Source organism: Siminovitchia acidinfaciens (genome assembly GCF_003605385.1).
In the GTDB taxonomy this organism is placed as follows: domain Bacteria; phylum Bacillota; class Bacilli; order Bacillales; family Bacillaceae_C; genus Siminovitchia; species Siminovitchia acidinfaciens.
The window spans coordinates 1-115,343 of the sequence record NZ_QYTV02000009.1; the positions used below are offsets into that span (position 1 = coordinate 1).

Sequence of the window (115,343 nt, forward strand, 5' to 3'; positions counted from 1 at the left end):
TATTAGATAGTATTTCTATTTCTGTCTCAGTAAAGTGTTTTTTTGACATTTAAATGTTCTCCGATTCCCCATTTTTTTCATTATACATAAAAGTACCCTATAGAGCAGACCTTTTTTAAGTGTCTACTCTATAGGGTACATTTTAAAAAACTGGCTAACCTTTTTGTGTGTAACAGCTTAAATCTTAATATCAATCTTCGCACTTTTCTTCAACTCATTAACCTGTTGAACAATTTTTTCCTGCTGTTTTTGCTGTCGAAGAGATTGTTCGATTTGCGGTTTTACTTCGGCAAGCTTTGGCACTTCTTGTCCAGCACTCTTTTCTTGTTCAGCATATTCATCATACGTTTTTTGAATTTCTTTATCGGTTATTTCACCAGCCGGCACTTCTTTCTCAACATACTGTTTAAGATTAATATCGTCAGCTATTTGAGTTTCAAGTGTTTTCATATCCATGCCGGATTTTTTTAGAGCTGCTCTGAATTCTTCTTCTGTTTTAAACTGTTTTTTCATTTCGTCCAGGTGCTTATTAATATCTGCTTCTTGAATTTTATAGCCTTTTTTATCTGCCTCTTGAAGAAGAAGAGTTTGTCCGACTAAGCTGTCAATTGTTTGGCTTTTCACCTGCTCTGCAGCTTCTTTAGAAGTCGGATCTTGTCCCATTTGCAGCATTTGCCCTTGTATAGATGTTAAAGCGCTATTATAGTCGCTTCCTAAAATTTCTTTATCATTAACTATCGCAACAGTTTTCATTTCATCGATCTGCTGTAAATCTAAGTTCTTTTGCATCTCTTCCATTTGTTCCTTCTGCTGGTCTGTTTCCGCTGTTTTTGTTTTATTATCATTTTTAGTTTCTTTACTTTCCTCATTACCTCCGCATGCTGCTAAAACAACAGCCATTAGGCCGGTTATTAATGTAAACATCATTTTTTTCATAATTGATCTCCTTCCTCAAGCTAGAAGTATAATCTTTCCATAAAAAAATCATCTAGTGGGATTATAAAGTAAATCTTACGGAAAAGAATCATGATGAGCTATTTTTAATTTATTTATAACAGGATTGAAATATTTAAATGATAATGGATGCCTAAAAAAAGTAAATTCGAAACGATTAAGCAATCTAAAGCTTCTTAAAGGGGATACCCTGTATTTTATGAAAATTATCTAATAAAAACTGGCAAAAGGTTGTGTAACAGAAAATGCTGGTGAGCATAGAAGAGGATATATTAAACAAATTTTTTACGCAAATTTTTGAAAATTTAATACGTGAAAACAGGCTTTCTCCACAAAAATTGAGATTCAGGGGCATTTTTTTTGAAAATCAAAATCAGATTCAAAGGGAATTGTATTTATTAAAGTTTAGAATATAGATGGCAAAGTTTTGAACTTAAACAACATTGTAAGATGGCTTAATAAACTTTATAGGAAATAATATTGGCAGAGAGTAACTGGAGGTAAGCACCTTACAAGTGCTTACCTATTAAAAGCTCATCCAGAGAAATGATTCTATGTCTTAATTCTTCATTGGAATCTAAAAAGGCTATAACAATTTGATTTGCTTCTGTTATGGTCGCATATCTAAAGTGTTCATCCTCATTCATGAGTAAACCTGGTACCAGTTTTGCCTCCATCTTCGCATAGACACCTTCCGTATATTCAAGTGGAAGAAAATCATCTAATCCTTCTGGCGGTTCACCAACCCATTTAAATAAGAAATCTTTGATTGCAAATTGCTCAATCTGCGATAGTTTTTTCTTGAATTGTAGCTTATCCACTGATACTGTTCCCATCTTAATCACTCCCTAAGTAAGTAAAGCTTATACTTCCGGGTTCCCCATATCAACAGCAGTACGGTAACAGAATGCTAACAATTTTATTACGACTAATAATAAACTAGTGTTTTTTTATACTTCTTTTTTGCTGAGGAGTCCTTTCAATCTTTCAATGATATGAAAAGAAATTGAGATAAGTGTCCGTATTATCACGGGTTGGTTAATACATAGCTATTCCATAAACCCTCGTCTCTTAATTAAAAAAATGTACAAGAGGAAGGTGATGACACCAAGGAGTCCAGGAATTCGTTGTTCCTGTATGGGCCGCCCAAATTACTTCTTTTCTTGGACGTTCTTGCTTATATTCCAAAGCAACAGGATTCATGATTAAAAGCATTTAAATAAGGTTTATTATGTGTTTGAATCGGTAAGGTTAATTTGAATTCAAATAAAAAAGGAGGAATTATAAATACCAGCGGCGGCAGACACGGAGGTCATTAAACATAATTAAAAACTAGCCCTTGCTGTTAGATGGCAAGGGCTAGTTTTTAAGTTTTGATAAGGATATGAATGTCTATAGCTTTATATTATATTCAGTTGTCCTAGCTGTCCGAATCCCAGTTTCATCATCTACAAGCTTGCCAACTATATAAAGGGCATATCAATACCTGATGATATACCAGGGATGGTTTCGAAGCACGGTGAAACTTGAAAATTTCACTGCTTCATTATGCCAAACTCTTAGGAAAGTCATCCGTTTTTTTGAAAAAATCACGAGATTATTTTTAATCCGACGACAGCACCTAGTATCATCGCAATTAAAACAACCCTTTTCCAGTCCTTAGATTCATCATACATTATCATCCCTAATATAGCTCCACCGGATGCACCGATTCCTGTCCAAATCGCATAGGCGGTTCCCATGGGCAATGTCTTCATCGAATATGCCAGAAACAGGAAACTGGCCCCGAACCCAAGGATTAAAAGTACTAGGGACTGCCAATTTCGGTTCATGTGCAGCTTATTGATCATTAAAACACCAAACATTTCTAAAAAACCTGCTACAATTAAAGATATCCATGCCATTAAGATTCCGCCCCTTTTTTAACGTTGTCCTTTGTAACTAATTTCAAGCCGATGACTCCAGCCAATAAAACCAAAATCAGAATAATCTTTGCAACTTTAAATGGTTCGCCAAAAAATACTATATCTGAAAAAACAGTCCCCGCTGTCCCCAATCCAACAAAAACCGCATAGACGGTGCCCACGGGAAGCATTCTTCCGGCCATGATCATTAAATAAAAACTTATGACAATGGAAATAATCGTTCCCGTCCAAGTCCATAAGTCAGAAGCGTGTTTTAATCCAATCACCCAAAAAACTTCAAAGAAAGCTGCCACAAATACTTTAATCCAGTTTGTATTCATCTAAAAGACACCTCCAGATTTATTTTTCCAAAAAGACAAAAAGCCTGAGAGGAACTGTAAAACAGTTTCTCCCAGGCTTTTATCCTTCCGTGACACAGCAAAGCTGTGAGTTTTCTCTCGGACCAGTCCGACAAAAATGCCGCGGAACCCTAGAAAACATTTGTATGCTATTAACTATAATTATACACAGTCATAATCTGTGTTCAAGGTATAGCTAATTGAAAAAATAATTCATAGTTGACAGATAAGAATTATATGTTTTAATGTAAGTATATAGATAATGATCGGATCATGTTAATGAAAGAAAGGAGAGAAAAAAATGAGCCATTTAACCCAGCCAGTTGAAGTTAGACGAAATGATTTGATAGATAAACTTATGATTATGGGGGTATATAAGCACGGTGAGAAACATCTCTTTGAATTATCTTTGAGAGAATTGGAATATAAATACCGTAAGGTTAAATCTACCAGTCATCCGCACAGCCAGATGGGCTCCATTCGTTGGGTAGGAAGAAAGGTACAATAAATGGTGGTATCCTCAGAAACAGCCCTTTCTAATTATGGAAAGGGCTGTTCTTTTTCTACATTTTATCAAGTGCATCTCCGCGCATTAACTGTTCGAATTCTTCCATTGCTTTATTTTTTGTTTTCGACAGATGGAAAGGGTTCTTTTTCCTTTTTTCATCATCGGTGAATACCCCCATATGTGCACTTTGCGAGGCCATCGGGTCATTGATCACACTCTCATATTTTCCGTCGGAGTGGGGGGTTGAATTTGAATGGACATCTTCGGTTTTTCTTGGCATAAAATCATCTCCTTACAATTATCTTTGGAAAAACAAAGGATTTTATGTGTCAAATATCCCATTGATAACAATTACTTTAAAACAGGATAATTATTATATTGAAAAAAAAATGGTTTTATTAATCAATCCTATATGTGACTGTAGGCGTGAATCGAGTGTAGCTAGTTTTTCAAAGGATCGTAAGTGTTAGGTGGAGAATTTACCTACAGCCGCTAAATAAACAAGGAGGAAATCATGCTAGGTTATATACATAAACGCCTAGCGAATAGTAAAATTTTTTCGGGCTAGATTTAGTACTAGATACATAATAGTGTATAGTACTTGACCTTTTTCAAAGTGAAGGAGATGAAAAATTACGCATTTTTTAATGGGGATGTAGGTGTAATGCTCCGAATCAAATACATTCATGGGAGCCTAAAAGTCCAATGGCGTTCCCCGCTGAGCAGCATTAAAAAATTAGAAAAATACACATGATTTATCCTGCCCATTCATTCATGACAAAATAACCAAACAAAATTACGCATTTGTTACGTATTATCCATTGAATAGATAATTTAGAATATTTATAATAATACATACAAGATTGTTGTTTTTTAAATTGGGATAATACTAACCCACTCATCTTTAATATCAGGGGGTGATTTTCCGGACGTGGTTGGCGTACAAATATACGGAACAGAGTGAGGAAATGAAATTGATTTTCTTATACAGAGATCCTGAAAAGGAGGCTTATCATTGGAAAATTTGATGCGAAATTTGATATCGGCTGGGGAGCTGGCGAAAAATTTTGAGGAGTCCAAGCCCAGTTTTAATGCACAGGAAGCGTTAGATGAAGCGAATCGCTGTCTCTATTGTTATGATGCCCCCTGTATAAAAGCCTGTCCTACTGGAATTAATATTCCGGGTTTTATTAAGAAAATCGCATCGGGGAACATAAAAGGATCTGCCAAAATGATTATGGAAGAAAACCCCATAGGAGCAAGCTGTAGCCGTGTGTGCCCGACTGAGGAATTATGTGAAGGAGCGTGTGTACTGAACCATGCTACAAAACCCATTTTGATCGGTGATTTGCAGCGCTATGCCACTGATTGGGCTATCAAAAATGAACAGGTACTTTTTCAAGCAGGGGAGCGGAATGGGAAAAGGATTGCCATTGTAGGCAGTGGCCCCGCTGGCCTGTCGGCGGCACGGGAACTTGGACGATTAGGGTATGAGGTGACGATATTTGAACGGAAGCAAGAAGCCGGCGGCTTGGACACGCATGGGATTGTGCCATTTCGTCTTCCGAAAAATATATCCTTATGGGAAGTGCAGCAAGTAGAGAACTTAGGGGTTCGGATTCGCACAAATACAGAGATTGGTAAAGACATTTCTGCGGGAGATCTAATAAGAGATTATGATGCTGTTATTCTTGCTGTGGGAATGTCGAAAGTTCCGATGCTTCATATAGAAGGTGAAGACTTATTAGGCGTTTACGATGCTATTGATCTGATCGAGGAGACAAAGAATGAACATTATCCAACTGAATTTGCTGGGAAGCGTGTAGCTGTCATCGGAGCAGGGAATACGGCGATCGATGGTGCTACCACATCCATAAGGCTTGGCGCTGATAATGTTAAGATTCTTTATCGGAGAACAAAAGAGGAAATGACTGCTTATAATTTTGAGTATGAGTTTGCTAAACAAGATGGGATTGAATTCAGATGGCTTACCGCACCCAAACGCCTCATCGGGGACAGCAGAGGACGGTTAAAACAGATGGAGTGTGTCCGGATGGAACTGAAAGAAACCGGATCCGATGGACGTCCGCGACCAGTTGAAATAAAAGGTTCTGAGTTTTTAATCGATGTTGATATAGTGGTGAAGGCAATTGGCCAGACGCGTCATCTTGAGCTGATTGATGCATTTGGTTTGGAACATTACGGGGGTGTCGTGAAGGTGGACAATGAAACATTCCTCACTTCAAATCCAAAGGTATATGCGGCAGGTGATGTAATTTTTGGAAAAGGGCTGGGGGAAGCGATGGTAGTCACTGTTGCGCAGCAGGGAAAAGAGACAGCATACGCCATACATCAGCAATTAAAGAAGCCAATGAAAGAGAACGTTTAAAATTCCAAAAGATAAGAAGGGAGGATAAACATGGCTGATATAAGTATTAATTTTGCCGGGATTAAGTCCCCTAATCCGTACTGGCTTGCATCCGCACCGCCGACAAATACGGGGTACCAAGTACAGCGGGCATTCGAAGCCGGGTGGGGCGGAGCGGTTTGGAAGACACTTGGTGAGCCGATATTGAATGTGACCTCTCGTTTCGGTGCATATCACTTCAATGGTCGGCGGGTAGCTGGATTTAACAATATTGAATTAATCTCTGATCGGCCGATTGAGGATAATTTAAAGGAAATTTATGAAACGAAAAAGCTTTTCCCCGATCGCCCCATTATAGCTTCATTAATGGTTGAACCGAAGCGGGAAAAATGGCATGAAATCGTTAAACGGGTTCAGGATGTCGGGGTCGATGGGTTTGAATTGAATCTTGGCTGCCCACACGGGATGTCTGAAAGAGGGATGGGTTCTGCGGTTGGTCAGCACCCGGATTTAGTGGAGAAGACAACACTATATGCAAAGGAAGCTGCAGAAGTCCCGGTAATAACCAAATTAACCCCGAATATTACAGATATCACTGCGACCGCAAGGGCTGCACAGCGGGGCGGGGCTGATGCGATCAGCATGATTAATACAATTAATAGTTTAATGGGGGTCGATTTGGATACATGGAATACGGTCCCTAATGTGAATGGATTGGGAGCGCACGGTGGATATAGCGGTCCAGCAGTAAAGCCCATTGCCCTGAATATGATCGGAGATTGCGCCAGACAAAAGGATATCAACATTCCAATCTCAGGGATAGGAGGGGTTTCAACTTGGCAAGACACCGTGGAGTTTATGCTTATGGGAGCCGGAGGTGTACAAATTTGTACAGCTGCCATGCATCACGGGTTCAGTATTATTGATGATTTGACCGAGGGGCTGAGTCATTATTTGGATGAGAAAGGGATTGCCTCCGTAAGTGATATCATCGGTGCTTCTGTAAGAAAATATACAGATTGGAGCAACTTGGATTTAAATCATAAAATAGTTGCCCGTATTAATAATGATATCTGCATTAATTGCAATAAGTGCCACATTGCCTGCGAAGATACCTCCCATCAGTGTATTGATATGCTGACAGATGAACATGGCCGTGATTACTTGAAGGTCAGGGAAGATGATTGTGTCGGGTGTAACCTTTGCTCTATCGTTTGTCCGGTTGAAGGGGCAATCGACATGGTCGAACTTGTACCAACTGAACCGCCAATGTCATGGAATGATCGCCAAGCGGCATTGCAGATGCTTAATAATAATTAGCTTTTCACCTACTGCGCCATGGCTGAAGTGTCCAAGCGCCTGTTCCGTATCCTGAAAATAAAACGATGGGCTAATGAAATGAACCATGCGGCACCTTTTTTAAATAATTTAAAAAGCAAGGAGGGTTCTGCGTAATAATGAAAAAAATTATTAAAAATGGAACAATTGTAACCGCAACAGATATTTATACCGCAGATGTGTTGATTGAGGATGAAAAAATTCAGGCAATCGGTAAAAACATAAGCGATATATATGCAGAGGTGATTGATGCATCCGGTTATTATGTTATGCCAGGTGGTATCGATCCGCATACACATATGGATATGCCGTTTGGCGGAACTGTTACAGCAGATGATTTTGAAACCGGTTCCATCGCTGCCGCACACGGCGGGACAACGACAATCATTGATTTTTGCTTGACGGAAAAAGGGAAATCACTTAAAAGTTCCTTGGAAAAATGGCATGCGAAAGCAACGGGAAAAGCTGCGATTGATTACGGATTCCACTTGCAGATTGCAGAAGCAAATGAAGACGTATTTAAGGAAATGCCACAGATTATTGAAGAAGAAGGAGTTACGTCTTTTAAGATATTTATGGCGTATAAAGATGTTTTGCAAGCAGATGATGAAACCCTTTTTCAAACATTGGTCACGGCCAGGGAGCATGGTGGCTTGGTGATGGTGCATGCGGAAAATGGTGATGTCATTAACTATTTGACAAAAAGAGCATTAAAAGAAGGAAATACGGAACCCATCTATCATGCCTTAACCCGTCCGTCAGAACTGGAGGGAGAAGCAACAGGACGTGCTGCAAGGCTCACTGCGCTGGCTGACTCCCAATTGTATGTAGTTCATGTAACGTGTAAGGAAGCAGTTGAACAAATTGCGGAAGCCAGAAGCAGGGGATACCGCGTTTTCGGGGAGACATGCCCACAGTATCTTGTTCTTGATCAAACTCACTTGGAGAAGCCAGAGTTTGAGGGAGCTAAATATGTATGGTCGCCTCCGTTACGGGACCGTTCAAATCAGGAAATCTTATGGAATGCATTGAAAAGCGGAGAATTGCAGACGATTGGTTCTGACCACTGCTCTTTTAATTTCAGAGGCCAAAAGGAATTGGGGATAAATGATTTTTCAAAGATACCTAACGGAGGCCCTTTTGTCGAGGACCGATTTAGTGTCTTATTTTCAGAAGGTGTGAAAAAAGGCAGGATTTCACTTAATGAGTTTGTCAACATTATTTCGACACAGGCAGCCAAGTTGTTTGGATTGTTTCCAAGAAAAGGGACGATAGCGCCGGGCAGTGATGCTGACATTGTTTTATTTGATCCGACTGTTGAACGGACAATTTCAGTTGAAACCCATCAGATGAATGTAGATTATAATGCGCTCGAAGGAATGAAGATTGTAGGAGAACCGATTACAGTGCTCTCAAGGGGAAATTATGTGATTAAGAACAGACAGTTCGTCGGAAGACCGGGGAACGGGAAGTACTTAAAATGCGGAAAATTTAATCACGATTCCTATAAGGAAGCTGGAAAATTGGAGGGTTTGATAAACTGATGAAAATTTAAGGTAAGGGGCTGCTTGCATTTTGAAATGAAGCAGCCTTGTCATACCAAAAGAGGGGATGGACAATGGGAAAGAAAAACACCTCGTATCTTAAGTCACCAGATTTACTCCCAATTAGTTATGATGAGCGAAAGATAGGAACCAGGGGATTTTTTGCTATGTGGGTCGGGATGGCCATACTTTTGGCAACCTTTGATATTGGAGCTTCAGGAGTACGGAGTATTTCATTGTCTTGGGTAGTTCTTGCGACTTTAATTGGTTGTATCGCGATTGGGGCTTTCATTTCCATCGTCGGTGATATCGGGGTTGAACATGGCTTATCTTTTCCAGTCTATATGCGGGCGCCCTTTGGCACAGTTGGCACCCACATCCCCTCGATCACCAGGGCAGTTACCGCATCATTTTGGTTTGGATTAAATACGTATTTCGGTTCAACAGCTATCAATTCCATCATTCACACAATCAATCCCGGATTTGATAACTGGCTGCTGTGCTATTTTATATTTGCCCTTGTACAGTTGATTAATACTGCTTCAGGAATTAAATGGGTAGAGCGCTTTGCAGACCTGGCTGCTCCCATTATTATCATCCTATCTTTGGTCATTTATAATATTTTGACAACAGACATCGTTGAACAAGGAAATAGCGTGTGGGCCTGGGCGGAAAACCCAGTTACAGGAGGAGCAGCAATTACAGCATTCATTATCGTCATTTTTGCAAATATGGGCTTTTGGGCTACACTCGGCTGCGATATACCAACAATATCCCGATTTTTTAAAGCCCCCAGGAATGAGAGGAATTGGTTTAAACGAAATAGGACAAATTTAATTGGTAGTTTAATTGCCCTTCCATTGACTCAAACATTCATGATCATGATTGGAGCTGCCGCCTTAATGGTAGCCGGTACCTCCAATCCAGTTACGGCCCTTCAGGAGACAGCTTCAGGCTGGATGTTGGCTATGCTGCTTTTAATGATTGTATTGACGCAATGGTCAACGAATACAGCCGCTAATATTGTCCCGGCCGCTGCAGTTTTTTCAAATGTACTGGGTCCCAAAGTATCGAACGCGATTGCTGTGTTTATTGTCGGTATTGTTGGGACAATTATTCAGCCATGGAGTGTGTTTGAAATATTAACACAAGCCCTGCTATTCATTGGTGCCATTTTATCGTCGGTAAGCGGGATACTTATTGTAGATTATTATCTGTTGAGAAAAAGAAGGGTTAATGTGAAAGATCTCTACCGGAATAATGGGCAGTTTAAGTTTCATGGCGGGGTGAACATTGCAGGTTTTATTGCCTGGGGAATTGGCGGTATCACAGCGATTCTATTAATGGACTTTTCGTTTGTCGTGGGTTTGGTTGTGGCCGGAGCAGTGTACTATGTGCTGGCTAAACATTGGTATTTTAAAAAGTTTTCGCAAGCAGAAATAGAAGATCCGAGTGACGATAAATATCTGGGAATTACTGTTGGGCGTGATTGGATAATTGACGAAGATGATGAAAATAATCGGACAGAAGTGGTGGGGTAAACTTTTTGATTATAGTCATGGTTGGTAGCCGGGTATAGCCGGAAATATAACTTTTAATAAGGAGGAGGTATCATTGTCGAACTACGATACATTTCTGGAAGAGAAATTAAAAATCGACGGTCTATTAAACAGAGGCTATACAATTACTGGTTCACGGGGCACGCTTGATGGGGATATTCTTGAGTTTGAAAATAAAGCTGTGGCATCGGATAGGGTGACTGTTTTATTAAAAAATCCGGACAGCCGGAAGTATTTTACAACCCTATTCCTAAAACAACAAAAAAGATTGATGGAATAAAAGAATAGCAGACAGGAAGTGACCGTTCAAAAGGTGATCAAACAATAAGCGGGGAACAACAGGGGTAGCGGTAACCAAATATGGGGCTTGGTGAATTTCATATCAACCGTTTATAAAGTCGGCGTCTCCTGTACAAGTACGATGCTCAGGAGAGGCCTTTAGATTTTTTCTGAATTGGGCTGTGCCTTAAACACGTCATTAGATTTATTTGGAGGTGGCTTTATTTTATGGAGAAGCAAAAAATACTTATCAATGGGAAAAGGCTAAAAGAGACAATAGAGGAATTCGCTGATTTTGGCAGGACTGAAAAGAATGGGGTTACCCGATTGGCGTTATCTGATGTTGATATTAAGGCAAGAAGGCATTTCCAAACCTTATGTGAACAGCTTGGTATGTCGGTTGTATGGGACGATATGGGTAACATGTACGCAACACTGCGGGGTATTGATAATAATCACCCGCCGGTAGTGGTGGGATCTCATTTGGATTCGGTGAAAAAGGGAGGCCGGTTTGATGGTGTGCTTGGTGTGTTGACTGGACTTGAAGTTGTCAGGACGATAGTCGAAAACGGCATCAAGCCCGAGGTGCCCATCGTTGTTGCTAATATTACGAATGAAGAAGGGGCACGATTTGAACCTTCCTTGATGGCTTCCGGTGTTCTTTCCGGACATTTTGATAAAGCAGCTATGCTAAAGTCAACAGATGCTGATGGAATCCCATTTGCAGAAGCTCTCAAAAACAGCGGCTATGAAGGGAAAGAAGAACATCGTTTAACAGAAGCGGCAGCTTTTTTGGAATTACATATTGAACAGGGGCCTGTTTTGGAAAGTGAGTCAATTCAGATAGGGATAGTTGAGTGTGTTGTCGGCATGGTGTGTTATGAAATAGAAGTGATGGGAGAATCTGACCATGCAGGTACCACACCAATGTCAATGCGAAAAGACGCTTTGTTTGCTGCTAATCATCTGATATCGGAAATACGCGAGAAGATGAATAAGTTAGATGATCAACTTGTATACACTATTGGGAGAATGAATGTTAGCCCAAACATCCATACTGTTATACCAAATAAGGTTGTGTTTACATTAGAGGCAAGGCACAAAGATGGAAAAGTAATGCGCCAAGTGGAAAAAATCATTCAAGGGCTTCCTGACTCTTCCAGTAAAGAAAAATGCAAAGTGACTACAAACAAATTATGGGAACGACATACGGTATGGTTTAATGAAAATATCGTTAATTCGTTAGAACAATCCGCAAAAAACCTTGGATATTCCTGTAAGCGTATGGTAAGTGGCGCAGGGCATGATGCTCAGTTTATTGCAACGTATATTCCGACAGCAATGGTCTTTGTACCTAGTGTAAACGGCAAAAGTCATGCTGAAGATGAACTGACAACATGGGAAGACTGTGAAAACGGAGTTAATGTTATCTTACAGACGGTTTTAGATCTAACAACGGATAAGTTTTGATGGGCAATCAGGGGAAACTCCCAACGTGTATCGGAACGGTTTTCAATTAACCATTTCTCGATGGTATGAAAAATCTATGATTACGGGGACATTTGAAAAGTTTAGCGGATAGATAATGTGAGATGACGATGATTAGATTCTTAACGGAAAATTTATTAATGCCCTGGTATACATGTCAACGGAAAATATTCGGCTTGTGGACGATGTTAGTGATTTATAATACATCCGTCTCAAATTGATTTTTCCATAGAGTGGTAGGGCTTTTAAGCAAGCAAAATAATGTATATGTTCTTGGCACTAGAAGAAATAACCCGCTTCCTATGTTACACTAAAGGGAAAAAGCAGCTTAGAAAAGGAGATATTCATGATAAAGACGGTCTTATTTGATGTAGATGGTGTGTTATTAAGCGAGGAACGCTACTTTGATATGTCAGCTCTTGCTGTGTGGGAGGTTTTGATCAGCAACAAATATTTGGGGCTCAAACCGGAGGAATTCAAAACAAAGCTGACAGACGAGGAAATTGAGGAAATCAGAGCTGAAATTTTTGTCAATGATAGTGTTCTGGAATTCATGAAGGCACGTGGACTCAATGCCAACTGGGATATGATCTATTTAGCTCTGGCTTACCAACTGATTCATATACTGGATCAAGTAAAGGAAGAGTTAAGCGAAGAGATTAATAAATGGCTGACAAATGAAATCGACCGTAATGTTTTAATAGAAATTGGAGAAGCTTTGGCTGGAAAGCAGCTGACCTTCGACTTTCCGAAATTTTTAAAGGATTTTCAAGATGCAGAGCCATCGAAACAAGGCCTCCTAGACCACCTGGACCTCCTTGCAAAAGATAAGTTGGGTGTAGAGACAAAGATGTTTAGCAAAGTAGATCAGCTCTGGTTCACTTGCGAACATTGTTCCCAAGAGTGGTATGTAGGAGATGAACATATCGTTGCTTCTACTGGAAAACCATCCGTTCAAACAGGAAAAGCTGGATTCATGTCGGATGAGAAGGTGCTGGCCGATAGGGAAGCTATAGCTGACATGTTTGATACACTGACAAAAAACGGTGTTCGAATTGGGATTGGTACGGGACGCCCGGAACTAGAAACAATTGAACCGTTTAAAATATTGAATTGGCTAAAGCACTTTGACGTAAATTACATTGTTACTGCTGATGATGTGTTAAAGGCGGAAAAATCACATCCGGAAGGACCAAGCCTATCAAAGCCACATCCATTTACGTATATTATGGCTTTATCCGGAAAAACAAAAACGGTAGACGAATGTCTTTCCGAAAAGCTGCCGATTGAAAATGGAGAAGAGACGCTTATAGTCGGCGACTCCTTGGCAGACTTATTGGCAGCAAAGGAAATGGGCTGCCGAATCGCGGCGGTTTTAACAGGATTATCGGGGCAGGATGCACGCGGAAAATTCGAAGAGCATAACGCAGATTACATTTTGGATGGAGTTCTTGAGGTGGAGAAGCTTGTGTTGTCGTTAGTAAAATAAAAAAGGAATCCTGCCCATAAACTTATCAAGACTTAAATTTTAAAAAAGCCAAACGCCCTGGAACTTAATCCAGGGCATTCATCCTTATTAATAATTACTTTGCATCTTCTGCTTGAATCGTCCAAATAACGTCATTGGTCGTCCCGGCTGCAACGAGCCCTGGTGACTTGCGCAAAAAATATTCTTCCGAATGATAGACGTCCGTTATCATTTGACCGGATTTTCCTTCACCGGGCGCAAGGTCTCCCTCTATTGTTTCAATGCTACTGAAATAACCAGAGAAATCAGGAAAACCCGCCCCCTCCAGATTATCAGTTACTTCGAGTGATCCAATGAGGTCAGACACATCCATATCTGTTTCACTTGTGTTCGTTACAGTAAGATCTAATACCATCAGCTCGTCTAATTCTGTAGTTTCGCCATCCAATTCTTTCCCAATTAATTTAGCACTATGTAACGTGATTTCATAAGTGCCCAATGTTGTATCGAACTTTGCCGTATCCCCTATCTTCAAATCTAATTGATCCTCTACTCCTACTTTAAAGCTACCGCTTTTTGACTCTTTAGCATTCTCCGATGGCGCCTCTTCCGCTGCCGTTTTAGAAGGTTCTTGATTTTCGGATTCAACCTTTTTTGCTCCTTCATTTCCAGACCCACAAGCTGAGGCAAGCAGCATTAATGAAAACAATAATAGAACAACAAATATTTTTTTTAGCATATGTATCCTCCTAAATCGCCATTGATTAAAAAAATGTAAATTCCCTACCAATCTAGCATTTCTGCACTCATCTAAATACAATAAAACTGTGTTTTTTGTGTGTTAGTAAAAATGATATTACATAATAACATTTGTTTCAATTTTTTCCATTCTTTACACAATCTGTTACTCAATAATATGGTCCCCAGTTGAAGAAGAAGAGGTTAATGCTGCTCTGCATAGAATTAAATAACAAATCTAAAATTCATAAAAAAAGAGGATATATGCTCATATATTGAACATAATATCCTCTTATTAGTTTAGTCTATTTAAAACTTTAGGCTGGATTTCTATTTTACTGATTATATACAGGTACGTTTTCGCTCGGAAGTTCAAGGAACTGAACAGCTCTTAAACCATCCATTTCAACCAATTCTTTGGCTACTTCATCGGTAACTTTTTTATCAAGTGTGAGAACCATGATTGCGTCTCCGCCAGCTTCGGCTCTTCCCACCTGCATCGTACCAATATTGATCTGATGGCTTCCGAGGATGGAGCCTACGCGTCCGATCATACCAGGGACGTCATGATGCTCAATGTATAACAGGAAGCGCTCAGGACGGACGTCAACTCTGTACTCGTTCATTTTCATGATGCGTGCACCATATCCGTTGAGGATAGTCGCTCCGATGCTAGCAGTGTCGTTGCCGTTATACAAAGTCAATTCCATATAGCTTGCGAACCCTTTGGAAGTAGGGTTGTTGATGACATTAAAGGAAACTCCTTGGTCATTCAATAAATGAAGGACGTTGACCATATTGACGGAATCACTTAAATGATGTGAAAGGATTCCCTTGATCATTGTTCTTGTTAACAGGTCGTTATCTTCTTTGGCGAGATTTCCGTAATAGTTAACCTCGATTTTCTCAGGAGCGCTCTTCAACAATTGAATAGCAAGGCTACCGATTTGTTCTCCGAGATCAATAAATGGCTGAAGCTTTTTCTGAGCTTCGCCGGAAACTTGCGGCATGTTGATCGCATGGCGAATGGATTCTGTTTCAAAAATGTCGATGATTTCCTTACTTACTTCCTGCGCCACTTTTTCTTGTGCTTCCACAGTTGAAGCACCAAGGTGCGGAGTGACGATGGCATTCGGATGGCTGAGCAGCTCTTGGTTGGAAGCTGGTTCAGTTTCAAATACATCGATAGCTGCGCCGGCCACTTGTCCAGAATTCAATCCGCGAACAAGGGCATTTTCATCAATGATGCCTCCACGTGCACAGTTGATGATCCGTACGCCTTTTTTCGTCTTGGCTAAGTAATCATCATTGATCAAGCCTTTTGTATCCTTCGTAAGCGGCGTATGAACCGTAATGAAGTCTGCAGCTTCCGCAATTTCATCCAAAGAAGCTTTCGTAATGCCCATCATATTTGCACGTTCTTCAGTCAGGTAAGGGTCGAAGCCTAAAATGTTCATGCCAAATTTTTTCGCTCTTTTTGACACTTCAGCCCCAATCTTACCCATGCCGATTACACCAAGCGTTTTTTCGTACAATTCAACACCTTTGAAAGCGTTGCGGTCCCAGTTTCCTGCTGATGTGGACATATGCGCATGAGGAATTCTCCGGGCCAAAGAGAGCATCATGGCCATCGTATGTTCTGCAGCGGCAATCGTATTCCCGCCGGGTGCGTTGATGACGAGGATTCCTTTTTTCGTCGCAGCAGCTATATCAATATTGTCCACGCCGACACCTGCACGGGCGACGACACGAAGATTTTCGGCTGCATCAAGCAGATCTTCTGTAACCTGTGTTTGACTGCGGACAATCAACGCGTCATAGTCTTTGATGATTTCTTTCAATTCTTCAGGAGATAATCCTGATTTTTTTTCCACGGTAAAATTCGCATGATCATAGAGTGCCTTTAATCCGCTGTCGCTGATTGAATCTGTCACTATAACTTTATACATGTTCAGCCCAAACCTCCTGTGCTCTCCTAGTGGCGAGACCAAGCACGTCTCTGCCTTCCATTGCTTTAACGGTCATTTCAAGTGCGCTTAATACAGTCAGCACATCATACGGTGTGCAGTATCCCATGTGGCCGATGCGGAAAATTTCTCCGGATAATTGTTGCTGGCCGCCGGCAAGTGAGATTCTGAATTGATCAAGCATCATTTTTCTCATTTCATTCGCATTTCCACCTTCTGGCTTTACAGCTGTTACGGTTGGAGAAGCGATCTCATCGGATGTTAATAGTGGGATGTCCAATGCTCTGACCCCTTCACGAGTCATAGTTTTTAAAAGGTCATGGCGTTTGATGACATTTTCCAATCCTTCTTCTTCAATCATTTGGCATACTTCTTGAGCGCCGTATATTAAAGAAACCGCTGGAGTGAACGGAGTGGATCTCTTTTGGTCATAGGCATCGAAATAGCGGTTCAAGTCAAAGAAAAAGCGATTGGACTTGTTGTTTTTGATCACATCTTTTGCATGATCATTGACTGCTACGAAAGCGAGACCCGGTGGGAGCATCAAGGCTTTTTGCGATCCGGAAACCAAAATATCGATATTCCATCCTGCCATATCAGCAGGAACGCCCCCGATGCAGCTGACACCATCGACGATGAAAAGCGCATCAGATACACGTTTTGTCACTTCGCCGAGTTCTTTAATCGGATGGATGACGGCAGTTGAAGTTTCGCAGTATGTAGCAAAGACTGCTTTGAAATTTTTATCCGCAGATTTAATGAAATCTTCAAGTTGTTCCGGCTGACATGCTTTGCCAAGCTCTACTTGAAGTCTGTGGACATTGGCTCCATGGGCTTCACAAATTTTTGCAAAGCGGTCTCCAAAAGCTCCTCCCACGATGACGACAACATCATCACCAGGCTCAATTGTATTGACAGCAGCTGCTTCCAAAGCTCCTGTTCCGCTTCCGGAAATGATGCATACCGGGTTGGCTGATCCAAAAATTGGTTGTAGTCTCGTGGACACATCTTCAAGAAGTACAGGGAATGCCGCGCTGCGGTGACCGATCATCGGCTTGCTCATAGCTACATTCACCCGATTAGGTATCGGAGTCGGTCCAGGTGTAAACAAATACTCTTTGTCTAAAAACACTGATTATTCATCCTTTCGATTTTAAAATGAAAAGCCCCCCATAACAGACATGGATGTCTTGTTATGAGGGACGTAATATCCGTGGTGCCACCCTCGTTCACTGCTATTTTAATCTTGCTGTCTAGCTCCAGCGCCCAGGGGCGCCTGCGCTTTTCTAATAAAGCAGTCTCGAGAAGATAACGGCATAATGCCGGGCGTAACGCCTGTTCTGGAGTGCTGGGCTAATTGATGCAAAAACGTCGGTTTCCACCAACCACCGACTCTCTTGGGTTTTCACTTCAAACCTTCTCCGTCATTACATTGTGTATTGATTCAATTATACGAAACATTTTAGCACAACAAAGTGTTAATAAAAAGGGGAAAAGCAAAGAAATTTAGTTAAAAATGTTAACAAATGTATGTATCCGTTTACAAAGAGTGTGTCCATTAAAAAGTGATTAATACAAGATTCTAAAATAAAAATATAGTAATATGGATGAAAGCAATAATCTAAAGAGACGGGCGGGTGAATGCAGTGAAAAAGGAAGACTGCTTAGTAAAAAAGGCATATTACGAAGAAAAGTTCCTTCAGGAAGACTCAGGGGAGCATCCCATTCGCCAGTTGGGAGAACTTTATTTGACAGAGCAAAAAAAGGATATGTCCGATCTATCCTATATCCGTTTTGCCCAAGGCGAAGTATATTTTCATAACTGCGATTACGAAGCAGCTATATTTAAGTGGGAGAACATACATAACGAGATGGAGCCATGGGCAAAAAAGAATATCGCCGATGCTTATTTTGAACTAGGATTTTTAAGCACAGCGGAGGACATCTACAAATCAATTACAACCGAATCGCTTACTTTGAATACAGAAGTGGCCTTACAGTTGTTCACACTTTATTTGGAACAGAGTAAGTATGGGGAAGCTGACCAAATGATTAAAAATGCGGTCGTCTTAAACCCTGATTATCAAAATGTAACGGAGTTGGCGTGCGCCTTCTTTGAGGAAAGGAAAGATTGGAACAGTGCTGTAGAGCTGGCCGTCAATGAAGCGGCGCGGACAAAGTCGGTGGACTGGTTCCAAAAGCTTCATTCTCTTATAGAGAACGGCCATACACATAATCATGGAGCATCGCATTTCGTTCCAATTTTGTATTTGGCACAAAAGGTGGATTTGGCTTTATTTGAAAAATTGATGTCTGCCCTTTGGAAAAGCCATGAAACACGTGACGATTATATGGCATGGATCACTGAGGCAACCATAATTTTATTGGATTCCGATTTACAACACACTCATCAATGGAAGTCGTTGCCGCAACTAATGAATGAAACATTCATCCAATTGCTTTCAGGTAAATATTATTTGGCGGACATGGCGGAGATCATGCCGAACCTTTTGACCGCATGGTCCAAAATCGCGGATGTAAAAACCGCTCCATTAGCATCAGCCGCTGCACTTGCGTGGAACGATGTGTTCCCTTCGCAGATCAATAAAGACGTTATTCATTCAGCGGACGAACAACTTTCCCAGTCAACAAACCAGGAAAATTTGTTGGTGAAAAGTATGGAATTGGCTGACTCCATTAAAAGCTGGGCAGATGGCCGCGGCTTAAAGCTTCACTCAAGATTCGCATCGAGCATTCGTGAGCTTGCAGATTTGAATACAAATCGAGTTATGCTTGCCGGGAAGTCAACGAGTGAAAAATCATCTTTTGTCAATTTGTTATTAAATCAACCGGACTCCGATATGATTAATACGGCGCTTCCCGTTTTATATAAGGATGGAGATGAAGTTGAATTCCAACTTATTTCGGATGAAAATATAACTACCGTTTCATCGAGTAAGGAAATTATCGATGCAGAAGGCCGCCAGGATACAATGCTTAACTATTCGGCACCGAACAGTTTTTTGAGAGAGCAATCTGCTGCCATTATCGACTATCCTGAGATGGATACACTTAGAAGTAACAGCAGCCAATTCCTTGAAGCTGCGAGGATGTGCGACGGACTGCTTTTTGTACTAAATACTATTGAGCCGTTTTCCGCCGAGGAATGTGAATTTTTGTTGGATGTGAGTGAGAAGATTCCTTTTTGCCCCATCCACTTTGTAGTGAAAAAAAGCGATATGCTAACTCCTGAAAAAATTACAGATATCGGAAAAAGGATCAGGAACTATTTTCCAGAGGCAGAACTGGTCACGTACTCTGTGGACGGGAATGATGTACAGCAACAGGAGGCATTTACACGGTTTAGTGGAGAAAATCTGTCCCATGATCATAAATTGCGGCTTCGGACTGGAAGTATGTTGTTTTTTATCAGAAGACTGATCAAGCACTTATTGCAGCAGCAAGTGAAAGTCGAAGAAGATTTGCACGAATCTATCCAGTTTGAAGAAGATTTGCTATCTAGGCTACAGGGAGCCATCCACCAGTTGTACGATGTGGAAGAAGAAAAGACGAAAGCGATCCAGAATGCCTACCGTTCGCTGAAAGATGAAATCCATGCGGATCTGTTAACGACAATTCCGAAATTGATAAAGGAATCGGCTGATATTCTTCGGGAGGACAGTGACTACGGAAATGTCCATCATTTATTAAACGATGAGATGAACAAGAGGATTGACGAATATTTGCAGTATACTGTCCACCCAACGTATATCAATTCGCTTCAGGATTGGATCAGTTTTTCAGAAGGGGAACTCAATGAAGCGCAAGAACTGTTGATTAGCTGGAACGACAGCTTCAATCATTTGATGGGGGAGGAGCGCCTCCGCCTGGAATGTGATTTTCAGATTTTGGCAGATTGGCAGAGGGATGCCGACCGGATGACTGGCGCCATCCAAATCGATAAGGAAAATATTTTGCTGAAGAGGACCCCTTCACAGGTTCTACTGAAGAGCGCCGGTAAAATATTTGGAGTCATTCCTGCTAATAATACGATGATGTATAACCGCTATAAAAACTTCATTGAAAATGAAAATTATCATGAAACAGCAGAGTCGATCGCAAACAAGTTTTTCCGTCAATTTGAACTGTTGGAAAAAGCCATTCCGCGCGATATCTCCTTGTTTTTCAGGGAACCTTTCAAAGTGTTGAAAAAATCCGCAGACTCATATCAGGAGCAAGTGGAAACAAATAAAGCGGCACTAAGTGAAATGAGATCTCACCCTGAGACATTCCGAGATCCGATAAAACTGTTCGATGTTCGTCTGCGTCAAATAGAATGGCTGGAGTTTCAGGGGAAAGACAGTAAGATTGTTTATTAATGTGTCTTCAAATTAATGGGGAAAGAGGGAAAACGGTGAACCTAGCATTGATTGCCCACGATAAGAAAAAGGATAACATTGTCCAATTTGCAATGGCCTACCGTCATATCTTAAAAAAACACAAATTGTTCGCAACCGGAACGACAGGAACCAGAATCCAGGAAGCGACCGGTTTGGACATTCAGCGCTTTGAGTCCGGTCCGCTTGGGGGCGACCAGCAGATCGGTGCACTCGTTGCCCAAAATCAAATTGATATGATTATTTTTCTCCGAGACCCCTTGACTGCCCAGCCGCATGAACCTGACGTATCGGCGTTAATGAGGTTGAGCGATGTATACGGTGTCCCGCTTGCAACCAATATGGGGACAGCCGAGCTTTTGATTCGGGGATTGGAACGCGGGGACTTGGAATGGAGATCCATCATTCATAGTGAATTACATTGATTTCAAAAGATGGCAGCCTAAAGTAGGGCTGCCGCTTTTTGATTCAGCGAGTCTGTCCACCTTGACAAGGATAATTTCCGTTGTTAAAATGACTGATAGTCAGTCATAAACAGGAGGATGGTCGATATAAATAAGAAAGAAAAAATCATTCACGCTGCTGTTCAGGTTTTTCAGGAAAAAGGCATTGAGAAAACAAAGATTTCTGATATCGTCAAGCTGGCTGGAATCGCACAAGGCACTTTTTATTTGTATTTTCCTTCAAAACTTTCGGTTATGCCTGCCATTGCTGAAGTGATGGTTGAAAAGATAATGGTTGAAGTGAAAAATGAGGTGGATGATAATGCATCAATCTCCATTCAACTATCCCAGATTGTGAATGCCATATTCAGAGTTACGAAAGATTATCGGGAAGTATTGGCGTTGATCTATGCCGGGCTTTCGACTGATGATAACTTAAAGAAATGGGAAACCATTTATGATGCTTTTTACTCTTGGATGAGTGAGTTTTTAACAACTGCCAAATTGAATGGGAAAATAAGAAGTTCCGTGCAGCCGGAGCGTACGTCAAAGTTAATGATTGCATTCATAGAGGCAGCGGCAGAGCAGATATATCTATATGATGCAGTAAATGACGAAGAAGAAAAAATGCAGAAAATGGAACTAATGATGTTTTTGGAGCATGCACTGGGCATTCAGAAGTAATATTCCAGCGCATTTCTTTTTGTTAAAAATGACTGAGAGTCAGTCATAATGAACGGTAAAATGACTGAGAGTCAGTCAGAAGTCAAATGGAGAGTGTTATTTGTGAGCAAGTCATGGTTTTATGTTGGATTAACAAGTTTGTTTGAGCTTTTTTGGATTTTTGGATTTAATCATGCGGAAACTTGGTGGCATTGGCTGATAGTTGTTGGATTAATCATAGTTGACTTCCAATTTCTATACAAAGCTTGCGAAGGTCTTCCGACCGGGACAGTGTATGCAGTTTTTGCTGGAATCGGGACGGTTGGTACAGCTTTAATGGATGTGTTCCTTTTTGGAGGAAGTCTAAATGCCGGAAAACTATTATTTATTTTCATCGTAGTGGTTGGGGTCATCAGCTTAAACATTGCTGATCTTAAAGATGAACAAAAAAGAAAGGCTGTAGAATGATGGGATGGTTATTCGTATTTTTGGCATCTGCCAGTGAAATCGCAGGTGTAATGGGATTGAAAATGTTCAGCGAAAAGAAGACGATCAAAAATGGAGCGTTTTATCTTGGGGGATTTGCAGCATCTTTCATTTTCCTATATGAGTCGCTTAATTATTTACAATTGACAGTTGCCTATTCTGTTTGGATCGGAGTTGGTACGGCAGGTGCCGTGCTTGTTAATATGCTACTTTTCAATGAATCAAAAAGCATTGCACGGATTGTAAGTGTAATTTTAATTGTAATAGGTGTGACGGGACTAAAGGCGGTTTCCTGAAGAAAATGCAAGTGCCTTGAGGTGGGCATAAAGATCTGTTATTCAGATAGGTTATTATACTTATTTTAACAATAGTCCCTTAACTTTGAATGAAACCCTGAAGGAAAAATCTTCAGGGTTTTATCGTGAAAAGAATTCGCTAGGTTTGTCGCTAAACGATCGCTTCCGCTTTTCTTTCACAATTCTGGCATAATATGACTTATAGCCTATTTAACTGTCTGGTGTTATACTTAATACTAGATTTATATAAATTAAGGAGCTGGAACAGTGAAGTCTAATTCCAAGATCACAATGAAGATTGTTCCTATAGCCATCGGTCTTATTGTCATCGCAGCATGCATCGTGTCGGCGGTCCAAACAATGGATAAAGGAACCGTCATTCCATTTTCTGAGATGGAATCCACGATCCAGGCTCAAAATGGCGAATTGGTTTCACTTAAGGAAACGTCCGACGGGACGTTGTATCTCAAGACTCCGGACGGTAAGTTCATCTCCCATATAAGGCCGAACAGCCAAATGGTTGAAAAGCTTATTGAAACTTACCATATCAGTTATAAATATTCGAATGGCAGCCAGGCAGGAAACTGGGTCGTTGGAGGCCTGATTGTTCTTATGCTCGGTGCAGCGTTCGTTTTGCATAAAAAAGGAAAAATTGGCGTAACAGCGATGAAAAACAGTACATCCAAAGAAACGCCGCTTCCATCTATCAAACTTGATGATGTCGGAGGATTGCCTGAAGAAATGAAAGAGGAAATTCTCCAGACATTGGAAATAATAAAAGATCCAGGCAGGTCGGCGAAAGTCGGCATTGATGCACCCAAAGGAATTTTATTGTATGGGCCTCCAGGTACTGGGAAAACTTTACTTGCACAGGCGATTGCCCGTGAAATCGGGGCTTCTTTCTTTTCGTCTTCCGGTTCAGCATTTACTGAGTTGTTTGTCGGTGTTGGTGCTTCACGGGTACGCTCGTTATTCGAAAATGCCCGGAAGCAAAAGCCGTCTGTCATTTTTATCGATGAAGTTGATGCACTGGCCGGCAAGCGTAAAGCTCATGGTGGAGAAGAGACGGAAAAAACATTGACGGAATTGCTTGTTCAGCTTGATGGCGGGCATGATAACGATGGTATTCTGTTCATTGCCGCTACAAACCGTAAGGATATGCTGGATGATGCATTTCTTCGTCCAGGGAGAATCGACTTTACGTTCAATGTTCCGTTACCTGATACAAAAGGCCGCAAGGAAATCATCGATATCCATACAAAAGGCAAAAACCTGGCGCAGGATGTCGCTGCTACTTTGGGAACTCTTGCCGAAAGTACTTCCGGTTTCTCTGGAGCGGAAATCAGCTCGCTGTTTGAATCAGCAAGCAGAAGAGCAATCCGTGAAGGAAGAGAGCAGATCAATAAGAATGATCTTGACTATGCGATTGACCGGACAATTCTCGGCAGTACTTCTCGTTCATTGAACGATCCGGAGACAAAGAGGCGCGTGGCAATCCACGAAGCTGGACATGCTCTCGTCCAGGCGGTTACAAAGCCTGGGACGGTAAGAAAAGCGACAATCATCCCGCGTGGTCAGGCACTTGGCTATGTGGCTCCCATCCAAAAGGAACTGCATCTTTCAACAACAAGCGAACTGCTTGACCAGGTAAGCATGATTCTTGCCGGAGGAGTCGCTGAACGCCTACATCTTGGCGAACACAGCATCGGTGTCAGCGGCGATGTGCAGCAGGCCAAAAATCTCCTGGAACAAATGGTAGATACAGGTATGCTTCAAGATGGTTTTACTTTGACTTTCCAAAAGCAGGAAAAGGAAGCGAAAATGCAAGAGCTGTTTAATGATGCTTTGGAGAAAACAGAACTGATTATCAAAGCACATCAAACAGAGTATGACAATCTTGTAGAGGCTTTGATGCACAAGGAAACGCTGGACGGTTCCGAAATTCAGGAGATTGTGAGCGGAACAAAGCTTAATATGGATGACAAATTTGCGTATAACGCATAAAAAAATCCCCTCTATTGCGAACTTAGCAACAGAGGGGATTTTTGGCATCTCCTACATTAGATGATTTTTCTTAAAAAGAAACATTTAGACTCGAAATTGTTATTTTCCTCTTTGTCTGATTGTACCACTTCCTCTATCCAACTGCGGATCAAGACAGACGGCTGGAGATTTTCCTTTTCGCAGTATGCATAAAATGTTTCCTTTAAATCCTTGGATATACGTATGTTTATTTGAGACCTGTGCATACAAATCCCCTCCTAAATTTTAATTAATATGAATGGTAACAACTTCGTCTATACAATTTCTGAAAAAGAGACAACTTATTATTCAGTGAAAATATTATTCGACCTTTTTAGCTAATAATCGACTCAGTTATCTAAATGAAAGCGCCCTCTTACTGGAAAAATCATTTTATATGGTCAGATGTACAGATTTTGTTCAGTTAATAGGTCTAATATATCAATTTGGTAAGAAGTATATTAATTGGAAAATATATTAAATAGTTTTGTAGCAAATGGGTTTAGGATATTTTCGCTATGTAGCTAGCCTAGAATCAAGCAACCAGAACAAAAAAGGGGGAGAAAGTTGTAATGAGAAGAAAGTTTGGTATTATCACATTTATCCTTGTTCTAGTTTCACACACAGTCTTAAGCGGTTCAGTACCGCTTACGGCAATTGCTAAAGAATTAGAACAAAGCATCTTTACAGATGTAACGTTAACGGACGAACAAGGCAATAGCATTGACGCCCGTCAAAATCCAGATCATCAACCAAATTTGGATTCGGCAGTCAATGTGACGTTTGACTGGACCATAGAAGGATTGGAAGTAAGTGGTGGAGATACATACTCCTTCTCGTTGCCTAATCAACTAAAGGTTCAAAATCAACAAGGCAGTTTAACAGCATCTGACAACATTAAGTTAGGAACTTTCCAAGTTGCAGGTGGAACATTCACAGTGAAATTCTACGAGGAAGCAGTAAATAACGCCGATGCTGGTGGAAAGTTAACGATTCCAGCTTCCTTTAATAAGGAAGTCATAGGTGACAAAGAAACAGTATTAATTTCATTTGATTTAAAAGGGCAGCAAAAGATAATTAATGTTTCCTTTAAATTAGACTCCAAACAGGAAATGGAAGAAGCTCAAAAAGAAAATGAGCCGAATGTAGATGAAAAAGCTGACGAAAAGGTTACAGATGAAAAAGACGAAGTAGCGAATGAGACAGGGGAACCAACTAAAGAAGAAGCAACGGAAGACAACTCTGGCTTGAAGGAAGATGAAAAATCTTTAGGAAATAAACAACTTAAAAAAGTAGCAACAGAACTTATGCAAGCAAATAACGGCGAAAAGCAAGGATTTCATTTGAATTTAGACGGTGTTACAGATTTACAAGATGAACCATTTGCTGAAGACAATTTATTAGATCCAAAAGATGAGTTTAAATTTAAGCTCAACTGGAATTTAGAAGATGGGCATAATTATGCAAAAGGTGATACTGAAACATTCGATTTACCAAAGGGCATTAAAATAACGGAAGAGATTACTGGTGAATTAAAGGATGGATCTGGTCTAACTGTTGCGACTTACAAAATATCAACAGATAAAAAAATTGAATTAACATTTACAGACTTTGTTGAAACACATAGTAACGTAAAAGGTTGGCTAGAAATTATTTCTAAATTAGATGAAAAGAATGTTGAAGTTGAAGATGGGGAAGCGATTATTGACCCGATTGGTGAAGAAGGCGAGATTAGGATTCCAATCAATCAAGGCAATAAAGATAAAACAATTGAGAAAAAGGGAACACCAAATAAAGTATATAATGCCAATGAAATTAATTGGGAAGTAATCATTAATAAAAATAAAACATTCCTAACAGACGCAAAGGTTACAGACTTACTTCCTAAAGGTACTGAATATAAAGAAGGCAGCCTAAAAGTTATTAAATTAAAAGCGGATCTATACGGTAATATTTTAGGTGATGCAGAAGAAGTTAAAGTGATAGGGGAAACAGTTGAGAACGGGGTTTTAACAATCCCACTCGGAGATATTAAAGATGCTTACCGCATTGAATACGTCACAACCGTCACAAATGACGAAGAGAAAAAATTTAATAATGAAGCAACCCTTGAAGATAATAAACTAGAGGATGTTACAGCAAATGCAACAGCAACGATTAACCGCGGCGAAGCAATTAAGAAAAAAGCTTCCAAAGGTTATGATCCAAAAACAGGGATTATTGAATGGGAAATTGAATTTAACTATAATGAAGAGAATTTAGAGGATGTTACTTTATCAGATCAATGGACACCAGCTGATAAAATGGGATTAGTTGGGAATATCATATTCACTGAAATGAAAATTGATGAAGAGGGTGTGGCTCACAAGACCGAAAATGTCGGTCTTCCAAAAGGTGCTGAGATTGTTCCTGGAACTGACAAATTTGAAGTGACAGGCATTACAACAAATAAGGCATACAAAGTAACGTATAAAACGAAAGTGAAAGATCGTGTCTTAGAAGGATTTCACGTTGCGAACACAGCAGGGTTTGGAGCAGAAACGACTCGTTCTGGCACAGGTGTGGGTGCGTATTATGGATCGAAATCAGCTGGAACAATCGATTATAATAAGAAAACAATCGATTGGAAAATTGAAATTAACCATGATGAATATCCAATGGAGCAAATTAGTATTACAGATACATTGGGTGATGGATTAACTTTTCTTGAAGATACGATTAAAATAACAGTTGATGGTGAGCCATATAATAAAGTAGAACATGGCGATTATTCCGTTACAGATGGCAATCCATTCACAATTAAGTTCCCAGATGATTTTACAACTGATAAAAAAATTGTAATTACATATAAGACTGGCTTTATTGCTAACCAAGTGCCAGATTATAAGCCGACAAACAAGGCAGCAATCACGTGGTCACCGGAAGGCAAGGATGAGTCCATTACAAAAGAAGTTGAAACAGGAACAGAGCTAAATGATAATACGAAAAACAATGACTGGAAGAATGGATCATATAATCCAGCAACAAAAGAAATTACATGGACGATTCATACAAATTACCGAGAAAATGACTTTGAAAATTTAATTATAAAAGATGCACCACAAGGGAATCAAAAAATTGATCCCGATTCAGTTGTGGTAAAAGAACTAGCTATAGCATTAAATGGCTCTATTACTGAAGGAGAACCAATAGATCCAAATGGAGCGACAGTTGATGTAGCTGCTAATACACTAGAAGTCAATATTGGACCAACAAACAAAGCTTACAAAATCGAGTACAAGACATCACTCGCTGGATTAAGTGATATCCAAAAAGAATATGTGAACCAAGCAGAAGTATTAGATGATAATACTAAAATATCTGATTTAGATGCTATGGTGGGCATCGCTAAATCTGATAAGTATGGTGAAAAGTCTGGTTATCAAGAAGGTAAGCAAATTCACTGGACTGTTGCGGTCAACCTTGGGCAGCAAAAGATTGAAAATCTTAAGTTAGAAGATACTATTTCCGAAAACCAAGAATATTTAATCGATACAATTAAAGTCTATGAAGCAACAGTTGATGGAAGTGGAAATGCAGCAAGAGGGCAAGAAGTTCCTGCGGAACAATATAAGTTAATCCATACTCCAGGAGATCTTACTTTTACTATCGAGTGGAACAGTGAAGTAGAACGTGCGTTTATCGTTGAATACTCAACACTATTCTTTGCGAAGCATAACGATGAAGTAAGCAATACTTTTAAAGTAACCGGTGACGACCTGATTGAGGGCGGAACAACTGGTGGTGGACATAAATTTAATATCAGACAATTAGGATCAGGTGGCGGCTCAGGCGAAGCAGGTTACCTCATCATCGATAAAATCGGTAAAAAAGATGGGGTCGATAAACCTTTAGCAGGCGCTGAGTTTGATTTGATCGACGCAGATACTGGAAAAGTGTTGAAATCAGGTACGACAGACCAAAATGGTCAGATTGATTTTGGTCGCTTACTCTTTGGACAATATGAATTACATGAACGCGTTGTTCCTGAGGGGTATGTGACACTGAATGAAAGACAAACGATTGAAATTAAAGAGAAGTATGACTCCAACACTGGAAAAGAAGAATACAAATATCAAGTTGTAAACTTCGAACCTATCTTTGCAATTGATTTGGTTAAAACAGATGATAAGAATAACGCATTATCAGGTGCTGAATTTACATTGTTTAATTCAGCCAACGAAGAAATTGCAAAAGAAACCACAGATACAAATGGCAAAATCTTATTTAAAGACTTAAAGCAAGCTGGAACATATTATATTCAAGAAACAAAAGCACCAAAAGGATATGTTCTTGATTCGACTAAGCATAAAGTAGAAATCGGCAATAAAGAGCCAGAACCAGTCAAAATATCTCTTAAAAACACGCCACGTGGTGCTGTTCTATTAACGAAAATAGACAAAGATACAAAAGAACCACTTAAAGGTGTGGAGTTTGAATTACAGAAGTTAAATGATCAAGATGAGTACGTAAAAGTTGAATCATTCACAACAGATGAATATGGAAACATCCAAACATCAAACACACTTGAAGCGGGATTCTACCAATTTGTTGAAACGAAAGCTTTAGATGGATATCGAACAAACAAAGAGGCAATCCAGTTTGAAGTAGACGTTAATAATCCAAATACACTAACATATTCAATGGAAAACGAGAAGTTTAAAGGATCTGTCAAACTAATCAAAACAGATGCTGTAACAAATGACTTACTTCAAGGTGCAGAATTTAAATTAGTAGATTCAGAAGGTAAACTAGTTAAAGAGAATCTATCAACGAATGACAAAGGTGAAATTATTATTGAAGACTTACTACTTGGTAAGTATCAACTAATTGAAACAAAAGCACCAGCAGGTTATGAGTTGGATGAAACACCGATTGATGTAGAAATTACGGAAGACTTACAAGTCGTTGAAAAATCAATGACGAATAACAAGTTCACTGATATTTCAGTTGAGAAGAAGTGGAACAATGGTGGAGGAGAGACACAGCCAGTGACTGTGAAACTTTTACCAACAGATAAAACAGTTGAATTAAATAAAGAAAATAATTGGAATGCAGTATTTAAAGACTTACGCGTTTATGATGAATCAGGCGAACAAATTGACTATCAAGTTGAAGAAACTGCCGTTGATGGCTATAAATCAACAGTAACAGGTGATAAGGAAGCCGGATTTGTTATTACGAACACTGAATTAACAGGTGTTTCAGGTAAGAAGACGTGGTTAGATATCGAGTCTGAGGAACGTCCAGAATCGATTACTGTTGAACTTTTAGCAAATGGTAAAAAAATTAATGAAATTCCAGTTAACGAAGCGTCTAATTGGGAATATGAATTTACTGATCTCGTGAAATACGATGAATCAGGAAATGAAGTCACGTATACTATCGATGAAGTTGAAGTAGATGGTTATAAAACCACGATTAATGGTAATGACATTACTAACTTGCGTGTCGGTACAACTGAAGTGGAAGTAACGAAATTGTGGAAGGATGAAAATGAAACAGAACGTCCAGAAACAATTAAAGTAAACTTACTTCAGAACGGTGATTTTTATGAAGAGTATGAAATAACGAAAGAAAAAGATTGGAAACTAATAATCANCCAGAAACAATTAAAGTAAACTTACTTCAGAACGGTGATTTTTATGAAGAGTATGAAATAACGAAAGAAAAAGATTGGAAACTAACAATCACGGATCTACCAAAGTACGACGAAGCTGGTAAAGCTTATGAGTACACGGTGAAAGAACATGATGTGCCAGGTTACGCTTCAGAGGTAGAAGGCTTTACAATTACCAATACACGTACAGAAGTGAAAACAATTGAAATCACAAAAACGTGGTTAGATCCTGGTTCCAAAGATCGTCCAGACTCAATTGAGGTAGAGTTATATAGATCAATCACAGATGGTGATAAAGAGCTCGTTGAAACATTCACACTAACGAAAGAAAAAGATTGGTCACTTGAAGTAGCAGATCTACCAGCATTTGATAAAGACGGTAAAGCTTATGCGTATGAAATTAATGAAATAGCGGTTGATGGGTACGAAACCACGATTAATGGCTTTGACATCACAAACTTACGTGTAGGCGAAACTGAAGTAAAAGGAAAGAAAACTTGGTTAGATGATGACTCCAAAGATCGTCCTGAATCAATCACCGTTAAGTTACTAGCAAATGGTGAGGAAACAGGTAAGACAGTTGAAGTCAACGAAGATTCAAGCTGGACATACGAATTTACAGGCCTTGATAAGTATGATAACCAAGGTAAAGAAATCGTATATTCAGTTGATGAAGAAGCTGTTGATGGCTATAAGAAAACAATTGAAGGTAATGACATTACTAACTTGCGTGTCGGTACAACTGAGGTGGAAGTAACGAAATTGTGGAAGGATGAAAATGATACAGAACGTCCAGAAACAATTAAAGTAAACTTACTTCAGAACGGTGATTTTTATGAAGAGTATGAAATAACGAAAGAAAAAGATTGGAAACTAACAATCAAGGATCTACCGAAGTACGATGAAGCTGGTAAAGCTTATGAGTACACGGTGAAAGAACATGATGTGCCAGGTTACGCTTCAGAGGTCGAAGGCTTTAAAATCACCAATACACGTACAGATGTGAAAACAATCGAAATCACAAAAACGTGGTTAGATCCTGGTTCCAAAGATCGTCCAGACTCAATTGAGGTAGAGTTATTTAGATCAATCACAGATGGTGATAAAGAGCTCGTTGAAACATTCACACTAACGAAAGAAAAAGATTGGTCACTTGAAGTAGCAGATCTACCAGCATTTGATAAAGACGGTAAAGCTTATGCGTATGAAATTAATGAAATAGCGGTTGATGGGTACGAAACCACGATTAATGGCTTTGACATCACAAACTTACGTGTAGGCGAAACTGAAGTAAAAGGAAAGAAAACTTGGTTAGATGATGACTCCAAAGATCGTCCTGAATCAATCACCGTTAAGTTACTAGCAAATGGTGAGGAAACAGGTAAGACAGTTGAAGCCAACGAAGATTCAAGCTGGACATACGAATTTACAGGCCTTGATAAGTATGATGACCAAGGTGAAGAAATCGTATATTCAGTTGATGAAGTAGAAGTTAAAGGTTATGAAACCACGATTAATGGTTTTGACATCACAAACTTAGGTGTTGGCGAGACTGAAATAAAAGGAACAAAAACATGGTTGGATGATAATTCCAAAGATCGTCCGGAATCAATCACCGTTAAGTTACTAGCGAACGGTGAGGAAACAGGTAAGACAGTTGAAGTCAACGAAGATTCAAGCTGGACATACGAATTTACAGGCCTTGATAAGTATGATAACCAAGGTAAAGAAATCGTATATTCAGTTGATGAAGAAGCTGTTGATGGCTATAAGAAAACAATTGAAGGTAATGACATTACTAACTTGCGTGTCGGTACAACTGAAGTGGAAGTAACGAAATTGTGGAAGGATGAAAATGATACAGAACGTCCAGAAACAATTAAAGTAAACTTACTTCAGAACGGTGATTTTTATGAAGAGTATGAAATAACGAAAGAAAAAGATTGGAAACTAACAATCAAGGATCTACCGAAGTACGATGAAGCTGGTAAAGTTTATGAGTACACGGTGAAAGAACATGATGTGCCAGGTTACGCTTCAGAGGTCGAAGGCTTTACAATCACCAATATACGTACAGAAGTGAAAACAATTGAAATCACAAAAACGTGGTTAGATCCTGGTTCCAAAGATCGTCCAGACACAATTGAGGTAGAGTTATTTAGATCAATCACAGATGGTGATAAAGAGCTCGTTGAAACATTCACACTAACGAAAGAAAAAGATTGGTCACTTGAAGTAGCAGATCTACCAGCATTTGATAAAGACGGTAAAGCTTATGCGTATGAAATTAATGAAAAAGCGGTTGATGGTTATGAAACCACGATTAATGGCTTTGATATCACAAACTTACGTGTAGGCAAGACAACTGTAGAAGGAACAAAGACATGGGAAGACGATAACTTTACAGATCGTCCAGAAATGATCAAAGTAGACCTTCTTCAAAACGGTGATGTAATCGATACAGCCGATGTGACAGCCGACACTGACTGGAAGTACAGCTTTGCCGACTTAGAAAAATATGACGAAGAAGGTAAAGTATATACTTATTCAGTTCAGGAACATGCCGTCGAAGGATATGAATCAATTGTTTCCGGTTTTGACATTACAAACAAATTGATTTTTGGTGAGGTCGAACTGATAAAGGTAGATAAAGACAACCACCAAATCACATTGTCAGGTGCTGAATTCGAATTGCAGGATGCGGAAGGAAAAACGATCAAAGAAAGCTTGACGACAGATAAATCTGGAAAACTATCAGTATCTGGATTGAAGCCGGGCAACTATCAAATGATCGAAACAAGAGCTCCTGAAGGATATGAAAAGCTTAAGGAGCGGATTGCCTTCACAATCGAAAAAGGCCAAAAAGAGGCATTGACATTGATTGTCGAGAATACTGCTATATCGCCTGTAACACCAACAGATCCAGAGCAACCTGGCGATGGTATGCCGATTGACCCAGGGAAACCAGTTGAAACTGGTACGAGTCCAGTCCAATCTGGTAATGAGGGAAAAAGTGGCTACAAACTTCCAAACACGGCAACATCTTTATTCAACTTTGCATTAGCAGGCATTATATTGCTTTTTGCAGGAGTAGTGCTTGCGCGTACGAGCAGAAAAAGACAACAATAATGGAAAAGCTTCCACATGCCAATAGTGTATGTGGGAGTTTTTCAATTTGTTGACATATTACAGAGATATCCATTTTAGCGAATTTGTAAATAATAAATTTATGTAATCGAAAAAAAGAGCTGCCCTAATAAAAGACTGGGGGGTTAACCATGAGGTTTTCAGCCATAATATTGATTATTATTGGATTGTGTTTCATCGGATACAGCGGGTTCCATATTTGGAATTCAAACCAAATGCAGAATGATTCTTTACAACGTGCAAAGGAAATCATTTCGAATGATGCCGGCCCTAAGTCGTATTCTTTTGATCCAAAAGTTGGTGAGGAAATAGGGATACTTGAATTGCCAACTTTAGATGAGTCTTTACCTATCATTGAAGGTGTGGATGAAGACGAACTGGCGCAAGGAGTTGGACATTATAATGGAACCTCACTTCCTACGGAACAAGGGCAAATTGTTCTTTCAGGACACAGAGATACGGTGTTTCGTCGGCTAGGGGAGCTGAATATCGGCGATCTTCTTGTGGTGAAGATGCCTTACGGTCAATTTCAATATATCATTGAAAAAACTGAAATTGTTAGAGCTGATGATTTGACTGTCATTCGACCGGAGATAGATGAAGAGCTGTTAACTGTCACCACGTGTTATCCTTTTAGGTATGTCGGAAATGCCCCCGATCGTTATATCATTTACGCTAAACGCAAAAGCTGACTTCTTTATTGTCTTGACAATCCAGGCGAAATATTCTGTAATTGAAATAATTGATACGGAATCAAAAGGTGGTAATCAGACGTGAGAGCAATCTTGATTGATGATGAACCTTTAGCCATGGAGCATATGGAGAAACTACTTAAAGACATAGCTGTTGTGGAAGTTATTGGAAAATACTTGAGTCCGCTGCAAGGACTCAAGGCTATCATGCATGAGCAGCCAGATGTTGTTTTTCTTGATATTGAGATGCCCACAATAAGCGGGATAGAGCTTGCTGAAAATATTCAAAGTACGTGTTCAAATGTACATGTAGTATTTGTGACAGCTTATGATGAATATGCCGTTAAAGCGTTTGAGCTGAATGCAGTAGACTATGTCATGAAGCCTATTCAGAGAAAACGGCTGAATGAAACGATTAAAAGGTTGCAATTATTTGAGGACACAAATGTGGAAAAAGGAGAGAGCACGTGTACTGGCATGATATGCTGCTTTCAGACACTGCGGTTTGTTTGGGAAGGCGATGAACTGGAGGCTATCGATGTCCACTGGAGGACTACCAAGGCTAAAGAACTGTTCGCCTATCTCGTTCATCATCGGAGGGAGCCGGTTGGAAAAGAAGTGTTAATTGATTTATTCTGGGCGGAATCTGAACCGGAAAAGGGTTATGCCCAGCTGTATGCAGCCATATACCAAATCCGAAAAACGCTGGCTTCAATCGGTTTCGACATTGAAATAAAAAGTCGTGAACAGACCTATATGATTGATATGCAGCAAATTAAGGTAGATATAGATGAGTTTGAGAGACTGGAAGAAATATTTAATGAAAGTCATCCGGAACTGGAGTCAGTTCAGAAACTATTGGATTTATACAGCGGCGATTACTTAGAAAAGGAAAGTTATTTATGGGCTGAAAGTGAAAGGGAACGATTAAGGGTTTTCTGGCTTTATTTTACACAGAAAACAGCTGAGATGCTAATCCAAAAAAAAGAGCATACAAAAGCACTGCTTATTTGTCAACGTGTGCAAGCGTTGAATCCATATAGCGAAGAAATCTATTTTATGCTAATGCGGTTATATGACCTGCTCGGTGAACGCCATTTTGTAGAACAACAGTATCATAGACTTGAAGATATGCTATTCGAAGAATACGGTACAGAACCCGCACCGGAGATATCGCAGTGGTATCAAAATTGGAAAGGAATTTTAGCATAGACCATCATTCCAGGATGGAATTATGAAAAAAATAATATTGATATGTTATCTAACAGAAAAGTTATTCTCATAGTATTGATATTTTTTATCATACTCACAATTTTTCGATTGTCTTGGCTTGGTTATCATAAAGCTCCTGATCACCCGCGCGCTATTTCAGGTGAACTTGATTTGCGCAATTGGAAGCCGATAACTGAACATTCAATTACACTTGATGGTGAGTGGGAATTTTTTCCCAGTACACTTCTTATGAAAAAGCATGCAGAAACTGAACATATTGAAAAGGAAGGAAGAATGGCCCTAACCCCGGGTGATTGGGTTATTCCGAATAACACATCAGACCAGTACGGTTTTGGTTCATACCGTTTGCGCATCTTGGTCAATCCTGAAATTGGTAATAGTTACGGTATATATATACCAGACATTGATAGTTCGTCGGAAGTATATGTTAACGGGAAATTGATTACCCAGTCAGGTCAACCTGCTGATGATAAGCAGCAATATACACCATTAACCATTCCCCAAACTACATACTTCACCATTGAAGATACAAATGAAATTGAACTTGTCATTCAGATTGCCAATTTTGACAATCCTATCAGTGGTGGGATTAATCGCTCAATTAAATTCGGTTTGGCAGAACCTTTTACAAAAGATACCACATTTGCTACGAGTATTGTTCTTGGTGCTTGTATAGTCTATATGCTCCATGCACTGTACAGTTTCATTTTATTTTTAGTGGGAAATCGTGACTGGAGGCTGTTTCATTTTTCTTTGATGGTCGTTTGTATTGTTCTTGGAACATTAATCGGTGAACGTTTACTGTTTGCATGGCTACCCTTAAATTATGAGTGGGGTGTAAAGATCCTCAACCTTACAATGGTCGCCGGTGGCTATTTTCTCTTGCAATCCATAAAGCATCAGTTAACCGATGACTTCCGCAACAAAATACATATTGGCTATATGGTACTTTGCAGCTTATCAGTGTTGGTTATTTTAGTTTTTCCGGCAAGCATTAACTTGTCATTAAAGTTGTTTTATGGTGCCGTCATGCTTATTCCTTGTTTATTAACACCGCTGGTCATGTACCGTGCTTCAACACGAATCGATAAAGATAACATTTTTTTACTGTTGGCTGCCGTCGCCTCGATCGGAAGCTTGATATGGCTTTTAATCAATGAGGCACTACAGATTGAAATGGTTTCTTATCCATTTGATCTATTGATTGCGATGGTCTGTTTTGCCACGTATTGGTTCAAACAGTATTTTCGTGTTTTGGATGAGTCACAGGATCTAGCCATTGAGCTTCAGGAAGCTGATAAGCAAAAAGACAACTTCTTAGCCACTGTTGCACATGAAATGCGAAATCCGCTTCATGGAATGATCAACATTTCCCAATCAGTGTTGGATAGAGAAGAAAGAATGATTAAAGAAAAAAGCGTAAAAGATCTGGAATTACTTATAACGGTCGGACAACGTATGTCATATCAGTTAAATGATTTGCTCGATCTTACAAGATTAAAGGAAAAGAGAGTTTCCATCCAACCGACAGATGTATCTTTGCACAGTGCTGCGGAAGCTGTAATGGATATGCTCCGATATATGACAGAAGATAGGCCAATTAGGCTAATCAATCGTATTCCGAACAACTTTCCATATGTCTGTGCCGATGAAAATAGACTTATTCAAATTCTGTTCAATCTGATTCACAATGCGGTAAAATACACGAATGAAGGTGAAATATCAGTCCAAGCATCGATTCAGGACGGTTTTGCAAGAATTTCAGTTCGAGATACCGGGATTGGCATGGATGAGGAATTTTTAGGAACAATATTTGAGCCGTATGAACAATCTTCCTATGGCATTGCTTCGACTGACAGTGGCTTCGGTCTCGGGCTAAGCATTTGCAAACAGCTGGTTAAGCTCCATGGGGGTACCCTAGAAGTGACCTCAAAACCCGATAATGGTTCAGTATTTACATTTTCACTAAAATTATCTGTTAACTCTACACAGTTGGAGGCAGCAGCAAGTAAATCAAAGGAAAATGAGACTGAGGAAATTGCCGCGGCCGAAATGTTAGTTAGGAAAAGTGTTGAAAAAAAGGAGCCATCTTCTTCCAACCCAGTTAGATTATTGGCTGTTGACGATGATCCCGTTAATTTAAAGGTGTTGGAAAGTATTTTTTCGGATAGTTCTTATGAAGTTTTCTCCGCTACAAGTGGTCAAGGTGCACTGTCTGTATTAAATACTAGGGAATGGGACGTTATCATCGCGGATGTTATGATGCCTCATATGTCGGGGTATGAGCTTACTCGGAAAATTCGTGAACACTTTTCACTCTCTGAGTTGCCCGTTCTGCTTTTGACTGCGAGGAGCCACCCTGAAGATATTGTTGCCGGCTTCATAGCAGGTGCCAACGATTACGTGACAAAGCCAATTGAAGGATTGGAATTGAAAACACGCATTAATACACTGGTCAATCTTAAACAATCCATAAGTGAACGGCTACGGATGGAGGCGGCATGGCTTCAGGCCCAAATCCAGCCTCATTTCTTATACAATACATTAAATACAATTGCTTCACTAAGCGAAATTGATATAAACAGAATGACTGACCTTTTAGCTGAATTCGGTAACTATTTAAGAAAAAGCTTTGATCCAAAAAACCTGCTTCGGGCTATACCATTAAATCATGAGCTTGAACTTCTGAACTCCTATTTATTTATCGAAAAAGAGAGATTTGGAGATAGATTAAACATCGTTTGGCAAGTAGATGAAGCCATCAGTATAGAAATCCCTCCTCTATCCATCCAGCCATTGGTAGAAAATGCAATTAGACATGGGGTACTCAAGCGGATTGAAGGTGGAACAGTTGTCATTCGAATCATTGATAAAGGAAATGAGGTGGAAATTGCTGTTATTGATGATGGAATTGGAATGGATGCTGAGATATCAAGTCAAATCCTCACTGTCCAGCCCATGAATAAGAAAAGCATTGGTTTGTATAATACTAATCGACGTTTACAGCAGATGTACGGTAATGGATTAAAAATCTTCAGTAATCCTAGTCAAGGGACTACGGTTATTTTTAGCATACCTAAAATTCAAAGGTCACTGGACTAATAAATAATTACAGCAAAGACAGTGCCATTTTAAAAAGTAAGTATTGTGTAAAGGGAAAACATTTGAAGTGTTTTTGTGCAGTGTGCAAACGCTGATGCAAGGACTTCCAAATGTTTTTCTTTTTTTCATAAAACGATATACATATTTTTTCTGTTCAGCTATAAGGGTTATCGCTTTCTCTGATTATACAAGCACATTTCATATAAACCACACAATTTTGAGTTATCCTTAAGATGAGACCAAGCATGTATTAAAATGAAGGTGAAACAATGAAAATAGAGCGTGTGTTTTTTATCTGTTTGGCAGTATTATTGATATTGTCAGGCTGTCAGGAAAAGAATCACCAGCCGATTGATGAAGAGAAATCATTTGCAGCCACTTTGAATGTGGGGGACTTCAGTATAGACTTTTTAAATGAAGCAGGAGAGAAGATGGCACGCTGGGAAATGAAAAAGGCATACACCGGCGCAACGCTTCTGCCTGATGGAGATACATTGATCCTTTATGGACCGGAGCTTGAGGAAGTTGATTTTTATTCTCTGAAAGCAGGCTCTATAACTAAGAGTTTTAAGACAGACAAAGGCATATGCAATGTCATTTACTTAAAAGAAGGCCAGATTTTTGCTTTGGCAGATAAAAATCAAAACAAGATCCGCTTTTTTAACGGAGACGGGGATGAGGTCAAAAGTGTAAAAACACCTGAATATCCAATGGCGATGAAGGCAGATGGAGAGTATCTGTATGTGGCATCTTTCAAGGGTGGAAAACTTACGATCATCAACCTGAAAAGTCATGAAATAGATAATGAGTTCGATATTCCTACATCTTCTGCAGGACTGCTCCTGCGTGAAAAAGAAAAAGAGATTTGGGTAGGCGGGCATGGAAAAGAGGATAAGCCTCAATCAGCCATCTCTATATTCTCTTTAGAAATGGGGAGTTTGGTAAACGAGGTGCCTGCACCTTTGATGCCTGTTGCTTTTTATGAAAATGATAAAGGAATATATGCGTTAAGCCATGGGACCAATATGCTTTATCATTATAATTCTAATAAGGAATTGATTCAGCAAACAGAAGTGGGGGCCAATCCGTTTTCGATAGAGTCATTAGACGGCAAGCTTCTCGTTGCTGGTTTTGACAGTGAAAAGCTCTACTGGGTCAATCCATTAACACTGGACATTGAAAAGGCTGTCGATGTCGGGAAAGGGCCATTTGTTGTTTTTACGAGAGAGAAGGTGAATTGATGGTACACGTGTTGGTCGTGGATGATGAAGAAGAAATGAGAGACCTGATATCCATGTACTTGCAAAATTCAGGATATCGCACAACCGAAGTCGATGGATTCGAGCAGCTCCAGCATGCTTTTTCAAAAGAAGGGCCGGACCTGATTCTACTTGATATCATGCTCCCCGGTACGGACGGATTTGAAATTTGCGAGAAAGTCCGTGAAGAGAGCAATGTTCCGATCATATTTTTATCTGCAAAGGGAGAAGAATGGGACAAGGTGAAAGGGCTGAGGCTGGGGGCGGACGATTATATTGTCAAGCCATTTTCGCCTGGGGAGCTAGTGGCAAGAATAGACGCGGTATTAAGAAGATCCGCATCCAATAAACCCCAAGCTGTGACGGAACACGGATGCTTTCTGATGGATGAAGAACAAAGGAAGCTTTTCGTGATGGGCGACGAGGTGCAATTGACCTTTAAAGAATTTGAACTGCTCAAAGTGATGATGGAATATCCGGGAAAGGTCTATTCTCGGGAAGAGTTGCTTGAAAAAGTATGGGATATCGCCTACCAGGGAGGACTTCGGACAGTCGATACGCATATAAAAACCCTTCGGATGAAGGTAGGGGAGGAAGCAGGCCGGTATATACAGACAGTGTGGGGTTGCGGCTATAAATTTGAGGTGCCGCAATGAAAATTGGTTTGACGCGAAAAATATCGATAGCCTTGGTCATAGCCTTTATTGTATCAATTTTATATGCTTCATTATTTTCATATTTTTTATATGAGCGTCTGTATGTAAATAACCTGAAAACGGAAATGCTTGAAACAGGGGAGAGGCTTGCTCACTCCTATGAGAGCGGTCCGGTTTCTGACACTTTTATCGATGAAGTGAATTGGTTTGGGAGGAAGTCTCAGTTTGAGGTGTTTGCTGTAAAAAATCCACGAGAATTGAGTATGTGCCTCCCGTTTGATGTAGACTACGAGACCCTGATCAGTGGAGAGGATCGCACAGCACTCTTAAAAGGCGAACCGGTTTATAAAAAAGGACATGTAGAGCGTTTGAATCGGGATGTCATTTCGGTTGCTATTCCACTTTTGGACGGAAAAAGACTTGAAGGAATTATATATTTATACTACCCGCTTGCCAATCTGAGTGAAATGACACTGCATTATTCCATTTATTGGGTTGCTGGAGCTGTTTTATTTTTGGTTATTGCCTTAACCTTATGGAATAAGTGGCTGAAGAAGACATTTAAACCTTTAAAGGAAATGAGGGTGGCTGCCGGGGAATTGTCGGACGGCAATCTGTCTGTAAGGGTGGCTGACTATCCCGACGATGAAATTGGCCAGCTGGCTCATACATTCAATGAGATGGCCGAATCCATCCAAAAGGAAGACGAACGAAAAAAGGAATTTTTAGCAAATGTTTCACATGAACTGAGAACGCCTCTTAGTTATATTAAAGGTTATATGGAAGCCATACAGACAGGCGTTGCTCCTCAAAAAGACAAGGAAAAGTACAAACAGATCATAATGCGTGAAGCTGCACGGATGGAACGGCTTGTAGATGATCTTTTGGATTTGGCAAAATTCGAATCAAAGGAATTTACATTGAACAAAATGCCTGTTCCGCTGGCTCAAACCATCGAAGAATCGATAGAAAAGGTGAACCAGCGGGTGCTCCAAAAAGGTATTCATCTGGAGAGGCGGTTGAACTATGAGTTGATCGCCGAAGTGGATGAGGAGCGTTTGGAACAGATGCTGTTGAATTTGCTTGACAATGCCATCAGGCATACCGAAGACGGCGGAAGGATCTCAGTAACATTATCATTAAAGGATGAATCGCTTGGATTAATTACAATAACTGATACCGGAACTGGCATGCCCGAAGAAGATTTGAAAAAAATCACGGAACGGTTTTACAGGGTCAATAAGGCTAGAACAAGAAAAGAAGGCGGGACTGGGCTGGGATTGTCAATCGTAGAAAAACTGGCAAAACTGCACGGCGGATCGCTCCAAATTGAAAGCGAAATTGATAAAGGAACATCTGTGTTTATCAATCTTCCGATTATGCCTGTTTCATTCGATAAATAGATGCGAGGATTTCACTTGTTGCACACAATCCTGTTGTAAAGTTAAGTGTAGCGTTGATCATTGTTTTGGAGGGAAACTGAATGAAATTTAAACTTTGGCCGATTGTAATCGGAATGTTGGTTCTTATTTTAGCCGCTTGCGGCAAGGCGGGAAATGAGGAGTCAGAAGATGATATTCCAAAACCGTTGGATGTGGAGCTGGAATTGCAGGAAACGGCAGATGTAAATGAAGCTGTACCTTTTAAAGCAATTGTTACGCAAGGTGATGAAAAAATAAAAGATGCCGATGAAGTTGAGTTCGAAGTATGGGAAGAAGGAAAAAAAGAAGACAGTGAAATGATCGAAGCAAAAAACAATAATGACGGCACTTATGAAGCGGAGAAGTCTTTTGATACAGACGGCGTGTACACTGTACAGGTACATGTGACAGCAAGAGGATTGCATACGATGCCGAAAAAAACAGTGAGCGTCGGGGAAGGGGCTCCAGCTGAAGAAGAGGGAGACCATCATCACGGAGAGCATGGGGAGCATGAACACCATGATGGTGATGATCACGGCCACCACCATACTGAGGGGTTTAGTATGCACTTCATGGAGCCAAAGAAGGTAGAAGCAGGAAAGAAAACTGAGCTTATGGTTCATCTTGAACTTGAGAACCAACCTATGGAAGCTGCCCGTGTCCGCTTTGAAATTTGGAATTATGACATATCAGACAAACATGAATTTGTGGATGCGAAGGAATCAAAACCGGGAGAATACACAAGTGCCTTCACATTTAAGGATGCTGGAAAATACAACATTCAAATTCATGTGGAAGATGATAAAGATTTGCACGAACATGAAGAACATGAAATTGAAGTAAAGTAAATAACAAAGGCGGAAGCGCCTGTTCATCGACGTACAGACTGGAGTGCCTCCAACGAGATAAAGGAAACACGGCGACAAAGGAGCCGATGTTGACTTATCGTAGGCGGAAGCGCGAAGTCTGCTAGTCGATAGGCGCTGGAGCTGGATGAAGCATATACCGATTAACAAGTTATCCACAAACATAAAATTTTATAGTTTGCTAAACCATAAAAAAAGGAACGTTCGCGTGATGTGAACGTTCCTTTTTTTCACTTGCAAAGTTGTAGCTTCTCAACCCGTAAACCGTTTCGATCGACTTCCATCAGTTCAACGGAATAGTCTGGCAAAACCGCCTGCATCCCTTTTACAATTGATTCTCCGGTCCCTTTTGGAGCAAAAGAAATCATTGTCGGTCCAGCACCGCTGATAACAGTACCGTAGGCTCCCATTTCTTTTGCAGCCTGACGAATTTCATCATAGTTTTGGATCAATGAAGCTCGGTACGGCTCATGAAAAAGGTCGGCTTCCATCATTCTGCCGGCCAGCTCATAATTGCCGGAAATAAGTCCTGCAATCATGACATTTCCAATCCCGCTTGCAGCCGTTGCATCAGTGCGGCTGAATGTTTCGGGAAGGACTTTTCTGGCTGTTTCTGTCTTCAATTCAAAATCAGGGATATAAAGGACAAGATCCATGTTAAGATTGCTAGTTTGGAAATACTCAACTTTGTCCGTTTGCTTGGTTTCTGCTGTGATGATCAGCCCTCCGAGCAGCGCCGGAGCAACATTGTCCGGATGGCCTTCAAACTTTGTGGCCCACTCCAGTTTTTGCTCTTGGTTTAGCTCCAGTCTGCAAACCTGGTTGGCCAGCTCAATTCCGGCAACGACTGCGGAGGCGCTGCTGCCCATGCCGCGGGCCAAAGGAATCTCGCTTTCAACTATCACCTTACAAGGAGGAAGGACGGCTTCAAATTCCGAAGCCATCCTTTCCGCCATCTGATAAATAAAATGATCTTTAGCCGCTTCCGCAGGAGGAAGATGCTTTGATCGGTGTTCAAACATCCATTCGCTGCTCTCTTGGACGTGCAGCGTCAAATAACGGTTCAATGCCATTCCGGCAGAATCGAATCCGGGACCGATGTTAGCGGAGCTTGCCGGAACAGAAATTGTGAAGCCGTTCATGCATTAACAACACCTTTGATATAGTCTAGAATCACGTCTTCCTTGTTCGGCAGGACAACTGGATCGTATTCGATTTGAGAAATGGCAGTTTGCGGATCTTTTAACCCATTTCCTGTCAATACTGCTACTACCTTGCTGCCTTTTTTGATGCTGCCGTTTTTCACTTGCTGAAGTACACCGGCAATGGATGCGCATGATCCAGGCTCGGCGAACACGCCTTCCTTGCGGGCGATCAATTGAAATGCTTCTAAAATTTCAGCATCTGTAACGGACTCGATTTTACCTTCGGATTCGTCTCTTGCAGCCGTTGCAAGGTTCCAGCTTGCAGGGTTTCCAATCCGAATGGCGGTTGCTACAGTTTCAGGATTTGCGATAGGCTCACCTTTGACAATCGCCGCTGCGCCTTCTGCTTCGAAACCGAACATTTTAGGAAGTCCAGTCCGCTTTTCTTCGTTGTATTCTTTGAAACCTTTCCAATAGGCGCTGATGTTTCCAGCATTCCCTACAGGGATTGCCAAAACGTCCGGTGCAGCGCCAAGCTGGTCGCAAATTTCGAACGCAGCTGTTTTTTGGCCTTCAATCCGGTAAGGATTGACTGAGTTTACAAGTGTGACAGGTGCTGTCTCGCTGATTTTGCGGACCATTGTCAAAGCTTCATCAAAGTTGCCTTCGATTTCTACGATTTCCGCACCGTACATCATCGCTTGCGCTAGCTTACCGAGTGCGACTTTTCCGTTTGGAATCACGATGATCGCTCTGATTCCTGCTTTAGCAGCATAAGCCGCCGCAGCCGCTGATGTATTTCCAGTGGAAGCGCAAATGATTGATTTGCTTCCGTCTTCCACAGCCTTTGCTACTGCCATTACCATACCGCGGTCTTTAAAAGATCCAGTAGGGTTTGCACCTTCTACTTTTGCGTACAATCCGATTCCCAATTCTTCTGATAAATGGGCCAGATGTACTAAAGGAGTATTACCTTCCTGAAGTGTTAATCTTGGTGTTTTTTCTGTCACAGGCAAATATGTTTGATAATGCGAGATCAGGCCCGGCCAGTTCATTTGTCTCCATTCCCCTCTACACGATAATAACTGATAACGTCTTTTACTACTGACAAATCTCTAAGCTTCATTAGAGCTTCTTGGAAGTTATCCAAGGAAACTGTATGCGTTACGATGATAATCTCAGCCAGTTCCCCTTTATTGAGCGGAGTTTGCAAGATTTTCTCAAAGCTGATATCCAACTCGTTGAATAAAGTTGTGATTTGAGAAAATGCTCCGACTTCGTCTGCCAAGTGAAGTCTGAAATAGAATTGTCCAAAACGCTCCTGAGGTGATTTTAACACACTTTCATATCTAGGGGCTACAGCACTTTTTCCATTCACTTCAAGCAGCAAATTTTTAATGACTGCTACAACGTCAGCCATGACCGCAGTAGCGGTTGGCAAGCTTCCTGCTCCAGGTCCGTAGAACATTGTTTCCCCAACAGCTTCACCCTGGACATAAATGGCATTATATTCGTTTTTCACAGAGGAGAGCGGATGGCTCTTGGATAAAAATGTAGGCTGGACACTTACTTCTAGTTTATTGTCATCAACTTGGGCAAAACCGATCAGTTTCATTGTATAGCCCAGCTTTTGTCCATAATGCAGGTCTTCAAGGGATAGTTTGCTGATACCTTCAACTTCAACGTCATCAAGATCGACGCTCGTAGAGAAGGCGAGTCTGGCAAGGATGGCCATTTTTCTCGCTGCATCTAAACCTTCGACGTCAGCTGTTGGATCAGCTTCCGCAAATCCGAGTTCCTGCGCTTTTTTCAACGCATCCTCATAGGACTGACCTTCTTCTTCCATCTTTGTTAAAATGTAATTAGTTGTACCGTTAACGATACCCATTACTTTTTTCAATCGGTCGGACACAAGCCCTTCAGTCAATCCGCGTAAAATTGGGATACCGCCGCCGACACTCGCTTCGTAGAAAAGGTCAACGCCGTTTTCAACAGCTGATTTTTGTAATTCAGGGCCGTGCAGGGCGATCAAGTCTTTGTTCGCAGTAACCACATGTTTTTTAGCTTGGATTGCTTTTGTGATGTGCTCTTTCGCTTCTTCAATTCCGCCCATGACTTCCACGACAAGATCGATTTCAGGGTCCTGCAGTACATCATCTGGGTTAGAGGTGAGGAAGGTCTGGCCAATTTGAATGTCTCTTTCTTTTTCTGTGTTCCGTACAAGAATGCTTTTCACTTTAACACCGCATCCGAGTTGATGTCTTAACTCATCCTGGTGGTTTTCAACTAATTGAACTACACCGGAACCAACAGTTCCCAAACCTAATAATCCGATAGATACATAGTCTTTCTTCATTAAAAATCCCTCACCTTTCTGTCTGTCTGTAAAATACATTTGTTTTTATATAGTAGACATTTAAAGGTTAAAAGTCAAGGTGTATTTTTATTATTACGGGGAGAATACCGCCAGCATAAATATTAGGAAGCACACCACAATAGGTGTAACGAGGCTGTTAAAACAACCGCGTAGGGATTTTTTCTTATTGGAACAGCATTGTTTGCCGTTTGAATATGCACTTGGATTTTTTGTGAACAGATTGTGACTGGGTTAAAAAGAGGAGTTTAACTATTTTTCTCGAAATATTATTTGTTAGATTGTAAAACTTGAGGAGGAATCCGATCATGCTGGGACCAACAAATACTACACCAGTCACCGGCAGGAGGCCGGGCATACGAAATAAAAAGAAAGCCGCGTGGATTGCCATTGTTTCAATCATTTTGCTGGCCTTTGGTGTTAGTGTCGGAATTTCCGTATATGTCGGAACGAATTTGACGAAGCCGGAGAAAAAGGCGATAGATATTTTACCAAGCGATTATGAAATGGTTTATAAGGATATTGAATTCATGAGCAAGGATGCAAAAACTAAGCTTTCCGGATGGGTGTTGGAGCCGCCGGTTCCTGCGAAAATGAATGTGGTCTTCGCGCATGGCTACAAAGGGAATCGCTATGAAGAGAATATCCCGTTCTTACCGTTGGCCAGTAACCTTCTTGCCGATGGATACCGTGTTATCATGTTCGATTTCAGGTATGCCGGGGAATCGGAAGGGGAGATGACGACCGTCGGGGTAAAAGAAAAGCTTGATCTACTTGGGGCTATCGATTGGACGGCTGAACATTATGATGAGCCTGTTGGGCTATTGGGCATTTCCATGGGAGCGGCCACATCAATCTTGGCTGCAGCAGAATCTGAAGATGTCATAGCTGTGGTTGCTGACAGCCCTTTTAGTGACTTGCATAACTATTTAAAAGTGAACATGCCTGTATGGACTGATCTGCCCAATTTTCCGTTCACCCCTTTAATATTGACCCTTATTCCGTTCATGGCGGATGTGGATCTGCATGATGCAAGTCCTATCAGTGTGTTGGACAAGGTTGCACCCAGGCCTGTTCTTTTTATTCATAATAGAGGAGATGCATCAATTCCATATACTGAAAGTGAAATAATGGCAGAAAAAGACCCTGATCATTTTGCATTGTGGCTGACGGATGGGGATGGTCATGTGAAGTCCTTTGAACAAAATTCAGAGGAATATGTCGATAAAGTAAGAGGTTTTTTTGACAAGGCATTGCAAGAAGGAGAAGCCCGGCCGTAAATACGCTTTTAGAGAACCAACCGGTAAAAATGTCATTCCACTTGGGGATGGGCGCTTTAGTGTCCTGGAATATAATTATCTGGAAATATATGAATATGATTCTGATCATAATAAAGAAAGGAAGGTTAAAGAAGTTTCGCTCGATGAACAAAATGAATGATTATGGAGCAGGTGTAGGAACTTTGTATAAAATCGAACCGCTTAACAAAGGATTTTTCCAACAGCCGACTATTGAATTGGCTCAGTCACTTTTGGGCTGCCTGCTTGTAAAAGAAACAAGAGATGGCGTGTCCGCTGGATATATAGTTGAAACGGAAGCATATAAAGGTCCTGATGACCGTGCTGCGCATAGTTATGGAAACAGGAGGACAAAGCGAACGGAAGTCATGTTTGGCAAAGCAGGTGTCGTTTACACATACACAATGCATACGCACTGTTTGATTAATGTGGTAAGTGCGGGAATTAATGAACCGGAAGCCGTATTAATCCGGGCATTAGAACCTTATGCGGGGATTGAATTGATGAAGCAGCGGCGTCCCATTGATAAAATGAAGAATTTGACGAATGGTCCAGGGAAATTGACAAAAGCGATGGGAATCACAATGGAGGATTACGGCTTGAAATTTTTCGAGCGACCGCTGTTTATCAGCGAAGGATACACCCCTGAAGACATAGCACGAGGGCCCAGGATCGGAATTCCTAATACCGGTGAGGCACGGGAGTATCCGTGGCGTTTCTGGGTGAAGGGAAATGAATTTGTTTCAAGGTGAAAGAATAAGATGAAAGGCCAGGGCTGCGAGCAGCTCTGGCCTTTTTCTGTTTGAAAGCATTTTTTGTGGAATTTGCTTATAGGGTTTTGAAAATACAATCCGGAAACGAGAAATACTTTCCGGATATTGCAAATACTGTCCCTGAAACAAAAATACTATCCAAAATTCAAAAATACTATCCAAAAACCACAAATACTGTCCGATTTATAAATTGCTTTCGGAAATTCAATTGTCCTGGTCCGTACAGCCGCTTTTCCCTCAATTGAACAGGCCTTCCTTTTAAGAAATAGACAGAAAAATGGGTTTGACATGTATATTTGTATTAGTGTACTATCTAATTAATACACTAATACAAAGTTGACGGAGGGCAAAATAATGACTGCATTTATCGGGTTGTTGAAAAAGGACTTAAGCTTAATTAGATTCTGGTACATGGTTTGGCTGGCGTTTATGATCCTGGGCATAATTGCGGTTTATGGTATATCGAAAGGCGTATCCGAGCCGAGCATACTTGTTCCTTATCTTGTTACAATGGGCAGTTTTCACGTATTTCTCGCACCCATTGCATTGCTTTATATGTTAAACATTGAAGGGAAAACACAGTTGTGGCTGTATAACCCTCAAAACAGCACAAAATTATTGTTATCGAAAATTTGCAGTGCAACGGTAATTCAGTTGATCGCACAAGTGATCATTTCCTTATTTGCCGTCATTGTCATGAAAATTTTGCAGGACAATGGATTGATTGAGCACTTTAGTGATTTCCTTCCATTTAAACAAGGTTTTTATATGCAATTGGGCATTTTCGGAGTGTCTATGTATATGTCCATATGGGTCATTTTTCTTTGGACTGTTTACCACTCACTTGGAAAATATCCTTCAATCAGGAATTTTCGCTGGCTTGCCGTGGTTCTTGTCTGGCTGGCCTACAATTTATTTGAAGCTCTTCTTGCTAAAACCAAGGTAATCCAAAACCAACTGTTTTACTTTTCAGTAAATGTCGATATTGCCCCTCAGATGAATTATGAGACGAAGGAAGGCTGGAAGATACTTTATGCCGATGCATCAGTGCCGGTAACTGCGATTGTTTTATATGTCATACTGTCTGTGATATTTTTCCTCCTAGCCAGTTGGCTGCTTGATAGGAAAGTTGAGGTGTAAGGGACATGGCCAAAGATTTTGAGGCATCAAAACCGATTTATATACAAATCACAGAAAAGATTTTTCAAAGGATTATCCGTGGAGAAATCAATTCTGGTGAAAAACTGCCGTCTGTAAGGGAAATGGCTGTTCAGTCGGGTGTTAGCCCAAATACGATACAAAGGGCATATTCCGAAATGGAAAGGATGGGTATTGTGGAGACAAAGCGTGGACAGGGGACATTCGTCATTCAAAGGGAAAGTATTGTGGATGAATTGAAGGAATCCATGCAAACCGAAGTGATCGGCCAGTTTGTTAGAAATATGGAGGAATTAGGATTTTCGAAACAGCAAATGATGAGCGGTTTGAAGAACTACTTGGAGGAAGGTGAGCAGGGTGAGTATTGAGTTAAACGGAGTAACGAAAAGATATGGAGCAGAAAAGGCCCTTAACGATGTTACATTTCATTTTAAACCTGGAAAAATTTATGGGCTGCTCGGCCCGAACGGAAGTGGAAAGTCCACCACTTTGAAATTGATTACGGGACTCGTCTATCCAAACAGCGGAACGGTCTCAGTATTAAAGGAAACGGTGACAAGGAGAATCAGCAAAAATGTAGCGTACCTGACGGAGCTCGATATGTTCTATGATTCTTTCACATCAGGAAAAATGATTGATTTTTATGATACACAGTTTCCGGATTTTGACCGCGAAAAAGCATTCAAACTTCTTCAGGAGATGGAGCTTTCGCCGGACAAGAAAATTAAGCAATTATCCAAAGGGAATAGGGGACGGCTGAAGCTAGTTCTGACATTGGCCAGGGATGTCCCGGTAGTTCTGCTAGATGAACCATTTTCCGGTCTGGATCCGATGGTGAGAGATTCGATTGTAAGAAGCCTTCTCACAAACATTAATTTTGAAAAACAGACTGTCATTATCGCTACACATGAGATTGACGAAATCGAGCCGATCATGGATGAAGTCATTGCTATTTACAACGGAGATATTATTGGTCATGAAAATGTAGAAGTGCTTCGGGAGGAACAGGGCTTATCCGTTTTAGAGTGGTTCAAGTTGACGATGGTAAATCAAGGAAAGGCAGTGTGATACAGATGACAGCGGTCGTTGAGCTGCATAATGTGACGAAAACGATTCGGAACAGAAAAATTATTGATGATTTGAGCTTTGAGGTTAAAGAGGGAGAAGTGTTTGGCTTCCTGGGGCCCAATGGTGCCGGAAAAACAACGACTATCAGGATGATTGTCGGCTTGATCGGGATGACGGAGGGCGAAATTAAAATTTGCGGAAAAAGTGTCGGCAAAGATTATGAGAGTGCCATCAGTCATGTGGGTGCAATAGTAGAAAACCCGGAGCTATATAAGTTTTTGAGCGGCTATCAAAATTTGAAGCAGGCCGCCCGCGCGAACAAAGGCGTAACTAAAGAAAAAATTGATGAAGTTGTTGAGCTTGTCGGCCTGACCGAAAGAATCCATGACAAAGTAAAAACGTATTCTTTGGGGATGCGGCAAAGGCTGGGCATTGCACAAAGTCTCCTTCATGATCCCAAAATCCTCATTCTAGATGAACCGACAAATGGACTTGATCCTGCCGGCATCAGGGAAATCAGGGATTATTTAAGGGATTTGGCCAGTAAGAAAAATCTCGCTATCATCGTTTCCAGCCATTTGCTGGCGGAAATGGAAATGATGTGTGACAGGATCGCCATCATTCAAAAGGGTAGGCTGATCAATGTACAAAATGTAGTGACTGATGAGACCGATTCTGATAAAAAACAATATTTTTGTGATGTAAATAAACGCAACGAAGCTATTAAGATATTGACAAGAAGTGGAATCCAGGCAGTAAAGCATGAAAAGGGCATTCAAGTTTTACTGGAATCATGCGAGGTTCCGGATATGTTGCGTCTATTGCTGGATCATGATGTGCTTGTTTTCGAAATCAGTCCACTAAAAAAATCTTTGGAAGATAGATTTTTAGAGATCACAAATAAGTCGGAGGTGGCAGCCTTTGTTTAATTTGGTTATAAATGAATGGGAAAAAATTTTTAGGCAGGTCAGCACCTATATAATGATTGGATTTCTTATTCTGGTTCTGATTATTACTGCCGGGATGACCAAATATCTTGAAGGCAAAGAAAAAGCGCCTTCCACTGATTGGAAGCAGGAGCTGATGGCAGAGAACGAGTCCTTGAAGCAGAATCATGAAGGTGTGCAGATAATGACTCCCTCCATGAAGGAATTCATTCATAAGCAGGTGGCTGTCAATGAATATCGGATAAAACATGACCTTCCGCCAGCATCTGAAAGCACAGTATGGACATTCATTAATGATTCAACTTCTCTGATTCCCTTCGCCGGATTGTTCGTTTTAATCATTGCAGCGGGCATTATCGCCAATGAATTTTCGTGGGGTACGATCAAAGTATTACTAGTAAAGCCGTATAAACGCTGGAAAATATTACTGTCAAAATATATTGCCGTCAATTTTTTCCTTCTGCTCATGCTCACCATCCTGTTCGTATGCTCGGGAATTGCCGGAGCAGTCCTGTTTGGGACCGGGGACGCATCAAATAATGTTCACTTGGCATATGTTGGTGGCCAGGTACAGGAACAGAGCCTGTTTTTATATTTGCTCAAGTCATATGCATTCAACTCTCTCAGCGTCTTCTTGCTTACTGCGATGGCATTTATGATTTCAGCTGTCTTCAGAAACAGTGCGCTGGCTATCGGCCTGTCAGTGTTCCTGCTTTTTGCAGGCGGCACGTTGACAAATTTATTGGCCAGCAAATTTGAGTGGGCTAAGTACAGCCTGTTTGCCAATACGAATTTAATGCAATACATTGATGGAATGCCAATGGTTGACAGTATGACGATGAAGTTTTCCATTATAGTATTATTGACCTACTTTTTCATCTTCCAAGTTTCAGCATTCATCTTCTTTACAAGGCGTGATGTGGCGGTTTAATCGAAAAAAGTCGAATTACGCAACTATAATCCTAGTATAAAAATCTGACAAAATTAATTTGATAGTATAATAAAAGTTTGAAAGTCTTCCCCCTTTTTTGATATATTATTGTTGTAACGAAAAAGTAAACGATTGCAAAGGTCTTAAGATTAATAGAGCAATCGTTTTGCTTATCCGTTGCCAAAATATCGAAAAGGGGGATTAAATGTGAAGATGTCACGCTTTGCTTTAATGGGGTTTGTAACCGCATTCATGTTGTTGCTGGGCGGCTGCTTCAGCGGCGAGACTGAGTCGAAGCCTGATTCATCGGGTGGAGAAAAGTCTGGTGAAGAACAATCCGACGGCAAGAAAGTGTTGAATCTGAACAACAACGAAGAGCCGGGATCCCTGCATCCAGGTACAGCACAGGGAACTCATGATTCGTGGATTTTGGAGCATGCCTTTGAAGGATTGACAAAGAAAACTCCGGAAGGAGAAATTGTTGACGGCATGGCAAAGGATTGGGAGGTCAGTGATGACGGCATCACGTGGACATTCAATCTGAAAGACGATGTGAAATGGTCCAACGGCGACCCGGTGACTGCTCATGATTTTGAATATGCATGGAAACATGTACTCAATCCTGAAACCGCTTCAGAATATGCATATCAAATGTATTATCTTGCAGGCGGGGAGGAGTACAACAGTTCCGAAAACAAAGATGAATATGCTGATTTGGAAGAAAAAGTGGGAGTTAAAGCATTGGATGACCATACACTTGAGGTCAAGCTTGCTGAACCGACTCCGTACTTCCTTGATTTGACATCTTTTTATACCTATTATCCTGTGAACAAAAAGGTCCAGGAAGAGAACCCTAAATGGGCTCAGGAAGCAGATAGCTACGTTTCAAACGGTGCATTCAAGCTGACTGAATGGAACCATAAAGAAAGCATGAAGCTGGAAAAGAATGAAAACTATTATGACAAGGACAAAATCAACCTGGATGAAGTCAACTTTGTCATCATTGACAACGCTGACACTGCATGGCAGATGTATCAGGCTGATGAGCTTGATCTCGTCTATCCGCTGCCTCCAGATGTACAGGGGGAGCTAAGCAGCAAAGACGATCCTGAGTTTGAAATCGCTCCGGATTTGGCTGTTTACTACTACAACTTGAATAATGAAGTGAAGCCGTTTAACAACGTAAAGGTAAGAAAAGCTTTGTCTATGGGGATTGACCGTAAGACGCTTGTTGAGCACGTTTCCCAAGGCGGACAGCAGCCGGCTTACGGCGTGATTCCAGGAGGAATACCTGATGCCGAAGGTGATTTCCAGGAAAATTCCGGAGACCTGTTTAAAGAAGATGCAGAAGAAGCCAAAAAGCTTCTAAAAGAAGGACTTGCTGAAGAAGGCATGGATAAGATGCCTGAATTTACAATTACGTATAATACCGACGAAAACCATAAAAAGATAGCTGAAGCCATTCAAGAGATGTGGCGTAAAAATCTTGATGTACAAGTTACCTTGGAAAACGTGGAATTCCAAGTCAAGCTTGACCGTGAAAAAGCAGGAGACTACGACATTTCACGTGCCGGCTGGGTAGGCGACTATGTTGACCCTATGACATTCATGGATCTATGGGTAACCAACGGCTCCTTTAATGATGCTAACTGGAGCAACAAAGAATATGACAAGAACGTGAAATTTGCAAAATCCTCCATGGATGAGAAAAAACGTATGGAAGCTTTGCATAAAGCAGAAGAAATTTTAATGGATGAAATGCCAATTGTTCCAATTTATTTCTACACGAAACCATTTACAGTTAAACCGCATGTAAAAGGCGTCTTTACACCAATTAACCGTTATCCGCAGTTCATTTATGCTGATATTGAAAAATAATCGCATCCAAAAATCGAGGTATGCCGTCCTTGGCATACCTGGTTTTTGGTCTGATGGAAAAAAAAGACGGTTTTTGACTCTATAAAACTATCATCGATGCATGGGATTCAGCAGGAAAAAAGCTCTTGAGAGAGGTGTAAAGGATGTTCAAATATACATTAAACCGATTATTCTGGGCAATTATCACTGTGTGGGTCATTATTACACTCACCTTTATCATTATGAAAATTATTCCGGGGAATCCTTTCGCCAAGGAAGGTCCGATGCCCCCGGCTGTATATAATAACCTGCAGCATCATTATAATTTGGACAAGCCGGAAATTGTCCAATATGGGCTTTATTTAAAATCTGTTCTCCAATTCGATTTCGGTCCATCAATGAAATCAAAATCTATAACAGTCAATGACTATATTCAAAAAGGGTTTCCCATCTCTCTTCATTTAGGCCTTCAGGCCCTGGTAATAGCGATTGCATTTGGTTTGATCCTTGGGGTCATAGCAGCTTTGAACAGGAATCGGTGGCCTGACTATTCTTCGATGATACTCGCCATCGTCGGTCTGTCAATCCCGAACTTTGTCCTGGCAACGTTCCTTATCCATTATGTTGCTGTTGAATGGAAGCTTCTTCCTGTTGCCACGTGGAAGTCTTGGGCCCACACTATCCTGCCCTCCATCGCACTTGCCATGATGCCGATGGCTTATATTGCCCGGTTAATGAGGTCCAGCATGTTGGAAGTGATGAGTCAGGATTATATTTTAACAGCCAAGGCAAAAGGTTTATCGGGCAGTGTCATTATTATCAAACATGCAATAAGGAACGCTATTCTGCCTGTCGTGACAGTCCTTGGGATCCTGACAGCTAATCTGGTAACAGGAAGCTTCATCATCGAGCATATTTTCGGGATTCCAGGCATGGGGGAAATGTTTGTAAAAAGCATCTTTAGTCGTGATTATCCGGTTATACTAGGTTCCACGATTTTTTACAGCATCATACTCGTTTCACTGATCTTTATTGTAGATATCGCTTATACATGGATAGACCCAAGAATCAAGATCACAAGGGAGAGCAGCTAATGAGTAAGCAGGAATTGAAATTGACGGAAGACATGTTTTTGCCAGCGGAAGACAATTTTAAGGAAGCTGAAAAAATCGCAAGGCCTTCTATTTCCTACTGGTCGGATGTATGGCGCAGACTGTTGGAAAATAAGCTTGCGATGCTCGGATTGATTGTTATTATTCTATTGACAATCATGGCGATTATCGGGCCGCATTTGAACGGCTTCACGTACTATGAACAGGATTTTACAAAAAAGAATTTGCAGCCGAATGCTGAGCATTGGTTCGGAACGGACTCAGCAGGCAGGGATTTGTTCACCCGTAGTTGGTACGGTGCGAGGATATCACTGTTTATCGGAGTAATGGCTGCGCTGATCGACTTCCTGATCGGGGTTGCATACGGAGGGATTTCAGCAATTAAAGGCGGCCGCGTGGACAACGCCATGATGAGGATTGCTGAAATACTTTATGCCATCCCTTATTTATTGGTCGTTATTTTAGTCATGATTGTCATGCAAAGAGGCATCTGGCCGATCATCATCGCTTTATCAATCACAGGCTGGATTCAAATGGCCAGGCTTGTGAGGGGCCAGGTTTTACAGTTGAAGGAGCAAGAGTTTGTCCATGCATCCAATGCAATGGGGGCAAAAATGGGTTGGATTTTAAGAAAGCATATGATACCGAATACACTTGGACCTATCCTTGTAAATATAACCCTAACGGTTCCGACGGCAATTTTTGCAGAAGCGACCTTAAGCTTCCTTGGATTGGGCGTCCAGGCACCACAGGCCAGCTGGGGAACGCTTGTAAGTGATTCGCTTGGAAGCATTCATGTGGGACATTTTTATCAATTATTCATACCAGCTATTTTAATATCTTTGACAATGTTGGCCTTTAACGTATTTGGCGATGGGCTCAGGGATGCACTCGATCCCAAATTGCGAGATTGAGAGAGGTGGGGATCGATATGAAGAATGTACTCGAAGTAAAAGACTTGCATGTATCTTTTCACACTTATGCCGGAGAAGTAAAAGCTGTCCGCGGGGTTGATTTCAGCGTAGGGCAGGGGGAAACAGTGGCCATCGTCGGTGAATCAGGCTGTGGTAAAAGTGTCACAGCCAAATCAATCATGAGATTGCTCCCTTCGCCGCCGGTACAATATAAGCAGGGCACGATTGAATTTCAAGGGAAAAATATTTTCGACGTACCTGAAAAAGAAATGCAGCGTATCCGTGGAAATCAAATCAGTATGATATTCCAGGATCCGATGACTTCGCTGAATCCGACGAGCAAAATCGGAAGCCAAATTATGGAAGCCGTTTTAAAGCATAATGACATCAGCAAAAAGGCTGCTGCTGAAAAAGCGATTGATATGCTTAAACTAGTGGGTATACCACAGCCTGATAAGCGGGTTAACCAGTATCCTCATGAATTTTCCGGGGGAATGCGCCAGAGGGCTATGATTGCGATGGCGCTGGCATGTAATCCACGTCTGCTGATCGCTGACGAGCCGACAACAGCGCTTGATGTGACAATCCAGGCGCAAATCTTGGAACTGATGAAAAAGATTCAGAAAGAAACGGGAACATCCATTATTTTAATTACACATGATTTGGGCGTTGTGGCCGAAATGGCTGATCGGGTGGTTGTCATGTACGCTGGCCAGGTTGCCGAAACAGGTACAGTGAAAGATTTATTTGCTAATCCACAGCATCCTTATACGATGGGATTGTTGAATTCTATCCCGCGTCTGGATATGGATAAATCACAGCCTCTTTCTCCAATTATCGGGACGCCGCCTGATTTGATTGAACCGCCTAAAGGTTGTCCGTTTTTTGCGCGGTGCCAATACGCCATGCGCGTATGTAAAAACCACGACCCGGAGCTTGACGAAGTGAGGTCGAACCAATTTGCAGCTTGCTGGCTTCATCATCCAATGGCCCAAAAAAGAGCAAGTGTGTGACAAAGGAGGAAGCAGATGACGCCGGAACTGAAGGAAAAAAACTCTTTTGAACAGGGGAGCTCTTCTTCACCTTTGATTCAAGTGAAGGATTTGAAGAAATATTTTAATGTGGGAGATAAGAAACTGAAGGCGGTAGACGGACTGAACCTCGACATATATCCAGGGGAAACAGTTGGCCTTGTTGGAGAGAGCGGCTGTGGAAAATCAACTGCCGGTCGAACAATCATCAGGCTATATGAGCCGACGTCCGGAGAAGTTTTATATAATGGAAAAAATATTTATGACAATAAAGAGCGGGAGATGTCCAAGCTGCGCCGGGACATCCAGATGATTTTCCAGGACCCGTACGCATCATTGAATCCACGGATGACGGTAGAGGAAATAATCGGGGAGCCGTTTACCATTCATCACACGCTTGGCGGGAAAAAGAAAAAGGAGCGCATTAAAGAGCTGCTCCGGCTCGTCGGATTGAATGCCGACCATATTAGCCGCTTCCCGCACGAATTCAGCGGCGGCCAGCGCCAGCGGATTGGGATTGCTCGAGCTCTGGCCCTTGACCCGAAATTCATCGTGTGCGATGAGCCGATTTCCGCTCTGGATGTGTCCATCCAGGCCCAAGTGGTGAACCTGCTGAAAGAGCTGCAACGGAAAATGGGCTTGACCTATTTGTTCATCGCGCATGACCTGTCGATGGTCAAATATATATCAGACCGGATTCTCGTTATGTATCTTGGAAAAATGGTAGAGTTGACCGATAGCGAAGAGCTGTATGCCAATCCGTTGCATCCGTATACGAAGGCATTGCTGTCGTCGGTTCCTATACCTGATCCTGAGCTGAAACGTGAGCGGATCATCCTGAAGGGGGACGTGCCAAGTCCGATTGATCCGCCAAGCGGCTGCGTCTTCCGGACTCGTTGCCCGGCAGCCATGGACGTGTGCGCCGAGGTTGTACCGGAGTGGCAGGAAGTAAAGCCGGGACACTTTACCGCGTGTCATTTATATCAATAATGTAGGTTGGTGTTGGAGCGTGCCAGGCCCCTTGGGGGCTGCGGCGCGCTCCAACCTTCTTATAAAAGCTATCATGGCGAGCATGTTAATATGGAAAATATTTTTACCATGTCAGTCACGATTATTTTTCAATAAGAATTGACTAACAATAATTTTTTATGGTAAGGTAATACCAATTTCAGAAATCCTTTAGTTCGCTAGAGAATTAAAGAATAATAGATTCGGGATGTGACTTTTTATGTTTTTGCCAGCGGGAAGCAGAGATGAGATGGGACCGGCTGTAAGCAACCGTTTTTCCGTTATGGAGAAGTTCAGGAAAGTGGCTGTACTGCGAGGCTACGAACAAATATCGACTCCGGTCGTTGAATATGCATCTACTTTTACAAATGAACATGTGGATATGAAACTTCAAAATATGCTGAAATGGTTCAATTCTGAAGGCGAAATTGAGGTGCTCCGTCCGGATTGGACTACTTCTATCGCCAGGGCACTGTCTTCGCAGGAACACAAGCCGCAAAAATGGGCTTATCAGGGATCAGTTTTTAATACAGATCGGCCAGGGGTTGAGTATCATCAGGCTGGAATTGAGATTCTGCATATGCCGCCTTTAATGGGAGAGAGCGAGAGCCTGCTGATGGCTCATTCTTTTTTAAAAAGCCTTGGGATAACTGATTACGCGATTGAGCTTGGCCATACCGAGTTGTATGAAAGCCTTATTCAAGGGCTTGATTTGAAATCCGAGGATGCGGAACGTCTCCGCCAGGCAATGCATGATAAAAAACAGGATGAAGTCTATCAAATCGCACTTAACAATGGGGACAAGAAAACAGCGGAGGAGCTCGCAGCCCTTGTCGATGCATATGGCGGCATTGAGGTGATCACTGAATATGAAGAACGCTGGAAAGAAAGAAAAGATCTGCTGGATATGCTTGCCCATCTGAAAAAAGTCGCACAGACCCTGGTAGAATCAGGCGCCAACGATATTCTTGTCGATCTTGGCCGAGTAAAGAACCTCCCATATTATTCAGGAATGATGTACAGAGGCTTTTTAAAGAAAACAGGTGCTGTCTGCTTCTCTGGCGGACGTTATGACAAGCTTTATGACCGGTACGGCGGCCATGTTTCTGCTGCCGGGCTTGCGTTTGATGTAGACGTACTTGCAGAGCTTTACAAAGAAGAGTCACCGATGAAAAAAGTCTGCATCATTGCAAATCCGGAATCGCTCGTTTACGCGGAAAAATTGAGACAGACGTATGAAGGCTGCATTGTTGATGTCCAATCGGAAACAGCTGATTTGGATTATTATGATAAAATAGTGAAAATAAAACTTATTGACGGAAAATATGAGGTGTTTGAAAGTGAAACCGATGATCGCACTAACCAAAGGTAGGTTAGAAAAGCAGTTTCTAGCATTTTTACAATCAAAAGGTTACGATATCACGCCTTTAATTGATAAAGGAAGAAAGCTTCAGATCGAGACGGACGATTTCTTTGCGGTATTTGCTAAAGGAGTAGATGTCGCGACATATGTCGAACACGGGATTGCAGACCTTGGCATAGTTGGGGAAGACATCCTGCTTGAATTTGAACCGGACGTCTACGACCTGCTTCCGCTACCATTCGGAAAATGCCGTTTGGCGATAGCTGGAGAGCCGGGGGCACCTCGTCCGTTCGGCAAACAGCGGATTGCAACGAAGTTTCCAAATATCACGACAAAATATTTCAGAGAACGCGGGAAATCCGTCGACATTGTGAAATTGGAGGGGTCCGTTGAATTAGCCCCGCTTATGGGGCTGGCGGACAATATCGTGGATATCGTTGAAACAGGCAATACATTAAAAGAAAACGGACTTGTTATCAAAGAGGAAATGTTATCCATTTCCGCACGCTGCATTGCGAACCGGAATTCTTTAAAACTGAAAAAATCTGTACTGGCACCTCTGATCAATTCTTTCCGTATCAAGGAGGCTGCCATATGATTCCTTCATATACAACCAGCCAATTCAGAGAAGCATTCATCTCTACGAAAACGAAAAAACAGTCCTTCGACGATGAAGTTTTAAAGACAGTAAAAAATGTGCTGGAAGATATCCGAGCTCGCGGAGATGAGGCACTCAAGGAATATACGGAAAAGTTCGACGGCTACAGCGGTGACAGCTGGGAAGTGACAAAGGAAGAAAGAGAAGCGGCCTGGAAGGAAGTCTCCTCAGACGTCATCGAATCGCTTGAGAGGGCGGCAGCAAATATTAGAAGCTTCCACTCCAAACAGCTTCAGCAGTCGCGGATGATGGAAATGACCGAAGACATCATTTCCGGACAGCTCTTCCGTCCAATTGAGCGCGCAGGCATCTACGTTCCTGGGGGAAAGGCGTGCTATCCTTCCACTGTATTGATGAACGCCATTCCTGCAAGCTTGGCCGGCGTGAAAGAAATTATTATGGTTACACCGGTGAGGGGCGGTCAGAGTATTCCTCCTGTTTTATCTGTAGCTGCAGATATCGCTGGAGTCACAACTATTTATAAAATAGGCGGCAGCCAAGCGATTGCTGCACTTGCATATGGAACAAACAGTATTCCTTCCGTCGACAAAATTGTCGGTCCGGGTAACGCTTATGTGGCTGCTGCCAAATCGCTTGTTTTTGGCGAGGTAGGAATTGATATGATTGCTGGTCCGTCCGAGGTGGCCATCATTGCAGACGAATCGGCTAACCCGGTTTTTGTGGCGGCAGACCTGATTGCACAGGCTGAGCATGACGAAAAAGCACGTTCATTTCTTTTTGCAACATCAAAAAAGCTCATAGATGAAACTATGGAAGAAGTGAAGACACAATGTGAACAGCTTCCACGAAAATCCATTGCTGAAGTTTCACTTATAAATGAGGGAGCTGCTGTTTTAGTGGACTCAATCGACGAGGCGTTTGAACTGTCCAACGCCCTTGCTCCTGAGCATTTGGAAATTCAAGTGGAAAATGCTCTGCAGCATTTGAGCAAAGTGAAAAATGCCGGATCCGTATTTATCGGCCACTACACGCCGGAAGCGGTCGGTGATTATTTTGCAGGACCGAACCATGTTTTACCCACAGTGGGGACTGCCCGTTTTTCATCAGGCCTATCTGTTGATGATTTTATTAAAAAAACGACATATGTTTATTACTCTGAAAAGGCATTGCGCAATGCTGCACCGTATGTAGAAACCTTGGCAACAAAGGAAGAATTGGACGGCCATGCGTATGCTGTGAAAGTGAGGCTGGAACAGTGAGAAAAACCCTTCAAGGAATGTCACCGTATAAAGTGACTTCCGAACAGGCTGATGTCATCAGGCTTGACAGCAACGAAGCTTATACTAGCCTGCTATCCTATGTAGATTTTTCCGAACTGGAAACAACGCTGTTGAACCGCTATCCTGCTGAAAGTACGGAAAGCTTGATCGAGGCTTACAGCAAGTTTTCAGGCTTTCCTGCTGAAAATATTTTGGCGGGCAACGGATCTGATGAATGTATTACGCTCATTTCCCAATATGCTCTTGATCCTGGAGATCAGGTCATCGTGTTCGAACCTGATTTTTCGATGTATGAAAAAAATGCCCGCGTTATGGGTGCTGAAGTGACAACGATCAAGTTGAACGAAGATTTCTCTCTTCCGCTTCAAAAGATCAAAGATGAAATCGAGCGTTTGGCGCCAAAATTATTATTCTTATCTAACCCGAATAATCCCACTGGCAGACTGTACGAAAATGAGGAAATCGAAGAATTGATTGCCTCAATGAAACAGGCGGGCGGAATACTCATATTGGATGAAGCGTATATGGATTTTTCCGGCGAATCAGCGTTCGCTAAAAAAGTGCTCGATTATGAGAATCTTATCATTCTCAGAACAGCTTCAAAAGCTCTTGGTATGGCGGCGCTCCGCCTTGGGTTCGTCATATCGAATGACAGGATCGTTGAAGGAATAAGTGCGGTTAAGCCCCCTTATAACGTAAATACGGTTTCTGCGCAGATTGGAACGCAGCTTTTGAAAAAGCCGGAGCTGTTGGATCAATTTTTAATCATGCAGCTTGCACAAATTGCGGAGCTTGAAGAAATCATGAGTGAATTTTCCAGTAAAGTAGAGGGATCTGTTTTATACCCAAGCAGCGCGAACTTCTTTTTAATGAGAATGGAAGGTGCCAAGGATTTGGCAGACTACTTATACGAAAGAAAAATAAAAATCCGCACGTTTGACAATGGTTCTCTACAGGCTGTCCGGGTTTCAGCGGGGACAGAGGAAGAACATGAAAAGCTGAAAGTGGCACTGATGAATTGGAGTGACAAGTAATGCGCCAAGCGTCAAGTAAAAGAGAGACAAGTGAAACGAAAATAGATCTTTCCGTCCTGCTGGATGAACCGTCAGAGGTGAATATCCAGACGGGAGTCGGTTTTTTTGATCATATGCTGACCGCTTTTGCGCGGCACGGCAGATTCGGACTTAAGGTGAATGTGGAAGGCGACCTGCATATCGACAGCCACCACACAGTGGAGGATACGGGGATTGTTCTAGGGAAGGCGATTAGGGAAGCTCTTGGCGACAAGCAGGGAATCGTACGTTTTGGTACTTCCTACGTGCCGATGGATGATGCCCTTGGATTCGTGTCACTTGATATTAGCGGCCGTCCGTTCTTGCACTTTGAAGGCGAATTTAAATTGCAGTCTTTGGGCAATTTCGATACGGAACTTGTGCGCGAATTTTTCCAGGCCTTTGCTTTTAACGCGGGAATCACGCTTCATGCCCGGGTTTTATATGGAGAAAATACCCATCATAAAATCGAGGCACTTTTCAAAGCCCTTGGACGTGCGTTGAGGGAAGCGGTCAATATCGATCCCGAAATACAAGGGGTTCTTTCAACGAAAGGTTTATTGGAATAAGAAAAGCGCAAGGCGCCCGTCTATCGGCGACAAGCACAAGGCGAATTGCGAGGAGGCAGTTTTTCAGCCACCACAGCAATTTGACTTGTGACCTCGAGCCGATGGCGCCTGGAGCTGGACAAAACGCATACTCTATTCGGAGAGAAGCTTAGCGTAATTTTATCTTTCTTATCATGTAGAAAAATATAAGCAAAACGTTTGCAGGAGGAACAAATGAAGATTTTACCGGCTATGGACTTAATTGATGGCAAATGCGTCAGGCTTTATCAGGGGGATTTCAATCAAACGACACAGGTAGGCAGCGATCCTGAATCACAGCTGCAGACGTTTATCGAAGATGGGGCGGAAATCGTCCATATCGTGGACTTGGACGGAGCACGTTCAGGGAAGCCAGAGCAGCTCGAACTTATTTCCAGGCTCTGTGCCATGTCGACTGTGCCGATCCAGGTTGGCGGAGGAATACGTAGTCTGGATACCGTAAGAGCGTATGCGGAAGCAGGGGTGGACCGCATCGTCATCGGTACAGCAGCGGTCGAGGATGAAAACTTTTTAAAAGAAGCGTTGAAAAATTATAAGAAGAATATTGTGATCGGAATCGACGCACGTAATGAAAAAGTGGCGGTTTCCGGATGGGAAACCGAGACGGAAGTCGATTATATCGAGTTTGCCAAAAAGATGGAGGAGCTCGGTGTCGAAACGATCGTATTCACAGATATCTCAAAAGACGGGACGATGCAGGGACCGAATCTGGAACAGTTGAAAAAGATCAGTGATGCAGTCGGTTGTAAAATTGTCGCTTCAGGAGGAATCAGGAACCAGGCCGATCTCGATGCCGTAGCGGCACTTGGCATTGGGGAAGCTATCGTCGGAAAGGCTATGTACGAGGGCACGGTAAAATTAAGGAGGTCATGATTGTGAAAAAAATTATTCCTTGTTTAGACGTAAAAGATGGACAAGTGGTGAAAGGAATTAATTTTGAAGGGCTTCGTCAGATGGGCGACCCGGTGGAAATGGCCTCGAATTACTCGGATAATGGTGCCGATGAATTGGTGCTTTTGGATATTTCGGCTACAACTGAAGGCAGGGATACGATGGTCGATGTAGTTAAACGTGTCTCTGAAAAAATTTCAATTCCATTTGCAGTCGGCGGCGGAATCAAAACATTGGATGATATTTCCCGTGTCCTTGATGCAGGGGCAGATAAAGTCGGAATCAACTCGGCTGCGGTCGACCGTCCAGAGCTGATCAAAGAAGCGGCGCAAAAGTTCGGCTCTGAAAAAATCGTAGCTGCAGTGGATGCCAAGCAATTCCCGGACGGTTCATGGCATGTCATGACTCATGGCGGGATGAAGGATGCAGAGCTAGATGCTGTGCAATGGTCCAAAATGCTTGAAGAGCTTGGAGCGGGTGAAATTTTGTTGACAAGCGTTGACCGTGACGGAATGAAAGACGGCTATGATCTTGAACTGACGAAAGCGATCGTGGACGCGGTTGACATTCCGGTTACGGCATCTGGCGGCTGCGGCAATGCAGATCATATTGTTGAAGTGTTTGAAAAGACGGACTGCGCTTCCGCTTTGGCAGCATCCATATTTCACGAGAATACCGTCAGCATTCCTGAAGTGAAGAAGCTGTGCCGAGGGCAGGGAGTGAACGTCAGTGACTCCTGATTTTTCCAAAGGGCTGCTTCCCGCCATTGTCGTCGATGATAAAAGTGGAGAAGTGCTTATGCTTGCTTACATGGACGAAACAGCTTTTAATAAGACGCTTGAAACAAAGGAGACCTGGTTTTATTCCAGATCCCGAAAAGAATATTGGAATAAGGGCGCTACATCGGGAAACAAGCAGCGGGTCAAATCCATCCAGTCGGATTGTGATGGCGATACCTTGCTTGTCAGGGTTGATCCACTGGGCCCTGCGTGCCATACAGGTGAAATATCCTGCTTCTTTGACACGATTGAAGGCGAGCATGAGGAACTGCCTTTGTCATCCGTTATTTCATCCCTTGATGACGAGATAAAAGATAGAAAAGCCGATCCCGTCGAGGGCTCCTATACAGCTTATTTATTTGACAAAGGAACAGATAAAATTGCCAAGAAGTTGATCGAGGAAGCCGGCGAGGTCATCATTGCTGCAAAAAATAACGACAAGGAAGAACTCATCAATGAATTTGGCGACCTTTTTTACCATTGCCTTGTCCTGATGGCGGATCAGAATGTGCCGCTAGAAGATGTTCTAGCGGAGCTGCGGAACCGTTCATCCAAAAAGGGGAACCTGAAAAAAGAGCGGCCGGATATTGAAAAATGGTAAATTAGTAAAAAAAAATAATCTTGACAGGATTAAATTACCGTGCTAGACTTCAAATTAGTGATCGTAACCGAACAAAAATAATTAAATACATTTCTTATCAAGAGTGGTGGAAGGATCTGGCCTGATGACACCCGGCAACCTTAAGTTTGATACTTAAACGGTGCTAAATCCAGCTGAGCGCAATGCTTGGGAAGATAAGAGGATATATACGATAAAACCTCTCATCTTCCATGAGAGGTTTTTAATTTCACAAAAAAAATTAAATAAGGATGTTCTTATCAAGAGCGGCGGAGGGACTGGCCCTATGATGCCCGGCAACCATCAAGTAAGTTTTTACTGGCTTGAAAAGGTGCTAATTCCTGCAGGAGGAAACTCCTGGAAGATAAGAAGAGAATTACTTTATTAAGCTCTCTTCTTATGAAGAGGGCTTTTTTATTTTACGAATACAGGGGGAATTTGAGATGACAACTAAAACAAAAAACACAACGTATGATCTTGAAACATTAGCATTGCATGGAGGGCAGGCACCAGATCCGACCACGGGATCAAGAGCCGTTCCAATCTATCAAACAACTTCTTTTGTTTTCCATGATACAGAGCACGCTGAGAGGTTATTCGCTCTGGATGAGCCGGGAAACATCTATTCCCGCATTGGTAATCCGACAGTGGATGTATTCGAAAAAAGACTGGCATTGCTTGAAGAAGGCGTTGCGGCAGTGGCCACTTCATCCGGAATGTCAGCCATTACGTTATCCATCCTGAGCTTGGCAAGTGCCGGAGATGAAATTGTAGCGGCAACCAACCTTTATGGAGGTACATATAACCTTTTTGCTGTCACACTTCCGCGTTATGGCATCAACGTTAAATTCGTCGATCCAACCGACCCTGAAAACTTCAAAGCGGCCATCACTGATAAAACAAAGGCCGTTTACGGTGAAATAATTGGAAACCCGGGCTTGCAAGTGCTGGATGTTGAAGCAGTGGCAGAAGTTGCTCATGAAGCAGGAGTACCGCTGATTATCGATAATACATTTGCAACTCCGCATGTGTGTAAACCGCTTCAGCTTGGGGCTGACATCGTTGTCCACTCGGCAACAAAATGGATAGGCGGGCACGGTACTTCTATCGGAGGCGTCATTATTGACGGCGGTCGCTTCAATTGGAATACAGAAAAATTCCCTGAATTCACTGAGCCAGATCCAAGTTATAACGGGATTCGTTATGCAGTTGATTTCGGAACATTAGCGTTTATAACAAAAGTAAGAGTTCAGTTACTTCGCGACTTTGGTGCAGCATTAAGCCCGCAAAATGCCTTCCAGCTTATTCAGGGGCTTGAAACATTGCATTTACGTGTAGAGCGTCATAACGAAAATGCCGCCAAGCTAGCGGAATACCTGGAAAATCACCCGGCGGTCGAATGGGTATCTTATCCTGGACTTGAAAGCCATCCATCCCATGAATTGGCGAAAAGAATTCTTAATAACGGTTTTGGATCCATCATTGTCTTTGGTATCAAAGGTGGAAAAGAAGCTGGTAAAGACTTGATCAACAATGTTTCATTGTGGTCACATGTGGCCAATGTAGGTGATGCGAAATCGCTCATTATCCACCCTGCTTCCACTACGCACCAGCAGCTGACGAAAGAACAACTGGAAGAAACAGGTGTGACTGAAACGCTTGTCCGCTTGTCGGTTGGAATTGAATCTCTGCGCGATATTCAAAACGACCTTAATCAGGCTTTGGTAAAAGCGACTGGTATTGGTGCCGGGGAAGAGCAGCCTGTTGTGATCAATGATGAGGGTGTCATCCGCTGGGCATTAAACTCCGCAACTGAGAGAGTATTGGAAAATGGCCAGGAAATTACCCGCCAAAAAACATTGGCAATTGTTGGTTTAAGCGGTAAGGAGGCAAGGCCGAGCTACCGTTTGGCTCGCAAAATGCAAAGGCTTGGCTATAAAATTGTTCCTGTAAATCCAAGGGAAACAGAAATATTGGGTGAAAAAGCTTATCCGGATTTAAAAAGCATTCCATTCCCGATCGATGTTGTTCAAGTATTCAGAAGCCCTGAAGCGGCGATTGGCGTTGCAAAAGAGGCAGTGGAAGTGAATCCGAAGGTTTTCTGGCTCCAAGAAGGAGTCATATCTCCTGAAGCTGCAGAAATAGCGCAAGATGCCGGTATCCCGGTTATCCATAATAGATGTACGTATAAAGAAGCACAGAGATTACGCGGAACAATCTCAACATATGCATGTGAGATTTAAAGGGAAAAGAGAAGGAGAATACAACAATGAAAAAACTGACATCAATTTTAGCGATCGGCATTATCGGCCTTGCTTTATTAATAACATCCGGCTGCTCCTCCAGTGCCAAATCTGAAGGACAGCCAGAAAAAATCAGACTGGACTACGCATATTACTCACCTACAAGCCTTGTACTGAAAAAATTCGGCTTCTTGGAAGAAGAGTTTAAGGATGATGGGATCAAAATCGAATGGACATTAAGCCAGGGCAGCAACAAAGCCCTGGAATTCCTGAACAGCAACAGTGTTGATTTCGGGTCAGCCGCTGGAGCTGCAACGTTGATTTCAAAGGCCAACGGAGCGCCGATTAAAAATGTCTACATCGCCAACAAGCCGGAATGGACAGCGCTTGTAACAACAGCGGATTCCAAAATTAAATCTGTAAAAGATTTAAAAGGGAAAAAAGTCGCAGCAACACTCGGAACAGATCCTTATATTTTCTTGCTTCGGGCTTTAGATAAAGAAGGTGTGTCCGTCGATGATGTGGAGATTGTCAACCTGCAGCATAGTGACGGAGCGACTTCACTGACAAATGGATCAGTGGATGCATGGGCTGGTCTTGATCCTCATATGGCTCGCCTGGAAATTGAAACAGGAGCCGAATTGTTTTACCGCAATCCTGATTTTAATACGTACGGATTTTTAAACGTACGACAAGATTTTGCTGAAAAGCATCCTGAATATGTAGAGCGTGTGATCAAAGCCTACGAGAAGGCAAGACAATGGGTGCTTGATAACCCGGAAGAAGCTGTAAAACTGTTGGCGGAAGAAGCAAGCATCCCGGAAGACGTGGCACGCATCCAGCTCGAACGTAATGATTTTTCGGAGCCTGTACCAGGGGATGTTCAAAAAGAAGCGCTTGTAGCAGCGGGTAAAATATTACAAGAGAGTGATGTTATCGATTCAGGAGCCGATCTTGAAGAGTTGACTTCAAATCTAATTGATCCGTCATTTGCAAAAGAAGCAATTGAAGGCAAATAAACTCGGGTAGGAGCGAAGTGAAATGGCAAAGCATGAAGGTGAATTAGCGTCCGTACTTGTTGCAGAAAGAACGTTGGAAGAGAAAAAAGTCCGGACAAAAAAGAGAAATTTTCAGCCGTTCATACTTGGAAGTTTACTGCCAATCTTTCTTGTGTTGTCGTGGGAAGTGTTAAGCCGCCTGGGAGTTTTTCCCGCGTATCAGCTGCCGGCCCCTTCGACGATATTGGCAACAATTCAAAAGATGGGGCAGGACGGTTCCTTATGGGGGCATGTCGGCATCACAACCTATCGCGTTTTCTTGGGATTTGTATTAGGAACGGCTGTAGCGGTGGTTTTAGGTTCATTTGTCGGTTTTTACAAAAAGGCTGAATATCTTTTTGACCCGATGATTCAGGCTTTCCGCTCGATCCCATCATTGGCGTGGGTGCCATTGTTCATCCTGTGGATGGGAATTGGTGAACCTTCCAAAGTGACGATGATCGCAGTCGGTGTCTTTTTCCCGGTTTACCTGAATATCGTCAGCGGAATTGCGGGGGTCGACAGAAAATTGATCGAAGTTGGAAAAATGTACGGATTAAGCACGTTCCAGCTTGTCACCAGAGTGATTTTGCCGGCTTCACTCCCTTCCTTTCTTGTTGGACTGCGAAGCGGTTTGGGCTTAGGCTGGATGTTCGTTGTCGCTGCGGAATTGATGGGAGCCAGTCAAGGTTTGGGTTATTTGCTTGTCCTAGGACAAAACACACTTTCCCCGGAGACGATCATTGCAAGTATCATCTTGTTTGCCGTCATTGGAAAGTTGACTGACTGGATTCTCAAAGTAATTGAAACACGTACATTGCATTGGCAAGACCGGCTTGTGAAGTCGTAATTCGGAGGGGAAAAAGATGGGCTTGGAATTGAAAAATGTCAGTCGGACATTCGCCGGGAAAACAGCGGTCCGGAATATCACTCTATCTGCAAAACCAGGTGAAATTATCGGAATACTTGGTACGAGCGGCTGCGGAAAGAGCACGTTATTACGGGCTATTTCCGGGCTGGATAATGAGTATGATGGAGAAATAAAGATTAACGGCCAAACGTCAAAAGAAGTGCATGATGCAACGGGCTTTATTTTTCAAGAGCCGCGGCTGTTTCCCTGGATAACCGTGCTGGAAAATGTCATTTTCGGATTGAAAGGCAAAAAGGAAGATAAGATCAGCCTTGGAAAACGATACTTGGAAAGCGTCGGCTTGGGAGGCTGCGAAGATCTTTATCCAAGGCAATTATCGGGCGGGATGGCGCAGCGTGTTGCAATCGCCCGCGCCCTTGTCACATCACCGGAAATTCTGTTATTGGATGAGCCATTCAGTGCATTGGATGCTTTTACAAAAATGCAGCTACAAGACTTGCTGCTTGATATTTGGAAAGAGCATAAGACGACAATCGTACTGGTCACTCATGACATTGATGAAGCAACGTATTTATGCGATCGGATAGTAATTCTACGAGGACAGCCGGGGGAAATTGCCAAGGAACTGACGGTTACTGAAAGCCGGCCTAGGTCGAGGGGAAGCAATGTATTGGCGGAACTAAAAACAGAGATTTTGGAAAGCCTTGATTTGAATAAAGCGGGCAAAGCCCTGATTTCATCGTAATGGAGGTATAGATGATGGCAGTATTAGAAAAAGAGATAATCGCATCGATTCCAGGGACATACAATCTGGAAAACTATGATGAACTACGACATACATTTTCATGGGATGACGCTGCAAAGGAACTAAGTTTTGCGAAGACCGGAAAGCTCAATGCTGCCTATGAAACGATCGACCGGCATGTTGACGAAGGATATGGCAATAAGATTGCCCTTCATTACGTGAACGGCGATGAAAGACGCTTGCTCACATATCAAGCGGTAAAGGATAAAACAGATCATTACGCCAGAGTGTTAAAAAGTCACGGGGTTAAAAAGGGAGACAGGGTGTTTGTATTTCTTCCGAAAACTCCCGAATGTTACATTTCCATTTTGGCCATTATCAAGATCGGTGCCATTGCGGGACCTTTGTTTGAAGCTTTTATGGAAGAAGCGGTCAAAGATCGGATCAATGACTGCAAGGGAACTGTACTGATTACAGACAACGAGATGGTCAAACGGGTTCCGCAAAAAGAAATCCCTTCACTTCACACGATTTTGGATGTCGAAGACATTGAAAATACAATTATTGATAGCAAAAAAGATTGTGACTTGGTCGAGTGGGTGGATCCGGAGGACGGAATGCTCATTCATTATACGAGCGGGTCGACAGGAAAACCTAAAGGTGTTTTGCATGCACATCGTGTCGTGAGCCACCATTATGTATCGGGCAAATGGGTGCTAGATGTGAAAGATGATGATGTTTATTGGTGCACGTCTCATCCTGGTTGGGTAACAGGGAGTGTGTACGGTTTGTTTGCACCGTGGCTGAATCGGGCGACAATTGTCATTCAAGGAGGCCGGTTCAAAGCCGAAAACTGGTACCAGCTGATCCATGAATTGAAGGTAACGATTTGGTACAGCGCACCGACTGCTTTCCGGATGCTGCTTTCACAAGGCGAGGTTATAAAAAACTATGATCTATCTTCATTGCGCCATGTGCTAAGTGTCGGCGAACCTTTAAACCCTGAAGTGATCTACTGGGCATGGGAGCAGTTGGGCGTCCGCATCCATGACACATGGTGGATGACCGAAACCGGAGGACACTTGATCGTCAATTTACCGGCTGAAACGATTAAACCAGGCTCGATGGGACGTCCATTCCCTGGCATCACTGTCGGCATTTTGGATGAAAATGGACGGGAGCTGCCGCGGGGCTCTGTGGGGCAACTGGCGATTCGCACGCCGTGGCCTGGATTGATGAAGGAGATTTGGGGAAGCAAAGATAGATTTGATGCTTATTTTAAATATGAAGGCTGGTACGTTTCCGGCGACCTGGCTTATCAGGATGAAGATGGCTATGTGTTTTTCCAAAGCCGCGATGATGACATGATCAACTCTGCTGGAGAACGGATTGGACCTTTTGAGGTGGAAAGCAAATTAATCGAGCATCCTGCGGTGGCAGAAGCAGGCGTAATCGGAAAGCCGGACCCTATTCGCGGTGAATTGGTGAAAGCATTCATCACGCTCAGACCAGGATTTACTGAATCAAAAGAGCTGCTCGAAGAAATCCGTGTATTTGTGAGAAACAACTTGGCTGCACATGCGGCACCAAGAGAAATCGAAGTGTTGGATGAATTGCCGAAAACAGTAATCAGCGGAAAAATTTTACGCAGGCAATTGAAAGAATTGGAGATTAATAGAACAAAGTCTAATTGATTCATGAATTGGAGGAGATTGGATTGACAGTTTCGACATTAACTCAAAGTGAAATCGGTGGAATTCACGCGATTCCGGAACTTGCGCCCCAATGGAAGAAGTTGAACTTCGCGGAAATATTAAAAAGAAATGCAGCTTTTGTTTCTATCAGCCAGAATAAATGTCTATATGAGAGTGACGGAGCCTTGGGTCACGAAAATCACCGTGAGCGGGGGAGCTTGCCGGCAACAATCAAGACGTTAAAAGCTGCAAGGAAGGCAAGTAACTTTGTTTCGTTCAATTGGATTGGATATAATATTTATCGTGAAAATGACCCGAAAAATATTTTCGATAAGGTCCAATATGAATCATGGACTGAAGGCTTGGATGTAACCGAAGAGAAGATTAAATGGGACAATGAGTTGGTGGATGAATTGCAGGAACTGGTCGAGCCGGATGACCTCCAATTCCATGAATGTGCACTGCAAACAGCTTTTATCGGTACGCCTTTTCCTTTGGAATTAGCCAGAAAAAGAGTGGAAGTCATCGTATTTACAGGTGTCCATCTTGATTGGTGCATAGAAGGAAATGTCCGTCTGGCCCGTGACAATGGTTATTTGCCGATTGTCATCGGGGATGCAACAGGTTGTGAAAAGCCTGAACAGGAAGCAGCTGCTATGGAGAGGATCAACAATATTTTTGCACCTGTCATCTCTTCTGATGACTTTGTGAAATATCTAGAACAACCTATTTGAGAGGAGGCAATTTAGAATGTTTGAGGTGAAAACATACTCCGGAAATAAACAGGAAGACTATCAATTGCTGCTCAAGCAATTAAAGGCCCTTTTGGACGGTGAAACGGACGAAACAGCTTTACTGGCCAATGCTTCTGCATTGTTGAATCAGTTCTTGGATAAAGTGAATTGGGTCGGCTTTTATGTCTGGAAAAATGATGAGCTTGTCCTAGGCCCGTTTCAGGGATTGCCGGCCTGCACACGTATTGCTTATGGGAAAGGCGTGTGTGGTACGGCTGTGAAAGAAAGGAAAACACAGCGCGTAGCTGATGTTCACCAGTTTCCGGGCCATATTGCTTGTGATGCGGCAAGCAATTCGGAAATTGTGGTTCCTATTATTGTAAATGACGACATTTACGGAGTGTTAGATATCGATAGCCCAATCAAAGATCGTTTTGATGAAACAGATCAGAAATATATTGAAGAATTCGTAACGATCATTGAGGAGCAATTAAAATAAAATTATTAAACTAAGAGCTGACTAGACCACTAGAGGCACTTTGTTCCTTTACATTCACGGAGCGAAGTGTCTTTTTTTATTAAATTACTTTGTGAAAAGTGAGACAACTAACAATGGGTCTAAGAACACTATTTTCACGAAACCACAATATAACTTTTTTTCTTCGGAATTGAGGTGAATACGGTGAAAGGCGGAGCGTTTCCGAATAAGGAAATATTCAGTTTGCCAGATTTATACTTTTATAAGTGGTGTGATCTGAAGTATGGGATTAATCGCGGTATCTACAATACAATCGATGCGCTCCTGTACGAAAAAGGATATACAGATGTGTATGAACGAAGGTTTATTTTGACCCGATTTCTAGCACATTCATTAAAGCAGGATCTATATGATGAAAAGGCAAATGCGATAAAGTTTGGAAGGGGAAACTTAACGATAAAAGTAACTGAGTTTGTGGACAGCCACGCCTAATGAACTTATTAAGCATTTAAAGGAGAGGATACTTTATGGCTAAAAAAAGAATATATCTTAATGCCTTCGAGATGAATTGCGTCGGACATCAATCACCTGGTCTTTGGCGGCATCCGGAGGATCAAGCGGACAGATATAAAGACCTTGACTATTGGGTTGATCTTGCAAAAACCTTGGAAAAAGGACGTTTTGACGGAATCTTTATTGCAGATGTCATCGGTATTTATGATGTGTATGGAGACGATAAGGCGACGACGCTCAGGGAAGCGACGCAGGTTCCCGTGAATGATCCGATGATGCTTGTCTCGGCGATGGCCCATGCTACGGAACATCTCGGGTTTGGTATTACATGCTCTACTACATTTGAGCATCCATATCCATTTGCCCGGAGAATGTCCACGCTGGATCATTTGACAAAAGGGCGCATCGCGTGGAATATCGTCACTTCCTATTTGGAAAGCGGCACAAAAAATATTGATATCGGGGACAAATTCCAGCATAGCGAACGATATGCTATTGCCGATGAGTATCTGGAAGTCTGCTATAAATTATGGGAAGGCAGCTGGGAGGAAGATGCAGTCAAAAGAGACAAGGAAGGGGGCATCTTTACCGATCCGGATAAGGTGCATGGGATAGAACATCATGGAAAGTATTTTGATGTGCCTGGCATTCATTTATGCGAACCATCCCCTCAAAGGACTCCTGTTTTATACCAGGCAGGCGGATCGCCAACCGGCAGGAAATTTGCGGCAAAGCACGCGGAATGCACCTTTGTCTCGGGACCTGCCAAAGGACCGATAGCCTCTTATGTCAAAAATTTGAGGGAGTTGGCTAAGAATGAGGGCAGAGATCCGCAAAGTGTAAAAATATTTGCCTTGATGACACCGATTGTGGGCCGGACGGAAGAAGAAGCCTGGAGCAAATATGAAGAGCTGACGAAATATATTAGCTATGACGGAGCATTGGCGTTGGTAGGCGGCTGGACTGGTCTCGACTTTTCCGGCTATCATCCTGATGACGAAATAGAATATATTGAAACAAACGCGATTAAATCATGGCTGAAAATGCTGACAGAATCGAAGCCTGAAAAAAAATGGACAGTCCGTGAGCTCGCAAATTTTGTAGGTGTAGGCGGGATGGGACCTGTTGCTGTTGGAACACCTGAACAAATTGCAGACACATTGGAAGAGTGGGTTGAGGAAACGGATATAGACGGCTTTAATCTAGCCTATGCCCTGGCACCCGGAACTTTCGAGGATTTTGTTGAGCTTGTCACCCCGGAATTGCAAAAACGCGGGTTGTTGAAAAAGGAATACACGGAAGGAACCTTCCGAGAGAAACTATTCAGTGAAGGGAACTCAAGGTTGCCTGAGGAACATCCGGGATCAAGATACCGCAGATCACTGTTGCATGTATAACTCGAACATGGGCAAATGAGGCAATCTAAAAAGCCCAATAAAAATAAAGCAGATGGAACGGTTGATGAACTCATTCTTCCATCTGCTTTGTTAGTAGAATCACTCCCGTGTTATTCGTCTCCGTTCAGGCTGGAAATCAGATGAAACGGTCACGAATCTGGTTTATTCGTTCCCGTTCAGGATGGAAATCAGATGAAATGGTCATGAATCTGGTTTATTCGTTCCCGTTCAGGATGGAAAACAGGATGAAACGGTCACGAATCTGGTCTATTCGTCCCCGTTCAAGCTGGAATTCAGGTGAAACGGTCACGAATCTGGTTTATTCGTTCCCGTTCAGGCTGGAATTCAGGTGAAACGGTCACGAATCTGGTTTATTCGTTCCCGTTCAGGCTGGAAATCAGATGAAACGGTCACGAATCTGGTTTATTCGTTCCCGTTCAGGCTGGAATTCAGGTGAAACGGTCACGAATCTGGTTTATTCGTCTCCGTTCAGGCTGGAAATCAGATGAAACGGTCACGAATCTGGTTTATTCGTCCCCGTTCAGGCTGAAAATCAGATGAAATGGTCACGAATCCGTGCAATGCATTTGTTGACACTTTCTGGAATTTATCGGCATAGGAATTAGGCAGCCCTTTCTAAGAAGGTTTCAGCACGACTTTGATACATTCATCCTCATGATCATTGAATATTTGATAGCCATGCGAAGCCTCATCAAGCGGCAGTTTGTGCGTAATGATTTCCGACGGGTCGAATTGTTCATTGATGATTTTGTCGTACAGCTCCGGCATGAAGTGAACGACGGGCGCCTGGCCCATTTTCAATGAGATATTTCTGGAAAAAAGATCACCTAATGGAAACATGTTATAGTTCATTCCGTAGACCCCTGTCAGCTGAATCGTGCCAAACTTGCGGACAGCCTTCGTGGAAATTTGAATGGCGCTCATTGTCCCGCCTTGCAGCATCAGTTTTTGTCCCACTTTTTCAAGTGGTGACTTTTTCCCATCCATCCCGACACAATCGATGACAACGTCGGCACCACCCTTGGTCAGTTCCTTCAATTCCAGCCCCATGTCATCATGCTGTGTAAAATCGAAAGTCTCCACATGATTCATGTTTTTAGCATGTTGCAGCCTGTAACCGACATGGTCAACAGCAATGACCCTTCCGGCTCCTTCCATCCATGCGAATTTCTGTGCCATTAAACCAACGGGACCGCATCCTAATATGACAACCGTATCCCCTTTTTTTACTCCCGCATTTTTCACGCTCCAATAAGCAGTTGGCAGCACATCTGATAAAAAGAGTAGAGATTCGTCTTCCAGTTCGCATGATTCGGGCACGACAAAGGGAAGAAAGTTACCAAAAGGCACGCGCATTAATTCCGCTTGCCCACCTGCATAATCACCGAACCACTCAGAGTAGCCAAAATAGCCGCCCGTATCTTCCAAATCATTGGCGTTATCACATTGGCTTTCCATATCATTTTTACAATAAAAACAAGTTCCGCAGGCAACTGTAAACGGAATGATCACCCGGTCCCCTTTTTTCACCTTTGTTACCTCAGGACCAATCTCTTCAACAATCCCCATTGGTTCATGCCCTACGATATAATCATCCCTCAGCTTAATGTTCCCCAGGTAAAGATGGAGATCCGACCCGCAAATTGCTGTGGACGTTATCCGCACGATAATATCGTCGGGCCGTTCTATCTTGGGGTCATTCACATTTTTGACTTCCATGTGTTTAACACCCTGGTAAGTGACTGCTTTCACTCGGTTCACCTCTTTTTTAATAATCAATATTTAGGATGCCCAGATAGAAAAGGAACATGTTAATGAATGCATGATTCAATTGCCGGTGCAAACAATATTTAATGATTGGAGATGATGAAATGAACCTATTTTGGCAGCCGCTCGTGATTCTGATAGCAGGGTTATTTTTGCTGAAACTGAGTGGAAGAAAATCGATCGCCCAAATGACTATGCCGCAGCTGATCGTTATGCTTTCGTTAGGAACGCTTTTAGTCCAGCCCATTGCCCAAAAAGGGGTTGGGCGCACATTGGTGGTCGTTGGAGTATTCATCGTTACTTTACTACTATTGGAATATATACAGGTGAAATCAAACGGGGGCCGAAAAATTTTTTACAGGAAAGTCCAAAATAGTAATTCAAAACGGAAAGTTGGATGTAGCTGAACTCAGAAAACTCAGGATGACCGTCGATCAATTGGAGATGCGGTTGAGAACAAGCGGCATCAGCAACATGGACGACATAAAAACAGCAACGATTGAACCGAACGGCGAACTTGGAGATGAATTAAAAGACGATGCCAAGCCGCTGACAAAGAAAGAATTTAAAAAACTGATGGACGAGTATATGCTAGGTGTGAATAAGTATCAACCGGAATCTAAAGCGGAAAATGCCTCGAATGTATTTGCTGAGATTAAGGGGAATCACGGCAATCACCCGAAATATTTGCAATAGGGGAATTAAAAGTAAAAGACCACCCACAGACTTAATGGGTGGTCCCGCTCAGTGAATTTGCTTTTTCCTTGTACGCCCGCCGCGAACTTCAGAAATATTTCCGATCGCAAGGAAAGCCTTGGGATCATGTTCATCGACGATGGATTTCAACTTGGATTCTTCCAGTCGCGTGATGACGCAAAAAATGACTGCCTTATTGTCGCCGGTAAATGCCCCTTCACCGTTTAGATAGGTTACTCCCCGTCCAAGTCTGGCAATGATTGAATCACCAATTTCAGTGGCCTTATCACTGATAATCCAAACCGATTTCGACTCATTAAAGCCTTCAACAACCAAATCAATCACTTTGGAAGCAATATAATAGGTGATAATTGAATACATGGCGCGGTCCCAGCTGAAGATGAAGCCGGCAGTGGCGAAAATAAAGAAGTTGAAAAACATAATTACCTCGCCAACAGAAAACGGAAGTTTATTACTCATCAAAATTGAAAGAACTTCGGTGCCGTCTAAAGAGCCACCGGCCCGAATAACAATGCCGACACCCATACCGAGAATGATTCCGCCGAACACAGTATCAAGCAATAAATCATCTGTTACAATGAGTGCATCATGCAAGAGTACTGAGGTTAAAGATAATATAAAAATTCCGAAAAGGGTGGTTATTGCAAAAGTCTTGCCTATTTGTTTATAGCCGAGGTAAACGAAAGGAAGGTTGAGCAAAAACAGGATAAACCCGACTCTCCAACCGGTTAAATAGCTGATTATAATGGAGATGCCGGTAATGCCGCCGTCCAAAATATTATTTGGAATTAAAAAGAGTTCAAGTGAAACAGCCATTAGCATGGCACCAATAGTCACAAAAAAGAGCCTGAAGATTATCGCTTTTTTTGTTAACTTCCTATGCTTTACGGCCGCCAAAGCAGGATCTTGAGGCACTTTCATCAACCTTCCTGTAGGGTTTGGCATAGTGGGTGGTTGTCACTTTAACTAATCTATCACAAGAGCAACCCAAAACGCTGTAATTAATTTTGTATGATTTATTGAAAAAAAACAACTAATTGGGATACTATTCTTGATGAGAACTTTGTCTACGTATGCAATCGCTCAAAACTTAAGGAAATGAAAGTTTAAGTACATCTAGGACTCGACTAATTATAATCTCCCGTAAATGGAATTATAATCTCTTTTATGTTCATGCGAAAAAGTAATAATATTTCCGCCCCTCTGTTATAAAGCTTTGCAGAAATAAAAAATGCTTCCATAGAGGAAGCATCAATTAAAGTCTACAATTTGAGGATCTGTTCCGTTTTTGTTCATCACCCTGATTTGTTCCGGCTCAATTTTGAGAAGCATATAATCAGGATCATCCGGACCGTCAAAGTACGAAGAAAATTCCTCTCGCCACATCTCATCCTTCATCCCCCTAGCTTCGGATACCTTCCCTTCTATTTCCAAATATTCATCTCCAAAGCCTTCACCTTCGTAGCCTAGTATAATGTGAGTATTCGGATTGGATTCGATATCATCAACCTTGTGTGTATTCTTGCTTGTCGGTGTGTAAAGGGTGAACTCATCATTGAAAAACGTCATATACCGGGAGTGCGGCTTGTTGCTTTTAACGGTGGCCATTGTCCCGACTCGACTATCGTTAAGGATTTCCAAGGCCGCTTCTTTGGCTTGCTTTTTATTCATATTATCCAGCTCCTTTAAAAGAAATTTTCTCATTCATTAATATTCCTTAAAGAGACGAAAATAAACAAAAAAGCCGGCCCTATCAGGCAAGGCCGGTCCTCAAGACTTTTACTGCTTTACCATATTTAAAAGCATATGGGCAAGCTGGTGCTGTTGTTCTTTGTTTCCTGCTTCCCATAACTCTTTCAATAAATGTTCTTCCCGGTTTCTCGGTTCCTCGTGTTCAGCCAAATAGCTTGCTACCTTCTCAGTCGCTTTCGCCAGCATTTCTTCGCTGAGGCCAATTCTTTCACCTTTTGTAATCTGTTGGCTTAAATAGGATTTGAATTGGTCAAAATTAGCTAAAATTTCCCCTTTTTCTTCATTGTTCATCTGATTTATATGTCTATCTACTTGGTTTTGTGCATTTGGTTCCATATTATCCATTAAGAACGACACTCCTTTAGTGTTGATATTATTTCTTTTCCTGATTCTTTCAGGGTTAAACAAGAAAAAATTTTCTGTTTTTCCAGGATAAAGGTAACTAATCGTGACTGTGAAGGAGAGAAGATGCAGACCAGTAATGTGACTAAAATGGACAAACCTAAGCTAAAAGACACTCCAAGGATGCCTATATAAAAAATATGTGAGTTATATGATTTCTTAATCATTAATGGGACTCTAATTTAATCTTAATGTTTCTCTTCCAATTTATTAGTTATTAGAAGGTAGATTAATAATTAATAAATGATTTAGGAGGAATAAAAAATGAAAATTGTAATGGTCCCATCGGGGTTTAAAGAATGTATGGAGGCGGAAGAAGTAGCTTTGGCCATGGAGAGAGGAGCCAGGCGCTTTGATTCATCGGTTGATTTGGAGGTGGTACCAATGATTGATGGAGGGGAAGGATTTGCCAAAACAATCGTAAGATTAAAAAAAGGAGAACTTATTTTTAAAGAAGTAACCGGCCCTGTCGGCAAGAAGATCTTGAGCCATTTTGGAATTTTCGTTGAAAATAATAAACGGACTGCTGTCATTGAAATGGCAGCGGCTGCCGGATTAAAGCTTGTTCCAAGAGATCAAAGGAATCCGTTGAAGACGACTACATATGGTGTAGGAGAATTAATTCGCGCTGCACTTGATTTAGGTGTTGATAACATCTTGATTGGCTGTGGGGATTCTGGAACCTCTGATGGCGGTGCAGGGATGGCCCATGCATTAGGTTTTCAGTTCCTGAACAAAAATCATGAACCAGTTAAGATTTATGGCGGAGAAGATTTGCTTGAAGTTTCATCGATCCTTACAAGAAACGCAGATTCACGGCTAGGTACTGTCAAGATTGATGTTGCATGTAATTGGAAAAATGTTTTATGCGGACATAATGGCGTTGCCCGTGTGTTTGGACCCCAAAAAGGAGCGTCGCCAGAGCAGGTTGAAAAGTTATCGGACGCCTTGGAACATTACGCTTCTTTAATCGAGACTACCTTCGGACTGGATGTTCGCACTTGTCAAGGGAGCGGTGCTTCTGGTGGTTTAGGCGCAGGCCTCATCTCCTTTACCAAGGCAACTCTCCACCCGCGATTTGACATCATTATGGATTATATCAACATAGAAAAAACAATTGCATCAGCGGATGTAGTCATTACAGCGGAAGGAAGCCTGGATTTTCAGACTCCAAACGGAAAGATTCCTGCGGAGGTGGCACGTATTGCAAAAAAATATGGCATACCGGTCATTGCCATAACAGGAACAATCGGGAAAGGGGCAGATCTAAATTATGATGCAGGGATTGATGCTTATTCGAGTATCATTCAAAAACCAACGACATTGGAAAAAGCCATCATAAGAGCACCCCAGTGGATAGAAGAAAGCGTTGAATCCGTATTGAAGCAGGTCGCAATCGGATTACAAATCGCTCATAAAAAGCAATTGGTTGAAAGGGTTTCTTGAGATGAGCACGAGAGTGGAAAAACAGCGTCAACATGAAAAGTGGTTTTTAACTTATATCGATCGATTTTCAACAAAGGCATTGACTATCATCAGTTTACATGTTTCGTTCTCTGTCATGATTGTAATGATCGATGGATTGGACTATCGTGCTAAAATCTCGTTGTTTGCATTTCTTTCCGCCATGACATTTTGGATTGGAGTAAAGATTCCTGCCGGATTAACAGCCATATTACTGCTGGTTTTTATTATCATTATGAAGGCAGGGGAAACAGAGATATTATACAACTCACTTTCGGAAGAAGTGGTTTGGTTAATGATTGGCTCCTTTATTATTGGGGAGGCTGTCAAACAATCGGGGTTGTCCGAAAGATTCAGCCGCTTAGTTGTGGAAAAATCAAAGAACAAAAACAATATCATCATCGGTTTGGTATCAGCCTTATTTACTACTGCATTTTTTATCCCATCTACATCAGGAAGAGCAGCACTCTCAATGCCCATCATCAAGGAGCTTGGACTGTACTTTAATTCAAAAGAGAAAAAGGTGCTTGCACTAATGATTCCTGTCATTATTCTGATGACTACGTCAGCGACGTTAATAGGAGCCGGGTCTCATTTGATTGGGATTGGCTTGTTGAAGAGTACAACGAATCTAACTATTTCGTATATTCAATGGCTCATCTGGGGGGTACCATTTACACTGGTCATAACACTTATTTCAGTTATTATTATTAAGTGGAGGTTATGGCCAAAAAATGCAGGCGAGGAAATTATTTCAAAAAATACGACTGATACAACGAACACTCCGATAAACGACTCAGAAAAAAAGACGCTCATACTGTTGGTGTTATTGATGATTGGCTGGATAACGGAGGGGCTGCACGGATATGATTTGGCGTTTGTCACCATGTTCGGTGCAATTGTATTTATGCTTCCCAAGTATGGAGTGATCGACTGGAAGTCTGGTATGAAGTCCGTATCCTGGAATTTGATCATATTTGTAGCAGCTGCAACAGCACTTGGAAAAGTATTAGTTGAAACAGGTGTAGTTGTATGGATTGAAAATGAATTAATGAATGCTCTGCAATTGTTTGTCGACGCACCTGAGTGGCTGATTATCCTTATCATTTTGTTCTTGACGGCAACCAGTCACTTGTATATCACTTCTCATACGACACGTGCAATTGTATTTATTCCTAGTTTGATATTATTTAGCAAGACAATCGGAGCGAACCCGGAAACAGTCGTTTTTTTGAGTTTAATAGGAATGAACTACTGTGTCACATTTCCTGTAAGTTCAAAGGCCCTGCTGCTTTTTTATGAAGAAGAGGAAGTATCTTTTGATTCTGTTCATCTTTTTAAAATTAGTGCCATCCTCATGCCTATATATATCTTAATTGCTGCCGCTTTTTATTTTACTTATTGGGAGTGGACAGGGATGCATTTATAAATGAGGTGTGAAAATGAATGATCATATTTTGATTATTGAGGATGACGAGAAGATTGCACGTGTCATTCAGCTGGAATTAGAATACGAGGGATATGAAGTCAGTATAGCCTATACAGGTAGAGAAGGCTTGGCCGTCATTAATTCCAAAGAGGTAGACCTGGTTATTTTGGATGTAATGATTCCGGAGCTAAATGGGATGGAGGTATTAAGGAGAATTCGTCACATAAGCAGTGAGATTATCGTGATCATGCTGACTGCCCGTAATTCGATATTCGATAAAGTCAGTGGCTTGGATCTGGGTGCAAATGATTATATGACAAAGCCCTTTGAAATTGAAGAATTGCTGGCTAGAATTCGCACAAACCTTCGATTCAAGCCAAGGAGCAGCACCGACTTCGAAACTGATGCTCTCAGCATTCATTCCATTACAATCAATAAGAATACAAGAGAAGTTTATAACAAGGGAAAAATGGTAGAGTTGACTCCCAGGGAATATGAGCTGCTGATTTATTTAGTAACGAATAAAAACAGGGCACTGGACCGTGAACAGATTCTGAACGAGGTCTGGGGTTATGATTATTTTGGAGATACGAATGTAGTTGATGTCTATATTCGATATTTAAGGAAGAAGCTGACCCAATCAAAAGAAAATCAACTGATCCAAACCGTTCGCGGGGTGGGCTATATGATAAAGGACTGACGTATGAAATTACAAACACGAATCCAATTTTCGACCACTGTTGTACTGATGATCATGCTCATAGCAGCAAATACTTCCATCTATTTTATTTTTAAAAATAACTCAATCAGCTCCGAACAAAACCGGCTGACGAATACGCTGCATCATATTGTAAAAGAAATGGCCACAAATAAAGGTATGTCGATGGAACAAATATTAGAGGCATATTTAATCAGTGATGGCATGATTCGAGTAGTAAACAGCAGCAACAGTCCCGCAAGACAAATGACGACTGATTCCGCTTATTGGGATATACCAAGCAACTATAAAGATGATCAATTCGAGGAAGTGCTGAAGTATAATGATTCCATGTTTGTGATTGTTTCAATCCCGGCTCTTGATGAAAATGGGGAAGTCGTCAACTTGCAAGTTATTGAAAATATCAATCATCTCTATGAAAATATTCTTCATCTAAAATGGGTTCTGGTGTTTACCGCGATTATCGTCAACATTATTCTGTTCACTGCGAGTGGTATTTTAGGACGGTTCATTTCACTGCCGATCCAGCGTCTTATACAAACGATGAAAATGATTGAAGATAACGAGTCATATGAAAAAATTGAGATGACATCCAATGGTAAGGATGAATTGACTGAAATGGCGATGACGTTCAACCGCATGATTACAAAACTTGAAAAAAGCTACTTAAAACAGGAACAGTTTGTAGCCGATGCTTCCCATGAACTTAAAACTCCGCTGACTGTCATCAGCAGTTATGTGAAATTATTAAAGAGATGGGGGACAGAACGTCCTGAAATATTAAAAGAAGCCATTGATTCAATTGAATCAGAATCGAGCCGAATGAAATATTTAACTGAACAATTATTGCAGTTAGCAAGATCAGAAGAAGCCATTGAGAATGAAAAAGTAACTGTGAATATTGTTCATGTTGTTGAGGAGACCATTCAACGACTGCAGCGGACTTTCGAACATGAAATCCGATTTTTTCATCAACAGCATGAAACATACTTTAAAATACATAAACAAAGCTTTGTTCAACTGTTAGTCATTTTTCTTGATAATGCAAAAAAATATAGTGATGACAATATAGATGTGTACTTAGAGGAATTAGATGGAAATATCAAGATAAGTGTAAAAGACCGTGGTGTAGGAATTCCTCCTGAGAATCAGGTAAACGTTTTTGATCGCCTCTATCGTGTAGACAAAACGAGAAGTAGGAAAACGGGAGGATCTGGACTTGGTTTATCAATAGCCAAGAGGATCGTCGAGCAGCATGGGGGCGAAATTTATCTTGAAAGTGCCGAAGGAGAGGGAACAACATTTATAGTCAAATTACCCAAACAGGAGGTGTAACAGATGAAGGTGAAAGCCTTGCTAGCTGTTTTTATTGTCCTGGGTATCTCGTTTACACTGGTTCAAATATTTAAAAAAAATTCTTCCGATCAAATTACAAAAGAAGAAGCGGAACAGGTTGCCGTGGGTTTGTATGGAGGGAAAGTCTTAAGTTCTTCGGTAAAAAATGAAAACTATGAAATTCAATTAGATAACGATAAAGGCATGTACACATTAGTTGTTGACGGAACAACTAAGAAAGTCAGTAATGTAAAAATGGTTGAAAAAAAAATGAATCCATTATCTTTGGATGAAGCGAGGAAAAATATAGAAAGGGAGATGAACGGGACGGTCACACAAATAAATCATGTTGAGAAAGAAGGTGAGACGCTGTCGGAAGCGCTTGTCCAAAAAAATAATAAAACATATAGTATCCAATATGATTTGAAAAAGAAATCTATAGTAAGCCGTTCTGAGAAAGAAGTAAAACATGATTCTATACATAATGCAAACCCGGACGCTGAGGCCCAAACTTCAGTTATTTCCGAACAGCGTGCCAAAGAAATTGCAGTTGAAAAAATAAATGGAAAAGTGACTGCGTTGTCAGAAGTCACGAAGAAAAACGGAAAACATTATAAAGTTACAGTTGATGGTACATCTGATGGTGCACATGTATATATTCAGGCCAATACAGGAAATATTTCATCAATATCCTGGTATACGAAGAAAAATAACGATGACGGCGATGACGGAGATGACGGCGATGAGGACGATGATGACGATAACGATGATGACGATTGACCGCTGCAGATAAGGACCCGTAATGAGAACGGGTCCTATATCTGGTTCACGAATTGGCTCCAATTTGTCCATTAATCACACATTCCTTTTAGGTTAGTTATTTCTTTACAAGTTTAAGAAGAGAAACGCATTCGGTGGCATGATTCGTGTATTATTCACAAATCGATTACACTTAGGTGAGAAGAACGGTGAAAAGGGGGAGAATGTTGAAAGATCGAAATATAAAGAGATTGCACGCTGACTGGATTATCGAGGCAACAATTGAGGATATGCAAAAAAAGATGGCAGTAGGTGAAATTAATTCAAGGGAGCTTGTGAAATCGTATTTGCAAAGGATCGAGATGTTTGATGGAGAGATTCATTCCGTATTGGAAATCAATCCGGATGCACTCAATGTTGCTGCAGTGCTGGATGAAGAAAGGAAAATAAAAGGACCGAGGGGCCCGCTGCATGGCATTCCAGTCCTTTTAAAGGATAATATTGATACAGGAGACAAGATGCACACGTCAGCAGGTTCACTTGCTTTGGCCGAGCATATGGCAGGGCGCGATGCTTTTGCTGCGGCCAAATTAAGAGAGGCTGGAGCAGTTCTCCTCGGCAAAACGAACATGACAGAATGGGCCAACTTCATGACAATCGGCATGCCAAGCGGCTACAGCTCCAGAGGAGGACAGACTTTGAATCCTTATGGTCCCGGACAGTTCGATGTCGGCGGGTCGAGCTCAGGATCGGGTGCCGCTACCGCTTTGAATTTTGCAGCTGCTGCCGTCGGAACGGAAACCTCCGGATCTATTTTGAACCCCTCACTGAAAAACTCGATCGTCGGAATCAAACCTACAGTAGGGCTTGTGAGCAGGACAGGCGTGATTCCGATTGCTCACAGCCAGGATACACCGGGGCCAATGGCGAGAACTGTCAAGGATGCGGCATATTTACTAAATGCAATGGCCGGGCGGGATGAAGAAGACCCGGCAACCGAAGCAACTCCACCGGAACCTGCTGACTATGCTGTCCAACTTAATGAGACTGATTTAAGAGGTGTTCGAATCGGCATTGCGGGCGAACCGTTCACTTTACGACTAAGCAAGCATAAGCTTGCCTTGATGGAAGAGGCCAAATCTGTTTTGAAAAAGCTCGGAGCAGAGTTGGTAGAAAATATTCAAATACCTTCTGCTAAGAACACATGGACATTCGACATATTCGCCTATGAATTCAAAGCCAGTTTGAATGCTTATTTGCAAGGGACGCCTCAATCAAACCAGATCCGATCGCTTGCTGATGTCATCCGATTCAATGAAGCCGACCCGGATATGATGCTGAAATATGGACAAAAGCTGCTAGAGCTCTCAGAGGCTACGAGCGGAACATTGACTGAACAAGAATATATTTTTACGTTGGAAGAGGATCTTCGGCTTTCAAGAGAAGAAGGAATCGATTATGCCATGAATGAGTATGGCCTGGATGCCCTATTTTTTGGTGGCGACAGAGGATCGGTCATCTCGGCTCGTGCCGGATATCCCACGGTTATTGTCCCTGCAGGATTCATTCCAAATGGTGAGCCATTTGGTGTTTCATTTGCAGGGACCGCCTTCAGTGAACCGACCCTGCTTAAAATTGCTTATGCATTTGAGCAGGCGACTCAGCATCGAAAGCCACCAGTAATTTCATAAAAATGGAAATGACCTCATTCGAAAGAATAGAGGTTTTTTCTTTTTTAATAACAAAATACTCAATTACGCTTTAATGTGTTTACTCTCTCTTGCTAAGGGTAGTTCATGAAGTTATAGAAGGAAAAGGGGGGAGTTTGTTTGTATGGATATTTTTATTAAAAAAGTGGAAGCCTTTTCGAATTGGTTATGGGGAGTACCGCTTATATCACTGTTGGTGATCAGCGGATTGTATTTGACGATTTCATTGAAGTTCTTCCAATTCAGATATCCAATTTACATACTGAAACAAACAATGGGCAGTGTTTTTAAAAAGCCGAAAGGAACAGGGACACTTACACCGTTTCAGGCACTGACTTCCGAGCTATCATGCACAATCGGTGCTGCAAATATCGTCGGTGTTCCTGCAGCAATCATGTTCGGCGGTCCGGGAGCCATCTTCTGGATGTGGGTCATCGCCTTTATCGGGATGTCTTTGAAGTTTTCAGAAAGTGTCCTCGCAATCCGATATAGGGAGAAGAATGAAAAAGGGGAATACGTCGGCGGTCCGATGTATTATATGACAAAAGGTTTGAACATGAAATGGCTGGGAGTCTGGTTTTCTGTAGCTCTGATGATTGAGCTGGTACCCAGTATGATGGTGCAGGGCAATTCTGTTGCCTCCACAGTTTTTGAAACTGTGAAAATCCCTCCGCTTTATACAGGGATTGCTGCGGCGATCATCATTTCATTGGTGGTTTTCGGCGGCATTCAAAGGATCGGCCGTGTGACTGAACTGTTTGTACCATTCATGGCCATCTTTTACGTCGGAGCTGCCTTATTGATTTTATTTATGAACATCAGCCTATTGCCAGGCGTCCTGAAGCTGATTGTCACATCTGCTTTTCAGCCGATGTCCGCGGTCGGTGGTTTTACCGGGGCGGCTATTGCGGAAACAATCCGATGGGGCTTTGCCAGGGGCTTATATTCAAATGAAGCGGGGCTCGGGACGACACCTATTGCACATGCTGCAGCAACAACAGATCATCCTGTCAGGCAGGGTTTTTGGTCTGTCATTGGCATAGTGGTGGATACATTGATCATCTGCACCGCTACAGCTTTCGTTGTTTTATCGTCAGGTGTCTGGACGGATAAAGGTGCTTCGGCGAACCCATCAGGATTGACTACGATCGCTTTTGCTGAGTACTTCGGAAAGACAGGGAGTTATATTGTCACAATCGCTCTCATATTCTTTGTGCTGTCAACGATGGTTGTTCTAGTTTTCTATGGATCCAAGCAGGCTGAATTTTTGTTTGGTTTGAAGGCAGCTCGCTTCATGGAAGTCGTCTATGTTGCTGCGATTATATTAGGAGCTATCGGGGCTGCAGAAATCTTGTGGAGTTTCCTGGATATTGCCCTTGCGGCCATTCTTATACCGAATGTCATTGCCGTTTTACTGCTAAGCAAAGAAGTGAGGCAGTTGAAGGATGAATTCTTTACTTCTGAAAAATATTATTTGAAGGATCTTAGAGAGGAAAAGAAAAAGATTGTTTAATAATTACTATTTCCATAAAAGACCGGCATCTATCTATGAAAATAGGCAGATACCGGTTTTCTTTTTATAAAGAAGGAAAAAGGAATGATATAGCTTATAGATAGGACGGTGTTTTAGATGAGCATGACTGAGTGGCTGGCTTTAATTATTTTAGGAATTATGGCACTTTTTATCATAGTACCACTGATTACGTTTACTTGGATCTACATTTTGGACCGCCGGCAAAAAGAGCACTCCGTGCTGAGGAATTACCCGGTACTAGGAAATGTCAGATATTTTTTGGAAAATATAGGTCCGGAGCTGCGCCAATATTTGTTTGCCAATAATCGTGAAGGGAAGCCTTTTTCACGGCATCAATACGAAAATGTGGTTAAAGCGGGGAAATATAAGGAACGGATTCATGCCTTCGGATCTGAACGCGATTTTGAGGAGTCTGGCTTTTACATAAGGAACGCCATGTTTCCCAAACTGAATGAGGAATTAAGGATTGATCAAGAGCCTAAAATTAAAACAAAACTTTACCTGATTGACCACGAAGGCCTGTTTAACCGAAAGGAACACCGGGAGGATGCCCTTGTGGATCCGCACTATTTAGCTGATGAGGATGCAGTCATTATCGGAGAACGAACCTGCCGTATGCCATTTAAAGCGAAAGGGCTTGTCGGGCAGTCAGCCATGAGCTATGGGTCGCTTGGCAAACGTGCTGTTACTGCATTGTCAAGGGGACTAGGGCTCGCAGGAGGAACCTGGATGAACACGGGCGAGGGAGGCTTGTGCAAATATCATTTGGAGGGTGAAGTGGATGTCATCATGCAAATTGGCCCGGGGTTATTCGGTGTAAGAACGATAGAAGGAGATTTTTCTTGGGAACTGTTCAAGCAAAAAAGTGAAATTGAAAAGATCAAAGCTTTTGAATTAAAACTCGCCCAAGGGGCAAAAACAAGAGGAGGCCATATTCTCGGTGAGAAAGTGACGCCTGAAATCGCGGGGATCCGCAATGTTACTCCATGGAAAACAATAGACAGCCCGAACCGCTTCCGTGAGTTCCATGATACATCCAGCCTGATGAATTTCGTTGAGGAGCTGAGGGAGGTCGGAGGAAAACCGGTAGGAATTAAAATAGTTGTTGGCTCAAAAGCTGAAGTGGAAATGTTGGTTCGCGAAATAGCTGAATGCGGTAAACTTCCTGATTTTATTACAGTAGATGGAGGAGAAGGGGGAACTGGAGCGACTTTCCAGGAGCTTTCTGATGCAGTGGGCCTTCCATTGTTTACTGCTTTGCCATTATTGGATGAGATGCTGAAAAAGTATGGAGTCCGAGATAAGCTCAAAATTATTGCATCCGGCAAGTTGGTCACACCCGATAAGGTCGCTTATGCACTCTGCTTGGGCGCAGATCTCGTTAATACAGCAAGAGGAATGATGATTTCAGTCGGGTGCATCATGGCACAGGTTTGCCATAATAATACATGCCCTGTCGGTGTAGCAACGACTGACCCACGCCGTGAAAAAGCACTTATTATTGAAGAGAAGATGTATAGGGTGACCAATTATATCATCTCGCTGCGTGAGGGGCTTTTCAATCTGGCCGCGTCTGTGGGAATCGAGTCCCCTGCCGAGTTCAATGAAGAACATTTAATGTTTAAAAGTCAGTCAGGCGAAATTTGGACCGGGGAGGAATATAAGAAAAACATTTTACATTCTCCGATAGGAATGAATGAAGGTGCTGAAAGGTAATTGAATTTGGGTCTAAATTCTTATCTTCAAGATACGTTCACTCCGAACCAGATTCGATTGTTGCTGATGTCATCCAATTCAATGAAGTTTAGCAGGCGACTCAATATTGAAAGTAAGAAAAAATTGTATGAAAGTGGAAATGACCTCGTTCCAAAGGAATGCAGGTTTTTTCTTTTTTTGTATCAAAGTCTAAATCAGTACTTCCTGTAACGATCTATAGTACTGGAACGTGAAATAGGCTCTTATATCAGTAACAACAACCTAAACCCATCATATTTTGTTGAGGAGAGTAAACGTTTTTAATTACTCAAAACGGAGAATTATTTCAATTCAACTCTCTTGTCTAGTGTCGGTTTGTCCTGATTCTTAAATAGAAAGGGGAGGTTCAAATGCAGCATTATCAAAACGAATTACAAGGATTAGAATTGGGTAATTACCAAGTTGGTGAATTAATTCCTATGAGCCAAGGTCCGCTTCAGTATGACAGTAGGCTTTGTGGCGGTTTTCGTTGTGGCGGTTGTTTCCGCTGTGGCGGTTGTTTCCGCTGTGGTGGCTGTGGGGGCTGTTTTGGCTTTGGTTGTGTAGGCTTTGGCTTTGGCTGTTTTGGAGGATTTTTTATTTAAGTCACAAGAGAAAATGGCTATTTTATGAAAAGAAATGCCTCTGTATCTATTGCGGGGCATTTCCTTTCTTGAAAAGTAAGAAAGTATAAAATCAGACGAAAATTTTGTTCGAAATTAAGATTTAATATGTCTAGCTCCGACGTACAGGAAGTCCTAGTGCAAGCGAAGCGACAGGACAAGGAAAGCTTCGCAGCGTTGCATCGCACGAAGGAAAAGCGTCAGCTCTTTCGAGGATGTCGCGGTTTTAGGCGGCCAGGCACCATCGGCGAAAGGATTAGGTCGCGCGGAAGCATGTCTCAGGAGAATGTGCTCCTGCGGCAAAGCTTATTCGGGGAAGCGTTGTTTCCCTCGTCCGTAAAGCTTCGTGTAGCATATCCGGGATACTTAACAAGAAGTGTTCAAAGTCAGCTGCTTTGTTGTGGTGGCTGAGGAACTCCCTCATCAAAATTCCCCTTGTGTTTTTCTGCATAAGGCTGCGCGCCTTGGGCTTTTTTTATGTGGCAAGATGTTTGGCCAAATGACCAAATATTATTTGCAACGCCCCAAAATAACTTTCTATTAAAATTCACTGGATTAGCTAATGCCCCTCATTAAGAATTAAAACGAGTATAAATCAGGGTATTCTAGTGAAAGTGCTTTCATGTGAAATAGGCTCTTACATTAGTAACAACAACCTAAAAGTATCATATTTTGTTGAGGAGAGCAGACGTTTTTTGTTACGAAGGACTAAAAAGTTTTTCAATTCAAGTCTCTTATCTCGTGTCGGTTTGCCCTGATTATTAAATACAAAGGGGAGGTACAAATGTATTTTCATAACGAATTACAAGGATTGGCAATGGATAATTACCAAGTTGGTGAATTAATTCCTATTGATCCTTTGAGCCAAGATTCGCGTCAGTTTGGCGGTATGAGGTGTGGCGGTTTTCAGTGTGGCGGCTTTCGTTGTGGCGGCTTTCGTTGTGGCGGCTTTCGTTGTGGCGGCTTTCGTTGTGGCGGTTTTCAGTGTGGCGGTTTTCGCTGTGGTGGTTTTCAGTGTGGCGGTTTTCGTTGTTCTAGCTGCTTTAGCTGTTCTAACTGTTTTTGGGGAGGGTAGGTCTCAAAAGAAAAAGGGATTATTTTATGAAAAGAAATGCCTCTGCCTGGTGCAGGGCATTTCTTTTATTGTTTATCATATTGGACAGCCAAAAGTACATAAAATGATAATGGCAATTCGTAACGATTAGGAATAAGGAGGAGCTGAATGTCAAAACTTAACTCGTCCACACGTCTGAAGGTTAAAAGGGATACGTTTTTTCTCCCTGATCCAAAGGGTGGTGTGTATTTTCGAAATAACTCGAGTTCATTTCGAATGGAAGGCAATACGATTTATCAATGGATTGAAAAATTGATACCGATGTTTAATGGCGAGAAAACATTGGAAGATTTGACAAAGGGATTAACGGCACCGTATCAGAACAGGGTGTATGAGATCGGAGAAACGCTGTACGAGAACGGCTTTGTTCGGGATATAAGTAAAGACACTCCCCATCAATTAAACAGCTCCGTTCTTGAAAAGTATGCTTCGCAAATTGAATTTATTGAGAATTTTGTGGAATCCGGTGCTTATCGTTTTCAAAAATATCGTCAAGCTAAAGTCCTGGCTGTTGGCTCGGGCCCCTTTCTAGTTTCATTGGTTTCAGCGTTAATTGAATCAGGACTTCCTAAAATAAATGTCATGGTAACGGATTCCACTCCTACTAGTCGCCTGCGGCTGAACGAACTGGTGCTGAATGCCAGCAAGACGGATTCCGATGTAGAGCTAGTGGAGGTGCAATTTAAAAAAGGAGCAGGAAGAAGCTTTTGGAAAGAAGCTGTGCAACCCTATGATTGCGTTTTGTACGTCTCGCAGGATGGAAATGTAAATGAACTAAGGACGCTTAACCTTGTTTGCAGAGAGGAAAGTAAGTCATTTATCCCCGCTATATGTTTACAGCAAGTGGGGCTCGCGGGTCCCTTATTTCATCCGGAATCGGAAGGGTGCTGGGAGTCTGCATGGCGCCGAATCCATCGATCTGCATTGCATATAGAAAAGCGGTCTCAGCCTTTCTCTTCAACAACGGGATCGATACTGGCGAATGTCACCGCATTCGAATTGTTTAAGAATGCTACAGGAATTGCCGATTCAAATCAGAGTCATCAAATGTACCTGCTTGATCTTGAAACGCTTGAAGGTGATTGGTTTTCATTCATCACACATCCGCTGGTTACCTCAACAAGTTTTACACCCAAGCTTGTTGAAGATCTTGATGTAAGGCTCAACCAGGAATCGGCCAGCGATAACCCACCGAGTAATCTCCTGGAACATTTCAGTCGATTAACTTCCGATAAGACTGGCATTTTCCATATATGGGAGGAACGAGGTCTGTCACAGCTTCCACTTGCACAGTGCTATGTTCAAGCGGTCGATCCAATGTCCGAGGGACCGGCAGAGCTTCTGTCAGAAGTAGTATGTGCCGGCCTGACACATGAAGAAGCCAAAAGAGATGCGGGCCTGACTGGAATTGAATTGTATGTTTCACAAATGATCAATTCTTTGGATTTTAAAAAGCAGAATGATCAGGTTAGCGTGAACAGAATCCAGGGATTTATAGGCATCGGTGCAGGGCAAACAATCGAAGAGGCAGTTTGTCGAGGTCTGCAAGCTTATTTAGATGAAGAATTGAAAAAAAGAAAGAGCGATCAACTGAATACGATTTTTCATATGGAGTTAGGCTCCATTAAAGATAAGCCATGCAAATTTTATTTAAATTCGCTGACTACCGTGAACGGTTCACCAACAATCGGCTTGAAAGAGGATATATTAGGCTTCCCCGTAATATCGGTTAGGTCGAATGGCCGTTGGTATACGAGTGTAGGTTTAAATACAACACTGGCCATACGAAACACACTGCAACAAGCGCTTTTAGATTCTCAGAGCCAGGCGACTCCCATCACGAGGAGAGAGATGGAGTCAGCGGTTTTTCTTAAAAAAACAGAAAGCAAACTTGATATCCCCTCTTGTGATGATTTGTCGCAATTGGAGCTATTACAATCCTCCATTCAGGTCTTGAACCAAAACAACAAACGGCTATTAGTTTATGATCTTACATTCGAACCTTTTTTAGAGCAGGAAATGGCAGGGGTGTTTGGTGTGCAGGTACGAGAGGGGGAATCTTAATGTCTGCCCATGTTCTGATTGTCGGACAGGGATTATTAGCGGATTTTGTCCATGATCAATTGTCCGGCAGCTATCTCGTAAAGCGTCAAAGCATAAAAGAAGAGATTCCCGAATATACAAAACTAGCTCTTGTGCTACACGATGCCTGTCATCCATCGGTCCATCAAAAAGCGGAAGAAAGATTCAGAGCCACAGGTATCCCGTGGCTTCGCGGCTTCGTATCGTTTGGGGAAGGTATCATTGGTCCATTTGTAAATCCCAATACACCGGGATGTTCTCGCTGTGCTGACTTGCGGCTTATTATAGCTGGAGAGGATAGGCGAGAAATGTGGGAGTTTCAGATGAGGATGTCAGCAGGAGAAGGTGTAAGGCGGGATGCATGGGCATCACGACCGGGATTATCGCAAATGGCAACTTTGATATGTAACGAAGTGCACGGGGTTTTTCAGGGACAACCCAGCAACTTGGAAGAAAAGGTCTTCATTACTAACCTGAGAACGCTAACGAACTCCAATCACCTTTTCTTGCCTGACCCACTGTGCCCAATATGCAGTCATTTACCTGATGACGCACCGGAATTAGCCCAAATTCGGTTGGAATCTAGTCCTAAAATTACTGCTGATGGTTATCGCTGCCGTTCGATGGATGAATTAAAAGAAGTGTTAGTCAAAGATTATCTAGATGAACGTACGGGTGTCATGAATGGAAAAATGCAGGATTTCACACTGCCGTTTGCAGATATTATAGCCAACATGCCGCTGTTTGGAGCTGATGAAGGAGTAGCAGGAAGGTCTAATTCTTATGAAATGAGTGAGCAGACTGCCATTCTGGAAGGTTTGGAGAGATATTGCGGGATCGGCCCCCGAGGAAAAAGGACAATTGTTCGTGATAGTTATCATCGATTGGAGAATCATGCATTAAATCCTACAAGGGTTGGTTTACATGAAAAGGAGCAATATAAAAAGCCGCATTTTCCGTTTAAACCGTTTCATCCCGATGCCCCAATGAATTGGGTTTGGGGTTACTCGTTTTTACAAGAACGACCTATTTTGGTTCCTGAGTTACTCGCCTATTACAGTTTGGGTCACGGAGAAAGTTTTGTTTATGAAACCTCAAATGGATGTGCATTGGGGGGAAGTATGGAGGAAGCCATTTTCCATGCCATTATGGAAGTCGTTGAGCGAGACTCATTCTTGTTAACCTGGTATGCCCAGCTCCCTCTTCCAAGCATTGACCTAAGCTCTGCCGATGACAAGGAATTACAGCTGATGGTCGATCGGGTACGTGAGGTGGCGGGATATGATCTTCATTTTTATAATTCAACGATGGAACATGGGATTCCGAGCGTTTGGGGAGTGGCAAAAAACAGAAGATCAAAGGGGTTAAACCTCATTTGTGCAGCCGGAGCAAACCCTGACCCTGTAAGGGCTGTAAAAAGCACGATTTATGAGCTTGCAGGAATGATGTCTAGGCATGGTGAAAAACTGGAGGAAAACCGGCAAAAATATGAAGGGATGCTGAGAGATCCGTTTGCTGTACGTACCATGGAAGACCATGGTCTGCTGTACGGTCTGCCAGAATCAGAGGAACGAATGAATTTTTTATTGAATCACCATCGTCCTTTACGTACATTTGCGGAGGAATTTAAGCAGCCGCCGACAAATACTGATTTGAAGGACGATCTTCAAGATATTCTTAAGGAGTTTCGCCGGTTAAACCTTGAAGTTATTGTAGTTGACCAAACATCACCTATCACCGAACGGAACGGGTTATTCTGTGTAAAGGTATTGATTCCTGGAATGTTACCGATGACATTTGGCCATCACCTTACGCGTGTGAAAGGGCTGGAAAGGGTACTCACGGTACCAATGCAACTAGGGTTTACGAAGTCACCGTTATCGTATGATCAGCTCAATCCAAATCCCCACCCGTTCCCATAATGGTAGATTAGGAGGCTAAAGAGTGGAGCTGGAAACATTTCTGCACCATCTGCATTTTAACACGGAAAAAACCTCTCCGCCTGATTGGCAGGTGGATTGGGAAGACGCACCGCTGCCCTATAAACTGTACCGGGGATTACCAGAGATTCCACTGACCTCAGATGTACCATTAAAACTCGAGGGAAGGGAAGCACATATAAAACCGAGCTTGGTGGAGCTTGGTCATTTTCTTTGGTATGTATACGGGCTTACTCAATACTCCCAATCCGCTTTTTTCGAGGAAAAAGCTCAGTCGATACGGAGGTTTGTTCCCTCTGGAGGGGCGCTATACCCTAATGAAATATACGTGTATATAAAGCTAGAAGATGCTCCGGAGGGAATTTACCATTATGATGTAGCACATCACCGACTCATTTTGGTGCGAGAAGGAAATTACGATTCCTACTTATCCAGAAGTCTTAAAACTCGCTATCATATGTCTGACTGTTTTTGCACCGTTTTTGTCTCGACGGTTTTTTGGAAAAACTTCTATAAATACAATAATTTTTCATACAGGCTTCAAGGGCTTGACGCAGGTGTGGTTATTGGGCAATCGTTAGAAGTGGCCAATCGGATGGGAATCTCTACACGGGTATGCTACCAGTTTCTTGATCGGGCGATCAACCATTTGCTAGGGCTATCCGAACAGGATGAAAGTGTGTATGCGGTGATCTCACTATCTATGAATCAATCGAACGATTGTGTTGACACCGATTATCACAAAGAAGAAGCTGCTTCTGCCAATGAACTGTGCTTGGAAGTACCATTGTTGAAGCATGGTACCTATAACCGTTCAAAGAGAGTCATTGATTATCCGATGCTGCGGAAAATGAATGAAGCTTCCTTGATCGAAACAACAAAGTCATTTGAGAAGGTTAGAAAAAATAATAAACCTGTAGCCTTAGGTACGGAAATGATTTTCCTGCCTTTTACGGATAACTTTTCGTACGATTTCGCAGCCGTTTGCAGGGAGCGGCATTCTCCTGATATCGATTTTTTGATGGGGAAAGTGAGTCAAACACAACTTTCCACTTTGCTGAAAGAAACATTTTCTTTCTCATATCAGAATGATCTCGATGAAACGAATGGAATGATTGAGACGCGTGTTTCCTTGTATGGCAGTTTTTATAACGTAGAGGGAGTCCCAAACGGTGCCTACTCTTATGAGAAGAGCACTCATGCACTTCGAAGAATAAACCAAGGGGATTTCCGGGGATTGTTACAAAATGGATTAACAATGCCCACTGTGAATCTGTATCAAGTGCCGCTTTGTTTACATGTCGTGGGAGGTAAGGATCATCTCAAAGAAGAATTGGGGTACAGAGGATATCGTATTCAGCAGATGGAAGCGGGCATTCTTGTGCAACGTCTGCTCTTGGTGGCATGTGCCCTAGAGATGGGAGGGCATCCACTGCTAGGATTCGATGTGAACCATTGCGATGAGCTTTACAGGATTGATTCGAAAGAAAAAACCTGTTTGATCCAGATCCCGGTAGGTCCATACCGTTCACGCGCCTGGTTAAAAGGAAGTTTGAATAGCTAGAAGGGACTTTTGTATCTAGTTTTAGGTACAAACATTCTTTTGATGGGAACACTGCTGAATGCGGCTTGGTCCCGATTGGATGAAATGCTGAAAAAGTGACGCATCCGTGATACACTTAAAATTATGCCTTAGGTAAGTTGCATACCCCTGACGAGGTCGCCTATACACTTTGCGAAGCGCCGATCTCGTCAGCATGGTGGGAGTAATAATGATTTCGTCGGATGCATCATGGCACCGGTTGCCATAATAATACATAGCAAGTCGAAGTGGCAGTGACGGACATCCGCTGCAAAAGGAGATGTACAAGCTGCTTCGGAGATTGTTTAAAAAGGGATTATAAGCAAAGCATTTTTAACCCATCGACAGGAATGAACAATGCTTAATGCCCATTGAAATGAGGAAAAATGATGATGAAGACCATGGATATATTAGGGAATATGAAGCCTTTCATACAAGAATTATGGAAACAGTCGGGTTTTAATGAATTGACACCAGTCCAAGAAAAAGCGATACCCATTATTAATGAGAGAAAAGATCTGATCGTCCAGTCGCCGACGGGAACTGGAAAAACTCTCGCTTATCTTTTGCCGATTCTTGAACAGGTGGATGAAACAAAGCAAATGAGCCAGGTGCTCGTATTGGCTCCATCAAGAGAGTTGGTCATGCAAATTCACCAGGAAGTCCAAAATTGGTCAAAAGGTACCGGGATAACAAGTGCTGCACTTGTCGGCGGAGCAAATATCAAGCGGCAAGTGGAACGATTGAAAAAGAAGCCTCAAGTTCTGACAGGAACGCCCGGCAGGATATTGGAACTCATCCGCATGAAAAAAATTAAAATGCATGAAGTGAAAACAATTGTTTTAGATGAGGGCGATCAGCTATTAAACAAAGAGCACTTGGAAACAGTACGCACAATTGTCAAATCAACCTTGAATGACCGGCAGCTTCTGCTTTTTTCTGCTACAAAATTGGAAGAACCGGATCAGGTAAGGGCTATGATTGGAAGAGAACCGGAGAAGCTGTCAGCAGAAAAGACTGTTTCTGTCCCATCATCCATCCAGCATTATTATTTATTATGCGAGCCCCGCGAAAAAACAAAGTTGCTTGGGAAATTAGCGAAAATGGACGGTATGAAGGGACTCGTATTCATTAGGTCTGTCGGGAATATGAACGTGATTGCCGACAAGCTTGAATTTGAAGGAGTAAAAATTGAACTTCTTCATAGCGACTTAAGAAAGCATGAGAGAGAAAGGGCCTTAAAAAGACTGCAATCAGGAGAAATCAGTATCTTACTGGCTACTGATATAGCCGCAAGGGGACTCGATGTCAGAGGTCTGAATCATGTGATTCAATACGACTTGGCCGAAAATGCTGACCAATATGTGCATCGTGCAGGGAGAACAGGCAGAATGGGAGCTGCCGGTACAGTTGTATCCTTTGTGAATCCGAGAGATGAGCGTGAACTGAATAAATACGCAAAAGAGCTGGGATTTTCTATTGAAAGAAAGCGGCTGTTCAAAGGACAGTTTGCCGGATTTGATAAAAGAAAGTAACCAGGAAAAATAACAGTGGGTGTTTGTGAGAGTGCTTCACAGACTATCCACTTTTTTAATTAAAGGATTGCAGCCAGCATATTGCTTTATGCCAGCGATGTAAGAGGAAATCGCCTAAGGGACGGTCGATTTCCTTGGTTTCACATTCACCATCTCAATGGAATGTAGATGACATCCGCAAGCTCAGGAAAGTCAATAAACGGATTTCTGTTTCCTTGAATTTGGTAAATTGCCTGATTACGGTGTTTTTCATAGAGGTCCGGAGGAAACTGCTGGTTCCAGCTTCTTAGGAGATTAAAGTTGATTTTACTCCGGAAGCGTTTTTTGATCCCTTTTGGATACCGGAGCAGGAAATACAGCATGGCACGGGCAGCGGTCCCTTTGCCAAACTCCGGCTCAAAGAGATCAGCTGCTGCGACACCGCAATGGTTTTTAATTGTTTCGGTCGGTGATTCGGGGTTGTAGTCTGGAAAATCATAGTAGGGAAAATTCGAACGCACAGCATTACAGCTTGGCTCACAGGCAAATAGATGATGCAGATCCCCTTTCATTGGTTCCCGGCCAATAAACCAAGACTGGGGGACGATATGTTCAGCATTGAACTTTAGTTCTTCCGGTACGTGATGATGGATTACCGATTCGCCTTTTTGATCCAGCAACATTTGGAAATCCTCATACCGGCGGCTGACTTCAAAATCTCTTCTTATTAAATCAGCCGGATCATCCTGCTTGCCAGAGTATATGCTTTTAATCGTGTAATCGGGTTGGAGATCGACCCATGTGTACAAATATTGGTCTTTGCTTAAAAAATAGGGAAGCCTGTTTGCGTGTGTACGCTCCACGAGAGAATGAAGCTGTTGAAATTTCGCCTTCCGGATACTAATCTTCCGGTAGTATTTCGAAACCGCTTCCCGGTCCTTTTTTTCATCGAAATAAAGGATCTCTTCTTTTTTCAGTCTATGAAGATTTCTTTTCAGTTCATCAAACGATGGTTCAAGATGAACGGTCATTATATTCACTCCGTCTGCTCTCAGAATATGCTAATCTATTTTTATATGAATGTTCTGTACCGATTTCACGGTTAAGCAGTAATTCCATTTCTTCCAAATGACGGCGTTTTACAACAGGGTCAGAATCTGACCAATGAACTGTATATATGAAATAATAGTCTTTAATCTGTCTGAAGATGACGGTTGAATGAACAAAAGGTTCAAACCGGGCTTTAATATTATAATGCCTCGTGTATGACCAATCTAGCAGTTCCATGATCCACCTTACCTTTCTTTCATATATTATAAGCTTTTGACGGGAAAACTGGAATACAAAGGTTCAAATGAATACAAATGGGGGATATATATATAAAAGCGGAAGCGCCTGTTCATCGACGTACAGACTGAGCCGAAATGCGGAAACGCCTTGATCAGCCCCGACAAGCACAAGCCGATTCCCGAGGAGGCAGTACTTCAGCCACCACAGGGAATTGGCTTGTGACCTCGAGGGGCTAGGCGTTGCAGCTAGACAATAGTGCCTCCAACGAGATAAAGGAAACACGGCGACGAAGGCCGCCTCAGACCGCCACATCCTGTGGCTTCGGCAGGCTCAGGACGCGACATCCTGTCGCTTCGCTTGCACTAGTACTTCCTGTACGTCGGTGGCACTAGGACGTCCTGTCCGTCGGAGCCGATGTTGACTTATCGTAGGCGCGAAGTCTGCTAGTCGATAGGCGCTGAAGCTGGATATTAAGAAAAGCGGAAGGCGGCCGTTTTGGGGCGACAAGCGCTAGGCAGGCTCAGAACGCGACATCCTAGAAAAAGCTGACGCTTTTCCTTCGTGCGATGTAACGCTGCCGAAGCTTTCCTTGTCCTGTCGCTTCGCTTGCACTAGGACTTCCTGTCAGTCGCTGGACAATGAGAAAAGCGTAAGACGCCTGTTTAGGGGCGACTAATTATCGAATGAAAATATTTATACATATGGAAGCTGCGGAGGGATGACGATGAGTGACGGAAAAGGTTTCGGATCCGTTTTTTCAAATATAAAAAATCAGATTGATAAGCTGCCTTTATCCGGAAAGTCCAAGCAAAAAATGATGTACAAGCTTGGAGAATTGAAGGAGCTGACGGTGGAGGCGCGGGAACCGCGGATTGCACTCGTTGGAAGAAGGGGAGCAGGGAAATCGTCTCTTATCAACGCACTATTTGGAGAAGAGAAACAAATGGTCAGTTCGGTTCAGGCGGGTACCGGGCGTGGAAAATGGCTTTGGTATCCAAGTGATAATGATAAGAAAATCCGACTGCTTGACTCACGGGGGCTCGGTGAGAGCGAAAGGCCCCTGGAATCCGCGGATAGCGGATCGGCCATTGCCCAACTGGAGAAAGAAGTGGAAGCGGAGCAGCCGGACGTCTTCCTGTTTCTGATTAAGGCTAAGGAAACAGACGCTCGGGTGGAAGAGGATTTACATGAGTTGAATAAATTGCGGGCATATATTAAGGAGATCCATCAGTACGAAGTTCCGGTCATTTGCGTTGTCACGCAAGTGGACGAGCTCGACCCACCATACTATAAACAGCTGCCGCTGGACGCCAATCCGGAAAAAGCGAAAAACATCCAAGCAGCGATGAAGCTGATGGAAAAGCGGTTTGCGGAAAATGACATACCTCTCATTACAACAATACCTGTCTGTACATACGTCGATTTTGATGAATCCGGGAAAATGGTCTATGATATGCGCTGGAATGTCGATGAACTGGCGGACTATCTCGTTGACATCCTGCCGAACGACGCCAAATTGAAAACAGCAAAAGCAGCCAGGGCGGTTTCAGCTAAAAAAAAAGCGGCCCAAAAAGTGATCATAACAATGTCAGGCATGGCCGTACTTATCGGCGTTGAACCGATTCCGTTTGCCGATATGCCTTTGCTAACGGGCCTGCAGGCTTTGATGATCATGGCCATTGCCTATATTGCGGGAAGAGAAGTCAATCGGGCGGCTGCCGCTGAATTTATCGGTGCGGTCGGAGCCAATCTCGGTGTTGCGTTTGTGGTCAGGGAAGGCGTCCGGTCGGCAGCCAAAATGATCCCTGCTGCAGGAAACATGATTTCCGGAGCAGTCGCTGGTGCTGTAACCTATGGGATTGGACAGGCTGGGATGGCTTATTATCTGGAAGGGAAAGATTTGAAAAGGGCGAAGGAAGCATTCGAAAGAGGGAAGAAGCAATTTAGAAAAAGTCGAAGAAATGAAGAAGAATAACCTTAAAGCAGGCATCAATATCCGTTTTGCCACGGGTGTTGATGCTTTTTTTGTCGAACGTTTAGGCTATGTATCCTCTTGAATGAACATTGTTTAAATATTATAATACGTTTAAATAAATTTGAACGTTGGAGGTTTATTGAATGTTACAAACTTATCAAATAGAAAATCTTGATCAGGTTAAGGCGATTGCGGACCCATTAAGAATACAAATTTTATGGGAAACCTTTGATGAAGCGAAAACAGGTAAAATGATCGGTGATATTCTGAACATGCCGGCTTCAAAAATCCATTACCATTTAAGGGAACTTGAAAAGAACGGACTCGTTGTCGTGGAAAGAACTGAAGAAAAAAATGGCATTGTTCAAAAGTTTTACAGACCAATAGCGAGGCGCCTGTATGTAAAAAGTGGGCTGATTTCCCCGGAAGTGACGGGTGACTTTCACAGTGCTGTGTTGGAAAGCTACTTTTTACCGCTAAAGAAGGTAACGGAACATCTTGAAACGATCGATGTATCTGTCATGAAAGGGAGTTCTATGGCGGAAGCGGACTTCAGAAAGCTTAAACTGTCAGAAGAGCAGACAAAAAAAGTAAAAGAAAAACTGGATGAACTGCAGGAAATGCTCGATGAATTTGAACAAAAGCAGCCGGACAGCGGAACAGAGTATGTATTCCAGTACGAAGTTTTTCCATACAGGAAAAGATAGGAGGAAGTCAACATGCAGGCGGTTCTATCGTCAGAAGCCAAAAAGGATTTGCAGCTCTATAAACGAAGTCCGTTCCTATTGCTGATTGTTTCCGGATTTATTGCCAATGTCAGTTTTACAATGTTTGTCTTTACCCAGTCGTGGTTCGTATTGAAACAGCTTCAGATGACTACCGGTCTTGGACTGATTTTCGTCGCATCTTCGGTGCCCCGGCTAATTTTTATGCCTTTTGGTGGAGTCATTGCAGACAAAGTAAAAAAAACGTGGATCATTTTTATTTGCATGTTAATAGAGATGCTGCTTGTCCTGACAATCATGTTTGCTTTAAAATCTGGAGTAGAGTCCATTCATATTTTTATAGCAGCTGCATTGATTTTTGGCATAACAGATGCACTGCAAGTTCCGGCAAGGACTTCCCTGCTGCCCATGCTTGTGACAAAAGATCAGCTGACTCGAGCTAATTCGGCCTATACGTTTACCAGTTCATCAGCATCTATCGCAGGAGCTTTTTTTGCAGGGCTGGCGATCAGCCTTTTCGGCTTTTATCAAACATTTGGAATCATGGCCTGTGCTACGCTTCTTGCTTCAATCCTTACATTGCTAATCAAATATAGCCGTTCCTCGGATTTGGAAAATTCAGAAGATAAGTTCCTTCAGTCAATGAAAAATGGCTTTGTCTATGTAAAAAATTCCCCGATTATGATTGCCATTTTTGGTCTGGCAATCACTCTGAACTTTTTTCTTGCGGGTCCGTTAACAATGGGAATCCCCATTCTCGCCGATCATGTTTTTCAAGGCGAGGCGTTGGTCTTTTCTATGATGGAATCAAGCTTTTTGGTCGGTACCATCATTGGATCCGCTTTGTTTGGAATAATGAATATTAAGAGACATAAGGGCAAAATTTCAATTCTAGCAGTAACAGCGGCTGGTGTTTTCATGTTTTTCATTGGAGTAGCCGATATATTATGGATTGTTCTTGGGCTGATGGGAACCGTAGGAATATTGATGGCTTTTACAAATGTACCGATCATGACAATGCTGCAGTCGAATACGGATGAAAAAATGCTCGGCCGGGTGATGAGCTTTTTAATGATTGCAGCCATGGGATTGACACCTTTATCATATGCCTGTACATCCCTGCTTTTACAATTCGGTTTTAATATCCAGCTCATTTTGTGTATCGCTACAATTCCGGTTATAGGTACCGGCTTATTAACCTATTATTTCGTACCGGTGTTGAGAAATGCCGACTAACCTTTTATTGAGATAGGAAGTGTGTTGACTTAATGGAGCAGCCTGTGATTTTTGAGAAAATATCATTTGAACAAGAAAAATTCTTTCAAGCATACTTGCGTTTGACTGCAAAGGAAGAACACCACGTGTTGTTGGAAAGCGGACGTACAGGGAGATACAGCATCGCGGGAATCAAACCGTTTGCGGTCGTTCACGGAGATGAACAAAAAGTGGAAATAAGGCAGGGCGGGGAGACTCATTTGCTGGAAGGGAAACCGCTGCAAACACTTGAAAAGTGGATGCAGCAATTTTCTTTCCCACCTCAGCCTGGTCTGCCTGACTTCCAGGGAGGGGCCATTGGTTTTATAAGCTACGACTATGCGTGGTGTATTGAAAAGCTCCCGTATAAAGCTGCGGATGATGTAGGGCTGCCACTTCTTTATTTTCTTGTTTTTGACGAGTGGGCCGTCTTTGACCATGAAGAACAAAGTTTATGGCTGATGACATTAAATAGACATATGGCAAAAGAAAAATTAACAGCCTTGAAAGCGGATTGGATAGAAGGGGCAGAAACACCTACAAAGAGCTCGTCTAATTTTCAGGTTTCCGCTGAAAAACCTCAGCTTTCTTTTACAGAAGAGGAATTTGCAGCAGCGGTTGAGAAAATAAAGGATTATATCAGGGAAGGCGACGTCAGCCAGGTCAACCTGACGGTTCGGCAGTCGGAAACCCTAGCAGCACCACCGATAAATGTGTATAAGGAATTGCGCAAGTTGAATCCATCCCCGTATATGGGATACTTTCATACACCAGAATTCCAGATTGTCTCGGGCTCCCCTGAGCTATTGATTAAAAAAGACGGAAGAAAAGTTGCAACGAGGCCGATTGGCGGCACCAGATCACGGGGGAAAGATGAAGCCGAAGACAAGCGGCTTGAACAGGAGCTGCTGTCTAACGAAAAAGAAAAAGCAGAACACATTATGCTGGTCGACCTGGAAAGAAATGACATGGGGAAGGTCTGTGAGTTCGGAAGTGTCAATGTGGATGAGTTGATGGTCATTGAAAAATATTCGCATGTCATGCACATCGTTTCACATGTGAGCGGGACACTTTCCGAGGGTAAGACTTCAGCCGATTTGATCGAAGCCGTCTTTCCCGGCGGAAGCATCACTGGTGCGCCGAAAATAAGAACACTGGAAATCATCGAAGAACTCGAGCCTGTCAAACGGGGCGTATACACAGGGACAATGGGCTGGATCGGCTTTAACGAAGACTTGCATTTAAACATTGTCATTCGGACCATGATAGTCAAAGACGAAATGTGTCATGTACAGGCGGGAGCGGGCATCGTGATCGATTCCAATCCAAAAGCGGAATATAAAGAGTCGTTAAAGAAAGCAGCTGCTCTTTGGAATGCAAAAAATGAAGCAGACAAAAAGGGGGCTTTCGCATGATTCTATTAATCGATCACTATGACTCATTTACATATAATATCGTTCAGGCTTTCGGTAGGTTTGAAAAAGAGATTGTTGTGAAAAGTTACGACGAAATATCAATCGAGGCGATTGAAGAATTGAATCCCGATCACATTGTCATTTCTTCTGGATCGGGAAGGCCTGCTAAAGAAGGGATAACATGTGAATTGATCCGCTTTTTTTCAGGCAAGGTCCCCATACTCGGCGTTGGCTTCGGTTGCCTTGCCATTGCTGAAGCTTACGGTGGGAAAGTAGTCAAAACGGAAAACCTGCTGCCAGGAAAACCATTTGATATTTTTCATGATGGTGAAAGTATTTTTGCCGGCATGCGAGAGCCTTTTTCAGCGACGCGTTATCATTCACTGATTGTTAGTAGGGAAGACTTCCCTGAAACTTTGGGTATTTCCGCTTGGAATTCGGAAGATGAAGTTATGGGAATCAGACATAACGATTATTCAGTGGAAGGTGTGCAATTCAATCCTGAGTCAATTATGACGGAAGCGGGAGAGCAGCTGTTGAAGAACTTTATTGAAATTGATCGGGTGGCTTGGAACTGACATGTATATGTATTTGAATGGGAATTTTATTGAAAAAGAAAAAGCACGTATTTCTCCTTTTGACCACGGATATTTATATGGACTGGGCGTTTTTGAAACGTTTCGGACATACAGTGGGGTTCCGTTCCTGCTCGAGGAACATTTAGAGCGGCTGAATGCGGGGCTAGCGGAAATGGGAATTGAACGGGCATTTCAAAAAAGGGAAGTCCGGTCCCTCATTGATGAACTGTCAGAGCTTAATCAATTACAGGATTCCTACATAAGAATGAATGTTTCGGCAGGAGCGGGAGAAATCGGCCTGCAGACAGCTCCATATACTGAGCCGACAATTATCTTTTTTCAAAAAGAACTTCCGCCTCTTGAGCCGCTTCGAGAAAAGGAAGCAATTTTATTGAATATCCGCCGTAATACCCCTGAAACCGAAGTAAGGTTAAAATCCCACCATTTTTTTAATAATATGGCGGCTAAACGAGAGCTGGGATCAGATCCTGGAAAAGAGGGGATTTTTCTGTCCGAAGATGGATTTTTGGCAGAAGGCGTTACATCCAATCTATTCTGGGTGAATGACGGGAGATTATTGACGCCGGCGATTGAAACCGGGATATTGAACGGGATTACAAGACAGTTCATTTTACGGTTGGCAACGGAGTTGGGGATTCGGACGGAAGAAGGTCTGTATAAAGGAGTGGAGCTGTCTGAAGCAGATGAAATCTTTTTTACCAATTCCATTCAGGAGATTGTTCCTGTGAATGCTTTCGAAGGGAGATCCTTGCCTGGAAAGGACGGTCGCATCGTTCAAAGGCTGAATGAATTGTATCAAAACTATGTTTCCAACCTACGATAACGAAGGGTGCTAGTCGCACCGCGATAGCGAAATTAGAACATAGACTTTATACAAGCTCAAAAAACTCCTGCGCTGGGCAGGAGTTTTTTTAAAATTCATAGCTCCGCTTTTTGTTCATAGTCTCCGGGAGAGGAGCCTGGGAGGCGGTCTACCGTCTTTGCATCCTCAAAGTTAAGTGCGGAACCGATAAAGAACACTAGAAACAATGCTACTACAGCCAAAAAGATAACGAGCCCGATTAAAATTGATAGATCCATTTGCAGTTCCTCCCTAATAAATTTAATAGTTCGAAAACATTGAATATACATATATAATACCACTATTTTTCAAGTTTAAACATAAAAATCCTGTCATTTGACAGGAAAGTTGTCCCTTAGCTATCTTTTTGGTCGGGCGGCAGAGGATCAATGGTACGGGAATCATCGTAATTTAACACGGTATGGATAAAATAGACGAGAAATCCGGCAATGGAAGCCAAAACACCTACTAAACCAAGTGTGACCCACAATTGCATGAGCATTCCTCCTTGTTTAAATGTATGCTCATGTCCGGAATCTATTCCAGAGCAAAAGTGGAATTGGCTGTTTATCTACATGCAGAATGAATTGAAATGCGAGAACGGTTATGGGATAAAGAATGTTAGCATTTTAGGTGTTTTATAATATTTAAGACATTAATAAACCTCCTGCAAATATTGCAGGAGGTGTGTTTGTCACTTATTTTTTTGATTCTGAAGGCAATTCATCTATTGTATTCGAGTCGCTTGAATCGAGTGCAGTACCAATGTAATATACTAGAAATACAGCTACTAAACCCAAGATGATGGACATCCCGATTAATACTCCTGTTTGCATTTTATCCCCTCCACCACAAATAATACAATGCCCGCTTTTCAAACATCTATTACATGAAAAGCGAAGAGGTTTCTCCGTTTACTAGATATTAGTATAGCCCATATTGCAATTAGTCTCAAAGGTTTCTATCAATCTTTAAAAAATGTTTGAAAAGAGGTGACAAAAAATGAAGCAGATGGACTGTGTGGTGCCCATCTGCTTGCATTTAGCGGGAGAATTTTTAACAATTCCTTCAGTTTAAATGGAATCAGAGAATGTTCTCTCTTCATACTTTTCGTCCGTGTTCAGGCGAAAAAAACAGCGGAATAATCAATAATTGTTGGTTCATAGATATAGGAAATTTTTAGTAAGTACAGCTTCTTGTTATTTTGAACTTCACTGCATACAATTGCTCCTTCTTATAAATCAGTTCTTTTTCCCGGCTCGTCTTTTCCGCCGGTATCATTTCCAGTGCTAGCTGTGTATCCGACCCGATACGCGGCTTTTCTTTTTCCGCGAAGTGCATTTGGCATTTTGTATTGGTTGTCGCCGTTTTGAAATTGCCCTCTATCAGACATGGAATGCCTCCTTTTCAATCAAAGATTCTTTTAGATATGTGAATGTCCTTTCCGTCGACATCTTCAATCACAGGAGTGACTTGACCTTCCATATAGACATCACTAACCTGTTCATGAGTCGTTGCGAGCCCCTTGGATACCGTGTCTTTACCTTGATAATCTTCTTTTTTGTAGTGTCTGCCGGCTATCTTTAAACTTTCTTTTTCCAACTCCTTATCCAATGGATTCCCTCCTTTGTTTTTAGTTATTGTTTCCTGAACTGATTTTAGCTATCGCAAGAATTAATTACCAATGCATAAAGAAAATACGTTTGTATATAATTGTGGGGAACGAGTGTTTGGAGGGAGCGGGAATGACTAATCTTTTTAAGCAGGCCGCTTTATCAAAAGATTATGTGGAAATCATTTATTTTTCCGAAAAACAGGAAATTACACAGCGAATTATTAAAGTAATCTCTTTATCAAATACGGAAATCTTGGCTTATTGCTGTCAGAGAAAATGCATCAGAAAATTCAAGATAAAAAATGTACTTTCTGCCCTGCCACTAAGCCGATTGGGAAATTTGAAGGTTAATTAGGCCCCTACGGGCTTTTTTTTTAAAAAAACTAACAGGTTAAATAGGGTTTTCGCCCTTTCGTATAACGGACAGGCGCATTTAATATGAGCAGGAGGGTTTGTGAATGGAATATAAAATTGAGAAAAGAATCATCCCCGATCTGCCTGATATTCCGTTGGCTTCAAGCAGATTTATTATTGCACATGAGTCCGGAAACCTTAATAATACCGGTCCGAATTCGCTTGAAAATGAAGTTAGATTCATGACAGCCAACTGGCGCACTGCGTTCACTTCTCATTTTGTGGGGAGCGGCGGGCGGATTGTACAGCTGGCTCCAGTCGGAAGGTTCCAATATGGCGCAGGGCCAAAAGCCAATCCATATGCTTATGCGCAAGTTGAACTCGCACGCACTAATGATCCGGATATTTTTAAAAAAGACTATGCAGCATATATTTGGCTGCTGAGGAAGCTGGCAGATGATGCAGGCTTGCCGAGAACATTAGATGCCGGTTCAGGAGTTTACGACAGGGGAATCAAATCCCATGATTGGATACGGCAGCATATTGGAGGTACGACGCATACAGATCCATACGGGTATTTTGCGCAATTCGGGATTTCAAGGGCACAATTCGAAAAAGATGTAGAGAAAGGTACAGCATCCCAACTAATAGCAAAGCCGGAAGTCAAACCGGCAGCACCAAAAACCAGCGGATACACAGGAAACAGCATTGTCGATTATTTAAAGAGCATAGGAAAAGAATCAAGTCCGGCTTATCGTCGTCAGCTGGCCAAGGAATACGGGGTGGAAGACTATGACCTGTCCGTTTCCAAAAATCTGGAACTGCTTAATAAAATGAGAGTAGACCATTATGTTAGTAAACCGATGGCATCTGGCGCAGGCACATATACTGGAAATAGCATAGTTGATTACCTAAAAAGTATTGGGATGGATTCGAGTCCGGCTCATCGTCGTCAACTTGCGAAAGAATTCGGTGTGGATAATTATGACTTTTCGGCAGAAAAAAACCTTGAATTGCTTCGGGAAATGAGAGATAGCCCGCCAAATGCCCGGCATAAAGGGACAGTACATCTGCCTGCTGACGCCGAAACGTGGCGAACTTATAAACTCAACGTTCTGCCGGTCAAGAAGAACTCCGATTGGAGTTTAACGCCTTCCCGCTTTGGTGGTTTGACGTATGAGATTCTCGATCACCCATATCCGGACGTTGTAACAATCAATACGAGCAGAGGCAAGCGAAACATTTATGTTGGACCCGGAACAGGGGCAGTGATTGAGTAGAGCGAAAGTCTCGCATGCAGAAATAAAGTCATTTTTGATTCGGCTAGGCTTGGTTTTATGGTCGAAGCACAAGATTACGTGTTTAGTGTCAGCCTTCGGTGATTCTATTTTTTACATTCTCTAATTCCACTAATACAGTGGTACTGCTGTCCATTACCTTTTTATTCTATTTTGCATCTAATGTAAGTAATGGGAAGGGAAGGAGGGAATGTTCTTGAGTAATTTTATACACGAAGCGAATGATTTGGTAGGGGAAAAAGTTAGAGTTATTACAGTTCATGGTACATTTACTGGGAAATTGGTGGATGTTAACAGTGATTCCATTATTATGCATGTAAATATATCAGGTAGGATTAGACGCATATTAATTCGTTTAGCTTTGATTATTGCTCTGTTTAGGTTTTTAGGCACGGTAGGCAGAGGATACGAGCCATCAAAAAGTAAAGTGTATTCTCCACACGATAGTTTAGCCGATTATTTAATTGATGATGACTAATATTATTACTGCCCATGCGGTGATTTTCGTGGCGGGCGGTCGCACAGGGTACTAGGCAACCTAGTACCCTTCACTTCCTTTATACGACGGTGACGTCATTTCGATGAAACGAATGGTCGAAGATAAAAGATGGTGTAATTCCGGATAGTGAAAGTCCATCCCCGAGAAGACTGGCCTAGCTCGGGAAGTCTAATCTAGGGCAATATCGTGAGGTGTTGTCTGAAGGAGTTATGTCGGACCGGAAACAGAAGCGGTGAATGAAAAGAGCGAATTTTTTCCGCAATGGCGAGACAAAATTGGTTTTGTGTAAAAGTTATGCTGGGACATTAAGTACGGTGACTCGTTGTTGATCCATTATTGGACTTACTTATAAAAAACAGCAAGAGCGAGAAACCTCTCAAACCCTTGCTATTTTTGATTATATATGTACGGCCCCGGCAGGAATCGAACCTGCGACGCACGGTTTAGGAAACCGACGCTCTATCCTCTGAGCTACGGAGCCACGTCTATATGAGAAAAAGCACATTGTTTATTATAATACAAAATTCTATTGTTTTAAAGTACAAATTTTGATAAAGAGCTGTCTCGGATTTTGAGGAATATTTGATTTCGATCGCCGTGCACGCAAATGATTCAATCTGAACATGGAGTTCGGTTTAGGAAACCGACGCTCTATTCTTCTTGCTATGGAACCACCCCCTTGGAGAAATTGGTAAGGTAAAAAACATACACAGGAATAAAATCCTCTTTTATACCAGATTGATTGTCTAATCAACTCTCTTTTTTTCAATATGTTATTAGCAAAGGTCGGCTGACTTTTAATAAGATTTGAAGGAGTGATAGAAGTTGATGCACTTTGAAGAAGATTTCGTTCTTGGAGCGGAAGAAAGACGCCGGGAAAGAGAGCGGCGTGCTAGGTTCGTCTGTTTTTGTAGGGAAGTTGCTGGTGTACGTGAGGAAGAACGCCGCCGCCGTGAAGAATGCGAATGCGATTGCAGGTGTGGCCGCAACCGTGTCCGCGGTGAGAGGGAAGAAGACTGCGACGGTTGGGACTGGTAGTCCGGGATAAACTTTAGTGCTCGGTGTTACCGGGCCTTTCTCAGTTACATTTTGTATCATGACTTATCGGAACTTTAAGCTATGTTGGTGTTTATTTCGAAATTTTCGTACAATAGAGTAAAGGGGAGGGAATAAAAATTGAACTCATTTTCGATTTTTAGAACACCACCAACGATTACATATGGACAGAATTCTTTTAAGAAGGTTGGAAAAGATGCTGCGTTAAAAGGTAAAAATGCCCTTATCATTTCGGATAAGGTTATGGAAAAGCTTGGTAATGTGAAGCAGTGCGTCACCTTTTTGGAAAAACATGGAGTGAGCAGTAGCGTTTACCTCGGAGTGGAGACAGAACCTACAGACGAATTTGTGGTAGCAGCGTTGGATATCTTTAAGGAAAACGAATGTGATCTGATCATTTCTTTAGGTGGAGGAAGCTGCCTTGATACGGCAAAAGCTGTTTCCGTTCTTGCCTCAAACGGTGGCAGCATCGACGAATATGTAAGCGAAAAAAGAATGGCTAAGGAACCGCCGATTCCACACATAGCAATTCCGACCACAGCGGGGACTGGCTCTGAGGCGACGGATGTAACAGTTATTACCAATACATCAAACCAAGTTAAAATGATGATCAAACAGCCGGCCTTCATGCCGGCAACAGCAATTGTCGATCCTGTTTTGAGTATATCCTCTCCAAGATATGTAACAGCAGCAACCGGAATAGATGCATTGTGCCATGCAATCGAGGCTTATCTTTCAAAAAGGGCTCATCCAATGACAGATACGCTCGCATTATCCGCGATGCGTTTAATTGTAAATAATATCCGGAATGCCTATACCGATGGCAGTAATATAGATGCAAGAGAAAAAATGTCGCTGGGCTCTCTGCAAGCGGGTATGGCTTTTTCCAACGCATCTGTTTGTCTCGTCCATGGGATGTCGAGGCCGATTGGTGCATTGTTCCATGTGCCGCATGGATATTCCAATGCCATGCTTTTGCCGGCGGTATTGGAGTTCAGCAAGGAAGCTTGTATAGAAAGGTTTGCAGACTTAGGAAGAATTTTCACATCAGAAAAGGATTTATCGGACAAAGAAGCTGCAGACATTGCGGTAGAATCTGTTAAAAAATTATGTAATGACTTGGAGATCCCTAATTTTCAGGAGTGGGGCATTGATGAACAAGAATTTAAATTTGCGGTTGAAAAGATGTCCAAGGATGCCATCGACAGCGGGAGTCCTGCCAACAATCCGAAAGTACCCACAATGCAGGAGCTGGAAGAGCTTTACCTGCGCTGTTTTGACTACCAATTTTCCGAAAAAATAGACGCATTAAAATAAAATGGAACGAACCCGGCCGGCTTTGCTGGCTCGGGTTCGTTCCAACCCACGTATAATCGTTCCAACCCACGTATAATCGTTCCAACCCACGTATAATCGTTCCAACCCACGTATAATCGTTCCAACCCACGTATAATCACAATCCGCCAAAAACGGAGCATTTTTAACGGGGGATCCCCCTTACTTCACCGGCTTCGTTTCGTAACCATTGACGACCAGATCCAGTTTCCCAGTCCCCGGATCGATGACCAGTCCGTGAACAGGGACCTCATTTGCCATCAACGGGTGGTTCCGGATCATGTTGACACTGTGTTCAACGCTTTCCTCCACGCTGTCAAAGCCGGTCAGCCATTCATCCAAATCTATTCCGGAGTTATTGATGATGTTCAGGGTTTCTTCACTGATTCCGCGCTCCTGCATTTTTCCTAGGACCTGTTCGCTTTCTATGGCACTCATTCCGCAGTCGTGATGTCCAATGACATACACTTCATCGGCTTTCAGTTCATATACAGCAATCAGCAGGCTCCGCATGATACTCCCGAATGGATGGGTAAGTATCGCCCCCGCGTTTTTTACCACCTTGACGTCTCCGTTTTTCATGTTCATTGCTTTATGCAAAAGCTCGACCAAACGGGTATCCATGCATGTGAGGATGACAAGTTTCTTATCGGGAAATTTTGTTGTTGTATAAGCTTCATACATTTTTTCTTCTGTAAAAGTTTTATTGAAATCAAGAATTTCAGTTAAAAGGGACATTGTTACAATTCCTCCAATCGAAGTTTTCTTCGCTTTTTTATTTTATCGAAGTTCAAGTGAAAAAAACAGCTTGATGCACATCAATTCATGCTTCCTCCATTGATAAATGAATTTGAAGGGGAAGCAGGATTAGGAATATTGTAATGATGCTAATACTTTAGCTGCTGTTGTTGCTTTTCTCTGCATGCGACCGGCAGGATGCCAGTCCGAATTTACCAGAGCCATCACCATTTCAGGCTCTTGCCGACACAAACAGTGGTGTCACTTTGGGTTTGGAACAACAGGAATATCATGCCCCAGTTCAAATGATGAATATGAAAATTGAGAATGCAAGCGTTCATCTTTTCTCCTACGGAAATTTTTTACGTTTATAAAAATGCGAAAGGTGCCTGGTTATGGTCATGTATTCCGACAGGGTCTTCTATGATTTTCCAACCTTCAAAGACATTGGCCTCATTTTAAAAGAAGGAAGCACGGAACAAATACTTCCAATAGAAAAATTGGGAATTACGCTGGGACCAGGCACCTACCGTATTGTGAAAAGTTTTGCAAACGATGAAAACAAAGAAATATTGACTGCTGTCCCCTTTAAAGTCAAAAAAAACGCCAGTTGACCTTTACTCTTGTCCTCAAGTATGATGGGATATGTAAATCAATATAAATGCCCGGATGGGGAGAGGTTCATAGCGTTTAACCCTCTATAAAAAACTATGGCTAAAAAATTACTGCCATATCCACGTGATATGGCTTTTTTACATGCCAGTTTTTTTGAACCTCCCTCCGCAATCCGGCGAACTT

At 42.1% G+C, this 115,343-nt stretch carries 105 protein-coding genes, 1 tRNA gene and 3 riboswitches; of the genes, 81 read left to right on the forward strand and 25 right to left on the reverse strand.

What is annotated here, in order from left to right; all coding sequences use genetic code 11:
* Positions 1 to 177: 177 nt before the first annotated feature.
* The 4 genes from D4T97_RS16255 to D4T97_RS16270 all read right to left on the reverse strand — a co-directional run bounded on the left by D4T97_RS16255 (position 178) and on the right by D4T97_RS16270 (position 3,199).
* The gene (locus D4T97_RS16255; protein ID WP_126051826.1) at positions 178 to 936 is read right to left on the reverse strand and encodes a SurA N-terminal domain-containing protein; all 759 of its coding nucleotides are present in this window, start codon (positions 934 to 936) and stop codon (positions 178 to 180) included.
* 527 nt (positions 937 to 1,463) lie between these two features.
* Positions 1,464 to 1,790, reverse strand: coding sequence for a hypothetical protein (locus tag D4T97_RS16260; RefSeq protein ID WP_126051827.1), 327 nt, complete (start codon positions 1,788 to 1,790; stop codon positions 1,464 to 1,466).
* 753 nt (positions 1,791 to 2,543) lie between these two features.
* Positions 2,544 to 2,858: a DMT family transporter gene (locus tag D4T97_RS16265; protein ID WP_126051828.1), complete on the reverse strand. Its 315-nt coding sequence runs from the start codon at positions 2,856 to 2,858 to the stop codon at positions 2,544 to 2,546.
* Entirely contained in the window at positions 2,858 to 3,199 is a 342-nt protein-coding gene (locus tag D4T97_RS16270; RefSeq protein ID WP_126051829.1) for a DMT family transporter, read from the reverse strand. Before D4T97_RS16270 ends, D4T97_RS16265 begins: the two co-directional genes overlap by 1 nt.
* Before the next feature lie 66 nt (positions 3,200 to 3,265).
* Positions 3,266 to 3,363, reverse strand: a riboswitch (guanidine-I (ykkC/yxkD leader).
* Between the two features lie 155 nt (positions 3,364 to 3,518).
* Between D4T97_RS16270 and D4T97_RS16275 the strand changes: the two genes are divergently transcribed.
* A complete protein-coding gene (locus D4T97_RS16275) occupies positions 3,519 to 3,725 on the forward strand; it encodes a Fur-regulated basic protein FbpA (RefSeq protein ID WP_126051830.1) in 207 nt (68 codons plus the stop codon).
* Between the two features lie 55 nt (positions 3,726 to 3,780).
* On the opposite strand, the gene D4T97_RS16280 is transcribed toward D4T97_RS16275, so the two are convergent.
* On the reverse strand, positions 3,781 to 4,005 hold the full coding sequence (locus D4T97_RS16280; RefSeq protein WP_126051831.1) for a hypothetical protein: 225 nt from the start codon (positions 4,003 to 4,005) through the stop codon (positions 3,781 to 3,783).
* A gap of 747 nt (positions 4,006 to 4,752) precedes the next feature.
* On the opposite strand from D4T97_RS16280, the gene D4T97_RS16285 reads away from it, so the two are divergent.
* The 7 genes from D4T97_RS16285 (at position 4,753) to D4T97_RS16315 (ending at position 13,790) form a co-directional block, all read left to right on the forward strand.
* Positions 4,753 to 6,114, forward strand: coding sequence for an NAD(P)-dependent oxidoreductase (locus tag D4T97_RS16285; RefSeq protein ID WP_126051955.1), 1,362 nt, complete (start codon positions 4,753 to 4,755; stop codon positions 6,112 to 6,114).
* Between the two features lie 30 nt (positions 6,115 to 6,144).
* Positions 6,145 to 7,413, forward strand: coding sequence for an NAD-dependent dihydropyrimidine dehydrogenase subunit PreA (gene preA / locus D4T97_RS16290; RefSeq protein ID WP_126051832.1), 1,269 nt, complete (start codon positions 6,145 to 6,147; stop codon positions 7,411 to 7,413).
* 137 nt (positions 7,414 to 7,550) lie between these two features.
* Positions 7,551 to 8,975, forward strand: coding sequence for a dihydropyrimidinase (gene hydA / locus D4T97_RS16295; RefSeq protein ID WP_126051833.1), 1,425 nt, complete (start codon positions 7,551 to 7,553; stop codon positions 8,973 to 8,975).
* 74 nt (positions 8,976 to 9,049) lie between these two features.
* A complete protein-coding gene (locus D4T97_RS16300; protein WP_126051834.1) occupies positions 9,050 to 10,516 on the forward strand; it encodes an NCS1 family transporter in 1,467 nt (488 codons plus the stop codon).
* 73 nt (positions 10,517 to 10,589) lie between these two features.
* Complete coding sequence (locus D4T97_RS16305) at positions 10,590 to 10,814, forward strand: hypothetical protein (RefSeq protein WP_126051835.1); 225 nt, start codon at positions 10,590 to 10,592, stop codon at positions 10,812 to 10,814.
* Positions 10,815 to 11,041: 227 nt separating this feature from the next.
* The gene (locus D4T97_RS16310) at positions 11,042 to 12,283 is read left to right on the forward strand and encodes a Zn-dependent hydrolase (protein WP_126051836.1); all 1,242 of its coding nucleotides are present in this window, start codon (positions 11,042 to 11,044) and stop codon (positions 12,281 to 12,283) included.
* Positions 12,284 to 12,647: 364 nt separating this feature from the next.
* Positions 12,648 to 13,790 (forward strand): HAD family hydrolase, encoded by a 1,143-nt coding sequence (locus D4T97_RS16315; protein ID WP_126051837.1) that lies wholly within the window; start codon positions 12,648 to 12,650, stop codon positions 13,788 to 13,790.
* A 94-nt stretch (positions 13,791 to 13,884) separates the two neighbouring features.
* On the opposite strand, the gene D4T97_RS16320 is transcribed toward D4T97_RS16315, so the two are convergent.
* The 3 genes from D4T97_RS16320 to D4T97_RS16330 all read right to left on the reverse strand — a co-directional run bounded on the left by D4T97_RS16320 (position 13,885) and on the right by D4T97_RS16330 (position 17,606).
* Entirely contained in the window at positions 13,885 to 14,508 is a 624-nt protein-coding gene (locus D4T97_RS16320) for a DUF4352 domain-containing protein (protein ID WP_126051838.1), read from the reverse strand.
* Positions 14,509 to 14,842: 334 nt separating this feature from the next.
* Positions 14,843 to 16,456, reverse strand: coding sequence for a phosphoglycerate dehydrogenase (gene serA, locus D4T97_RS16325; RefSeq protein ID WP_126051839.1), 1,614 nt, complete (start codon positions 16,454 to 16,456; stop codon positions 14,843 to 14,845).
* The gene (locus D4T97_RS16330; RefSeq protein WP_126051840.1) at positions 16,449 to 17,606 is read right to left on the reverse strand and encodes a pyridoxal-phosphate-dependent aminotransferase family protein; all 1,158 of its coding nucleotides are present in this window, start codon (positions 17,604 to 17,606) and stop codon (positions 16,449 to 16,451) included. Before D4T97_RS16330 ends, serA begins: the two co-directional genes overlap by 8 nt.
* Positions 17,607 to 18,111: 505 nt before the next feature.
* Between D4T97_RS16330 and D4T97_RS16335 the strand changes: the two genes are divergently transcribed.
* From D4T97_RS16335 to D4T97_RS16360, 6 genes are all read left to right on the forward strand, one after another.
* On the forward strand, positions 18,112 to 20,853 hold the full coding sequence (locus D4T97_RS16335) for a GTP-binding protein (protein ID WP_126051841.1): 2,742 nt from the start codon (positions 18,112 to 18,114) through the stop codon (positions 20,851 to 20,853).
* 35 nt (positions 20,854 to 20,888) lie between these two features.
* Positions 20,889 to 21,296, forward strand: coding sequence for a methylglyoxal synthase (gene mgsA / locus D4T97_RS16340; RefSeq protein ID WP_126051842.1), 408 nt, complete (start codon positions 20,889 to 20,891; stop codon positions 21,294 to 21,296).
* A gap of 117 nt (positions 21,297 to 21,413) precedes the next feature.
* On the forward strand, positions 21,414 to 21,998 hold the full coding sequence (locus tag D4T97_RS16345) for a TetR family transcriptional regulator (RefSeq protein ID WP_126051843.1): 585 nt from the start codon (positions 21,414 to 21,416) through the stop codon (positions 21,996 to 21,998).
* Between the two features lie 48 nt (positions 21,999 to 22,046).
* Complete coding sequence (locus D4T97_RS16350; protein ID WP_235872287.1) at positions 22,047 to 22,445, forward strand: DMT family transporter; 399 nt, start codon at positions 22,047 to 22,049, stop codon at positions 22,443 to 22,445.
* A complete protein-coding gene (locus D4T97_RS16355; protein ID WP_126051956.1) occupies positions 22,445 to 22,759 on the forward strand; it encodes a DMT family transporter in 315 nt (104 codons plus the stop codon). The genes D4T97_RS16350 and D4T97_RS16355 overlap by 1 nt, the downstream gene beginning before the upstream one ends.
* 267 nt (positions 22,760 to 23,026) lie before the next feature.
* Positions 23,027 to 24,763 carry an AAA family ATPase gene (locus tag D4T97_RS16360; protein WP_408021622.1) on the forward strand — a complete coding sequence of 579 codons (1,737 nt, stop codon included), beginning with the start codon at positions 23,027 to 23,029 and terminating at the stop codon, positions 24,761 to 24,763.
* Positions 24,764 to 24,819: 56 nt separating this feature from the next.
* On the opposite strand, the gene D4T97_RS16365 is transcribed toward D4T97_RS16360, so the two are convergent.
* Positions 24,820 to 25,008, reverse strand: coding sequence for a hypothetical protein (locus D4T97_RS16365; protein ID WP_126051845.1), 189 nt, complete (start codon positions 25,006 to 25,008; stop codon positions 24,820 to 24,822).
* Between the two features lie 345 nt (positions 25,009 to 25,353).
* On the opposite strand from D4T97_RS16365, the gene D4T97_RS16370 reads away from it, so the two are divergent.
* The 9 genes from D4T97_RS16370 to D4T97_RS16410 all read left to right on the forward strand — a co-directional run bounded on the left by D4T97_RS16370 (position 25,354) and on the right by D4T97_RS16410 (position 42,798).
* The gene (locus tag D4T97_RS16370; RefSeq protein WP_126051846.1) at positions 25,354 to 30,441 is read left to right on the forward strand and encodes a SpaA isopeptide-forming pilin-related protein; all 5,088 of its coding nucleotides are present in this window, start codon (positions 25,354 to 25,356) and stop codon (positions 30,439 to 30,441) included.
* Positions 30,405 to 33,569: a Cna B-type domain-containing protein gene (locus D4T97_RS16375; RefSeq protein ID WP_126051847.1), complete on the forward strand. Its 3,165-nt coding sequence runs from the start codon at positions 30,405 to 30,407 to the stop codon at positions 33,567 to 33,569. Before D4T97_RS16370 ends, D4T97_RS16375 begins: the two co-directional genes overlap by 37 nt.
* 149 nt (positions 33,570 to 33,718) lie before the next feature.
* Positions 33,719 to 34,279 carry a class D sortase gene (locus D4T97_RS16380; protein WP_126051848.1) on the forward strand — a complete coding sequence of 187 codons (561 nt, stop codon included), beginning with the start codon at positions 33,719 to 33,721 and terminating at the stop codon, positions 34,277 to 34,279.
* Between the two features lie 81 nt (positions 34,280 to 34,360).
* Positions 34,361 to 35,491: a response regulator gene (locus tag D4T97_RS16385; RefSeq protein WP_126051849.1), complete on the forward strand. Its 1,131-nt coding sequence runs from the start codon at positions 34,361 to 34,363 to the stop codon at positions 35,489 to 35,491.
* Between the two features lie 171 nt (positions 35,492 to 35,662).
* Positions 35,663 to 38,614 (forward strand): hybrid sensor histidine kinase/response regulator, encoded by a 2,952-nt coding sequence (locus D4T97_RS16390; protein WP_235872288.1) that lies wholly within the window; start codon positions 35,663 to 35,665, stop codon positions 38,612 to 38,614.
* Positions 38,615 to 38,883: 269 nt separating this feature from the next.
* Positions 38,884 to 39,855: a YncE family protein gene (locus tag D4T97_RS16395; protein ID WP_126051851.1), complete on the forward strand. Its 972-nt coding sequence runs from the start codon at positions 38,884 to 38,886 to the stop codon at positions 39,853 to 39,855.
* Complete coding sequence (locus tag D4T97_RS16400) at positions 39,855 to 40,529, forward strand: response regulator transcription factor (RefSeq protein WP_126051852.1); 675 nt, start codon at positions 39,855 to 39,857, stop codon at positions 40,527 to 40,529. Before D4T97_RS16395 ends, D4T97_RS16400 begins: the two co-directional genes overlap by 1 nt.
* Complete coding sequence (locus tag D4T97_RS16405; RefSeq protein WP_126051853.1) at positions 40,526 to 41,932, forward strand: sensor histidine kinase; 1,407 nt, start codon at positions 40,526 to 40,528, stop codon at positions 41,930 to 41,932. Before D4T97_RS16400 ends, D4T97_RS16405 begins: the two co-directional genes overlap by 4 nt.
* An 80-nt stretch (positions 41,933 to 42,012) precedes the next feature.
* On the forward strand, positions 42,013 to 42,798 hold the full coding sequence (locus tag D4T97_RS16410; RefSeq protein ID WP_126051854.1) for a FixH family protein: 786 nt from the start codon (positions 42,013 to 42,015) through the stop codon (positions 42,796 to 42,798).
* 248 nt (positions 42,799 to 43,046) lie between these two features.
* On the opposite strand, the gene thrB is transcribed toward D4T97_RS16410, so the two are convergent.
* Genes thrB through D4T97_RS16425 form a run of 3 tightly spaced genes read right to left on the reverse strand, consistent with a single transcriptional unit; the run spans position 43,047 to position 46,317 of the window.
* Positions 43,047 to 43,958, reverse strand: coding sequence for a homoserine kinase (gene thrB / locus D4T97_RS16415; RefSeq protein ID WP_126051855.1), 912 nt, complete (start codon positions 43,956 to 43,958; stop codon positions 43,047 to 43,049).
* Positions 43,955 to 45,016, reverse strand: a complete 1,062-nt coding sequence (gene thrC, locus D4T97_RS16420; RefSeq protein WP_126051856.1) for a threonine synthase — start codon at positions 45,014 to 45,016, stop codon at positions 43,955 to 43,957. Before thrC ends, thrB begins: the two co-directional genes overlap by 4 nt.
* Positions 45,013 to 46,317, reverse strand: coding sequence for a homoserine dehydrogenase (locus tag D4T97_RS16425; protein ID WP_126051857.1), 1,305 nt, complete (start codon positions 46,315 to 46,317; stop codon positions 45,013 to 45,015). Before D4T97_RS16425 ends, thrC begins: the two co-directional genes overlap by 4 nt.
* Positions 46,318 to 46,643: 326 nt before the next feature.
* On the opposite strand from D4T97_RS16425, the gene D4T97_RS16430 reads away from it, so the two are divergent.
* From D4T97_RS16430 to D4T97_RS16575, 30 genes are all read left to right on the forward strand, one after another.
* Positions 46,644 to 47,615 (forward strand): alpha/beta hydrolase, encoded by a 972-nt coding sequence (locus D4T97_RS16430; protein WP_126051858.1) that lies wholly within the window; start codon positions 46,644 to 46,646, stop codon positions 47,613 to 47,615.
* A gap of 152 nt (positions 47,616 to 47,767) precedes the next feature.
* Positions 47,768 to 48,385 carry a DNA-3-methyladenine glycosylase gene (locus tag D4T97_RS16435; protein ID WP_126051958.1) on the forward strand — a complete coding sequence of 206 codons (618 nt, stop codon included), beginning with the start codon at positions 47,768 to 47,770 and terminating at the stop codon, positions 48,383 to 48,385.
* A 375-nt stretch (positions 48,386 to 48,760) separates the two neighbouring features.
* Complete coding sequence (locus tag D4T97_RS16440) at positions 48,761 to 49,546, forward strand: hypothetical protein (RefSeq protein WP_126051859.1); 786 nt, start codon at positions 48,761 to 48,763, stop codon at positions 49,544 to 49,546.
* 5 nt (positions 49,547 to 49,551) lie between these two features.
* A complete protein-coding gene (locus tag D4T97_RS16445; protein ID WP_126051860.1) occupies positions 49,552 to 49,932 on the forward strand; it encodes a GntR family transcriptional regulator in 381 nt (126 codons plus the stop codon).
* Entirely contained in the window at positions 49,922 to 50,632 is a 711-nt protein-coding gene (locus D4T97_RS16450; protein WP_126051861.1) for an ABC transporter ATP-binding protein, read from the forward strand. The genes D4T97_RS16445 and D4T97_RS16450 overlap by 11 nt, the downstream gene beginning before the upstream one ends.
* Positions 50,633 to 50,637: 5 nt before the next feature.
* The gene (locus D4T97_RS16455; protein ID WP_126051959.1) at positions 50,638 to 51,561 is read left to right on the forward strand and encodes an ABC transporter ATP-binding protein; all 924 of its coding nucleotides are present in this window, start codon (positions 50,638 to 50,640) and stop codon (positions 51,559 to 51,561) included.
* On the forward strand, positions 51,554 to 52,510 hold the full coding sequence (locus D4T97_RS16460) for an ABC transporter permease (protein WP_126051862.1): 957 nt from the start codon (positions 51,554 to 51,556) through the stop codon (positions 52,508 to 52,510). Before D4T97_RS16455 ends, D4T97_RS16460 begins: the two co-directional genes overlap by 8 nt.
* A 213-nt stretch (positions 52,511 to 52,723) precedes the next feature.
* The gene (locus D4T97_RS16465; RefSeq protein ID WP_235872293.1) at positions 52,724 to 54,388 is read left to right on the forward strand and encodes a peptide ABC transporter substrate-binding protein; all 1,665 of its coding nucleotides are present in this window, start codon (positions 52,724 to 52,726) and stop codon (positions 54,386 to 54,388) included.
* 143 nt (positions 54,389 to 54,531) lie between these two features.
* Complete coding sequence (locus D4T97_RS16470; RefSeq protein WP_126051864.1) at positions 54,532 to 55,461, forward strand: ABC transporter permease; 930 nt, start codon at positions 54,532 to 54,534, stop codon at positions 55,459 to 55,461.
* Positions 55,461 to 56,393: an ABC transporter permease gene (locus D4T97_RS16475; RefSeq protein WP_126051865.1), complete on the forward strand. Its 933-nt coding sequence runs from the start codon at positions 55,461 to 55,463 to the stop codon at positions 56,391 to 56,393. The genes D4T97_RS16470 and D4T97_RS16475 overlap by 1 nt, the downstream gene beginning before the upstream one ends.
* A gap of 17 nt (positions 56,394 to 56,410) precedes the next feature.
* Complete coding sequence (locus D4T97_RS16480; protein ID WP_126051866.1) at positions 56,411 to 57,406, forward strand: ABC transporter ATP-binding protein; 996 nt, start codon at positions 56,411 to 56,413, stop codon at positions 57,404 to 57,406.
* Positions 57,407 to 57,421: 15 nt separating this feature from the next.
* Positions 57,422 to 58,414 carry an ABC transporter ATP-binding protein gene (locus D4T97_RS16485; RefSeq protein WP_126051867.1) on the forward strand — a complete coding sequence of 331 codons (993 nt, stop codon included), beginning with the start codon at positions 57,422 to 57,424 and terminating at the stop codon, positions 58,412 to 58,414.
* Between the two features lie 238 nt (positions 58,415 to 58,652).
* Positions 58,653 to 59,804, forward strand: a complete 1,152-nt coding sequence (locus tag D4T97_RS16490) for an ATP phosphoribosyltransferase regulatory subunit (RefSeq protein WP_126051868.1) — start codon at positions 58,653 to 58,655, stop codon at positions 59,802 to 59,804.
* Positions 59,782 to 60,393, forward strand: coding sequence for an ATP phosphoribosyltransferase (gene hisG, locus D4T97_RS16495; RefSeq protein ID WP_408021624.1), 612 nt, complete (start codon positions 59,782 to 59,784; stop codon positions 60,391 to 60,393). Before D4T97_RS16490 ends, hisG begins: the two co-directional genes overlap by 23 nt.
* Positions 60,390 to 61,673, forward strand: coding sequence for a histidinol dehydrogenase (gene hisD / locus D4T97_RS16500; RefSeq protein WP_126051869.1), 1,284 nt, complete (start codon positions 60,390 to 60,392; stop codon positions 61,671 to 61,673). The genes hisG and hisD overlap by 4 nt, the downstream gene beginning before the upstream one ends.
* Positions 61,670 to 62,728, forward strand: a complete 1,059-nt coding sequence (locus tag D4T97_RS16505; protein ID WP_126051870.1) for a pyridoxal phosphate-dependent aminotransferase — start codon at positions 61,670 to 61,672, stop codon at positions 62,726 to 62,728. The genes hisD and D4T97_RS16505 overlap by 4 nt, the downstream gene beginning before the upstream one ends.
* Positions 62,728 to 63,315 carry an imidazoleglycerol-phosphate dehydratase HisB gene (gene hisB / locus D4T97_RS16510; protein WP_126051871.1) on the forward strand — a complete coding sequence of 196 codons (588 nt, stop codon included), beginning with the start codon at positions 62,728 to 62,730 and terminating at the stop codon, positions 63,313 to 63,315. Before D4T97_RS16505 ends, hisB begins: the two co-directional genes overlap by 1 nt.
* 213 nt (positions 63,316 to 63,528) lie before the next feature.
* A complete protein-coding gene (gene hisA / locus D4T97_RS16515) occupies positions 63,529 to 64,227 on the forward strand; it encodes a 1-(5-phosphoribosyl)-5-[(5-phosphoribosylamino)methylideneamino]imidazole-4-carboxamide isomerase (RefSeq protein ID WP_126051872.1) in 699 nt (232 codons plus the stop codon).
* Entirely contained in the window at positions 64,224 to 64,985 is a 762-nt protein-coding gene (gene hisF / locus D4T97_RS16520) for an imidazole glycerol phosphate synthase subunit HisF (protein ID WP_126051873.1), read from the forward strand. Before hisA ends, hisF begins: the two co-directional genes overlap by 4 nt.
* Positions 64,975 to 65,625 carry a bifunctional phosphoribosyl-AMP cyclohydrolase/phosphoribosyl-ATP diphosphatase HisIE gene (gene hisIE, locus D4T97_RS16525; protein ID WP_126051874.1) on the forward strand — a complete coding sequence of 217 codons (651 nt, stop codon included), beginning with the start codon at positions 64,975 to 64,977 and terminating at the stop codon, positions 65,623 to 65,625. Before hisF ends, hisIE begins: the two co-directional genes overlap by 11 nt.
* Before the next feature lie 91 nt (positions 65,626 to 65,716).
* Positions 65,717 to 65,826, forward strand: a riboswitch (SAM riboswitch).
* A gap of 71 nt (positions 65,827 to 65,897) precedes the next feature.
* A riboswitch (SAM riboswitch) is annotated at positions 65,898 to 66,014 on the forward strand.
* 72 nt (positions 66,015 to 66,086) lie between these two features.
* Positions 66,087 to 67,886 carry a PLP-dependent aspartate aminotransferase family protein gene (locus D4T97_RS16530; RefSeq protein WP_126051875.1) on the forward strand — a complete coding sequence of 600 codons (1,800 nt, stop codon included), beginning with the start codon at positions 66,087 to 66,089 and terminating at the stop codon, positions 67,884 to 67,886.
* A 26-nt stretch (positions 67,887 to 67,912) separates the two neighbouring features.
* Entirely contained in the window at positions 67,913 to 68,905 is a 993-nt protein-coding gene (locus tag D4T97_RS16535; protein WP_126051876.1) for an aliphatic sulfonate ABC transporter substrate-binding protein, read from the forward strand.
* Between the two features lie 22 nt (positions 68,906 to 68,927).
* A complete protein-coding gene (locus D4T97_RS16540; protein WP_126051877.1) occupies positions 68,928 to 69,773 on the forward strand; it encodes an ABC transporter permease in 846 nt (281 codons plus the stop codon).
* A gap of 16 nt (positions 69,774 to 69,789) precedes the next feature.
* Positions 69,790 to 70,539 (forward strand): ABC transporter ATP-binding protein, encoded by a 750-nt coding sequence (locus D4T97_RS16545; protein ID WP_126051878.1) that lies wholly within the window; start codon positions 69,790 to 69,792, stop codon positions 70,537 to 70,539.
* A gap of 14 nt (positions 70,540 to 70,553) precedes the next feature.
* Positions 70,554 to 72,233: an acetate--CoA ligase gene (gene acsA / locus D4T97_RS16550; RefSeq protein WP_126051879.1), complete on the forward strand. Its 1,680-nt coding sequence runs from the start codon at positions 70,554 to 70,556 to the stop codon at positions 72,231 to 72,233.
* A gap of 23 nt (positions 72,234 to 72,256) precedes the next feature.
* On the forward strand, positions 72,257 to 72,967 hold the full coding sequence (locus D4T97_RS16555; protein WP_126051961.1) for a cysteine hydrolase: 711 nt from the start codon (positions 72,257 to 72,259) through the stop codon (positions 72,965 to 72,967).
* A gap of 16 nt (positions 72,968 to 72,983) precedes the next feature.
* Entirely contained in the window at positions 72,984 to 73,466 is a 483-nt protein-coding gene (locus D4T97_RS16560; protein WP_126051880.1) for a GAF domain-containing protein, read from the forward strand.
* 222 nt (positions 73,467 to 73,688) lie between these two features.
* On the forward strand, positions 73,689 to 73,937 hold the full coding sequence (locus D4T97_RS16565) for a hypothetical protein (RefSeq protein ID WP_126051881.1): 249 nt from the start codon (positions 73,689 to 73,691) through the stop codon (positions 73,935 to 73,937).
* Between the two features lie 35 nt (positions 73,938 to 73,972).
* Positions 73,973 to 75,355: an LLM class flavin-dependent oxidoreductase gene (locus D4T97_RS16570; protein ID WP_126051882.1), complete on the forward strand. Its 1,383-nt coding sequence runs from the start codon at positions 73,973 to 73,975 to the stop codon at positions 75,353 to 75,355.
* 140 nt (positions 75,356 to 75,495) lie between these two features.
* A complete protein-coding gene (locus D4T97_RS16575; RefSeq protein ID WP_126051883.1) occupies positions 75,496 to 75,708 on the forward strand; it encodes a hypothetical protein in 213 nt (70 codons plus the stop codon).
* Positions 75,709 to 75,991: 283 nt separating this feature from the next.
* Here D4T97_RS16575 and D4T97_RS16580 read toward each other — a convergent pair whose 3' ends face one another.
* Positions 75,992 to 77,128, reverse strand: coding sequence for a zinc-dependent alcohol dehydrogenase (locus D4T97_RS16580; RefSeq protein ID WP_126051884.1), 1,137 nt, complete (start codon positions 77,126 to 77,128; stop codon positions 75,992 to 75,994).
* Between the two features lie 119 nt (positions 77,129 to 77,247).
* Here D4T97_RS16580 and D4T97_RS21025 point away from each other — a divergent pair, with 119 nt between their 5' ends.
* Both D4T97_RS21025 and D4T97_RS21030 read left to right on the forward strand, forming a co-directional pair.
* Positions 77,248 to 77,550, forward strand: coding sequence for a hypothetical protein (locus tag D4T97_RS21025; RefSeq protein WP_328588781.1), 303 nt, complete (start codon positions 77,248 to 77,250; stop codon positions 77,548 to 77,550).
* On the forward strand, positions 77,537 to 77,839 hold the full coding sequence (locus D4T97_RS21030; RefSeq protein WP_328588782.1) for a YetF domain-containing protein: 303 nt from the start codon (positions 77,537 to 77,539) through the stop codon (positions 77,837 to 77,839). The genes D4T97_RS21025 and D4T97_RS21030 overlap by 14 nt, the downstream gene beginning before the upstream one ends.
* Positions 77,840 to 77,887: 48 nt before the next feature.
* On the opposite strand, the gene D4T97_RS16590 is transcribed toward D4T97_RS21030, so the two are convergent.
* The 3 genes from D4T97_RS16590 to D4T97_RS16600 all read right to left on the reverse strand — a co-directional run bounded on the left by D4T97_RS16590 (position 77,888) and on the right by D4T97_RS16600 (position 79,957).
* Positions 77,888 to 78,781, reverse strand: a complete 894-nt coding sequence (locus D4T97_RS16590; RefSeq protein ID WP_126051962.1) for a YitT family protein — start codon at positions 78,779 to 78,781, stop codon at positions 77,888 to 77,890.
* A gap of 330 nt (positions 78,782 to 79,111) precedes the next feature.
* A complete protein-coding gene (locus D4T97_RS16595; RefSeq protein WP_126051885.1) occupies positions 79,112 to 79,531 on the reverse strand; it encodes a pyridoxamine 5'-phosphate oxidase family protein in 420 nt (139 codons plus the stop codon).
* Between the two features lie 108 nt (positions 79,532 to 79,639).
* Complete coding sequence (locus D4T97_RS16600; protein ID WP_408021623.1) at positions 79,640 to 79,957, reverse strand: DUF3243 domain-containing protein; 318 nt, start codon at positions 79,955 to 79,957, stop codon at positions 79,640 to 79,642.
* Positions 79,958 to 80,278: 321 nt separating this feature from the next.
* On the opposite strand from D4T97_RS16600, the gene D4T97_RS16605 reads away from it, so the two are divergent.
* The 14 genes from D4T97_RS16605 to D4T97_RS16670 all read left to right on the forward strand — a co-directional run bounded on the left by D4T97_RS16605 (position 80,279) and on the right by D4T97_RS16670 (position 99,572).
* Positions 80,279 to 81,460 (forward strand): glycerate kinase family protein, encoded by a 1,182-nt coding sequence (locus D4T97_RS16605; RefSeq protein ID WP_126051886.1) that lies wholly within the window; start codon positions 80,279 to 80,281, stop codon positions 81,458 to 81,460.
* A 1-nt stretch (position 81,461) separates the two neighbouring features.
* The gene (locus D4T97_RS16610) at positions 81,462 to 82,907 is read left to right on the forward strand and encodes an SLC13 family permease (RefSeq protein ID WP_126051887.1); all 1,446 of its coding nucleotides are present in this window, start codon (positions 81,462 to 81,464) and stop codon (positions 82,905 to 82,907) included.
* Between the two features lie 13 nt (positions 82,908 to 82,920).
* Positions 82,921 to 83,607, forward strand: a complete 687-nt coding sequence (locus D4T97_RS16615) for a response regulator transcription factor (protein ID WP_126051888.1) — start codon at positions 82,921 to 82,923, stop codon at positions 83,605 to 83,607.
* A 3-nt stretch (positions 83,608 to 83,610) separates the two neighbouring features.
* Positions 83,611 to 84,960, forward strand: coding sequence for a sensor histidine kinase (locus D4T97_RS16620; protein ID WP_126051889.1), 1,350 nt, complete (start codon positions 83,611 to 83,613; stop codon positions 84,958 to 84,960).
* A 3-nt stretch (positions 84,961 to 84,963) separates the two neighbouring features.
* On the forward strand, positions 84,964 to 85,740 hold the full coding sequence (locus tag D4T97_RS16625; RefSeq protein WP_126051890.1) for a PepSY domain-containing protein: 777 nt from the start codon (positions 84,964 to 84,966) through the stop codon (positions 85,738 to 85,740).
* 206 nt (positions 85,741 to 85,946) lie between these two features.
* Positions 85,947 to 87,410 carry an amidase family protein gene (locus tag D4T97_RS16630; protein WP_126051891.1) on the forward strand — a complete coding sequence of 488 codons (1,464 nt, stop codon included), beginning with the start codon at positions 85,947 to 85,949 and terminating at the stop codon, positions 87,408 to 87,410.
* Positions 87,411 to 87,552: 142 nt separating this feature from the next.
* Positions 87,553 to 88,941 (forward strand): alanine/glycine:cation symporter family protein, encoded by a 1,389-nt coding sequence (locus D4T97_RS16635; protein WP_126051892.1) that lies wholly within the window; start codon positions 87,553 to 87,555, stop codon positions 88,939 to 88,941.
* Positions 88,942 to 89,058: 117 nt separating this feature from the next.
* Positions 89,059 to 90,678 carry an FMN-binding glutamate synthase family protein gene (locus D4T97_RS16640; RefSeq protein WP_126051893.1) on the forward strand — a complete coding sequence of 540 codons (1,620 nt, stop codon included), beginning with the start codon at positions 89,059 to 89,061 and terminating at the stop codon, positions 90,676 to 90,678.
* Between the two features lie 389 nt (positions 90,679 to 91,067).
* On the forward strand, positions 91,068 to 91,301 hold the full coding sequence (locus D4T97_RS16645; RefSeq protein ID WP_126051894.1) for a heterocycloanthracin/sonorensin family bacteriocin: 234 nt from the start codon (positions 91,068 to 91,070) through the stop codon (positions 91,299 to 91,301).
* 835 nt (positions 91,302 to 92,136) lie between these two features.
* Entirely contained in the window at positions 92,137 to 92,394 is a 258-nt protein-coding gene (locus D4T97_RS21150) for a hypothetical protein (RefSeq protein ID WP_408021625.1), read from the forward strand.
* A gap of 147 nt (positions 92,395 to 92,541) precedes the next feature.
* Positions 92,542 to 94,497 carry a putative thiazole-containing bacteriocin maturation protein gene (locus D4T97_RS16655; RefSeq protein WP_126051896.1) on the forward strand — a complete coding sequence of 652 codons (1,956 nt, stop codon included), beginning with the start codon at positions 92,542 to 92,544 and terminating at the stop codon, positions 94,495 to 94,497.
* Positions 94,497 to 96,437 carry a TOMM precursor leader peptide-binding protein gene (locus D4T97_RS16660; RefSeq protein ID WP_126051897.1) on the forward strand — a complete coding sequence of 647 codons (1,941 nt, stop codon included), beginning with the start codon at positions 94,497 to 94,499 and terminating at the stop codon, positions 96,435 to 96,437. Before D4T97_RS16655 ends, D4T97_RS16660 begins: the two co-directional genes overlap by 1 nt.
* 22 nt (positions 96,438 to 96,459) lie before the next feature.
* On the forward strand, positions 96,460 to 98,019 hold the full coding sequence (locus D4T97_RS16665) for a SagB family peptide dehydrogenase (RefSeq protein WP_126051898.1): 1,560 nt from the start codon (positions 96,460 to 96,462) through the stop codon (positions 98,017 to 98,019).
* A 407-nt stretch (positions 98,020 to 98,426) separates the two neighbouring features.
* Complete coding sequence (locus tag D4T97_RS16670) at positions 98,427 to 99,572, forward strand: DEAD/DEAH box helicase (protein ID WP_126051899.1); 1,146 nt, start codon at positions 98,427 to 98,429, stop codon at positions 99,570 to 99,572.
* Positions 99,573 to 99,718: 146 nt separating this feature from the next.
* Here D4T97_RS16670 and D4T97_RS16675 read toward each other — a convergent pair whose 3' ends face one another.
* Together D4T97_RS16675 and D4T97_RS16680 are read right to left on the reverse strand one after the other, a co-directional pair.
* Positions 99,719 to 100,582, reverse strand: a complete 864-nt coding sequence (locus tag D4T97_RS16675) for an endonuclease I family protein (protein WP_126051900.1) — start codon at positions 100,580 to 100,582, stop codon at positions 99,719 to 99,721.
* Complete coding sequence (locus tag D4T97_RS16680; protein ID WP_126051901.1) at positions 100,566 to 100,838, reverse strand: hypothetical protein; 273 nt, start codon at positions 100,836 to 100,838, stop codon at positions 100,566 to 100,568. The genes D4T97_RS16675 and D4T97_RS16680 overlap by 17 nt, the downstream gene beginning before the upstream one ends.
* Positions 100,839 to 101,565: 727 nt before the next feature.
* Here D4T97_RS16680 and D4T97_RS16685 point away from each other — a divergent pair.
* From D4T97_RS16685 to pabC, 6 genes are all read left to right on the forward strand, one after another.
* Positions 101,566 to 102,816, forward strand: a complete 1,251-nt coding sequence (locus tag D4T97_RS16685) for a GTPase family protein (protein WP_164525611.1) — start codon at positions 101,566 to 101,568, stop codon at positions 102,814 to 102,816.
* A gap of 143 nt (positions 102,817 to 102,959) precedes the next feature.
* Positions 102,960 to 103,523 carry an ArsR/SmtB family transcription factor gene (locus D4T97_RS16690; RefSeq protein WP_126051903.1) on the forward strand — a complete coding sequence of 188 codons (564 nt, stop codon included), beginning with the start codon at positions 102,960 to 102,962 and terminating at the stop codon, positions 103,521 to 103,523.
* A 12-nt stretch (positions 103,524 to 103,535) separates the two neighbouring features.
* A complete protein-coding gene (locus D4T97_RS16695) occupies positions 103,536 to 104,777 on the forward strand; it encodes an MFS transporter (protein ID WP_126051904.1) in 1,242 nt (413 codons plus the stop codon).
* 32 nt (positions 104,778 to 104,809) lie between these two features.
* Complete coding sequence (locus tag D4T97_RS16700; protein WP_126051905.1) at positions 104,810 to 106,210, forward strand: anthranilate synthase component I family protein; 1,401 nt, start codon at positions 104,810 to 104,812, stop codon at positions 106,208 to 106,210.
* Positions 106,207 to 106,788, forward strand: coding sequence for an anthranilate synthase component II (locus D4T97_RS16705; protein ID WP_126051906.1), 582 nt, complete (start codon positions 106,207 to 106,209; stop codon positions 106,786 to 106,788). The genes D4T97_RS16700 and D4T97_RS16705 overlap by 4 nt, the downstream gene beginning before the upstream one ends.
* Position 106,789: 1 nt before the next feature.
* On the forward strand, positions 106,790 to 107,632 hold the full coding sequence (gene pabC, locus D4T97_RS16710) for an aminodeoxychorismate lyase (protein ID WP_126051964.1): 843 nt from the start codon (positions 106,790 to 106,792) through the stop codon (positions 107,630 to 107,632).
* Between the two features lie 95 nt (positions 107,633 to 107,727).
* Here the strand turns inward: pabC and D4T97_RS20570 are convergent, their stop codons facing one another.
* The 5 genes from D4T97_RS20570 to D4T97_RS16715 all read right to left on the reverse strand — a co-directional run bounded on the left by D4T97_RS20570 (position 107,728) and on the right by D4T97_RS16715 (position 109,264).
* Complete coding sequence (locus D4T97_RS20570; RefSeq protein ID WP_164525612.1) at positions 107,728 to 107,889, reverse strand: hypothetical protein; 162 nt, start codon at positions 107,887 to 107,889, stop codon at positions 107,728 to 107,730.
* A gap of 116 nt (positions 107,890 to 108,005) precedes the next feature.
* On the reverse strand, positions 108,006 to 108,146 hold the full coding sequence (locus D4T97_RS20575) for a hypothetical protein (RefSeq protein WP_164525613.1): 141 nt from the start codon (positions 108,144 to 108,146) through the stop codon (positions 108,006 to 108,008).
* A gap of 202 nt (positions 108,147 to 108,348) precedes the next feature.
* Complete coding sequence (locus D4T97_RS20580; RefSeq protein ID WP_164525614.1) at positions 108,349 to 108,486, reverse strand: hypothetical protein; 138 nt, start codon at positions 108,484 to 108,486, stop codon at positions 108,349 to 108,351.
* 398 nt (positions 108,487 to 108,884) lie between these two features.
* Positions 108,885 to 109,043, reverse strand: coding sequence for a hypothetical protein (locus D4T97_RS20585; protein WP_164525615.1), 159 nt, complete (start codon positions 109,041 to 109,043; stop codon positions 108,885 to 108,887).
* 14 nt (positions 109,044 to 109,057) lie between these two features.
* A complete protein-coding gene (locus D4T97_RS16715) occupies positions 109,058 to 109,264 on the reverse strand; it encodes a YozQ family protein (protein WP_126051907.1) in 207 nt (68 codons plus the stop codon).
* A gap of 131 nt (positions 109,265 to 109,395) precedes the next feature.
* Between D4T97_RS16715 and D4T97_RS16720 the strand changes: the two genes are divergently transcribed.
* The 3 genes from D4T97_RS16720 to D4T97_RS20670 all read left to right on the forward strand — a co-directional run bounded on the left by D4T97_RS16720 (position 109,396) and on the right by D4T97_RS20670 (position 111,395).
* Positions 109,396 to 109,620, forward strand: a complete 225-nt coding sequence (locus D4T97_RS16720; RefSeq protein ID WP_126051908.1) for a hypothetical protein — start codon at positions 109,396 to 109,398, stop codon at positions 109,618 to 109,620.
* A 103-nt stretch (positions 109,621 to 109,723) separates the two neighbouring features.
* On the forward strand, positions 109,724 to 110,899 hold the full coding sequence (locus tag D4T97_RS16725; RefSeq protein ID WP_126051909.1) for a DUF3597 family protein: 1,176 nt from the start codon (positions 109,724 to 109,726) through the stop codon (positions 110,897 to 110,899).
* 214 nt (positions 110,900 to 111,113) lie between these two features.
* The gene (locus tag D4T97_RS20670) at positions 111,114 to 111,395 is read left to right on the forward strand and encodes a DUF2642 domain-containing protein (protein WP_206435586.1); all 282 of its coding nucleotides are present in this window, start codon (positions 111,114 to 111,116) and stop codon (positions 111,393 to 111,395) included.
* Between the two features lie 429 nt (positions 111,396 to 111,824).
* On the opposite strand, the gene D4T97_RS16735 is transcribed toward D4T97_RS20670, so the two are convergent.
* A tRNA-Arg gene (locus D4T97_RS16735) sits at positions 111,825 to 111,897 on the reverse strand.
* A gap of 344 nt (positions 111,898 to 112,241) precedes the next feature.
* Here D4T97_RS16735 and D4T97_RS16740 point away from each other — a divergent pair.
* Both D4T97_RS16740 and D4T97_RS16745 read left to right on the forward strand, forming a co-directional pair.
* Positions 112,242 to 112,454, forward strand: coding sequence for a hypothetical protein (locus D4T97_RS16740; protein WP_126051911.1), 213 nt, complete (start codon positions 112,242 to 112,244; stop codon positions 112,452 to 112,454).
* A gap of 138 nt (positions 112,455 to 112,592) precedes the next feature.
* Positions 112,593 to 113,789 (forward strand): iron-containing alcohol dehydrogenase, encoded by a 1,197-nt coding sequence (locus D4T97_RS16745; protein WP_126051912.1) that lies wholly within the window; start codon positions 112,593 to 112,595, stop codon positions 113,787 to 113,789.
* Between the two features lie 180 nt (positions 113,790 to 113,969).
* On the opposite strand, the gene D4T97_RS16750 is transcribed toward D4T97_RS16745, so the two are convergent.
* Positions 113,970 to 114,545: a beta-class carbonic anhydrase gene (locus D4T97_RS16750; protein WP_126051913.1), complete on the reverse strand. Its 576-nt coding sequence runs from the start codon at positions 114,543 to 114,545 to the stop codon at positions 113,970 to 113,972.
* A gap of 395 nt (positions 114,546 to 114,940) precedes the next feature.
* On the opposite strand from D4T97_RS16750, the gene D4T97_RS16760 reads away from it, so the two are divergent.
* A complete protein-coding gene (locus D4T97_RS16760; RefSeq protein WP_126051915.1) occupies positions 114,941 to 115,159 on the forward strand; it encodes an immunoglobulin-like domain-containing protein in 219 nt (72 codons plus the stop codon).
* The last annotated feature ends 184 nt before the right edge of the window (positions 115,160 to 115,343 follow it).

Bases quoted from the DNA above. Each gene is read 5' to 3' on its own strand.
- D4T97_RS16255 (WP_126051826.1), bottom strand. From the start codon at position 936: ATGAAAAAAATGATGTTTACATTAATAACCGGCCTAATGGCTGTTGTT.
- D4T97_RS16260 (WP_126051827.1), bottom strand. From the start codon at position 1,790: ATGGGAACAGTATCAGTGGATAAGCTACAATTCAAGAAAAAACTATCG.
- D4T97_RS16265 (WP_126051828.1), bottom strand. From the start codon at position 2,858: ATGGCATGGATATCTTTAATTGTAGCAGGTTTTTTAGAAATGTTTGGT.
- D4T97_RS16270 (WP_126051829.1), bottom strand. From the start codon at position 3,199: ATGAATACAAACTGGATTAAAGTATTTGTGGCAGCTTTCTTTGAAGTT.
- D4T97_RS16275 (WP_126051830.1), top strand. From the start codon at position 3,519: ATGAGCCATTTAACCCAGCCAGTTGAAGTTAGACGAAATGATTTGATA.
- D4T97_RS16280 (WP_126051831.1), bottom strand. From the start codon at position 4,005: ATGCCAAGAAAAACCGAAGATGTCCATTCAAATTCAACCCCCCACTCC.
- D4T97_RS16285 (WP_126051955.1), top strand. From the start codon at position 4,753: ATGCGAAATTTGATATCGGCTGGGGAGCTGGCGAAAAATTTTGAGGAG.
- preA (WP_126051832.1), top strand. From the start codon at position 6,145: ATGGCTGATATAAGTATTAATTTTGCCGGGATTAAGTCCCCTAATCCG.
- hydA (WP_126051833.1), top strand. From the start codon at position 7,551: ATGAAAAAAATTATTAAAAATGGAACAATTGTAACCGCAACAGATATT.
- D4T97_RS16300 (WP_126051834.1), top strand. From the start codon at position 9,050: ATGGGAAAGAAAAACACCTCGTATCTTAAGTCACCAGATTTACTCCCA.
- D4T97_RS16310 (WP_126051836.1), top strand. From the start codon at position 11,042: ATGGAGAAGCAAAAAATACTTATCAATGGGAAAAGGCTAAAAGAGACA.
- D4T97_RS16315 (WP_126051837.1), top strand. From the start codon at position 12,648: ATGATAAAGACGGTCTTATTTGATGTAGATGGTGTGTTATTAAGCGAG.
- D4T97_RS16320 (WP_126051838.1), bottom strand. From the start codon at position 14,508: ATGCTAAAAAAAATATTTGTTGTTCTATTATTGTTTTCATTAATGCTG.
- serA (WP_126051839.1), bottom strand. From the start codon at position 16,456: ATGTATAAAGTTATAGTGACAGATTCAATCAGCGACAGCGGATTAAAG.
- D4T97_RS16345 (WP_126051843.1), top strand. From the start codon at position 21,414: ATGGTCGATATAAATAAGAAAGAAAAAATCATTCACGCTGCTGTTCAG.
- D4T97_RS16350 (WP_235872287.1), top strand. From the start codon at position 22,047: ATGAACGGTAAAATGACTGAGAGTCAGTCAGAAGTCAAATGGAGAGTG.
- D4T97_RS16355 (WP_126051956.1), top strand. From the start codon at position 22,445: ATGGGATGGTTATTCGTATTTTTGGCATCTGCCAGTGAAATCGCAGGT.
- D4T97_RS16365 (WP_126051845.1), bottom strand. From the start codon at position 25,008: ATGCACAGGTCTCAAATAAACATACGTATATCCAAGGATTTAAAGGAA.
- D4T97_RS16380 (WP_126051848.1), top strand. From the start codon at position 33,719: ATGAGGTTTTCAGCCATAATATTGATTATTATTGGATTGTGTTTCATC.
- D4T97_RS16395 (WP_126051851.1), top strand. From the start codon at position 38,884: ATGAAAATAGAGCGTGTGTTTTTTATCTGTTTGGCAGTATTATTGATA.
- D4T97_RS16400 (WP_126051852.1), top strand. From the start codon at position 39,855: ATGGTACACGTGTTGGTCGTGGATGATGAAGAAGAAATGAGAGACCTG.
- D4T97_RS16405 (WP_126051853.1), top strand. From the start codon at position 40,526: ATGAAAATTGGTTTGACGCGAAAAATATCGATAGCCTTGGTCATAGCC.
- D4T97_RS16410 (WP_126051854.1), top strand. From the start codon at position 42,013: ATGAAATTTAAACTTTGGCCGATTGTAATCGGAATGTTGGTTCTTATT.
- thrB (WP_126051855.1), bottom strand. From the start codon at position 43,958: ATGAACGGCTTCACAATTTCTGTTCCGGCAAGCTCCGCTAACATCGGT.
- thrC (WP_126051856.1), bottom strand. From the start codon at position 45,016: ATGAACTGGCCGGGCCTGATCTCGCATTATCAAACATATTTGCCTGTG.
- D4T97_RS16425 (WP_126051857.1), bottom strand. From the start codon at position 46,317: ATGAAGAAAGACTATGTATCTATCGGATTATTAGGTTTGGGAACTGTT.
- D4T97_RS16430 (WP_126051858.1), top strand. From the start codon at position 46,644: ATGCTGGGACCAACAAATACTACACCAGTCACCGGCAGGAGGCCGGGC.
- D4T97_RS16435 (WP_126051958.1), top strand. From the start codon at position 47,768: ATGAATGATTATGGAGCAGGTGTAGGAACTTTGTATAAAATCGAACCG.
- D4T97_RS16440 (WP_126051859.1), top strand. From the start codon at position 48,761: ATGACTGCATTTATCGGGTTGTTGAAAAAGGACTTAAGCTTAATTAGA.
- D4T97_RS16445 (WP_126051860.1), top strand. From the start codon at position 49,552: ATGGCCAAAGATTTTGAGGCATCAAAACCGATTTATATACAAATCACA.
- D4T97_RS16455 (WP_126051959.1), top strand. From the start codon at position 50,638: ATGACAGCGGTCGTTGAGCTGCATAATGTGACGAAAACGATTCGGAAC.
- D4T97_RS16465 (WP_235872293.1), top strand. From the start codon at position 52,724: ATGTCACGCTTTGCTTTAATGGGGTTTGTAACCGCATTCATGTTGTTG.
- D4T97_RS16470 (WP_126051864.1), top strand. From the start codon at position 54,532: ATGTTCAAATATACATTAAACCGATTATTCTGGGCAATTATCACTGTG.
- D4T97_RS16475 (WP_126051865.1), top strand. From the start codon at position 55,461: ATGAGTAAGCAGGAATTGAAATTGACGGAAGACATGTTTTTGCCAGCG.
- D4T97_RS16480 (WP_126051866.1), top strand. From the start codon at position 56,411: ATGAAGAATGTACTCGAAGTAAAAGACTTGCATGTATCTTTTCACACT.
- D4T97_RS16485 (WP_126051867.1), top strand. From the start codon at position 57,422: ATGACGCCGGAACTGAAGGAAAAAAACTCTTTTGAACAGGGGAGCTCT.
- D4T97_RS16490 (WP_126051868.1), top strand. From the start codon at position 58,653: ATGTTTTTGCCAGCGGGAAGCAGAGATGAGATGGGACCGGCTGTAAGC.
- hisG (WP_408021624.1), top strand. From the start codon at position 59,782: ATGATCGCACTAACCAAAGGTAGGTTAGAAAAGCAGTTTCTAGCATTT.
- hisD (WP_126051869.1), top strand. From the start codon at position 60,390: ATGATTCCTTCATATACAACCAGCCAATTCAGAGAAGCATTCATCTCT.
- hisB (WP_126051871.1), top strand. From the start codon at position 62,728: ATGCGCCAAGCGTCAAGTAAAAGAGAGACAAGTGAAACGAAAATAGAT.
- hisA (WP_126051872.1), top strand. From the start codon at position 63,529: ATGAAGATTTTACCGGCTATGGACTTAATTGATGGCAAATGCGTCAGG.
- hisF (WP_126051873.1), top strand. From the start codon at position 64,224: ATGATTGTGAAAAAAATTATTCCTTGTTTAGACGTAAAAGATGGACAA.
- D4T97_RS16530 (WP_126051875.1), top strand. From the start codon at position 66,087: ATGACAACTAAAACAAAAAACACAACGTATGATCTTGAAACATTAGCA.
- D4T97_RS16535 (WP_126051876.1), top strand. From the start codon at position 67,913: ATGAAAAAACTGACATCAATTTTAGCGATCGGCATTATCGGCCTTGCT.
- D4T97_RS16540 (WP_126051877.1), top strand. From the start codon at position 68,928: ATGGCAAAGCATGAAGGTGAATTAGCGTCCGTACTTGTTGCAGAAAGA.
- D4T97_RS16545 (WP_126051878.1), top strand. From the start codon at position 69,790: ATGGGCTTGGAATTGAAAAATGTCAGTCGGACATTCGCCGGGAAAACA.
- acsA (WP_126051879.1), top strand. From the start codon at position 70,554: ATGGCAGTATTAGAAAAAGAGATAATCGCATCGATTCCAGGGACATAC.
- D4T97_RS16560 (WP_126051880.1), top strand. From the start codon at position 72,984: ATGTTTGAGGTGAAAACATACTCCGGAAATAAACAGGAAGACTATCAA.
- D4T97_RS16570 (WP_126051882.1), top strand. From the start codon at position 73,973: ATGGCTAAAAAAAGAATATATCTTAATGCCTTCGAGATGAATTGCGTC.
- D4T97_RS16575 (WP_126051883.1), top strand. From the start codon at position 75,496: ATGAAACGGTCACGAATCTGGTTTATTCGTTCCCGTTCAGGATGGAAA.
- D4T97_RS21025 (WP_328588781.1), top strand. From the start codon at position 77,248: ATGAACCTATTTTGGCAGCCGCTCGTGATTCTGATAGCAGGGTTATTT.
- D4T97_RS16590 (WP_126051962.1), bottom strand. From the start codon at position 78,781: ATGAAAGTGCCTCAAGATCCTGCTTTGGCGGCCGTAAAGCATAGGAAG.
- D4T97_RS16595 (WP_126051885.1), bottom strand. From the start codon at position 79,531: ATGAATAAAAAGCAAGCCAAAGAAGCGGCCTTGGAAATCCTTAACGAT.
- D4T97_RS16600 (WP_408021623.1), bottom strand. From the start codon at position 79,957: ATGGATAATATGGAACCAAATGCACAAAACCAAGTAGATAGACATATA.
- D4T97_RS16605 (WP_126051886.1), top strand. From the start codon at position 80,279: ATGAAAATTGTAATGGTCCCATCGGGGTTTAAAGAATGTATGGAGGCG.
- D4T97_RS16610 (WP_126051887.1), top strand. From the start codon at position 81,462: ATGAGCACGAGAGTGGAAAAACAGCGTCAACATGAAAAGTGGTTTTTA.
- D4T97_RS16615 (WP_126051888.1), top strand. From the start codon at position 82,921: ATGAATGATCATATTTTGATTATTGAGGATGACGAGAAGATTGCACGT.
- D4T97_RS16620 (WP_126051889.1), top strand. From the start codon at position 83,611: ATGAAATTACAAACACGAATCCAATTTTCGACCACTGTTGTACTGATG.
- D4T97_RS16625 (WP_126051890.1), top strand. From the start codon at position 84,964: ATGAAGGTGAAAGCCTTGCTAGCTGTTTTTATTGTCCTGGGTATCTCG.
- D4T97_RS16635 (WP_126051892.1), top strand. From the start codon at position 87,553: ATGGATATTTTTATTAAAAAAGTGGAAGCCTTTTCGAATTGGTTATGG.
- D4T97_RS16640 (WP_126051893.1), top strand. From the start codon at position 89,059: ATGAGCATGACTGAGTGGCTGGCTTTAATTATTTTAGGAATTATGGCA.
- D4T97_RS16645 (WP_126051894.1), top strand. From the start codon at position 91,068: ATGCAGCATTATCAAAACGAATTACAAGGATTAGAATTGGGTAATTAC.
- D4T97_RS21150 (WP_408021625.1), top strand. From the start codon at position 92,137: ATGGATAATTACCAAGTTGGTGAATTAATTCCTATTGATCCTTTGAGC.
- D4T97_RS16655 (WP_126051896.1), top strand. From the start codon at position 92,542: ATGTCAAAACTTAACTCGTCCACACGTCTGAAGGTTAAAAGGGATACG.
- D4T97_RS16660 (WP_126051897.1), top strand. From the start codon at position 94,497: ATGTCTGCCCATGTTCTGATTGTCGGACAGGGATTATTAGCGGATTTT.
- D4T97_RS16670 (WP_126051899.1), top strand. From the start codon at position 98,427: ATGATGAAGACCATGGATATATTAGGGAATATGAAGCCTTTCATACAA.
- D4T97_RS16675 (WP_126051900.1), bottom strand. From the start codon at position 100,582: ATGACCGTTCATCTTGAACCATCGTTTGATGAACTGAAAAGAAATCTT.
- D4T97_RS16680 (WP_126051901.1), bottom strand. From the start codon at position 100,838: ATGGAACTGCTAGATTGGTCATACACGAGGCATTATAATATTAAAGCC.
- D4T97_RS16685 (WP_164525611.1), top strand. From the start codon at position 101,566: ATGAGTGACGGAAAAGGTTTCGGATCCGTTTTTTCAAATATAAAAAAT.
- D4T97_RS16690 (WP_126051903.1), top strand. From the start codon at position 102,960: ATGTTACAAACTTATCAAATAGAAAATCTTGATCAGGTTAAGGCGATT.
- D4T97_RS16695 (WP_126051904.1), top strand. From the start codon at position 103,536: ATGCAGGCGGTTCTATCGTCAGAAGCCAAAAAGGATTTGCAGCTCTAT.
- D4T97_RS16700 (WP_126051905.1), top strand. From the start codon at position 104,810: ATGGAGCAGCCTGTGATTTTTGAGAAAATATCATTTGAACAAGAAAAA.
- D4T97_RS16705 (WP_126051906.1), top strand. From the start codon at position 106,207: ATGATTCTATTAATCGATCACTATGACTCATTTACATATAATATCGTT.
- pabC (WP_126051964.1), top strand. From the start codon at position 106,790: ATGTATATGTATTTGAATGGGAATTTTATTGAAAAAGAAAAAGCACGT.
- D4T97_RS20570 (WP_164525612.1), bottom strand. From the start codon at position 107,889: ATGGATCTATCAATTTTAATCGGGCTCGTTATCTTTTTGGCTGTAGTA.
- D4T97_RS20575 (WP_164525613.1), bottom strand. From the start codon at position 108,146: ATGCAATTGTGGGTCACACTTGGTTTAGTAGGTGTTTTGGCTTCCATT.
- D4T97_RS20580 (WP_164525614.1), bottom strand. From the start codon at position 108,486: ATGCAAACAGGAGTATTAATCGGGATGTCCATCATCTTGGGTTTAGTA.
- D4T97_RS20585 (WP_164525615.1), bottom strand. From the start codon at position 109,043: ATGTCTGATAGAGGGCAATTTCAAAACGGCGACAACCAATACAAAATG.
- D4T97_RS16720 (WP_126051908.1), top strand. From the start codon at position 109,396: ATGACTAATCTTTTTAAGCAGGCCGCTTTATCAAAAGATTATGTGGAA.
- D4T97_RS16725 (WP_126051909.1), top strand. From the start codon at position 109,724: ATGGAATATAAAATTGAGAAAAGAATCATCCCCGATCTGCCTGATATT.
- D4T97_RS16750 (WP_126051913.1), bottom strand. From the start codon at position 114,545: ATGTCCCTTTTAACTGAAATTCTTGATTTCAATAAAACTTTTACAGAA.
- D4T97_RS16760 (WP_126051915.1), top strand. From the start codon at position 114,941: ATGGTCATGTATTCCGACAGGGTCTTCTATGATTTTCCAACCTTCAAA.